This window comes from Pseudomonas sp. YQ_6 (assembly GCF_043103245.1).
Classification (GTDB): Bacteria; Pseudomonadota; Gammaproteobacteria; order Pseudomonadales; family Pseudomonadaceae; genus Aquipseudomonas; species Aquipseudomonas alloputida.
Genome location: NZ_JBICJR010000073.1, coordinates 1 through 113804 on the forward strand (window position 1 = coordinate 1; position 113804 = coordinate 113804).

General features: G+C 62.3%; 99 protein-coding genes, 1 tRNA gene, 4 pseudogenes and 1 riboswitch (1 of these 105 running past the window's edge). Of the genes and pseudogenes, 51 read left to right on the forward strand and 53 right to left on the reverse strand.

The annotated features are described in order from the left end of the window. Window positions 1–267: 267 nt before the first annotated feature. From ACF8FG_RS25265 to ACF8FG_RS25275, 3 genes are all read right to left on the reverse strand, one after another. A complete protein-coding gene (locus ACF8FG_RS25265) occupies window positions 268–1698 on the reverse strand; it encodes an aldehyde dehydrogenase family protein (RefSeq protein ID WP_019437905.1) in 1431 nt (476 codons plus the stop codon). A gap of 13 nt (window positions 1699–1711) precedes the next feature. Continuing rightward, window positions 1712–3211 carry a cytosine permease gene (locus tag ACF8FG_RS25270; RefSeq protein WP_318075817.1) on the reverse strand — a complete coding sequence of 500 codons (1500 nt, stop codon included), beginning with the start codon at window positions 3209–3211 and terminating at the stop codon, window positions 1712–1714. 92 nt (window positions 3212–3303) lie between these two features. Then, a complete protein-coding gene (locus tag ACF8FG_RS25275) occupies window positions 3304–3693 on the reverse strand; it encodes a nuclear transport factor 2 family protein (RefSeq protein WP_004575697.1) in 390 nt (129 codons plus the stop codon). A gap of 208 nt (window positions 3694–3901) precedes the next feature. Here ACF8FG_RS25275 and ycaC point away from each other — a divergent pair, with 208 nt between their 5' ends. The 7 genes from ycaC (at window position 3902) to ACF8FG_RS25310 (ending at window position 11439) form a co-directional block, all read left to right on the forward strand. Then, the gene (gene ycaC / locus ACF8FG_RS25280; protein WP_010951959.1) at window positions 3902–4522 is read left to right on the forward strand and encodes an isochorismate family cysteine hydrolase YcaC; all 621 of its coding nucleotides are present in this window, start codon (window positions 3902–3904) and stop codon (window positions 4520–4522) included. Window positions 4523–4628: 106 nt separating this feature from the next. Further along, window positions 4629–5444, forward strand: coding sequence for a polyphosphate kinase 2 (gene ppk2 / locus ACF8FG_RS25285; protein ID WP_119714155.1), 816 nt, complete (start codon window positions 4629–4631; stop codon window positions 5442–5444). Between the two features lie 36 nt (window positions 5445–5480). After that, window positions 5481–6677: a monovalent cation:proton antiporter-2 (CPA2) family protein gene (locus ACF8FG_RS25290; protein ID WP_070383441.1), complete on the forward strand. Its 1197-nt coding sequence runs from the start codon at window positions 5481–5483 to the stop codon at window positions 6675–6677. Window positions 6678–6717: 40 nt separating this feature from the next. Next, window positions 6718–7815 carry an AI-2E family transporter gene (locus tag ACF8FG_RS25295; protein ID WP_318075821.1) on the forward strand — a complete coding sequence of 366 codons (1098 nt, stop codon included), beginning with the start codon at window positions 6718–6720 and terminating at the stop codon, window positions 7813–7815. Between the two features lie 3 nt (window positions 7816–7818). Then, window positions 7819–9333, forward strand: coding sequence for an efflux transporter outer membrane subunit (locus ACF8FG_RS25300; RefSeq protein WP_014589653.1), 1515 nt, complete (start codon window positions 7819–7821; stop codon window positions 9331–9333). Next, window positions 9330–10427 carry an HlyD family secretion protein gene (locus ACF8FG_RS25305; protein WP_014589654.1) on the forward strand — a complete coding sequence of 366 codons (1098 nt, stop codon included), beginning with the start codon at window positions 9330–9332 and terminating at the stop codon, window positions 10425–10427. The genes ACF8FG_RS25300 and ACF8FG_RS25305 overlap by 4 nt, the downstream gene beginning before the upstream one ends. Then, window positions 10417–11439, forward strand: coding sequence for a DUF2955 domain-containing protein (locus ACF8FG_RS25310; RefSeq protein WP_318075823.1), 1023 nt, complete (start codon window positions 10417–10419; stop codon window positions 11437–11439). Before ACF8FG_RS25305 ends, ACF8FG_RS25310 begins: the two co-directional genes overlap by 11 nt. Window positions 11440–11458: 19 nt before the next feature. On the opposite strand, the gene ACF8FG_RS25315 is transcribed toward ACF8FG_RS25310, so the two are convergent. Continuing rightward, entirely contained in the window at window positions 11459–13171 is a 1713-nt protein-coding gene (locus ACF8FG_RS25315) for a SulP family inorganic anion transporter (protein WP_014589656.1), read from the reverse strand. A gap of 37 nt (window positions 13172–13208) precedes the next feature. After that, window positions 13209–14132, reverse strand: a complete 924-nt coding sequence (locus ACF8FG_RS25320; protein WP_014589657.1) for a LysR family transcriptional regulator — start codon at window positions 14130–14132, stop codon at window positions 13209–13211. Window positions 14133–14248: 116 nt separating this feature from the next. On the opposite strand from ACF8FG_RS25320, the gene ACF8FG_RS25325 reads away from it, so the two are divergent. Together ACF8FG_RS25325 and ACF8FG_RS25330 are read left to right on the forward strand one after the other, a co-directional pair. Continuing rightward, a complete protein-coding gene (locus ACF8FG_RS25325; RefSeq protein ID WP_014589658.1) occupies window positions 14249–15097 on the forward strand; it encodes a type 1 glutamine amidotransferase domain-containing protein in 849 nt (282 codons plus the stop codon). A 15-nt stretch (window positions 15098–15112) separates the two neighbouring features. Continuing rightward, window positions 15113–15835 carry an SDR family oxidoreductase gene (locus ACF8FG_RS25330; RefSeq protein ID WP_014589659.1) on the forward strand — a complete coding sequence of 241 codons (723 nt, stop codon included), beginning with the start codon at window positions 15113–15115 and terminating at the stop codon, window positions 15833–15835. Between the two features lie 124 nt (window positions 15836–15959). On the opposite strand, the gene ychF is transcribed toward ACF8FG_RS25330, so the two are convergent. The 16 genes and pseudogenes from ychF to ACF8FG_RS25410 all read right to left on the reverse strand — a co-directional run bounded on the left by ychF (window position 15960) and on the right by ACF8FG_RS25410 (window position 30122). Beyond that, a complete protein-coding gene (gene ychF, locus ACF8FG_RS25335; protein ID WP_003247414.1) occupies window positions 15960–17060 on the reverse strand; it encodes a redox-regulated ATPase YchF in 1101 nt (366 codons plus the stop codon). Window positions 17061–17084: 24 nt separating this feature from the next. Continuing rightward, window positions 17085–17669 (reverse strand): aminoacyl-tRNA hydrolase, encoded by a 585-nt coding sequence (gene pth / locus ACF8FG_RS25340; RefSeq protein ID WP_003247413.1) that lies wholly within the window; start codon window positions 17667–17669, stop codon window positions 17085–17087. A 79-nt stretch (window positions 17670–17748) separates the two neighbouring features. Next, window positions 17749–18342: a 50S ribosomal protein L25/general stress protein Ctc gene (locus tag ACF8FG_RS25345; protein WP_003247411.1), complete on the reverse strand. Its 594-nt coding sequence runs from the start codon at window positions 18340–18342 to the stop codon at window positions 17749–17751. 118 nt (window positions 18343–18460) lie between these two features. Then, window positions 18461–19402, reverse strand: a complete 942-nt coding sequence (locus ACF8FG_RS25350) for a ribose-phosphate pyrophosphokinase (RefSeq protein WP_003247410.1) — start codon at window positions 19400–19402, stop codon at window positions 18461–18463. A 48-nt stretch (window positions 19403–19450) separates the two neighbouring features. Next, a tRNA-Gln gene (locus ACF8FG_RS25355) sits at window positions 19451–19525 on the reverse strand. A 20-nt stretch (window positions 19526–19545) separates the two neighbouring features. Next, complete coding sequence (ispE, locus tag ACF8FG_RS25360; protein WP_392519347.1) at window positions 19546–20406, reverse strand: 4-(cytidine 5'-diphospho)-2-C-methyl-D-erythritol kinase; 861 nt, start codon at window positions 20404–20406, stop codon at window positions 19546–19548. A gap of 4 nt (window positions 20407–20410) precedes the next feature. Further along, window positions 20411–21028: a lipoprotein insertase outer membrane protein LolB gene (gene lolB, locus ACF8FG_RS25365; protein ID WP_003247402.1), complete on the reverse strand. Its 618-nt coding sequence runs from the start codon at window positions 21026–21028 to the stop codon at window positions 20411–20413. A 4-nt stretch (window positions 21029–21032) separates the two neighbouring features. Further along, entirely contained in the window at window positions 21033–22754 is a 1722-nt protein-coding gene (locus ACF8FG_RS25370) for a tetratricopeptide repeat protein (protein ID WP_014589661.1), read from the reverse strand. A 256-nt stretch (window positions 22755–23010) separates the two neighbouring features. After that, a pseudogene (locus ACF8FG_RS25375) lies at window positions 23011–23142 on the reverse strand (IS5/IS1182 family transposase); the annotation flags it as partial. Window positions 23143–23223: 81 nt separating this feature from the next. Beyond that, window positions 23224–23949 carry a phosphocholine cytidylyltransferase family protein gene (locus tag ACF8FG_RS25380; protein ID WP_014589662.1) on the reverse strand — a complete coding sequence of 242 codons (726 nt, stop codon included), beginning with the start codon at window positions 23947–23949 and terminating at the stop codon, window positions 23224–23226. Next, a complete protein-coding gene (locus tag ACF8FG_RS25385; RefSeq protein WP_019437897.1) occupies window positions 23946–24548 on the reverse strand; it encodes a type 1 glutamine amidotransferase in 603 nt (200 codons plus the stop codon). Before ACF8FG_RS25385 ends, ACF8FG_RS25380 begins: the two co-directional genes overlap by 4 nt. Beyond that, on the reverse strand, window positions 24545–25609 hold the full coding sequence (locus tag ACF8FG_RS25390) for a PEP-utilizing enzyme (protein ID WP_172830912.1): 1065 nt from the start codon (window positions 25607–25609) through the stop codon (window positions 24545–24547). Before ACF8FG_RS25390 ends, ACF8FG_RS25385 begins: the two co-directional genes overlap by 4 nt. A 6-nt stretch (window positions 25610–25615) precedes the next feature. Further along, window positions 25616–26905 (reverse strand): PEP/pyruvate-binding domain-containing protein, encoded by a 1290-nt coding sequence (locus ACF8FG_RS25395; protein ID WP_172833543.1) that lies wholly within the window; start codon window positions 26903–26905, stop codon window positions 25616–25618. 59 nt (window positions 26906–26964) lie between these two features. Beyond that, the gene (locus ACF8FG_RS25400; RefSeq protein WP_019437896.1) at window positions 26965–28275 is read right to left on the reverse strand and encodes an ATP-grasp domain-containing protein; all 1311 of its coding nucleotides are present in this window, start codon (window positions 28273–28275) and stop codon (window positions 26965–26967) included. A gap of 12 nt (window positions 28276–28287) precedes the next feature. Next, entirely contained in the window at window positions 28288–28905 is a 618-nt protein-coding gene (locus tag ACF8FG_RS25405) for a phosphatidylcholine/phosphatidylserine synthase (RefSeq protein WP_014589666.1), read from the reverse strand. 23 nt (window positions 28906–28928) lie between these two features. Next, on the reverse strand, window positions 28929–30122 hold the full coding sequence (locus ACF8FG_RS25410; RefSeq protein WP_318079822.1) for a hypothetical protein: 1194 nt from the start codon (window positions 30120–30122) through the stop codon (window positions 28929–28931). Between the two features lie 809 nt (window positions 30123–30931). Between ACF8FG_RS25410 and hemA the strand changes: the two genes are divergently transcribed. The 6 genes from hemA (at window position 30932) to ACF8FG_RS25440 (ending at window position 36282) form a co-directional block, all read left to right on the forward strand. Further along, entirely contained in the window at window positions 30932–32209 is a 1278-nt protein-coding gene (hemA, locus tag ACF8FG_RS25415; protein ID WP_010951977.1) for a glutamyl-tRNA reductase, read from the forward strand. Further along, window positions 32206–33288 (forward strand): peptide chain release factor 1, encoded by a 1083-nt coding sequence (prfA, locus tag ACF8FG_RS25420; RefSeq protein ID WP_003247392.1) that lies wholly within the window; start codon window positions 32206–32208, stop codon window positions 33286–33288. The genes hemA and prfA overlap by 4 nt, the downstream gene beginning before the upstream one ends. After that, complete coding sequence (gene prmC, locus ACF8FG_RS25425) at window positions 33288–34118, forward strand: peptide chain release factor N(5)-glutamine methyltransferase (RefSeq protein ID WP_014589668.1); 831 nt, start codon at window positions 33288–33290, stop codon at window positions 34116–34118. The genes prfA and prmC overlap by 1 nt, the downstream gene beginning before the upstream one ends. Then, window positions 34112–34867, forward strand: a complete 756-nt coding sequence (locus tag ACF8FG_RS25430) for a molybdopterin-synthase adenylyltransferase MoeB (RefSeq protein ID WP_014589669.1) — start codon at window positions 34112–34114, stop codon at window positions 34865–34867. Before prmC ends, ACF8FG_RS25430 begins: the two co-directional genes overlap by 7 nt. Continuing rightward, window positions 34860–35657 carry a glutamate racemase gene (gene murI / locus ACF8FG_RS25435; protein WP_014589670.1) on the forward strand — a complete coding sequence of 266 codons (798 nt, stop codon included), beginning with the start codon at window positions 34860–34862 and terminating at the stop codon, window positions 35655–35657. The genes ACF8FG_RS25430 and murI overlap by 8 nt, the downstream gene beginning before the upstream one ends. 106 nt (window positions 35658–35763) lie before the next feature. Next, complete coding sequence (locus tag ACF8FG_RS25440) at window positions 35764–36282, forward strand: acyloxyacyl hydrolase (protein ID WP_014589671.1); 519 nt, start codon at window positions 35764–35766, stop codon at window positions 36280–36282. Window positions 36283–36396: 114 nt separating this feature from the next. Here the strand turns inward: ACF8FG_RS25440 and ACF8FG_RS25445 are convergent, their stop codons facing one another. The 5 genes from ACF8FG_RS25445 to ACF8FG_RS25465 form a co-directional block, all read right to left on the reverse strand. Then, entirely contained in the window at window positions 36397–37095 is a 699-nt protein-coding gene (locus ACF8FG_RS25445) for an SDR family oxidoreductase (RefSeq protein WP_318079823.1), read from the reverse strand. Further along, on the reverse strand, window positions 37092–38534 hold the full coding sequence (gene phrB, locus ACF8FG_RS25450) for a deoxyribodipyrimidine photo-lyase (RefSeq protein WP_318079825.1): 1443 nt from the start codon (window positions 38532–38534) through the stop codon (window positions 37092–37094). The genes ACF8FG_RS25445 and phrB overlap by 4 nt, the downstream gene beginning before the upstream one ends. Then, the gene (locus ACF8FG_RS25455) at window positions 38525–39424 is read right to left on the reverse strand and encodes a MerR family transcriptional regulator (RefSeq protein ID WP_318079826.1); all 900 of its coding nucleotides are present in this window, start codon (window positions 39422–39424) and stop codon (window positions 38525–38527) included. The genes phrB and ACF8FG_RS25455 overlap by 10 nt, the downstream gene beginning before the upstream one ends. Next, complete coding sequence (locus tag ACF8FG_RS25460; protein ID WP_014589675.1) at window positions 39414–40382, reverse strand: DUF523 and DUF1722 domain-containing protein; 969 nt, start codon at window positions 40380–40382, stop codon at window positions 39414–39416. Before ACF8FG_RS25460 ends, ACF8FG_RS25455 begins: the two co-directional genes overlap by 11 nt. A gap of 103 nt (window positions 40383–40485) precedes the next feature. Continuing rightward, window positions 40486–41472, reverse strand: a complete 987-nt coding sequence (locus ACF8FG_RS25465; RefSeq protein WP_010951987.1) for an NAD(P)/FAD-dependent oxidoreductase — start codon at window positions 41470–41472, stop codon at window positions 40486–40488. A gap of 186 nt (window positions 41473–41658) precedes the next feature. On the opposite strand from ACF8FG_RS25465, the gene ACF8FG_RS25470 reads away from it, so the two are divergent. Both ACF8FG_RS25470 and hemH read left to right on the forward strand, forming a co-directional pair. Beyond that, window positions 41659–42564: a TIGR01777 family oxidoreductase gene (locus ACF8FG_RS25470; RefSeq protein WP_019437888.1), complete on the forward strand. Its 906-nt coding sequence runs from the start codon at window positions 41659–41661 to the stop codon at window positions 42562–42564. A gap of 13 nt (window positions 42565–42577) precedes the next feature. Beyond that, the gene (hemH, locus tag ACF8FG_RS25475; RefSeq protein ID WP_019437887.1) at window positions 42578–43594 is read left to right on the forward strand and encodes a ferrochelatase; all 1017 of its coding nucleotides are present in this window, start codon (window positions 42578–42580) and stop codon (window positions 43592–43594) included. 35 nt (window positions 43595–43629) lie between these two features. Here hemH and ACF8FG_RS25480 read toward each other — a convergent pair whose 3' ends face one another. Both ACF8FG_RS25480 and upp read right to left on the reverse strand, forming a co-directional pair. Next, the gene (locus ACF8FG_RS25480) at window positions 43630–44895 is read right to left on the reverse strand and encodes a uracil-xanthine permease family protein (RefSeq protein ID WP_003247369.1); all 1266 of its coding nucleotides are present in this window, start codon (window positions 44893–44895) and stop codon (window positions 43630–43632) included. 2 nt (window positions 44896–44897) lie between these two features. Then, a complete protein-coding gene (gene upp / locus ACF8FG_RS25485) occupies window positions 44898–45536 on the reverse strand; it encodes a uracil phosphoribosyltransferase (protein ID WP_003247366.1) in 639 nt (212 codons plus the stop codon). Window positions 45537–45697: 161 nt separating this feature from the next. On the opposite strand from upp, the gene ACF8FG_RS25490 reads away from it, so the two are divergent. The 4 genes from ACF8FG_RS25490 (at window position 45698) to ACF8FG_RS25505 (ending at window position 47612) form a co-directional block, all read left to right on the forward strand. After that, window positions 45698–46255: a hypoxanthine-guanine phosphoribosyltransferase gene (locus ACF8FG_RS25490; RefSeq protein ID WP_010951990.1), complete on the forward strand. Its 558-nt coding sequence runs from the start codon at window positions 45698–45700 to the stop codon at window positions 46253–46255. A gap of 2 nt (window positions 46256–46257) precedes the next feature. Next, on the forward strand, window positions 46258–46731 hold the full coding sequence (locus tag ACF8FG_RS25495) for a WbuC family cupin fold metalloprotein (RefSeq protein ID WP_014589678.1): 474 nt from the start codon (window positions 46258–46260) through the stop codon (window positions 46729–46731). A gap of 51 nt (window positions 46732–46782) precedes the next feature. Further along, on the forward strand, window positions 46783–47253 hold the full coding sequence (locus tag ACF8FG_RS25500; protein ID WP_014589679.1) for a hypothetical protein: 471 nt from the start codon (window positions 46783–46785) through the stop codon (window positions 47251–47253). A gap of 68 nt (window positions 47254–47321) precedes the next feature. Then, on the forward strand, window positions 47322–47612 hold the full coding sequence (locus ACF8FG_RS25505; protein ID WP_003247360.1) for a PA4642 family protein: 291 nt from the start codon (window positions 47322–47324) through the stop codon (window positions 47610–47612). Window positions 47613–47789: 177 nt separating this feature from the next. Here ACF8FG_RS25505 and mqo read toward each other — a convergent pair whose 3' ends face one another. Continuing rightward, window positions 47790–49298, reverse strand: a complete 1509-nt coding sequence (mqo, locus tag ACF8FG_RS25510) for a malate dehydrogenase (quinone) (RefSeq protein WP_010951993.1) — start codon at window positions 49296–49298, stop codon at window positions 47790–47792. Between the two features lie 601 nt (window positions 49299–49899). Then, window positions 49900–50133, reverse strand: coding sequence for a hypothetical protein (locus ACF8FG_RS25515; protein ID WP_134697651.1), 234 nt, complete (start codon window positions 50131–50133; stop codon window positions 49900–49902). A gap of 145 nt (window positions 50134–50278) precedes the next feature. Between ACF8FG_RS25515 and ACF8FG_RS25520 the strand changes: the two genes are divergently transcribed. Next, complete coding sequence (locus ACF8FG_RS25520) at window positions 50279–50863, forward strand: YajG family lipoprotein (RefSeq protein WP_010951995.1); 585 nt, start codon at window positions 50279–50281, stop codon at window positions 50861–50863. A gap of 74 nt (window positions 50864–50937) precedes the next feature. On the opposite strand, the gene ACF8FG_RS25525 is transcribed toward ACF8FG_RS25520, so the two are convergent. Next, window positions 50938–51144 carry a hypothetical protein gene (locus ACF8FG_RS25525; protein WP_003247353.1) on the reverse strand — a complete coding sequence of 69 codons (207 nt, stop codon included), beginning with the start codon at window positions 51142–51144 and terminating at the stop codon, window positions 50938–50940. Between the two features lie 160 nt (window positions 51145–51304). Here ACF8FG_RS25525 and ACF8FG_RS25530 point away from each other — a divergent pair, with 160 nt between their 5' ends. After that, window positions 51305–51565 (forward strand): hypothetical protein, encoded by a 261-nt coding sequence (locus ACF8FG_RS25530; protein WP_119714149.1) that lies wholly within the window; start codon window positions 51305–51307, stop codon window positions 51563–51565. A 35-nt stretch (window positions 51566–51600) separates the two neighbouring features. Here the strand turns inward: ACF8FG_RS25530 and ACF8FG_RS25535 are convergent, their stop codons facing one another. After that, window positions 51601–52770: a 1-acyl-sn-glycerol-3-phosphate acyltransferase gene (locus ACF8FG_RS25535; RefSeq protein ID WP_014589682.1), complete on the reverse strand. Its 1170-nt coding sequence runs from the start codon at window positions 52768–52770 to the stop codon at window positions 51601–51603. Between the two features lie 122 nt (window positions 52771–52892). Here ACF8FG_RS25535 and ACF8FG_RS25540 point away from each other — a divergent pair, with 122 nt between their 5' ends. The 4 genes from ACF8FG_RS25540 to ACF8FG_RS25555 all read left to right on the forward strand — a co-directional run bounded on the left by ACF8FG_RS25540 (window position 52893) and on the right by ACF8FG_RS25555 (window position 54974). Further along, window positions 52893–53078 carry a CPXCG motif-containing cysteine-rich protein gene (locus ACF8FG_RS25540; protein WP_010951999.1) on the forward strand — a complete coding sequence of 62 codons (186 nt, stop codon included), beginning with the start codon at window positions 52893–52895 and terminating at the stop codon, window positions 53076–53078. Beyond that, window positions 53078–53338: a putative signal transducing protein gene (locus ACF8FG_RS25545; RefSeq protein WP_014589683.1), complete on the forward strand. Its 261-nt coding sequence runs from the start codon at window positions 53078–53080 to the stop codon at window positions 53336–53338. Before ACF8FG_RS25540 ends, ACF8FG_RS25545 begins: the two co-directional genes overlap by 1 nt. A 15-nt stretch (window positions 53339–53353) precedes the next feature. Then, on the forward strand, window positions 53354–53974 hold the full coding sequence (locus ACF8FG_RS25550) for an SOS response-associated peptidase (RefSeq protein ID WP_010952000.1): 621 nt from the start codon (window positions 53354–53356) through the stop codon (window positions 53972–53974). Between the two features lie 181 nt (window positions 53975–54155). Beyond that, complete coding sequence (locus ACF8FG_RS25555; protein ID WP_014589684.1) at window positions 54156–54974, forward strand: M48 family metallopeptidase; 819 nt, start codon at window positions 54156–54158, stop codon at window positions 54972–54974. Window positions 54975–55016: 42 nt separating this feature from the next. Here ACF8FG_RS25555 and ACF8FG_RS25560 read toward each other — a convergent pair whose 3' ends face one another. From ACF8FG_RS25560 to ACF8FG_RS25570, 3 genes are all read right to left on the reverse strand, one after another. Next, window positions 55017–55601, reverse strand: a complete 585-nt coding sequence (locus ACF8FG_RS25560; protein WP_003247342.1) for a TMEM165/GDT1 family protein — start codon at window positions 55599–55601, stop codon at window positions 55017–55019. 88 nt (window positions 55602–55689) lie between these two features. After that, window positions 55690–55829: riboswitch (yybP-ykoY riboswitch) on the reverse strand. Window positions 55830–55869: 40 nt separating this feature from the next. After that, complete coding sequence (locus tag ACF8FG_RS25565; protein WP_014589686.1) at window positions 55870–56868, reverse strand: class I SAM-dependent methyltransferase; 999 nt, start codon at window positions 56866–56868, stop codon at window positions 55870–55872. Window positions 56869–56922: 54 nt separating this feature from the next. Beyond that, the gene (locus ACF8FG_RS25570; RefSeq protein ID WP_014589687.1) at window positions 56923–57888 is read right to left on the reverse strand and encodes a 2-hydroxyacid dehydrogenase; all 966 of its coding nucleotides are present in this window, start codon (window positions 57886–57888) and stop codon (window positions 56923–56925) included. A gap of 282 nt (window positions 57889–58170) precedes the next feature. Here ACF8FG_RS25570 and ACF8FG_RS25575 point away from each other — a divergent pair, with 282 nt between their 5' ends. The 10 genes from ACF8FG_RS25575 (at window position 58171) to ACF8FG_RS25620 (ending at window position 71253) form a co-directional block, all read left to right on the forward strand. Beyond that, window positions 58171–59853 (forward strand): fatty acid--CoA ligase, encoded by a 1683-nt coding sequence (locus ACF8FG_RS25575; RefSeq protein WP_014589688.1) that lies wholly within the window; start codon window positions 58171–58173, stop codon window positions 59851–59853. Between the two features lie 331 nt (window positions 59854–60184). Further along, window positions 60185–62071, forward strand: coding sequence for a DUF1302 domain-containing protein (locus ACF8FG_RS25580; protein ID WP_014589689.1), 1887 nt, complete (start codon window positions 60185–60187; stop codon window positions 62069–62071). Window positions 62072–62096: 25 nt separating this feature from the next. Then, window positions 62097–63461 carry a DUF1329 domain-containing protein gene (locus tag ACF8FG_RS25585; protein WP_014589690.1) on the forward strand — a complete coding sequence of 455 codons (1365 nt, stop codon included), beginning with the start codon at window positions 62097–62099 and terminating at the stop codon, window positions 63459–63461. A gap of 334 nt (window positions 63462–63795) precedes the next feature. Further along, a complete protein-coding gene (locus ACF8FG_RS25590) occupies window positions 63796–66513 on the forward strand; it encodes a LuxR C-terminal-related transcriptional regulator (protein WP_014589691.1) in 2718 nt (905 codons plus the stop codon). A 159-nt stretch (window positions 66514–66672) separates the two neighbouring features. Then, window positions 66673–68280, forward strand: coding sequence for a tetratricopeptide repeat-containing response regulator (locus ACF8FG_RS25595; protein ID WP_003247330.1), 1608 nt, complete (start codon window positions 66673–66675; stop codon window positions 68278–68280). After that, complete coding sequence (locus ACF8FG_RS25600; protein WP_010952009.1) at window positions 68277–68969, forward strand: sensor histidine kinase KdpD; 693 nt, start codon at window positions 68277–68279, stop codon at window positions 68967–68969. The genes ACF8FG_RS25595 and ACF8FG_RS25600 overlap by 4 nt, the downstream gene beginning before the upstream one ends. Before the next feature lie 169 nt (window positions 68970–69138). Beyond that, window positions 69139–69417 (forward strand): AbrB/MazE/SpoVT family DNA-binding domain-containing protein, encoded by a 279-nt coding sequence (locus tag ACF8FG_RS25605; RefSeq protein WP_019436943.1) that lies wholly within the window; start codon window positions 69139–69141, stop codon window positions 69415–69417. After that, window positions 69414–69761 (forward strand): type II toxin-antitoxin system ChpB family toxin, encoded by a 348-nt coding sequence (locus ACF8FG_RS25610; RefSeq protein WP_014589693.1) that lies wholly within the window; start codon window positions 69414–69416, stop codon window positions 69759–69761. Before ACF8FG_RS25605 ends, ACF8FG_RS25610 begins: the two co-directional genes overlap by 4 nt. Before the next feature lie 18 nt (window positions 69762–69779). Then, the gene (locus tag ACF8FG_RS25615; protein ID WP_014589694.1) at window positions 69780–70424 is read left to right on the forward strand and encodes an MBL fold metallo-hydrolase; all 645 of its coding nucleotides are present in this window, start codon (window positions 69780–69782) and stop codon (window positions 70422–70424) included. Between the two features lie 109 nt (window positions 70425–70533). After that, a complete protein-coding gene (locus ACF8FG_RS25620; protein ID WP_003247328.1) occupies window positions 70534–71253 on the forward strand; it encodes an OmpA family protein in 720 nt (239 codons plus the stop codon). Window positions 71254–71331: 78 nt separating this feature from the next. Here the strand turns inward: ACF8FG_RS25620 and pta are convergent, their stop codons facing one another. Further along, a complete protein-coding gene (gene pta / locus ACF8FG_RS25625) occupies window positions 71332–73419 on the reverse strand; it encodes a phosphate acetyltransferase (protein WP_014589695.1) in 2088 nt (695 codons plus the stop codon). Window positions 73420–73450: 31 nt separating this feature from the next. Next, window positions 73451–73753, reverse strand: coding sequence for a DUF3565 domain-containing protein (locus ACF8FG_RS25630; protein ID WP_318075616.1), 303 nt, complete (start codon window positions 73751–73753; stop codon window positions 73451–73453). On the opposite strand from ACF8FG_RS25630, the gene ACF8FG_RS25635 reads away from it, so the two are divergent. After that, entirely contained in the window at window positions 73752–74237 is a 486-nt protein-coding gene (locus ACF8FG_RS25635; RefSeq protein ID WP_003247325.1) for a peptidylprolyl isomerase, read from the forward strand. The genes ACF8FG_RS25630 and ACF8FG_RS25635 overlap by 2 nt on opposite strands. A gap of 145 nt (window positions 74238–74382) precedes the next feature. Continuing rightward, complete coding sequence (locus ACF8FG_RS25640; protein WP_318075617.1) at window positions 74383–74865, forward strand: glutathione peroxidase; 483 nt, start codon at window positions 74383–74385, stop codon at window positions 74863–74865. A 63-nt stretch (window positions 74866–74928) separates the two neighbouring features. Here the strand turns inward: ACF8FG_RS25640 and ACF8FG_RS25645 are convergent, their stop codons facing one another. Beyond that, the gene (locus tag ACF8FG_RS25645) at window positions 74929–76119 is read right to left on the reverse strand and encodes a glycosyltransferase family 1 protein (protein ID WP_318075618.1); all 1191 of its coding nucleotides are present in this window, start codon (window positions 76117–76119) and stop codon (window positions 74929–74931) included. A 307-nt stretch (window positions 76120–76426) separates the two neighbouring features. On the opposite strand from ACF8FG_RS25645, the pseudogene ACF8FG_RS25650 reads away from it, so the two are divergent. The 4 genes and pseudogenes from ACF8FG_RS25650 to ACF8FG_RS25665 all read left to right on the forward strand — a co-directional run. After that, window positions 76427–77020, forward strand: a pseudogene (locus tag ACF8FG_RS25650) (PAS domain-containing protein); the annotation flags it as partial. Window positions 77021–77200: 180 nt separating this feature from the next. Further along, window positions 77201–77614 (forward strand): annotated as a pseudogene (locus ACF8FG_RS25655) (methyl-accepting chemotaxis protein); the annotation flags it as partial. 225 nt (window positions 77615–77839) lie between these two features. Further along, window positions 77840–79186: pseudogene (locus ACF8FG_RS25660) on the forward strand (DUF6861 domain-containing protein). 18 nt (window positions 79187–79204) lie between these two features. Further along, entirely contained in the window at window positions 79205–79822 is a 618-nt protein-coding gene (locus tag ACF8FG_RS25665; protein ID WP_003247320.1) for a GAD-like domain-containing protein, read from the forward strand. A 44-nt stretch (window positions 79823–79866) separates the two neighbouring features. On the opposite strand, the gene cysZ is transcribed toward ACF8FG_RS25665, so the two are convergent. Then, complete coding sequence (cysZ, locus tag ACF8FG_RS25670; RefSeq protein WP_003247319.1) at window positions 79867–80595, reverse strand: sulfate transporter CysZ; 729 nt, start codon at window positions 80593–80595, stop codon at window positions 79867–79869. A gap of 330 nt (window positions 80596–80925) precedes the next feature. Between cysZ and trxB the strand changes: the two genes are divergently transcribed. After that, window positions 80926–81888, forward strand: a complete 963-nt coding sequence (trxB, locus tag ACF8FG_RS25675; RefSeq protein WP_003247318.1) for a thioredoxin-disulfide reductase — start codon at window positions 80926–80928, stop codon at window positions 81886–81888. A 75-nt stretch (window positions 81889–81963) separates the two neighbouring features. On the opposite strand, the gene nadC is transcribed toward trxB, so the two are convergent. Then, window positions 81964–82812 (reverse strand): carboxylating nicotinate-nucleotide diphosphorylase, encoded by an 849-nt coding sequence (nadC, locus tag ACF8FG_RS25680; protein ID WP_003247317.1) that lies wholly within the window; start codon window positions 82810–82812, stop codon window positions 81964–81966. A 243-nt stretch (window positions 82813–83055) separates the two neighbouring features. Between nadC and ACF8FG_RS25685 the strand changes: the two genes are divergently transcribed. The 3 genes from ACF8FG_RS25685 to ampE all read left to right on the forward strand — a co-directional run bounded on the left by ACF8FG_RS25685 (window position 83056) and on the right by ampE (window position 86703). Beyond that, window positions 83056–85215: a DUF1631 domain-containing protein gene (locus ACF8FG_RS25685; protein WP_019436950.1), complete on the forward strand. Its 2160-nt coding sequence runs from the start codon at window positions 83056–83058 to the stop codon at window positions 85213–85215. Window positions 85216–85303: 88 nt separating this feature from the next. Then, window positions 85304–85876, forward strand: a complete 573-nt coding sequence (ampD, locus tag ACF8FG_RS25690) for a 1,6-anhydro-N-acetylmuramyl-L-alanine amidase AmpD (RefSeq protein ID WP_070383467.1) — start codon at window positions 85304–85306, stop codon at window positions 85874–85876. After that, window positions 85873–86703 carry a regulatory signaling modulator protein AmpE gene (gene ampE / locus ACF8FG_RS25695; protein ID WP_318075619.1) on the forward strand — a complete coding sequence of 277 codons (831 nt, stop codon included), beginning with the start codon at window positions 85873–85875 and terminating at the stop codon, window positions 86701–86703. Before ampD ends, ampE begins: the two co-directional genes overlap by 4 nt. A gap of 44 nt (window positions 86704–86747) precedes the next feature. Here the strand turns inward: ampE and ACF8FG_RS25700 are convergent, their stop codons facing one another. Further along, complete coding sequence (locus tag ACF8FG_RS25700) at window positions 86748–87524, reverse strand: TatD family hydrolase (protein ID WP_318075620.1); 777 nt, start codon at window positions 87522–87524, stop codon at window positions 86748–86750. A gap of 2 nt (window positions 87525–87526) precedes the next feature. After that, window positions 87527–88522: a catabolite repressor/activator gene (gene cra, locus ACF8FG_RS25705; RefSeq protein WP_003247312.1), complete on the reverse strand. Its 996-nt coding sequence runs from the start codon at window positions 88520–88522 to the stop codon at window positions 87527–87529. Window positions 88523–88806: 284 nt separating this feature from the next. Between cra and ptsP the strand changes: the two genes are divergently transcribed. The 3 genes from ptsP to ACF8FG_RS25720 are packed head-to-tail and all read left to right on the forward strand — an operon-like array spanning window position 88807 to window position 94346. Beyond that, on the forward strand, window positions 88807–91659 hold the full coding sequence (gene ptsP, locus ACF8FG_RS25710) for a phosphoenolpyruvate--protein phosphotransferase (protein WP_318075621.1): 2853 nt from the start codon (window positions 88807–88809) through the stop codon (window positions 91657–91659). Further along, window positions 91660–92607, forward strand: a complete 948-nt coding sequence (pfkB, locus tag ACF8FG_RS25715; RefSeq protein WP_014589710.1) for a 1-phosphofructokinase — start codon at window positions 91660–91662, stop codon at window positions 92605–92607. It abuts the gene before it with no gap. Continuing rightward, window positions 92604–94346: a PTS fructose-like transporter subunit IIB gene (locus ACF8FG_RS25720; protein WP_070383470.1), complete on the forward strand. Its 1743-nt coding sequence runs from the start codon at window positions 92604–92606 to the stop codon at window positions 94344–94346. Before pfkB ends, ACF8FG_RS25720 begins: the two co-directional genes overlap by 4 nt. Before the next feature lie 147 nt (window positions 94347–94493). Here ACF8FG_RS25720 and ACF8FG_RS25725 read toward each other — a convergent pair whose 3' ends face one another. Next, window positions 94494–94715: a DUF3820 family protein gene (locus tag ACF8FG_RS25725; protein ID WP_003247308.1), complete on the reverse strand. Its 222-nt coding sequence runs from the start codon at window positions 94713–94715 to the stop codon at window positions 94494–94496. A 201-nt stretch (window positions 94716–94916) separates the two neighbouring features. On the opposite strand from ACF8FG_RS25725, the gene ACF8FG_RS25730 reads away from it, so the two are divergent. Then, complete coding sequence (locus ACF8FG_RS25730) at window positions 94917–95393, forward strand: PA2169 family four-helix-bundle protein (protein ID WP_014589713.1); 477 nt, start codon at window positions 94917–94919, stop codon at window positions 95391–95393. Here the strand turns inward: ACF8FG_RS25730 and ACF8FG_RS25735 are convergent. From ACF8FG_RS25735 to ACF8FG_RS25780, 10 genes are all read right to left on the reverse strand, one after another. Then, the gene (locus ACF8FG_RS25735) at window positions 95390–96880 is read right to left on the reverse strand and encodes a sensor domain-containing diguanylate cyclase (RefSeq protein ID WP_019436953.1); all 1491 of its coding nucleotides are present in this window, start codon (window positions 96878–96880) and stop codon (window positions 95390–95392) included. The genes ACF8FG_RS25730 and ACF8FG_RS25735 overlap by 4 nt on opposite strands. Before the next feature lie 233 nt (window positions 96881–97113). After that, entirely contained in the window at window positions 97114–98448 is a 1335-nt protein-coding gene (locus tag ACF8FG_RS25740) for an OprD family porin (RefSeq protein WP_070383471.1), read from the reverse strand. A 205-nt stretch (window positions 98449–98653) separates the two neighbouring features. Continuing rightward, window positions 98654–98878 (reverse strand): hypothetical protein, encoded by a 225-nt coding sequence (locus ACF8FG_RS25745; protein ID WP_019436955.1) that lies wholly within the window; start codon window positions 98876–98878, stop codon window positions 98654–98656. 200 nt (window positions 98879–99078) lie between these two features. Then, on the reverse strand, window positions 99079–99813 hold the full coding sequence (locus ACF8FG_RS25750) for a YkgJ family cysteine cluster protein (protein WP_014589717.1): 735 nt from the start codon (window positions 99811–99813) through the stop codon (window positions 99079–99081). Continuing rightward, the gene (locus ACF8FG_RS25755) at window positions 99810–100121 is read right to left on the reverse strand and encodes a hypothetical protein (protein WP_014589718.1); all 312 of its coding nucleotides are present in this window, start codon (window positions 100119–100121) and stop codon (window positions 99810–99812) included. Before ACF8FG_RS25755 ends, ACF8FG_RS25750 begins: the two co-directional genes overlap by 4 nt. 88 nt (window positions 100122–100209) lie before the next feature. Then, window positions 100210–101109, reverse strand: a complete 900-nt coding sequence (locus ACF8FG_RS25760) for a chemotaxis protein (RefSeq protein WP_014589719.1) — start codon at window positions 101107–101109, stop codon at window positions 100210–100212. 147 nt (window positions 101110–101256) lie between these two features. Next, window positions 101257–102441 carry an HlyD family type I secretion periplasmic adaptor subunit gene (locus ACF8FG_RS25765; RefSeq protein WP_318075622.1) on the reverse strand — a complete coding sequence of 395 codons (1185 nt, stop codon included), beginning with the start codon at window positions 102439–102441 and terminating at the stop codon, window positions 101257–101259. Beyond that, window positions 102438–104606 (reverse strand): type I secretion system permease/ATPase, encoded by a 2169-nt coding sequence (locus ACF8FG_RS25770; protein ID WP_318075623.1) that lies wholly within the window; start codon window positions 104604–104606, stop codon window positions 102438–102440. The genes ACF8FG_RS25765 and ACF8FG_RS25770 overlap by 4 nt, the downstream gene beginning before the upstream one ends. Next, entirely contained in the window at window positions 104603–106039 is a 1437-nt protein-coding gene (locus ACF8FG_RS25775; protein ID WP_010952041.1) for a TolC family outer membrane protein, read from the reverse strand. The genes ACF8FG_RS25770 and ACF8FG_RS25775 overlap by 4 nt, the downstream gene beginning before the upstream one ends. Before the next feature lie 63 nt (window positions 106040–106102). Continuing rightward, window positions 106103–113804: part of a BapA/Bap/LapF family large adhesin coding region (locus tag ACF8FG_RS25780; RefSeq protein ID WP_392519358.1), annotated on the reverse strand (this coding region is incomplete at its 5' end). 8550 nt of the annotated region lie beyond the right edge of the window; the window shows 7702 of its 16252 annotated nt.

Here is a 113804-nt window from a genome sequence, read left to right on the forward strand (position 1 = left end):
TCCTACGCAGATTGGTGGTGGACACACCTCTGTGGTTGGACACAGGTCGTCGTGTAGGAACGGGTTTACCCGCGAAAGGGCCAGGCCTGCTGGCCAATTTCCACCCGCCGTTCACTGTTGCCGCCGCCACCGTATTCGCGGGTAAACCCGCTCCTACGCAGATTGGTGGTGGACACACGTCGAGGGTTGGACACAGGCCGTCGTGTAGGAGCGGGTTTACCCGCGAACACCGGCAGGGCCGGTGCCATAACGCGGCTCCTTGCGATATCAGCCCAGGCAGCGGGTTACATGCTTGACCGACTGATAGGCTGACAACCCCCAAGGCCCCAGCTCACGGCCGATCCCGCTACCCTTGGTGCCCCCCCATGACGTTTCGACGAACACCGCCTGCACCGAGTTGATCCACACATGACCAACCTCCAGCGCATCGGCCACGCGCTCGGCGCGCTCCAAGTCGGCGGAGCACACCGTGGCTACCAACCCGAAGCGGCTGTCATTGGCTTCGGCAATGGCCTGTTCCTCGCTGGCAAAGCGCCGTGCGCAGAGCACCGGGCCAAAGATTTCCTCGGTCCACAGGCGGCTGTCCTTCGGCACATCGGTATACAGCGTCGGGCTGACGAACCAGCCTTCACGGTCCAGTGCATGGCCGCCAGCCAGGCACTGCAAACCTTCTTCCCGCGCCGTGGCAAAGTAGCTGGCTACCTTCAGCCATTGTGCCTGGCTGGTCAGCGGACCCATGTCGACCTCTTCGGTCAAAGGATTACCCACCCGCAGGTTTTCCAGTGCCGCCTGCAAGCGCGGCAGCAGTGCATCGGCAATGCCGTCCTGCACCAGCAGCCGCGATGTGGCCGAACACATCTGGCCGGCGTTCCAGGTGATGCCGGCAACAATCCATTCCACCGCTTGGTCGACATCGCAATCATCGAACACCACGATGGCCGACTTGCCGCCCAGTTCCAGTGTCACCGGCCGGCACTGCGCCGACGCGCTGCGCATCACCTGGCTGCCGACGCTGTTGCTACCGGTGAAGGACAGCTTGTCCAGGCCGTTGTGATTGCTCAGCGCGGCGCCGGTCTCGGCCTTGCCGTTGACGATGTTCAGCACCCCGGCGGGTAGGCCCAGGGCGTCGGCGATCTGGCCGTAGGCCTGTTCGATCAGCGGGGTGACCTCTGAAGGCTTGAGCACCACGGTGCAACCGGCGGCCAGGGCCGGGGCAAGTTTCCAGGCGCTGGTCACCAACGGGAAGTTCCACGGCACGATCAGGCCGACCACGCCCACCGGTTCAAGGCGGGTGCGGGCGGTGAAACCCGGCGCGGCCAGCGGCACAGTGCGGTTTTTCGATGGCAGCTGCTCGGCCAGCTCGGCGTAATAGCCAAAGGTGGCGATGGCGTCATCCAGGTCAATTTCCGCTTCGTGACGCGGTTTGCCGTTATTGCGCATCTGCAGGGTGACAAGCGCTTCACGGCGTTGCCCGAGCTGTTCGGCAAAACCACGCAGGAAGGCGGCACGTTCACTGGCGCAGGTGCTTTTCCAGGCGGGCAGGGCGCTGCGGGCAGCGGCGACGGCCTGGTCGACCTGGCTCACGCTGGCGGCCATCAGCTCGGCGAACGGTTGCCCCAGCGCAGGGTCGGTGACACTGATGCAGTCGCTGCCTTGGCCTTCGACCCAATGGCCGGCGATATAGTGGGAAGTGGTCATGGTCGGTTTCCAGTCAGGCCATTTCGGCGGTGGTCACAGGCGTATGCGCGGTGCTTTTGCAACGCACCCATCGCGGGCCCAGGGGGCCATAAACGCCAGCAGGTTCAGGGAACAGGTTGAGCAACAGCAGGTACAGCACGCCAGCCAGCCCCAGCGTGACCGGCAGGCTCAGGTCGATGCCGCCCGCCAGGTCGCCCAGTGGGCCGACGAACTGCCCCGGCAGGTTGACGAAGCACAGGCCAACCGCCGCGCTGGGGATCCACGCCCCCATGCCGCGCCAGTTCCAGCCGTGCAGGAACCAGTAGTGGCCACCACGCTGGCCGCGGGTGAATACCTGCAGGTCGTCGGCGTGGTAGAAGCCGCGGCGGGTAATCAGGCCAAGGATCATGATCACCATCCACGGGCTAGTGCAGGTAATGATCAGCACGGCAAAGGTCGATACGCTCTGCACGAGGTTGAAGGTGAAGCGGCCAATGAAGATGAAGCCGATCGCCAACACGCCGATCAGCAGGGTGGCGCCGGCTCGGCTTAGCAAGCGTGGGAACACGCTGGACATGTCCAGGCCGGTGCCATACAGCGCGGTGGTGCCGGTGGACATGCCGCCGATCACCGCAATCAGGCACACCGGCAGGAAGAACCAGCTTGGCGCTACCGCCAGCAGGCCGCCGACATAGTTGTTGGCGGCAATGTAGTCCGGCGCCTGGGTGGCGACCAGGGTGGCCGTACACAGGCCGAACAGGAACGGAATCAGCGTCGCCCCCTGTGCCGCGATCACTGCCAGCATGATGCGTGCCTTGGAGGTTTCGCGTGGAATGTAGCGTGACCAGTCACCCAGGAAGGCGCCAAACGACACCGGGTTGCTCATGGCAAGGATCGCCGCGCCGACGAACGCAGCCCAAAAGCCTGCCTGGCCGAGGTTGACGCTGCCTGCGTAGCCGGCATCGAAGGGCCCGGCAAAGGCGACGATGCCCAGCAGGAACAGCAGGCTCGAGGCCCAAACGGCAATCTTGTTGACCCACAGCATGAAGCGGAAGCCAAAGATGCATACCACCAGGACCAGCACCGCGAACACACCGTAGGCCAGGCCCAGGGTCAGGTCGGTCTCTGGCAGGCCGGCCAGGCGCTTGGCACCACCGACCAATGCATCGCCCGAGCTCCATACCGAAAGCGAGAAAAACGCAACCGCCGTGAGCAGCGACAGGAACGAGCCGACGATGCGCCCGTGTACGCCAAAGTGCGCGCCCGAGGAAACGGCGTTGTTGGTGCCGTTAAGCGCGCCGAACAGCCCCATCGGTGCAAGGATCAGCGCGCCGATGCCAACGCCAAGCAGAATCGCCCACACACCCGCCTGGAAAGACAACCCGAAAAGCACCGGGAAGCTGCCCAGTACGGCGGTAGCGAAGGTATTGGCACCGCCGAAGATCAGGCGGAACAGGTCTAGCGGGGAGGCGTCGCGTTGATCGGCGGGGATCTGTTCGACGCCGTTGGTCTCGATACCGGTCGAGTGGCTCATGGTGGTGCTCCAGCGCGGTTGTTGTAGCCAGCGCAGTGCGCGGGCCTTTTTGTGGGTGCGATGGCAGGGCGGCAGTGCCGCGTAAAGGGTGATCAGGCCGGTGTTACGACCGACAGGTGCTCGTGGCAGGCCAGCCACTGGTCACCATGGCGACGGAAGACGATGGTCTCGCGCTCGCTCAACGGGTGCTCTTCACCGCCGATGCGGATACGCGTGGCCACATCGTGCATGAACACAGCCACGTCGCCTTGCAGGCTTACATGGGCGTTGCCCGATTCGCAGGCAAGCACGGTAAAGCCCTCGGCCTGCCACTGGGCCCAGAGCTCTTCATAGGCGCGACGCGACAACAGCGGATACGGCAAGGTGTGGAACAGAAAGGTGGCGTCTTCGCTGAAGCAAGCGAAATAGCGGGCGGTGTCGTTGCTGGCGAACGCCGCGACGAGGTCGGCGGCGGCTTGCCGCACTTGAAGTGTCTGGTCCACGGGAGTGGCCTCACGGTTTATTGTGATTGTGGTGAAGCGATTCTGGTGGCGGTGGGCGAGGGGAAAAATCGCTGGCGGCAAATAATCAGTTCAGGAATTTGTGAAGTGATGGGGGACGCCAGAACAGGCAAGCCGACTGACGGTCTCTCCCACCCCCCATCCTTGCCTACGCTGATACTCCCAACCCGCTGAAGCAAGGAGATCCACCGTGGCCTTCCAATACAAGCGTCTGGACAAGAACAACGCAGCCGTACTGCTGGTCGACCATCAGACCGGTTTGCTCTCGCTGGTAAGGGACATCGACCCCGACCGCTTCAAGAACAACGTGTTGGCCCTATCCGACCTGGCCAAATACTTCAAGCTGCCGACCATCCTCACCACCAGTTTCGAGACGGGGCCCAACGGCCCGCTGGTGCCGGAACTGAAAGAGCAGTTCCCTGATGCCCCCTACATTGCACGTCCGGGCAACATCAACGCCTGGGACAACGAAGATTTCGTCAAAGCGGTAAAAGCCACCGGCAAGAAGCAGCTGCTGATTGCTGGTGTGGTCACTGAAGTATGCGTGGCCTTCCCGGCCCTGTCGGCATTGGAGGAGGGCTTCGAGGTATTCGTCGTCACCGACGCCTCTGGCACGTTCAACGAACTGACCCGTGATTCGGCCTGGCGACGCATGGAGGCTGCCGGGGCGCAGCTGATGACCTGGTTCGGCGTGGCCTGCGAACTGCACCGTGACTGGCGCAACGACATCGAAGGGCTGGGTACCCTGTTCTCCAACCATATCCCGGACTACCGCAACCTGATGACCAGTTACAACAAGCTGGCCAAATAGTGCCTCCCGGGGGCTGCACGACAGCCCCCACATCAATCTGCAAGCGAAGCGGCAAACTGGCATTAATCGACCATACTCACTCTTCATTCGCCTTCAGGAGCGTGTCATGTCGAAGCCGTCCAGCAAGCCCCCCCAAAAACAGCCAGAAAAGCTGGGCGGCAAGGCCTACGAAAAAGCGCTCAAGAACCTGCATGTAGAGCTGGTGAAGCTACAGGAGTGGGTGGTCGCCAAGGGCCTGAAGGTATGCATTGTCTTCGAAGGCCGCGATGGCGCCGGCAAGGGCGGCACCATCAAGGCCATTACCGAGCGTGTCAGCCCACGGGTGTTCCGTGTGGTGGCGCTGCCCGCACCGACCGAGCGGGAAAAGACCCAAATGTACCTGCAGCGCTACCTGGGCCATCTGCCAGCGGCGGGCGAAGTGGTGATCTTTGATCGCAGTTGGTACAACCGAGCGGGCGTTGAGCGGGTAATGGGCTTTTGCTCTGGTGAGCAAGTGGACAAGTTTCTGGCCGGTGTACCTGTGTTCGAAAGGGTCATGGTCGATTCGGGGATCATCCTCATCAAGTACTGGCTTGAAGTCAGCGCCGATGAGCAGACCCGGCGCCTGCAGGACCGCATCAACGACGGCCGCAAGCTGTGGAAGTTATCGCCGATGGACCTCAAGTCGTATACCCGCTGGGATGACTACACCCAAGCGCGTGACGACATGTTCCAGGCGTCGGATACCGCCTGGGCACCGTGGTTCATGGCCAATTCCAACGACAAACGTCGCGCGCGACTGAATATCATCAGCCACCTGCTCAGCCGTATTCCCTACAAGGATATAACCCGCGACCAGCTGGTGAAGCTGCCCAAGCGCGGCAAGATCGGCAAGTACAAGGCGGTCGCCTACCCGTTCAAGTTCGTCGAAGAACGTTTCTGAACCCCTCCCAGCAGGGAGCTGCGAAGGTACGAGCTCATGCCACATGACGGCAGCCTGTTGCAGGCGACGGTGGTATTCCTTTTGGCGGTGGTACTTCTGGTACCGCTGGCGCAGCGTTTGAAAATGGGCGCAGTACCGGGATACCTGTTGGCGGGTATCCTGATTGGTCCGTCGGTGTTTGGCCTGCTTGGCAACCCGGACAACGTGGCGCGGCTGTCGGAAATGGGCGTGGTCATGCTGTTGTTCGTGATTGGCCTGGAGCTGTCCCCAAAGCGTCTGTGGACCATGCGCCGGGCGCTATTTGGCGTCGGCAGCTTGCAAGTGGGGCTGACCGCTGTGCTGCTTGGGCTACTGGCATTCTGGCTGTTCGACCAATCGAAACCTGCCGCCATCGTGCTGGGCCTGGGCCTGGCGCTGTCGTCCACCGCCTTTGGCCTGCAGGTACTGGCCGAGCGCAAGGACCTGGGCAAACCTCATGGCCGCCTGGCCGTGGCCATCCTGCTGTTCCAGGACATTGCCGCCATTCCCTTGATTGCCGTGGTGCCGCTGCTTGGAGGCGATGTCAGCACTGCTGACGAAGGTGCCTGGCCCTTGCTGGCTGTGGTTGTCGGCATTGGTGTGCTGATTGTTTTTGGCCGTTATCTGCTGACCCCGATATTCAAGTGGACGGTGGGTTCGGGCCTGCCTGAACTGTCGACCGCCACGGCCTTGCTGGTCGTGCTGGGCACCGCTTGGTTGATGGAGCATGTGGGTGTGTCGATGGCGCTGGGGGCCTTCCTGGCCGGTGTGCTGATGGCCGAGTCGCCGTTTCGCCACGAACTGGAAACCCAGATCGAACCGATCAAAGGCCTGCTGCTGGGACTGTTCTTCGTTGGCGTAGGTATGAGTGCCGACCTGCGCCTGCTGTTCGGCATGCCGCTGATGGTGCTGGGCCTGACTGTGCTGCTGGTGGTGATCAAGCTGCCCTTGCTGTATGGCCTGGGGCATACGGTCGGTGGGCTCAACCAGGCCCAGGCGCTATGCCTGGGCGTGGTGCTGGCTTCGGGTGGCGAGTTCGCCTTCGTGGTGTTCAAGCTGGCGCTGGAGCACCAGGTACTCACCCAGCAGGTACACGACCTGCTGGTGCTGGCCATCACCTTGTCGATGGCGGTGGTGCCCTTGGTCATGATGGCCTTGGCGCGGCAGCTGCGCGATGACAGCCCTGTGCAGGCATCCCCTGAAACGGGGCAGTGAGTTGCGCCGTGCTGGTGCATTGAATATCGGGAGATGAATCATGCAGTCGAGTTTCAAGTTGGACAGCGCCCTTTCGCGGGGCTTGCTCGATGTGCTCATCAAGGCCGGTCTGGTGGCAGCCTTGGTGATCTTCGCCTTCCAGGTGTTCCAGCCGTTCCTGGAGTTGATGCTGTGGGCGGTGATTCTGGCGGTCACCTTGTACCCATTGCATTGCCGCATCCAGCGCCGCACCGGGCTCAAGCAAGGCTATGCGGCGACGCTGGTGGTGCTATTGGTTCTGGTGCTGCTGCTGGTGCCTATCTACCTGGTGGTGATGTCCATCGGCGAATCGGTGGACAGCCTGGTGACGCTACTCAAGAGCGGCGCCTGGAGCGTGCCGGTCCCGCCTGATTCCGTGGCGGCCTGGCCACTGATCGGGCCGAAGGTGCACGCGCTGTGGTTGGCGGCCTCCGAAAACATGGCCAGTGTACTGAATCAGTGGATGCCCCAGATCAAGGGGGCCGGGCTAACGGTGCTGGGCGCTGCGGCCAGCGCCGGCGGGGCCTTCCTTCTGTTCATCGGCGCAATCGTCATTTCCGGGGTCATCATGGCCTTCGGTGAACGAGGTGAAATCGCTACCCAACGCATCGCCATGCGGGTTTCAGGCGCAGAGCGCGGTAAACCCTTGGCCACGCTGTGCACGGCCACCATTCGCGCGGTGGCACAAGGGGTGATCGGCATTGCCTTCATCCAGATGCTGCTGATCGGTGTCGGTTTTGTCGTCAAAGGGGTTCCCGGTGCCGGGATGCTGGCCATCGTCATCCTCATGCTGGGCATTGCCCAGGCCCCGGCGACGCTGGTGACCTTGCCGGTGATCATTTATGTGTTCAACGCCGAAGGCTTCACGGTGGCGACCATCATTTTTGCCATCTACACCTTCGTCGCCGGCCTTGCCGACAACGTGCTCAAGCCGCTGCTGCTGGGGCGCGGAGTTGATGTACCGATGCCGGTGGTACTGATCGGGGCATTGGGCGGCATGGTGGTCAAAGGCATCATCGGTTTGTTCATCGGCCCGGTAATCCTCGGCGTGACGTACGTGCTGTTCTGGCAATGGGTTGCGCTGCAGGTGCCGGAGCAACCGGCACCACCTGCCGCCTGAGCCATGCCCAAGCGCTGTTATGGCCTGGGGCTGCTGATGGTGCTGGCCGGTTGCACTCAGGTTGGTCCGGATTTCGAGAAGCCCCAAGTGCCGTGGCTGGACGGCTGGAGCACGCCAATGCTGGAGCAGGCCGGGCGCAGCGCGGCTGCGCCCGGCCTGCGCCAGTGGTGGGCGGTGTTTGCCGACCCGACGCTGGACGCGCTGATAGCCGAGGCCGACGCCAACAACACCAACCTGCGCGTGGCTGGCCTGCGTATCGCTGAAGCCCGTGCCCAGTTGGCCATCGTGCAGACCGGGCGTTATCCGCAGCTGCAGCAACTGAGTGCGCAAAGCCTGTACCTGAAGCAGGATCAGTCTGGTACGCCTTCGGCCCGTGATTCGGTGTTCTGGCAATCCAGCGTGGGCTTCGACATCGGCTGGGAAATTGACTTCTGGGGCCGCTTCAGTCGTGCCATCGAAAGCGCCGATGCCGTCTACTTCGCCTCCCAGGCCAACTACGCCGATGCCATGCTGCTGCTGCGTGCGCAAGTGGCCGACACCTACTTTGCCCTGCGTACCGCCGAGGCGCGGCTGGCGATCGCACAAGAGAACGCCAAGCGCCAGGCGCGTAGCCTGGAGATTACCGAGCGGTTGTTCCGCCATGGCGAAAATGACGAGCTCGACTGGCAGCAGGCGCGTACTCAATATCTGGCGACCCTGGCCACCATTCCCGAATTCGAGAACCAGCTCAATGCCCTGCGCAACGTACTGTGCTCGCTGCTCGGCCGCCCACCCGGGCCGCTGCCGCAGTTGGAGGCCGGGCATGGCCAACTGCCCTTGCCCAACCGGGCAGTGTTGCAGGATGTACCTGCCAGCCTGCTGCAGCGCCGCCCGGACATCCGCGCCGCCGAGCAGGCAGTGGCGGCGCAGTCGGCGCTGGTCGGGGTGGCCGAGGCCGATCTTTATCCACAGCTGAGCTTGCTCGGCAGTATCGGCTGGACCTTCCTATCGGCCAATCATCTGCCCGACACCTTCGACCTGGCGGCTGGCCCAAGCCTGATCTGGAACCCGTTCGACTATGGCCGGCGCAAGAACACCGTACGCGTGGAAGATGCCCGGTTGCAGCAACTGATCGAGTTGTACCAGCAGGGCGTGCGCGAAGCCGCCCGTGAGGCCGACGATGCTGCCAGCGGGCTGGTGCGCTCGCTGCAGAGTGCAACCATTCGCGACCAGGCCTCTCAGGCTGCACAGCGCTCGCTGAATCTGGCCAGCTCGCAGTACCGTGAAGGCTTCGCCGATTTTCAGCGGGTGCTCGATGCTCAGCAACTGCTGTTGCAGCAACAGGACGGTTACCTGGTCAGCCGTGGCAACGCGGTCAGCAGCCTGGTGACGTTGTACAAGGCCCTGGGTGGTGGTTGGGACGCCAGCCGCGCGCCGCTCGACCCGGCCACCCGCCAGCAAATGCAGCAACGCACCGACTGGGGCGAGTTGCTCGACGAGCCAGCCCCCACCGCGCATGCACAAGGTGAAACCGAATGAGCGACGCCACGCCAACGCCGCCCCCGTCAGCCCCGGATCGCGGCATGCGCTGGGTGCTGCTGCTGATTGCCGTCAGCCTGCTCTGGTACTTGCTGGCTGACCGCTATACGCCGTACACCCAGCAAGCTCGCCTGCAGGCTTACGTGGTCCCGGTGGCCGCCGAAGTGGCCGGGCAGATCAAGCGTGTGGCCGTGGGCAACAACCAGGAGGTGCGCCAGGGCGATGTGCTGTTCGAACTCGATCAGGAGCAGTACCGCATTGCCCTGGCCCGCGCCGAAGCCGACCTTGATACCGTGCGCCGGCAGATCGGCGCCAGTACCGCCGGCATCGATTCGGCGCAGGCAGCGCTGGTGGCAGCCCAGGCCAACGAACGCAAGGCGCGGCAGGACGCCGAGCGCCTCAAACGGCTGATTGACGAAGACCCTGGTACGGTGTCGGTGCGCCGCCTGGAAGGCGCCCAGGCCACTCGTGACCAGGCCATCAGCCAAGTGGCGGCAGCCCGCGCCGAAGTGGAGCGCGCCCGTGAGCAGCAGGGCGGGGCACAGGAAGACAACGCCCAACTGCGCAGTGCTGCGGCCAATGTGGAAAAGGCCCGCCTGGACCTTGCCCGCACCGTGGTGCGTGCCGACGCGAACGGGCTGATCACCGACCTGCGCACAGACGTTGGCCACTATGTCGGGGCAGGTAGCCCGATGATGACCCTGATCAGTATCCATGACGTGTGGATAAGTGCCGACATGACCGAGAACAACCTCGGTCGTTTGCGCCCTGAAACCCCGGTGCTGGTGGTGCTCGATGCGCTACCGGGCACCGTGTTGAAAGGGCGTATACGCAGCATTGGCTATGGCGTGAGCGTGGGCCAGAGCACGCCGCCGGGTACGCTGCCGACCGTGCAGAATAGCCGCGAGTGGCTGCGTTCAGCGCAGCGCTTTCCGGTGATTGTCGAGCTGGAGCGCGACCAGCTTCAGGACAAGACCGTGCTGCGGGTCGGTGGCCAGGCCGAGGTCATGGCCCTGCCCAGCGAAGGCAACCCACTGAACCTGCTGGGCCGGTTGTTCATGTGGCTGATGGGCTGGCTGTCGTATGCCTATTGAATTGCGCCGCCTGCGCGCACTGCGCCTGGCCTGGGGCGGGGCGCTGTGCCTGGCAGTGAGCTTCGGTCTAGGCTTGCCGGTGCCGATTCTGGCGCCGGTGTTTGCGGTGCTGTTGCTGGCCATGCGCAGTCAGCCATTGCCCCTGCGTGCAGCACCGGTCCTGGCGCTACTGGTGCTGCTCGCTTGCGGCAGCGGTTTGCTGCTGATTCCGCTGTTGCGCCATGCTCCGTTGGCTGGGGTGTTACTGGTCGGGGTGGGTGTTTTCCTGACCTTGCGCTATGCGCTGAAGGGCGGCAACGGCTTGCTGGCCAACCTGCTGGTGATCGGCCTGACCATGATCGCCGCTGCCGGCACCAGTGACTTCACCCTGGCATTGTCGGTGGTCGAAGCGCTGGCCAAAGGCATGCTGCTGGCAGTGCTGGGCACGTCGGTGGCGCATACGTTGTTCCCCGAACCTGCCAATGCGCCAGCACAGCCGGTGCCGCCGCTGTTGGGCAGCGAGCATGTCAGTTGGGTGGCGCTGCGTGCCACGTTGATCGTGATGCCGGCCTTTCTGCTGGCATTGATCGCTCCTGACCAGTACATGCCATTGATCATGAAGGCTGTGAGCGTGGGGCAACAAGCAGGCGAAACCCGCGCGCGGCACGCCAGCCGCGAGCTGATCGGTTCAACCTTGCTTGCCGGGGTGTTGGCGATAGTGCTGTGGGTAGCGCTGAGCCTGTTCGTTCACCTGTGGATGTTCTTCTTGTGGGTCCTGCTGTTCGCCCTCTGGCAGGCTCGGCGCCTGTATCAGGCGGTGCCGAGCCGGCAGAGCCCGGCGTACTGGGTCAGTTGCCTGACGACCATGCTGATCTTGCTGGGGCAGTCGGTGCAGGACAGTGCAGGTGGGCAGGATGTGTACAAGGCGTTTGCGGTGCGTATGGCGCTGTTTCTGGCGGTGTCGGTGTATGCCAGCGCCATGTTGATCTGGATTGACCGGCTTCGGAGTCGGCGCGGGCTTCTTCGCGGTTAAGCCCGCTCCCCCAGGCCATTCAGGGCTGCCAATCAACCCCACTCTCTTCCAGGTACGCATCCACCGCTGCGCCCACCGTCGGATGAAAGGCCTTCTCCCCCATGTGTTCGAACAACTCGAACTGGCGCATCTTGTCCTTCACCGGGTCCTTCATTTCGGCGAACTGCAACTCCACCCCCCGCGCCTCCAGTGCCCGGTCCAGCTCGGCCAGCATGTCCGCCGAAGTGATATCGATACTGGTCACAGGCTCAGCGGCAATCACCACCCGCTGCACAGGCGTTGGCGACGCGTCCACCGCCGCCATCACTGTGTTCTGGAACTGCTCGGCGTTGGCAAAGAACAACGGCGCGTCCCAGCGCAGCAGCACCAGCCCTGGAATACGCCGGGCCTGTGGATAACGCTGTATGTCATGGTAGCCGCGCAGCCCATCGGCCCGGCCGAGCACTGCGTAATGCGGCCGCCAGCCGTCCCACAGGAACTCGATCACCGACACCGCCACTGCAATGCAGATACCGGGAATGGCGCCGAACACCGCCACGCCGACAAAGCAGGTGAACGACAGCCAGAACTCCCACTGCTGCATGCGGAAGATACGCTTGAGGTCGGCAAATTCGAACAGCCCCAGTGCAGCGGCAATCACCACCGCAGCCAAAGCGCTGTTAGGCAGGTGCTGCATCAGATTGGGCGCTACCAGCAGCAACAGGGTCACCGCCAGGGCGCCGATGATGCCGGTGAGCTGGGTCTGCGAGCCGGCAGCTTCGGCCACTGGGGTGCGTGACGAACTGCTGCTGATCGGGATGCCCTGGAACAGCCCCGAGGCCACGTTGGCCACGCCCAGGCCGAACATTTCCTGGTTGGGGTTTACCCGCATCTTGAGGCGCGCGGCATAGGAGCGTGACAGCACACTGGTGTCGGCGAACGACACCAGCGCCACTGCAATCCCGCCCAGTAGCACCTCGACCAGGTCAATGTCGCTGACCCAGGGGAAGACGAAGCCGGGCAGGCCCTGAGGCAATTGCCCGAGTACCTTGACGCCTATCTGATCGAGGTTGAACACGCTCACTGCCAGCGTCGCCAGTACCACGGCGATCAGGATGCCCGGCAGGCGCTTGAACGGTTTGAGCAGCAGAATCAGCGCCAGGCTACCGGCACCCACGACAAAGCTTGGCCAGTGCCCTTGGCCGGCGTATAGCGCCTGGCCCAAGTACCAAAGGTCGCGCAAGGGGCCTTCGCTGTCGACTTTGATGCCGAACAGCTTGGGCAACTGGCTGATCAATACGGTCAGGGCGATGCCGTTCATGTACCCATAGCGGATGGGCTTGGACAGCAACTCGGTGATGAAGCCCAGGCGCAGCAGCCCGGCAATCACACAGAACGCCCCGGCGACCAGCGCCATCATGCTGGCGATGGCGATCGCCCGCTGCGGGTCGCTGGCGGCGTATTGCACCACCACAGCCAGGATAGGCGCGGCCAGCGCCGAGTCCGGGCCCAATACCAGGATACGGCTGGGACCGAACAGGGCATAGGCCAGCAGGGGGATGATGGTGGCGTACAGGCCATAGATGCCGGGGACGCCGGAAGCCTCGGCGTAGGCGATACCCACAGGCACCAGCATGGTGGTGAGCACAAGGCCGGCGGCGATGTCCTTGGGTAGCCAGGCTGCCTTGTAGTGGAGCAGGGTGACCAGGCCGGGTAACCAGCGTTGCCAGTCGAAACGAGTGGGTTGGGGCATGGTGTCGGCTCTGGCGAGAAGGGCGCTGAACCTCAGCTTAGATGCTGGGATCGAGTGCCGCTTTGCGGCCCGTTGTCATCAAAGAATCGATCAATGCCCTGCTGGCCCCCGACAGCTGGCGATGTGGCGGATAGATGACCGAGAAGGGCCGTCGGGCCCCCTCGTAATCCTCCAGCAAGCGCACCAACCGTCCCCGCTGCAGGCGTTCTGCGACTATGAACTCGTAGGTCTGGCAGATCCCGACACCTTGCTCGGCCAGTGAGATGCACCCCAGCACATCGTCCGCCACCACCGGATTTCCCTGCGGAACGAAGAGCAGTTCCTCCTCTCCTTGACGGAACTGCCAAACGCCTGGCCTGCCATTGCTGGGCATGATGAAAGGCAGGCAGTTGTGTCCGGCCAGCTCCGCCAGTGATTGCGGCCTGCCGGCACGCGCGAGGTAAGCTGGCGCGGCCACCAGGCATAGTCGAGCCTCCTCTAGCCGACGCGCCACCAAGCTACTGTCCGGCAGGTCGCCAAGGCGAATAGCCAGGTCATACCCTTCGGCCACCAGGTCGACATTACGATTGGTGATGTTCAACTCGACCTGCACTTTCGGATAGCGCAGGGTGAAGGCTGCCAGCATGGCCGGCAACCGGTGATGCCCATAAGTGGTCGGCGCGCTCAGGCGCACACGGCCCTGTACTTCGCCATGGCCGCTCAGGGCTTGCTCTGCACTGGCGATCTGCTGGAACGCAGCGCGCGCCTGCTCGACGTATTCCAAGCCACTGTCGGTGAGACTCAAACGACGCGTGGTGCGGCGTAGTAACTGCACCCCCAGGTGCGACTCAAGCCGCGAAATGGCCCGACTAACCACCGACGGGGTGGTCGCCAAGGCCACCGCTGCCGCACTGAGCGAGCCACGTTCGACCACTTCCAACAGCGTCTCGACATCCCCCAGGTGACCAAACCGTCGCGCCATTTTGTTCTCCAAAGCAAAAATGCTTTTCCACAGGCCCAATTTATCGCTTGTCTGATCGCCAATAAAGTGTCGGTCAGTGCACGGCATCCCGCCTGTGCCTGAATGGAGGGAATGCTATGCGTACTTACCAACGACTGGCCCTGGCTGCTGTCATAGGCAGCGCGAGTCTGGGCGCTCATGCGGCGAACGTCCTTGTGGTACTGTCTGACGAGAGCCACCTGGAGCTTCGCGACGGCAAGGCATTTGCAACCGGTTTCTACCTCAACGAACTGTTGGAGCCGACCAAAACGCTGCTGGACGCAGGCCATCAAGTTACCTTCGCTACTCCCCTCGGTCGCGCGCCGACGTTGGACCGCAGCTCGGCCGCGGCCCAGTACTTCGGCAACGATCCGAAGCAACTGGAGCAATATCAGGCGCTGCTGGATCAGCTGCAGCTTACTTCTGCGAAGCATTCGCCGGTGATCAGCCTGTCCCGCGTGGAGCAGATTGGTTATGGCAACTTCGATGCAGTCTATGTGCCGGGCGGCCACGCCCCGATGCAAGACCTGCTCGCCGACCCGGCGATGGGGCGTCTGCTTCGCGCTTTCCACGCCGAGGGTAAAACCACCGCGCTGGTTTGCCACGGTCCCATTGCTCTGCTCTCGGCGCTGGAGCGGCCGCAGAAGCTGATCCAGGCACTGGAGAACGGGGACCGGACAGCAACGCCCGAAGACTGGATTTATGCCGGCTATCGCATGACAGTCATCAGCAATCAGGAAGAAGAACAGGCCAAGGGCCTGCTCGGCGGAGGGCAGATGAAGTTCTATCCGCAGACCGCCCTGGAGCGCGCCGGCGGGCAGTATCAGAGCAACCCATCGCCGTGGGCGACTAATGTTGTCATCGACCGCGAATTGATCACTGGGCAGAACCCGGCGTCAGCGGCCCAGGTGGGCCAAGCCATATTGCATCGTCTGCAAAAACACTAACGGTAGAGACACGCCATGACGCAACGTACTTTTCTTGTTACAGGAGCCAGCAAAGGCATCGGCCGGGCAATCTCCGAGCAACTGGTGGAGGAGGGCCATCAAGTCGTTGGTATCGCCCGCCAGGCTGCGGATGCCAGCTTCCCCGGCGAACTGATCGCCACCGACTTGAGCGACTCAGAGCGTTTGATTGCGACACTGGCCGACTTGACCAAACGCTATGCATTCGACGGCCTGGTAAACAATGTGGGCCTGGTCCGTCCCCAGCCACTGGGCGAAATTGACCTGGCAAGCTTCGACGAAGTAATGCGGGTCAACCTGCATCCCGCGCTGCAGGCGACCCAAGCGCTGCTGCCAGGGATGCGCGAGCGCTGCTGGGGCCGCGTGGTGAATATCTCCAGCCTGACCGTGCTCGGCATTCGCCAGCGCACTTCTTACGCCGCTGCAAAGGCAGCGCTGGTCAGCTTCACTCGCAGTTGGGCGCTGGAACTGGCCCAGACAGGAATCACGGTTAATGCAGTTGCTCCAGGGCCGATCGAGACCGAACTGTTCCGCAGTGGTAACCCGGTAGGCAGTGCTGGCGAAGCCGCCTATATCGACGGCGTGCCGATGGGGCGGCTCGGGCAGCCACACGAGGTCGCTTCGGCAGTGACCTTCCTGCTCGGGGATCGCAGCGCTTTCATTACCGGGCAGACAATCTACGTGGATGGTGGCGCATCTATCGGTCGCAGCGGTCTGTGATGACAGGGGGGCAGGCGGCTACCCATGGAAATACGGTAGAACGAATGTTCCCACCCTGCATCCCAGAAAAACAAAACCCCTGAGGTGCAGGCCTCAAGGGTTTGTAGTTACAGCAGGCTACCGCTTAGACGTTGAAGCGGAAGTGCATCACGTCGCCGTCTTTGACGATGTAATCCTTGCCTTCCAGACGCCACTTACCGGCCTCCTTGGCACCGGCTTCACCCTTGAACTGGATGAAGTCGTCATAGGCCACCACTTCAGCACGGATGAAGCCTTTTTCGAAGTCGGTGTGGATAACGCCGGCTGCCTGCGGGGCAGTGGCTCCGACGCGAACGGTCCAGGCGCGTACTTCCTGCACGCCGGCAGTGAAGTAGGTCTGCAGGTTCAGCAGCTCGTAACCGGCGCGGATCACGCGGTTCAGGCCAGGCTCTTCCAGGCCCAGGGCCTCGAGGAACATGTCCTTCTCTTCACCGTCTTCCAGCTCGGCGATTTCCGCTTCGATCTTGTTGCACACCGGCACCACTACCGCGCCTTCTTCCTCGGCAATGGCCTTGACCACGTCCAGGTGCGGGTTGTTGTCGAAGCCGTCTTCGGCCACGTTGGCGATGTACATCACCGGTTTGCTGGTCAGCAAGTGGAAGCCACGGATGACGGCCTTTTCGTCGTCAGCCATGTGCTTCATCAGGCTGCGCGCAGGCTTGCCTTCGGTAAAGTGCGGGATCAGCTTTTCCAGAATGGCCTTTTGCGCCAAGGCATCCTTGTCGCCGCCCTTGGCGTTGCGGGCTACCTTCTGCAGTTGCTTTTCGCAGCTGTCGAGGTCGGCGAAGATCAGTTCGAGGTCGATGATCTCGATGTCACGCTTGGGGTCGACGCTGTTGGAAACGTGGATCACGTTCTCGTCTTCGAAGCAGCGCACCACGTGGGCAATGGCGTCGGTCTCGCGGATGTTGGCGAGGAACTTGTTGCCCAGGCCTTCGCCTTTCGAGGCACCGGCAACCAGGCCGGCGATGTCGACGAATTCCATGGTGGTTGGCAGGATGCGGTTTGGCTTGACGATTTCAGCCAGCGCAGCAAGGCGAGCGTCGGGCATAGGCACGATGCCGCTGTTCGGCTCGATGGTGCAGAAAGGGAAATTCTCCGCCGCGATGCCAGACTTGGTCAGGGCGTTGAACAGGGTGGACTTGCCGACGTTGGGCAGGCCGACGATGCCGCAATTGAAACCCATGGGTATTCCCCTCTCTAAAGGAAATCAGGCCTTCTGGCTGTGCAGCTCGCGCATCGCCTTGGCGAAATCGCCGGCAAGCACGTCCGGCAGCACGCCGAGGGCAAAATCGATGCTGGCGTCGAGCTTCTCCTGCTCGGCGCGCGGCGCGCGGCCCAGGACGAAGTTGGATACCAGTTTGGCGTCACCCGGGTGGCCGATGCCAAGCCGCAGGCGGTGGAAGTCGTTCTGGTTACCGAGCTGCGCGATGATGTCGCGCAGGCCGTTGTGCCCACCATGGCCGCCGCCGCGCTTGAGCTTGGCAACGCCCGGGGGCAGATCGAGTTCGTCGTGTGCCACCAGTATCGCTTCCGGCTTTATGCGGAAGAAATTGGCCAAGGCCGCTACGGACTGGCCGCTGCGGTTCATGTAGGTGGTGGGGATCAACAAACGAACGTCGTTGCCCTGATGGCTGAATTTAGCCGTCAGGCCGAAATACTTTTTGTCAGCGGTCAGCGAAACACGCTGGGCGCTGGCAAGGCGTTCAACGAAAAGAGCCCCTGCGTTATGCCGGGTCTGTTCGTATTCGGGGCCGGGGTTACCCAGGCCAACGATCAACTGGATGGCGGTCACGTCAGGGGCTCTTCCTTGGAGTTGGTGGGTTACAGTGCGCGCGGCACTGTAACCCGATCAACGCCGGCGTGCGAGTGGATTACTCGGCAGCGCCTTCTGCTTCTGGAGCAACGCGTGGAGCGTGAACGTTGGCAACAGCTTTGTCATCACCGTGGGCCAGAGCGACGAACTCTACGCCTTTCGGAGCTTTCAGGTCCGACAGGTGGATGATGGTGCCGATTTCGGCGTTGCCCAGGTCAACTTCGATGAACTCAGGCAGGTCTTTGGCTTCGCAGGAAACTTCGATCTCGGACTCAACGTGGGAGATCTCGCCGCCTTTCTTGACCGGGGCTTCTTCGTTGATGAAGTGAACCGGAACCTTGGCGGTCAGCTTCTGGCCAGCAACGACGCGAACGAAGTCAGCGTGCATGATGAACTGCTTGGCTGGGTGGCGCTGCATGGCCTTGATGATGACGTTCTGCTTAACACCGTCAACGTTCAGTTCGATAACGTGGCTGAAGGCAGCTTCGTTTTCGAACAGCTTGGTGATTTCCTTGGCCAGGATGGTCAGGGATTGAGCTTCTTTATCACCACCGTAGACAACGGCTGGGATGCTCAGCGAGTGACGCAGGCGGCGGCTCGCACCTTTCCCCAGGTCAGTACGCGCTTGGGCGTTCAGAATAAAATCAGTCATTTTGTTTCTCCAAAATAGCCCCCCGAGGGCGTTTGCGACCAGCGCCAACGGGGATGGCAAAAAAGCCCCGCCCCAACACAGGTTGGGGCGGGGCGCTTCACATCAACACGTGTCCCGCTTAGCGGAACATCGCGCTGATCGATTCTTCGTTGCTGATGCGGCGTACCGCTTCAGCGACAACCGGTGCGATATCCAGCTGGCGGATACGATCACAGGCTTGAGCAGCGGCGGACAGCGGAACAGTGTTGGTCACCACCAGCTCGTCCAGTACCGACTTCTCGATGTTCTCGATTGCGCGGCCCGACAGGACAGGGTGCGTGCAATAGGCGTAAACCTTGGCAGCGCCGTGCTCTTTCAGGGCCTTGGCCGCGTGGCACAGGGTGCCGGCGGTGTCGACCATGTCGTCTACCAGGATGCAGGTGCGCCCTTCGACGTCGCCGATGATGTGCATAACCTCGGAGTGGTTAGCCTTTTCGCGGCGTTTGTCGATGATACCCAGATCGACGCCCAGGGACTTGGCGACAGCGCGTGCGCGCACGACACCACCGATGTCCGGGGAGACGATCATCAGGTTCTCGAAACGCTGGTCTTCGATATCGTCAACCAGTACGGGCGAGCCGTAGATGTTATCGACGGGGATATCGAAGAAGCCTTGGATCTGGTCAGCGTGCAGGTCGACGGTGAGTACACGGTCGATACCTACGACAGTGAGCATGTCAGCAACGACTTTGGCGCTGATGGCTACACGTGCCGAACGCGGACGGCGGTCCTGGCGGGCATATCCGAAGTAGGGAATCACGGCGGTGATTCGGGATGCTGAGGAGCGGCGGAAGGCGTCGGCCATCACTACCAGTTCCATCAGGTTATCGTTGGTCGGGGCGCAGGTCGGCTGAATAATGAAAACGTCTTTACCGCGAACATTTTCATTGATCTCAGTACTGATCTCGCCGTCGGAGAATTTACCGACAGAGACGTCACCGAGAGGGATATGCAGCTGACGTACGACACGCCGAGCCAGATCGGGGTTAGCGTTCCCCGTAAAGACCATCATCTTGGACACGCGCAGTACCTGAAGGCTGAGGGTATACCTGGATGAGTATAAGGAAAATGGCAGGGGCGGCTGGATTCGAACCAACGCATGGCAGGATCAAAACCTGCTGCCTTACCGCTTGGCGACGCCCCTGTATCTGTTGCTGCGAACGCTCATGCGCTCGACTTCTTGACCAGACTTTGCAGCTTGCGATGCAACATCGAAATATTGCTTCCTTTCGCCACAAACCCTGTTTGGGTCGCTGAAAGAAGGGCCAGAACTTTATCAGCTTCGGCTTTGCTTGGGAAGGCCCCAAACACACAACTTCCAGTGCCGGTTAGTCGAGCCTCAGTGAATTTTCCCAGTGAATTCAACGCATTGCGAACTTCAGGGTAATTCTGCTCTACCACCGGTTGGCAGTCATTTCGTCTGTTTCCCTCGGGAACGGGGCGCATCTTAAGGGGGAGAGAATCACGTGTCAACTGTGGATGTGAAAAAATTTCTACTGTGCTGACAGACACTTGCGGCACCAGCACGACATACCAGGGTTCGATCGGGTCGACCGGTGTCAGTTGTTCGCCTACACCTTGCGCGAACGCTGCGTGGCCGCGTACGAACACCGGCACATCGGCGCCCAGGCTAAGCCCCAGTGCGGCCAGGCGGTCTTCGTCCCAGTCCAGTTGCCACAGGTGGGCGAGGGCCAGCAGGGTGGTCGCGGCGTCCGAGCTGCCGCCGCCGATGCCACCGCCCATGGGCAGAACCTTGGTCAGCCAGATGTCGGCGCCAAGCGTGGTGCCCGATTGAGCTTGTAGCATGCGTGCGGCCCGTACGATCAGGTTGCTGTCGTGGGGGACTGTCTCGATTTCGGTGTGCAAGCGGATCACGCCATCGTCACGCAGGGCGAAGCTCAGTTCGTCGCCGTGGTCGAGAAACTGGAACACCGTTTCCAGCTCGTGGTAACCGTCCGCGCGGCGGCCGATGATGTGCAGCCACAGGTTGAGCTTGGCCGGGGCGGGCAGGGTGAGCTTTTGCATGTGATCAATGCCCCAGCTGGCGCGGCTGCCAGTCCTTGACCACCAGGGTCACGTCCAGGTCCTTGCCGTGCAGCTTCAGGCGCTCGGGCAACCAGTAGCCGTTCTGTTCGGTGTAGCTCAGGTACTGCACCTGCCAGCCATCCTGGTCGAGGCTGGCCAGGCGGCTGTCGCCATCGAGGGTCAGCTTGCTCTTGCTGTCGGGGGCGGGCAGGCCGCGCACCCACCAGACCAGGTGCGAAACCGGCAGTTGCCAGCCCAGTTGTTCTTCCAGCAGGGCTTCCGGGCTGGTGGCTTCGTAGCGGCCCTGGTTGGCCACTTCCAGCACCACGCCACCCGGGCGGCCGGTAAGGCGCGCGGCGCCTCGGCCCAGCGGGCCGGCCAGGCGAATGTCGTAATAATCCTGGCGTTGCAGCCAGAACAGCGTACCGCTGCCGGAATCGCGCGGGGCGCGGATGCCGACCTTGCCGTTGATCTGCCAGCCATCGAGGCTGCTCAGCTGCGCTTTGTGGGCGCGCCACTGCTGCGGGTCGCCGTGGCCCTGCAGGGCCTCGCGGCTACCGAAGCCGGCACAGCCGGCCAGCAGGGCGATCATGGTAAAGGTGATGCAATGGCGCAGGAACATGGCGTTAAAGAGTCTCGGATCCGGTCAGGCGCAAAAGGGTCTTGCGCAGGATAGGGCTGTCGGCCTGGGCCTCGAAGCCCTTGGCCCATACATGGCGAGCTTCGCGGCGCTTGCCGTTGGCCCACAGTACTTCGCCCAGGTGGGCGGCCACTTCGTGGTCGGGGAAGTTGGCAAAGGCCTGGCGCAGGTAGGTTTCAGCGACGTCGAGGTTGCCCAGGCGATAGTTGACCCAACCCAGGCTGTCGAGCACTGCCGGGTCATCGGGGGTCAATTGGTGGGCCTTGTCGATCAGTGCCTTGGCTTCGGCATAGCGGGTGGTGCGGTCGGCCAGGGTGTAGCCCAGGGCGTTCAGCGCCATGGCGTTTTCTGGCTCGCGGGCGATGATGGCGCGCAGGTCTTTTTCCATCTGCGTCAAATCGTTGCGCTTCTCGGCCAGCATGGCGCGGGTGTAAAGCAGGTTGAGGTCGTCCGGGTAGCGCTGGATGGCTTGCTGCAGCACCTGATTGGCCTGGGCGTCCTTGTTGTTGTTGCTGTAGCTTTCCGATTCGATCAGGAATAGCTGGATGGCGTAGTCTGGCTGGGCTTCGCGCGCTTCGGCGAGCAGGCGCGAGGCATCGCTGCCGCGACCGTTGGCGATCAGGATGTCGGCCTGGCGCAGCTGTGCCGGCAGGTAGTCTGGGCCTGGGCCGACCAGGGCGTATTCATCCAGAGCGCCAGCAGGGTCGTGGCGCTCCTCGTGGATGCGGCCCAGGTTCAGGTGCGCGGCGTCAACGTAGCTGTCGCGCTCGATCAGCTCCTGCAAGTAGCCTTCGGCTTCATCCCAGTCTTTGTTCTCCAGGCACACCAGCGCCAGCGAGTAGCGCAATTCGTCATCATCGGGGTATTGCTGGACCAGACTGATGAACTCGCCTTTGGCATCGGCGATACGGTCCTGTTCGACCAGGGTGCGAGCGTAGGTGAGGCGCAGGCGTTTGTCGTCCGGGTTGTCGCGAATCGCCCCGCGCAGCAGTGGCAGGGCCTCCGGACCACGGTCCAGGGCCTGCAGCAGACGGGCGCGCAGCAGGATCGGGGCGATTTCGCCGTTTTGTGCCGGGTGCGACTCGAGCAGTTCCAGGGCTTCTTCGGTCTTGCCGTCCTGGTTCAGCAGCAGGGCCTTGCCGAATATCAGCTGGCCGTTGTCGGGGTATTTCACCAGCAGGCGTTCGAAACTGTGTAGCAGGCCGTCGCGGGTGCTCTGGTCGGTTTCGGCTGCGGACAGGGCGAGGAAGTCGAAGTGGGTGTCGCCCTGGCCCTGCAGTACCTTTTCCATGTAGGTCATGGACTCGTCATAGCGACCGGCGCGGGCCAGCTGGATGGCGGCGGCGCGCTGGGCGTCGAGGTTCTGCGGGTCGTTGCGCGCCCAGACCAGTGCATTCTCCAGTGACGGCTCGTCGGCGCCGAGGTACTCGGCAATGCGGTAGGCGCGCTCGGAAACTGCTGGGTCCTGGGTTTTTGCCGCCTGATCGGTGTAGTTGGCCAGGGCGATGTCGAAACGGTTGCGCTGGCCGGCCAGCTCTGCCACCAACAGGCTATAGAGTGTGTCCTGCTTGAACGAACCATACACCACGGGCTTTTCCGCCTCTGCCTTGCCAGCTTCGGCGACGGGAGGCTCGGCCTTTTGCGGGGCCAGGCTTTGGCAGCCCTGGAGCAGGGCGAAGGCAAGCAGCAATGCGTATGGTTTGTTCATAGAAAGGCTTATAGGAGGACTCACCGGCGGTCGGAGCATGATGACACAAGCGCGGGGGCAAACCCACCTGCGAAGGTCGTGGTTTACAGGCTGGGTGGTGCTGAGTAGGACAGCGGGGTGGGGGAGAGGTTCGCTGGGGGCTTCTGACGCAATGACCCAGCCCCTGCCTGTATATTTTACGTCCCTGGAAGCAGGAAATGGGAGAGCACAAGCGCCATGAGAAGCGTAATGTGCGGAGTTACGGGCTGTTCCCGGTTCACATGGGTAGCCAAAGAAAGGCGCAGGCCATGGCCACTGCGCTTTCATAATTCCGCTTGAGCTTGTCGAAGCGCGATGCGGCCGCCCGCTAGTGTTTCAACCGGGCGAAGGCGTTTTCAACCAGGTGCAGCCTGAAAAACCTTGAGCCATTTACCCGCCGCGATCCTCGAATCTACCGTCAGGGTTAGTCGCACCGACAATTTTGTCGAGATCACCGGTCAGGATAGATCCGCTCATATAGTGCCACGTCGCTGGGGCAGTCAATTTCTCCCCAGGGAGCGTGCGTCGCCACGCCGGCGACTGGAAAACCTTCGCTGACTAGTGTCCCTAAAAGCGATGTCATGTCAGTTTGGTCTCGTGCCTGAGGCGTGAGCCCTTGCAATTGTTTTTTCAATGCCTGCCAACCCGCTGGCGTGACTTTGAACAAGCCCATGTACTGGCCCTGAATGACTTCAAGACTGGTAGCGGTCTGTCCAATAGCGCTCACCCATCCATCGACTAAGCGGAAGTTCTCCAGATCTGGTAGCGGATCGTTGAAGCGTTGCTGCCAGAGACGCACTGCGGCGGGATCGTAGCCCAGAACAATATCGGCTGGATGGTTAATTAGCTCGGATACTAGGGTGCTGTCGTAGAAGATGTCACCGTAGCTAACAAGGCAAGGCTCTGCGCTCAACCAATCGCTGGCGCAATTTAGAGAGCTGAAAATACCGGAGCTATGCCAGCGGTGGTTGTGAAACAAAGTGTCGGCGAATGGCGCAAGCATTTCGCTTCGATAGCCTGCAACGATGCCAACCTCGCTGACATCGCATCGACGGAGCGTTTCAATCGCGCGCTGTAGCAATGGCGCACCGTTAAAGGGTACCAAGGCCTTGGGGCGTTCATCGGTCAGGGCTTGTAAGCGGCTCCCGCGACCAGCAGCAAGAATGATGGCTTTCATGAAAAAGCTCCAAAGGCATGTCGCACGCGTTGAATATCCAATGGATCTGCAGGTAGTTCTCGCTCGGGGTGCCACATGATCCCGGTATGCCGACGGTGGTCGTCATACACAGCCTCGATCACGCCGTCGTCGGCCAGGGCTAGTACGTGGTAGCCGTCGGGCGCCTCGCGAAAGCCGTATTCATGATAGGAATTCACTCGCCGCCGTTGTTCTTGCATGTTGATCATGTGCTCACCTACATGGCCGGCCAAGCGTTCCAAAGTGCCGCCAGCTCGCGTCAACATTACCTGCATGCCGCGGCATACACCGAGCACCGGAAGCCTTAGATTTTCCGCAAGATCAAGCAAGACCCTCTCAGTGACGTCGCGTGTGTCGGCTGACCCACTCAGGGCCTGGCAACTCCCTCCACCAGTAAGCAGGAGGCCCTGAGGGCGCAATGATTGGACTAACGCCATGCTGACTCTCGGATCGTTTGGAAGGTACAGCGGGGTCAGCCCACATTGGCCTAAGAATTCAACCCAGCGCTGGTCAAGCGCGTCCCGCCATTCCTGGCGTTCGGCGTTGAACTGCCTGAGCATGGTCAGCCCAACCAAAATCATGCCAGCACCTGTATACGCCGCTCGGCGCAGTCGAGCAGCAGGCTTGTCGCCGCCAATAGGGTTTTGAATCGAGTATCGCCCACGCCGATAGCTGCGGGAATGGCGAACTCTCGGGCTCGGATCGACATATGCGAGTTCTCGCCTCCGTAGGCGGTGATGAAACCAGCAATGCGGTGGGTAAAAATCCAATCAAAACCCGGATCAGCGTTTTCGATTAAGACAATGCAACCCTCTATGTCCGGTGCCAATTGCCCTGGAAGCACATGGGCCACCCGCGCATGAGTGGCACTTCGAGTGATGAAGTTGGGATTGCACCAGTGCACTCGATGGCCGAATAGATCTTGCGGCTGACAGATGATGCTTGGCGTACGGACTAACTGCGTTTCATACCAGCGGCTGCGGTTGTGAGCAATCGCTTGGTGCAAACGTTTGCGATCGATGTCGGCGTAACCGCTGGTAAAGTCGGTGATTTGCGCAAAGCTGAGTTGGTCGCGGTCAAGACCATGTACCTCACCCCAATCGCATAGTGAGCGCAAAACATCCGAAACAAACGCTGCATAGAGGTATTTGAGCTTCTCGCGCGATGCAATAGCGGCCTGAGCAAATTGGAGGAACTGCTCGGCGGAAACGTTAAGACCGCACTGGTCGAAAGCTTGCTGCATGGCGTTGACCTGGGCCCGAGATACAGTTGGCCCGTTCGTAGATTTTGGGGGGCGTTGTAATGGGCGCTGCCAGTCAAAATAACTCTCCGGAGTCTCGTCGTAGCGCGCCACACGTATATCGTAGGTACCGGGCCGGACATGACCGTGGAGCTTTAGGAAATCGTCCTTATGCAACGTCTGGAAATCGCTGGCCATCTCGCGACCGATACTATTGACCCCTCCGGTCACATGATCGATGAAACCGGCAGATACTACCCCCGCTGTTTCCAGCGATTTAATTATTGCGGTACCTACGAACGCTGCACGGGCAGCGCCAGCGAATACTTCAGCGACTACGTTGGCCGCCGATAGAGCATTCCTCATACGTTGCAAGGACTCGCCCCGAGGTTGCCTCGCCATTAAACTCTACACCTTGTCAGTAATACTCGGTAGACGTGTCAGGTCGGAGAAGAACGGGCCGCTGGGGGAAATAATGTGCTCGGTCAACTGGCGTAGCTCGTTCAAGTAGCATTCGTGCTGCTCGGTACTAAGAGTCCGGAGCGCCGGCAGCGCGGCAGCGGCATCGGGGCTAGTAAGCTCTGGCGTGAAGCACGTAGGAATGATCGCGAACTCGATCTTGTCATGCAGATGAGGATGCATGGCCAAGTACTCGCCGCACTGTTCGACTACGCGCTCGGCAACATCTTGAGGTACCGAGGCAGGGATGAATGACTCGATGCTGTGGGCAATGCAGATGTAAGGAGAGCCACCCACCTGGTACATCAGCGGTTTGCGCCGCAGATCCCGGTAGCCGTATCGGAATCTGGCAGAGGCCCAATTAAGGTCAGTGATCAGCTCCTTATATAGCGAGTAGGCTAGCGCCCGCGGCTTGGTACCGATCATTTCCGCTGGGTTCCAGTCCGGCATAAGGCCAAGGAAGGCGGTCGACGTAGGACGCAGATGGTGTTGCTTGCAGATCAGCTCTTCGAACTGGGAAACCTCGTGCTCCAAAACTTTGCGTAGTTGGGCGTCGGCAAGTGCGTTGGCATTACGGGGCCCATCTGCGGTCATGGGACGCACTTGGAATAGCAGAGGGCCATCGACAGTGATCGCGAACTCTATGTCCAAGGCATCGCGCCCGGTTAGAACTTGTACCTCTTCGAGCAACGCAAACAGCCCTAGTAATTCCGCAGGCTCGCTTGCCGCCTCGCTGCCAAGGGAGACGAAAGAGTGCACAGTCTCGTTGCCGGTAGTGACACCGTCAGTACTGGCACCTGGTACATAGTCAACTACGTAATATGGCAAACCCGTCTCTGGATCACGGGTCATCGCCACTCCGCTGGCCAATACTCCTCTCGCCATCTGCTGCACCAGCACCTCATCGCGCTCGCGAGCTAGGCCGTAGGAGGCGATCACCGTCTTGATGGCTTCGCCGAGTGCCTGGCCGCCACACACATCTAGAACTGACGCGTACATTCCTGCACCGGAATGGCCGTCGCGGTCTTCGGCTAGGCAGCTGGATCGTACAATCAGCGGCTCATCGCCAAAGAACGCCTGACAGTGCGCGATCACTGCCTGCCAGTCCTCCCGCCACTGTGCCACGGTGAATCGATGAAGGGGCAACACTTGACCGGTGCTCAGAAGTGGTGCCAGTTGCTGCAGGGTATCGGCCTTGCCGGAAAAAGCGAACACGGGAGAAGGATTTAATGAGTGCATATGTCTTCCCTAATCAGTCGAATCAGTCCGTTGCAGGGGGCTGTCAGTTCATGTCAGGTTTAAGCCAACTCGGCGCCGGTATAAGTCGCGAGTTCAAGGCCGTAAAGTGAGGACAGCTCGCGCAGGAAGCGATTGCCCTTTTTCGCCGCAGAGTGGGGGCAGTCGTCCTCAACGATGACGTGGCCAATTGTGCCGATGTTGCCGCTATAGACGTTTACCGCCTGGCCAGGCGCAACGTGGGCGGTGCAAAACCGGATGGCGTACTTGTCCAGTAATGGCTGTAGGGTGTCGGGGTCATAGTCGTGGGCGATATGACCGCCATTGCGGGAGGCGACAGTTACGACGCTACCTGCGCGCTGAAGCACTGAGTCGTCAATTAGAATGGGCTCGCCCAGGTGCAGACGGACTAGCAGTTCGAACGGGTCGATGCCGGTCAGCATCCGGTACATCTGCGGCGCTACGCTACCCATCATGCGTGCGTTGATCTCCACTAGACAGGGCCCTTTGGCATCGCGCAACAGTTCAACATGATAAAGGCCAACATCCAGCCCCAGAGCGCTGAACACTGCCTGCACATATGCTTTGATCTCGTCGCGCTGTGCTGCGTCAAGGCCTGACGGCATGGTCGCGGTCATTTCTAATATTTCGCTATAGTCGGCGCGGAAACGGATGGTGGTCGCAAAGCAGGAGACCTTGGTGTCCTGGACGATGACTTCCGCTGAATGCAATGTACCGTCGATGTATTGCTCGACCAGATAGTCGCGGCTTACCAAGTGGTCGATCATAGGATCAGCACCCTTGCGACTCTGGCGCAACTCGGCGAGAAAGGCGTCAAAGTCGGTCTGGCTATGGCAAATGGCGGAAAACTGCTTGGCGAATCCTCGGGTCGGCTTGACAACGAATGGCAGCGACAAACTCGGAACGACCCCATTGATCAGTTGCTCCTCGCTTAGTACTTCAAAATCAGGAGAGCGTAGTCCGTGTGCCCGCAGCGTTTCGCGCAGTCGACTCTTGTATACCGCCCCGCACAGAGCTTCGTACCTCGGGTAGAGGGTGCCGAGGCGCTGGGCCTCACGCGCCACCGGTACTATGGCTGCTTCAGAGGTAGAGATCAGGGCGTCAATAGGGCGCTCTGCGTGCAGGTTTGCCAACAACCGGCTGAATTCGCCGCCTTCCAGATTATCGATACGCAAATAAGCATCCACATATCGCAGGTAAGGCTCGAGACGGGAGGTGTCGTCCTTGATCGAGATCGTCAGGAACGAGGCGTCGCGCTGATGAATGAAGGTGACGTGGCAGCCAAGCCGTTTGGCTGCCTCAAAAGCCAGCAGGCCGCTTACGGTGCTGTCGACGAAAACCACGTGTTTCATTGGAACCTCGGATTACCAGGGATGAAAGTAAATAGTGCTGAGCCCGAACAGCATTGCGAAGCAAGCGACCGTCGAAGGTGCGCCATACTTGGGAATTCTCAAGCTGGTGACCTGGAGGATGCCGACCAGCGCCATTAGGCCGACGATCACACCGGCACCGTAATGCCCGGCCGATAACCCCATCAGCGCCAGCGCAAAGACAAATCCTGAATATGTGGTGGGTAGCCCCTGATATCCCCCGCCAGCCGATGTGCCGGGCATGCCAAACAGCGATAGCCGCAAAATGGCCGTGAAAACCAGAGTTGCTGCGGCCAGCGTGGCCGAAAGAGACTGGTCGAGGATCAGGATGACAAGGGCTGGCGTGATGCTGAAATTGAGCAAGTCGGCAAAACTGTCTAGATGCTTGCCGAAGGCCCGTTGCGCGCTGTTCGCAGCCAGGTAGCGCCGGGCTATGTGGCCGTCAAGGAAATCGAGCATCGCGGCCAGGCAAATCACCGTCGCCGCCAGAACAAACCGTCTTTGCAACGCAAAATAAACAGTACCGAAGGCCAGGCCGATATTGAACATTGTTAATATGTTCGCCAAATCCAAAAGACGGACGAACGGAAACACACGCGCCAATGTGGGCATATTGTTCTCCTTGAAGAAATTATTTAGACAGGTTGTTTTCCCTTGATCGCAACTGCCGTTCGCAGGGCGTTGGATGCGACGAAATAGAAAGCAACGAAGATAATGCTCGTGCTGAACAGGCCAACATACTTAACCAGTATTGATCCGGCGAAGATGGTGATTATCATGCCTAAGTAGACCCCCGCATACTGGACAGATGCCATCAACGGCATGGCGCTGGTAGGTGTGCTCCTGACAAGATCGGCTTGCAATTTGAAAAATGCCAGTTCGAAAAAGAATATGTAGAGAAAATACGCGATGTAACTGGACTGAATATCATGGCCGAACGCTGCGAGCATCATGAACAGGCCGCTGACTACAGCCATCGGCATAGGTAGCGGTTGCACATTACACTTGCCCAAACGATAGAACAGTACTGCGCCCACCAAAGCTGCCACACTATTGACGGCCTGCAACAAACCGACATACACCTCTCCCAAGCCCAGCACATGGGCCGGTAACAGCACCCTGGACACATTGAAGAAGCCCTGAAAAAGGCTGACGAAGACGATGAACTGATAGAGGCTGAGGCGTAGCGCGGGATACTCCTGCAAAAGCGAACCAAGGGCAGTCAATAGTCTTGGTGCGACCTGCACGGTGATCGGAGGCTTTGTTGGCGCAGGTAGTAGATAGGCCGCCAAAGCCGCGATGGAAAAAAGACTGACAGTAATGAGCAGGGCTAACCCAGGCGTCATGTTGGCTTTGAACAGTAGCAGACTGATGCCTGCCAGGCCGCCGGCAATGAATTGTGCGGTGAGTGTCAGAGGCACTGAGCTGGCGATTTGCGCACCCGGGAAATAACACTTGATGGCAACAATACGCCCTACCCGTTGCAGCGCATCCAGGGTGCCAATGACTACCGCGCCTAACACGGCGACTTCCACATGATGTGGCAGGATCTTGTAGGTGACCGCCGCGCAGCCCAGCGACGCCAAGTTGGCACTCCACAGCAAGGTGCGTGGCGCTAGATAGTCAGCCAGTCGGTAGATTGGAGCGACAAAAATTACCGGCAGAACCATTGGTGCAAACAGCACCACTTGGGAAAGTATTAGACTAGCAGTATGAGCATAAATATAGTAGGAAAAATAAATATAGCTCAGCGTAGAGGCCGAAATAGCACACAAGTTAACGCCCCAAAGAAGCACTGAGTGCCTACGAGATGCTGCAAATTCTTCCATTGCTCGCGCCTATTATATAGCTTCCTGCCATGCACGAAGCATACCCTGCATTGGAAATCGTTTTAAGATAAGCTTAACAAAACTGAAATATAAAAATGCTTGTTGTTGGTGTGTCAGCAAGTAAGTGTGCATCATTTCAGTTCATCATTACCGCTGCTGATCCTCATCAACAAAACTTCTAATAATCGGCAAAATTAATAGCTACAAATAAACCGACGGACTGATAGCTCGATGCTATCCAACTCGTATCGCTGTCTCAGTGAGGAATATCGATGTAGCGGCGTCAAGACTAGGTCCGGAAGGAGGGTAGGGCAACAGCTGGGCATGTATTTGGGAAATGGACTACAAGACTGTGGATAAATCTTTTGGAAATATGTCAAAAGTCTTCTCGACCCGGTCGGCGTAGTTGGCTAGGGCGATGTCGAGCCGATGGCTCTGGCTTTTGCTCTTACTGTCGCTTCTAAGCGCGCGGTTGATCAGGCGCTGCAGATTGCGACTTCAGGAGGCCGAGCGTAGGGCTTGCTCCCGGGAGGACCGCGCTGCAGGCCCCATCCTGGGGCACAGCGCTTGACGGGCATCCATGCCCGTCACCTCCCTGCGCAAGGCCTGCGTTCGGCCTCCTGAAGTCGCGAAGATCAAGGTCAGGATCAAAAGCCAGATCAAAAGCCGGCAAGACCTGAAAACACCGCTAGGGCAGGCTACGAAAAGGCGATAGCCGCAGGACTATCAGCACAATAGCGAACGGTGGTTGTCCAAAAACCTGCGAAAGAGGACAATTATCGGCTTCCCGTCACAACCAGCGACCTTGCATGGCCTTTCTTGCACTTGGTATCAACCATAAGACTGCCTCGGTAGACGTACGCGAGCGCGTGGCGTTTACCCCAGAGCAGCTGGTAGACGCCCTGCAGCAGCTCTGCAGACTGACGTCCAGCCGCGAGGCGGCGATCCTGTCGACCTGCAACCGCAGTGAACTCTATATAGAGCAGGACCACCTGTCCGCCGACGCCGTGCTGCAGTGGCTGGCCGACTATCACCGCCTCAGCATCGACGAGCTGCGCGCCAGCGCCTACGTGCATGAAGAGCACGACGCCGTGAAGCACATGATGCGCGTGGCCTCAGGCCTGGACTCGCTGGTTCTGGGCGAGCCTCAAATCCTGGGCCAGATGAAGTCCGCCTACGCCGTGGCCCGCGAAGCCGGTACCGTCGGGCCGTTGCTCGGGCGCCTGTTCCAGGCCACCTTCAGCGCCGCCAAGCAGGTGCGTACCGATACGGCCATCGGTGAAAACCCGGTTTCGGTTGCGTTCGCCGCGGTCAGCCTGGCCAAGCAGATTTTCGCCGACCTGGGCCGCAGCCAGGCCCTGCTGATCGGTGCCGGCGAAACCATCACCCTGGTCGCCCGCCACCTGCACGAGCAGGGCGTACGCCGTATCGTGGTGGCCAACCGCACCCTGGAGCGTGCCAGCATCCTGGCCGAGCAGTTCGGTGCGCATGCCGTGCTGCTGGCAGACATCCCACAGGAACTGGCCAACAGTGACATCGTGATCAGTTCCACCGCCAGTCAGTTGCCGATCCTGGGCAAAGGCGCGGTCGAGAGTGCTCTGAAACAGCGCCGACACAAGCCGATTTTCATGGTCGACATCGCTGTACCTCGCGATATCGAAACCGAAGTAGGCGAGCTGGACGATGTCTACCTGTACACCGTCGACGACCTGCACGATGTAGTGGCAGAAAACCTCAAGAGCCGCCAGGGTGCGGCTCAGGCGGCCGAAGAGCTGGTATCCGTGGGCGCCGAAGACTTCATGCTGCGCCTGCGCGAACTGGCTGCAGTGGACGTGCTCAGGGCCTATCGCCAGCAAAGTGAGCGCCTTCGCGACGAAGAACTGCAAAAGGCCCTGCGCCTGCTGGCCAATGGCGGCAACCCCGAAGACGTGCTGGCCCAGCTGGCCCGGGGCCTGACCAACAAACTCCTGCATGCGCCCAGCGTGCAGCTGAAAAAGCTCTCGGCCGAGGGCCGCCTCGATGCGCTGGCCATGGCCCAGGAACTCTTTGCCCTCAATGAGGGCTCCACGGACAAATCCCCGCAATGAAAGCGTCGCTGCTGAACAAACTGGAAATCCTCCAGGACCGTTTCGAAGAACTCACCGCCCTGCTCGGTGACGCCGAGGTTATTTCCGACCAGACGCGTTTTCGCGCCTACTCCCGCGAGTATGCCGAGGTAGAGCCGGTCTACGCTGCTTATAAAGAGTGGCGCAAAGTCCAGGACGACCTCGAAGGCGCCCAGGCGCTGCTCAAGGACAGTGACCCGGACCTGCGTGAAATGGCCGTGGAAGAGGTGCGTGAAGCCAAGGAGCAACTGTTGACCCTGGAGGCGCAGCTGCAACGCATGCTGCTGCCTAAAGACCCCAACGACGGTCGTAACGTGTTTCTCGAAATCCGCGCCGGTACGGGTGGCGACGAGGCAGCCATCTTCTCTGGTGACCTGTTCCGCATGTATTCGCGCTACGCCGAAAAGCGCGGCTGGCGCCTGGAGATCTTGTCCGAGAACGAAGGCGAGCACGGCGGCTACAAGGAAATCATTGCCCGCGTCGAGGGCGAGAATGTCTACGGCAAGCTCAAGTTCGAGTCCGGTGCACACCGGGTTCAGCGTGTGCCCGAGACCGAGTCCCAAGGCCGTGTCCACACTTCCGCGTGCACGGTGGCGGTGCTCCCCGAGCCGGACGAGCAGGCCGCCATCGAAATCAACCCGGCCGACTTGCGCGTGGATACCTACCGTGCCTCCGGTGCCGGCGGCCAGCACGTCAACAAGACCGATTCGGCGATCCGTATCACTCACTTGCCCACCGGTATCGTGGTCGAATGCCAGGAGGAGCGCTCGCAGCACAAGAACCGTGCTCGCGCCATGTCCTGGCTGTCGGCCAAGCTGAACGACATGCAGACCAGTGCCGCGCAGAACGCCATTGCCAGTGAGCGCAAGCTATTGGTGGGTTCCGGTGACCGCTCCGAGCGCATCCGCACCTACAATTATCCACAGGGGCGGGTGACCGATCACCGCATCAACCTGACCTTGTACTCGCTGGACGACATCCTCAGCGGTGGCGTAGACGCGGTGATCGAACCGCTGCTGGCCGAATACCAGGCCGATCAACTGGCCGCCTTGGGGGACTGATGACTGTCATCGCCAGCCTGTTGCGCAACGCGCAGTTGCCTGAATCGCCCACTGAGCGCCTGGATGCCGAACTGCTGCTGGCTGCGGCCATCGGTAAATCGCGCAGCTACCTGCATACCTGGCCCGAGCGTATCGTCAGCAGCGAAGATGCCGAGACCTATGCCGGCTACCTGAAGCGCCGCCGTGGCGGCGAGCCAGTGGCCTATATCCTTGGGCTGCAGGGCTTCTGGAAGATCGACCTGGAGGTCGCGCCGCATACCCTGATCCCGCGGCCGGATACCGAACTGCTGGTCGAGACGGCGCTTGAACTGCAACCCGCTTCGCCAGCCAAGGTCCTCGACCTGGGTACCGGTACGGGTGCCATCGCTCTGGCGCTGGCCAGCGAGCGCCCGGCGTGGCAGGTGACAGCGGTTGACCGGGTGGAGGAGGCTGCTGCCCTCGCCGAGCGCAACCGCCAGCGGTTGGGCCTGGCCAACGCTCGGGTACGGCTAAGCCACTGGTTCGACAGCCTGGCCGGGGAGCGTTTCGACCTCATTGTCAGCAACCCTCCCTACATTGCCGCTGAAGACCCGCACCTGGTGGCCGGCGACGTGCGTTTCGAACCCAGCAGTGCCCTGGTGGCCGGTGCCGATGGCCTGGACGACCTTCGCGTGATCGCCGCCCAGGCCCCCGCGCACTTGTTGCCAGGTGGTTGGCTACTGCTGGAACATGGCTACGATCAGGCGGCAGCGGTACGCGCTCTGCTGGCTGAACATGGCTTTATCGAGGTGGCCAGCCGCACGGACCTGGGCGGCCATGAACGCATTACCCTGGGGCGACTGCCATGCTGAGTGATCAGGAACTGCTGCGTTACAGCCGCCAAGTGCTGCTGGCCCAGATCGACATCGATGGCCAGCTGCGGCTCAAGCAGAGCAAAGCGCTGATCATCGGGCTGGGTGGCCTGGGCTCGCCAGTCGCCCTGTACCTGGCCGCCGCTGGCGTGGGTGAGCTGCACCTGGCCGACTTCGACACCGTTGACCTGACCAACCTGCAACGCCAGGTCATCCACGACAGTGCCAGCGTTGGCATGAGCAAGGTCGACTCGGCCTTGCAGCGCTTGCAGGCAATCAACCCGGAAGTCAGCCTGGTTGCTCACCGCCAGGCACTGGACGAGGACTCGCTGGTGGCTGCGGTGGCGGCGGTCGACCTGGTGCTGGACTGCTCCGACAATTTCTCTACCCGCGAGGCGGTCAACGCTGCCTGTGTCGCCGCCGGCAAGCCGCTGGTCAGCGGAGCAGCAATCCGTCTGGAAGGTCAGCTGTCGGTGTTCGACCCGCGGCGTGACTACAGCCCGTGCTATCACTGCCTGTACGGGCATGGTAGCGAAGCTGAACTGACCTGCAGCGAAGCAGGCGTCATTGGCCCGCTGGTGGGGCTGGTGGGAAGCCTGCAGGCGCTGGAGGCGATGAAACTGCTGGCTGGCTTCGGTGAGCCGTTGGTCGGCCGCTTGCTGTTGATCGATGCCCTCGGCACCCGTATCCGCGAGCTTCGTGTCAAGCGCGACCCGGCTTGCACGGTCTGTGGTAAGCGCGATGGCTGAGCGCTCGGCGCCGATCGGCGTCATGGACTCGGGGGTTGGCGGTTTGTCGGTGCTGGCCGAGATCCAGCGCCTGCTGCCCAACGAAACGTTGCTGTATGTGGGCGATTGCGGGCATATACCCTACGGTGAGAAGTCGCCGGACTATATCCGCGAGCGCTGCCGGCACATTGCCGGGTTCTTCCATGAGCAAGGCGCAAAGGCCATGGTGTTGGCCTGCAACACCGCCACGGTGGCGGCAGTGGCCGACCTGCGTGAGTTGTATCCGACCTGGCCGTTGGTGGGCATGGAACCGGCCGTCAAGCCTGCAGCGGCAGCCACCCGCTCGGGCGTGGTCGGTGTGCTGGCCACCACCGGTACCCTGCAGAGTGCCAAGTTCGCAGCCTTGCTCGACCGCTTCGCCAACGACGTACAGGTTATTACCCAGCCTTGCCCGGGGCTGGTCGAACTGATCGAAACCGGTGACCTTGCAAGTCCGGCGTTGCGCCAGATGCTGCAAGGTTACGTGCAGCCGCTGCTGGCAGCAGGTTGCGACACGCTGATCCTCGGCTGCACCCATTACCCTTTCCTTCGCCCATTGCTGGCCGGCATGGTGCCGGATGACGTGGCCATCATCGACACCGGCGCGGCCGTGGCGCGTCAGTTGCGACGGCTGCTGGGTGCCAATGATCTATTGGCCGAAGGCCCGGCCGGCGCTGCACGCTTCTGGACAAGCGCTGACCCAGAAGCCTTAAGAAAAATCCTACCTGTGCTGTGGCATAAGTCTGACGATGTGCAAAGCTTTGCGTTGTGAAAAAAACGTGAAAAAAGGCTGAACTATCGTTCCACTTCTGCTTTCTACCGCTTTGCCTGAGATGAGGCGGACACTAACAACAGCATCAGAAAGAAGGATGTTTCTTATGAGGAAACTGCTCGGCTTGGCAGCGACTGCTGCCTTTGTTTTGGGGCAAGCGATGTCGGCACAAGCTGCCGATGTTTCGTTCTCGGTGGGGCAGACTGGCGATTCGACAATGGTCTACCGGCTAGGGCTGCAATCGAATTGGGACGCGAGTTGGTGGCAGACCAGCGTTGGTCGGCTGACCGGCTATTGGGATGGGGCCTACACCTACTGGGATGGCGACGAGACCGCGAGCAATCACAGCCTGTCCTTCGCGCCGGTGTTCGTCTATGAGTTTGCCGGGGAGTCGGTGAAGCCTTACATCGAAGCCGGCATCGGGGTGGCGGCGTTCTCCAGCACCGAACTGGAAAGCAACGAGCTGGGTTCGGCGTTCCAGTTCGAGGACCGCATTGGTTTTGGTTTGCGCTTTGCCGGCGGGCATGAGATTGGGGTGCGGGCGATTCACTATTCCAACGCCGGCATCAAAGAGCCCAACGATGGTGTAGAAAGCTACAGCCTGCATTACAGAATGGCGCTCTGAGTTCACCTGCATTCGCGGGCAATGCCCGCTCCTGCCGGAATACCACAGCATAAAGGTCTGGGTAATCTGCGGGAGCGGGCTTGCCCGCGAAGAAGGTAATGCTGATTTCAGCGGTCAACGCGCCAGCGGCCACAGGCTACTGAGGTCCAGCGTCTCCAGGACCAGTTCGGGTTCCCTCTGAGGCCACCGGCGCAGCAACTCCTCTGCGGCACTGCCGGGCGTCCACGCCTCCGGTATCGCCTGTGTCGACGTTACCGTAACCTTCAACGATTGTGGCCCTACGATGGTCAGTGCTATCCCTTGGTCCTCAAGGGCCTTGCGCTGCTCACGCAGCCATTGCGGCAAGTTGTTCCAGCCCGCAGTCACCTGTGTCGGTGCAAACAGCTGCAACGCCGAATAGCGGTTGAAAAGCCCCATCACCTGGGGCGACTGCCCCTTTGCCAGCAATGGCAGCGCTTTGCTCAGGCAATGCTCTGCGGCCAGCTGGTTGGTGGTGACGATCGCTTCGATCAGCTCACTGTCACTGACATTGTCTGGCAGGTAATCGGTGGTGCCGGTGTTGAGGATCAGCCCGTCCAGCGAACACCAGGCATGGCAGATTTGTTGGCACGAATGGGTGACGTGTTGTTCTTCCTGCAACTGCCACGGCAAACGCAACAATTGGCTGCCGTAGCGTGTCCCCAAATCATCCAGTGCATCGCTATCCTTGCCACTCGCGGCAACGCGATGTCCTTCATCGAGCATCCGCTCCACCAAAGCCAAGCCAAGTCCGTTGCTTGCGCCTGTAACCCAGAAACTACGCGAGTTAATCAAGACGTTATCCCCTGATTCTGCCGGCGTGGCAGCCCTTTGAACGCTTCCAGGGCCCGCTGGCGACTGCTGCTGAGATCTACGATTGGACTTAGGTACGAAGTATTACCGAAAAGGTCCGTCGGTTTAATGGGTTGATGGATGGCTTTTTCATCGAGCTCCTGTAGTTCCGGTACCCAGTGGCGAATGAACTGACCCTGTGGATCGAAGCGCTGCGACTGTGAAACCGGGTTGAAGATACGGAAATAGGGCACTGCGTCGGTGCCGGTGGACGCACTCCACTGCCAACCCCCGTTGTTGGCGGCCAGGTCGCCGTCTATCAGGTGGCGCATGAAGTGCCGCTCGCCCTTGCGCCAGTCAATCAGCAGGTTCTTGCTGAGGAACATGGCCACGACCATGCGCAAGCGGTTGTGCATCCACCCGGTGTGCAGCAGCTGGCGCATGGCGGCATCGATGATCGGGAAGCCGGTGCGGCCCTGCTCCCAGGCCTCTAGGTCTGCCGGGGCGTCACGCCAGGGCAGGGCTTCGGTCTGGGCGCGGAAGGCGCGGTGGCGCGAGACCTGTGGATAACCGCTGAGGATGTGCTTGTAGAACTCACGCCAGAGTAGCTCATTGATCCAGGTCTGCACGCCTGTGCTGCCACTGTCGAACTCGCCCCGGTTGCCGGCCAGTGCGCCGTGCAAGCATTGGCGGGGCGAAATCACGCCGGCGGCCAGGTAGGGGGAAAGCTGGCTGGTACCGGGCTTGGCAGGCAAGTCGCGCAGGTGGTGGTAGTCGTCGATGGTTTCGTCCAGGAAGCGTGACAGGCGGGACTGTGCCTCAGCTTCACCGGCTGGCCAGTGGTCGCGCAGTGCGTGCGTGGTTTTTCCGAAGCCCTCGACATGTTGCGGGATCGGGTCGCTGCCGATGTTCAGCGGGGCCTGGCGCTTCACCCGCCGTGCCAGGGCCGGCAGGCTGCGGTGCAGATGCTCCAGGCAGGTTTTCTTGAACTGGCTGAACACCTGGAAGTAATCGCCACTGCGAGTCAGTACGGTGCCCGGACGGAAGAATAGTTGGTCGAGGTAGCTGTGCGCCTGGATGGCCGACTTTTCCAGCAGTGCCCGGGTGGCATCATCCCGGCGCTGCTCATTGATGCCGTACTCCTCGTTCCAGTGCACGCTTTGCACCTGATGTTGGCGGCAGATATCGAGCACCGCCTGTGGCGCCTGGTCCCAGGTATCGATTGTGCGGATCAGCAGGGGGATGTTCAGCTTTTCCAGTGATTGGCGCAGGTCATGCAGGTTACGCAGCCAGAAGTCGACTTTGCAGTCGGCATCGTCATGGGCTTGCCATTGTCCGGGGCTGACCAGCCACAGGGCGATGGTCGGGCCGCGTTCGGTAGAGGCGCTGAGTGCAGTGTTGTCATCGATACGCAGGTCGCTGCGCAGCCAGGTCAGGTGCATGGGGGATTTATCTCTACAGGCTGTCGATCATGGGCTTGAAGCACGCGCAATGCCGCCTGCGGGGTGTCGAACAGGAAAAGGTCGGGTAGCTCAAAAGCCTTCAAGCGGGCTTCATGCAGCGCCAGCGTGGCACCGCCCAGCAGCTTGGGGATCGGCAAGCCTTGCAGGGTGCGCAGCAACGCCTTGTCGTCGATGCGTGGCCCCAGGTGCAGGAGTAAGGCGCGTGGTTTGAGCGCGTTGACGGCGCTTAGCAATTGCGGGCCTGCGACAGGCTGCTCGAGCACCTCGACCGGGAAGCCATTGCTGGTGAGTAGCCAGGCGCACAACCATAAGTCCGGGCTGAAGGTGCGTTCGCAGTCTTCGGCCAGCAACACTGCAGGCCCTTGCAGCAGCTGGTTGTCGTGGTACACGCGGGCACCGAGCTTGCTGCGCAGCCAGCTGTGAAAAAACACCTGCTCCACCCGAGCGTTGAAGTAATTGCGCCAGCGCAGGTCGAGCATGTCGAGTAGCGGCAGCAGCAATTGCTCGCACAGGGTGACTGCCGGGTACAGCGCCATGGCCTGGTTGAGTTGCTGGTCGAGGGCGCGCTGTGAAAGGCCGGCGATGGCTTCGATCAGCTGGAGTTGCCGGGCTTGCCAGTCACCCTTCGGTGGGGTGCTGGCGGGTTTGTCGAGCAACTCGCGGACTTGGCCGACCGACGCGCCACGCTGCAGCCAGGCCAGGACGGACTCGACGCGTTCGACCTGCTCAAGTGGGTACAGGCGATGCCCCTTGGCGGTGCGCTGTGGCTTGAGCAACCCGTACCGGCGCTCCCAGGCGCGCAGGGTGACCGGGTTGACGCCAGTGCGACGGGCAAGTTCGCCAATGGGCAGCAAGTCCTCAGACCGCATTGCGCAAGCCCAGGCTCTCGGGGTGAGGCTGCAGGTAGGCTTGTTGCTGCAGGTAGGGGTCTGGGTGCTTGCGCAAATGATGTTTGAGCAGGGTCAGTGGCACTACCAGAGGTACCACGCCTTGTTGGTATTGGCCGATGACTGCCTGCAACTCGGCCTTGTCCTGCTGTGTCAGGGCATCCTTGAAGTAGCCGCTCAGGTGCTGCAGCACGTTACTGTGGGTGCCGCGGCTGGCGCAGCGGCGCAGGGCCTGCATCAGCTGGCTGAAATAGCGCGGGCCGATGGTCTGTGGTTCATCAGCCTTGCTCATGCTGCCAAGCAGGCGGCCGAGCGTGCGATAGGCCTGGGGGTTGTTGGCCATCAGCAAATACTTGTAGCGCGAATGAAAGCGCACCAGCGCGCCACGGTTCAGGCCCTCGGCCAGCAGGCGCTGCCAGTCGGCGTAGGCGTAAACGCGGCTTATGAAGTTCTCGCGCAGCACGGGGTCATGCAGGCGGCCTTCTTCTTCTACTGGCAAGTCCGGGCGCAATGCGCAGAAAGCCTGGGCATAGACGCCACGGCCGCCATGCACGGCCGGGTGGCCGTTGTCCTGATAAACCTTTACCCGTTCCAGGCCGCATGAAGGTGACTTCTGCATGAAGATGTAGCCGCAGATGTCGTCAAGCTCGTTGGCCATCTGCTCGCCATAGGTGCGCAGCGGGTCTGTAAGGTCCTTGCCAGGGTCTCGGGTGCCGACCACTTCGGGTTGCTCGGGGTTGCCTACCAGGCGAATCGGGTCGCGCGGGACACCCAGGCCGATTGCCACTTCCGGACACACGGGTAGCCAGTCGAAGTGCTGTTCCAGCTGTTTACGGCACAGGTCGGAGGCCTTGTGGCCGCCGTTGTAGCGCACGCTGTGCCCGGTCAGGCAGGCGCTGATGGCGATACGCGGCTTGCTGTGGGCGGAAGGGTCGTGCATGGCTGCCTCCGAAAATAAACCTGTACGTGACTCGAAACTTGTACAGGTTTATTTCAGCACAGCGCTGAAGTTATGCAAACTAGTATTTTTGTATAGTTCGGCATCACTCAAGGTGTTCGAGCAAGCGCCGCGCTGCTTCCTGGCCACTGAGCCATGCGCCCTCGACGCGGCCGGACAGGCACCAGTCCCCACAGGCGTACAAGCCTTGGTCAGCATCGGCCAGTGCGCCCCACTCATGGTTGCTACTGGGGCGGGCATAGAGCCAGCGGTGGGCCAGGGCGAAGGTGGGCGGTGGTACCACGCAGCCGACCAGTTCGGCGAATTCGCCCCACAGCTGTTCGATCACTTCGTCCTTGGGCAGGTCGATGTGTTGCCGGCTCCAGTCTGACGTTGCGTGCAGTACCCAGGTGTCCAGGTGCTCGTCGCGGCCAGGTTTGCTGCGATTGCGGGCCAGCCAGTCCAGCGGGTTGTCCTGCACGAAGCAGCCTTGCATTGGTGTATCCAGCGGTGTCTCGAAGGCAAGGGCGACGGCCCAGGTAGGTTCCATTTGCACGCCAGCGGCCACGGCTGCCAGCTTCGGTGTGGCGGCCAGCAGTGGCGTGGCCTGCGGTGCCGGGACGGCAATGACCACACGGCTGTAGGGGCCGTGGCTGCAACCTTCGGTGTCTTGCAGGTGCCAGTACTGCTTGCCGCGAAACACTTCCGCTATGCGGCAGCCGAAATTGACGGTGACGTCCTTGAGCAAGCCGCGGGTAATGGCGCTCATGCGTGGCACGCCCACCCAGCGCGTCTGCTCGTCGGGGGAGGGGGTAAGTTCGCCATCACGGTAGTTGTACAGTTGAGGCTTCCACTGCTCGGCCCAGCCGGCGGCGACCCATTGCTGCACCTGATCGACGAAGCGTCGGTCACGGGCAGTGAAGTACTGTGCCCCCAGGTCGAGCGCGCCGGCCTCGCTGCGCTTGCTGGCCATGCGCCCGCCACTGCCGTGGCCTTTGTCGAACAAGTGCACGGATTGCCCGGCCTTCTGCAAGGCCTGGGCGGCTGACAAACCGGCGATGCCGGCCCCGATGATGGCGATAGGTACTGTCATGATGGCCTCTTCAAACCTTGCTGTGAGCAGACTACGCTGTCAGGCAAACCTGTACAATGCCAAAATTATGTATAAGGTTATTCCGTGTTGGCGGCAGGTTGGCCTATGTTTATCCGAGAGCGTCGGGTCAAAAAAGTGCCTTGCTGTTAAAAATAGACCACCGACGCATTCTGCGAGGACACAGCCATGCATATATTGCTGACAGGTGGCACCGGTTTGATTGGCAAGCATCTGTGCCAGTACTGGCTGGGCCAAGGGCATCGGCTTACGGTTTGGAGCAGGCGTCCTGAACAGGTGGCGAAAATCTGTGGTAGCGGGGTGCGTGGTATCGCGCGCCTGGAGCAGCTGGAGGCCGACGATCATCTTGATGCGGTGGTCAACCTTGCCGGTGCGCCGATTGCCGACAGGCCCTGGACGGCCGCCCGGCGCAGCGTGCTGTGGGCCAGCCGTGTCACCCTTACCGAGCAATTGCTGGCTTGGTTGGGCACCCGTGAGCAGCGCCCGGACGTGTTGATCTCCGGCTCTGCGGTAGGTTGGTACGGAGACGGTGGCGAACGCGAACTGACCGAGGCTTCCCCCCCGGTGCGTGAAGATTTCGCCAGCCAGTTGTGTATTGCCTGGGAAGAGACCGCCCAGCGTTCGCAAGCGCAGGGGATACGCGTGGTACTGGTCCGTACCGGCCTGGTGCTGGCCAGCGATGGCGGCTTTTTGTCGCGCCTGCGCATGCCCTTCAAACTGGGGCTGGGCGGGCCTTTGGGCAATGGGCGGCAGTGGATGCCCTGGGTTCATATAGACGACCAGGTCGCCCTGATTGATTTTCTCTTGCAGCACAAGGATGCCAGCGGTCCTTATAATGCCTGCGCGCCGGAGCCTGTGCGCAACCGTGAGTTTGCCAGGCGACTGGGCCGAGCCCTGCATCGGCCGGCGCTGTTGCCAGTGCCGGCATTGCTGCTCAAGGCCGGGCTTGGCGAGATGTCCACCTTGCTGCTGGGAGGCCAGCGGGCGCGCCCGGTACGCTTGCTGGAAGCCGGCTTCACCTTCCGCTTCAACGATCTGCAATCGGCGCTGGACAACCTGTCCAGTCGCCTCTGACATAGGACGCTGCATGACCGATCACGCCCTGCTGCTGGTCAACCTGGGTTCCCCGGCCTCCACCTCGGTGGCCGATGTGCGCCGCTACCTCAACCAGTTCCTCATGGACCCGTACGTGATCGACCTGCCGTGGCCGGTGCGGCGCTTGCTGGTGTCGCTGGTCCTGATCAAGCGCCCGGAGCAGTCGGCACATGCCTACGCTTCGATCTGGTGGGAGGAGGGCTCGCCTCTGGTTGTGCTGACCCGTCGCCTGCAGGCAGCGATGGCCGAGCACTGGCCCCATGGCCCGGTGGAAATCGCCATGCGCTACGGCCAGCCGGCCTTGCCTGATGTGTTGGCGCGGCTGGCCGCCCAAGGTGTGCGCAAGGTGACTTTGGCACCGCTTTATCCACAGTTCGCCGACAGCACGGTGACCACTGTGATCGAGCAGGCAAAACAGACGGTCAGCGAGCGCCAGTTACCGTTGCAGATGCGCGTGCTGCAGCCGTTCTACGAGCACCCGGCTTACATCGAGGCGCTGGCAGCCAGCGCCCGGCCATACCTGGAGCAGGGTTACGACCACCTGCTGCTGAGCTTCCATGGTTTGCCGGAACGGCACCTGAAGAAACTGTTTCCGAAGGGGGTCAAGCACGACCTGCGCGCTGCCGATTGCTGCCACGGTGCAACCGCCGAAGTACGTTCGGTTTGCTATCGCGGGCAATGCCTGGCTACTGCCAAAGCCTTTGCGCAGAGCATGGGCATACCGGATGGCAAATGGTCGGTATCGTTCCAGTCGCGGCTGGGCCGGGACAAGTGGATCGAACCCTACACCGAGACGCGGCTGGATGAGTTGGCCAAGGCTGGTGTGAAGAAGCTGCTGGTGATGTGCCCGGCGTTTGTGGCGGATTGCATCGAGACGCTGGAAGAGATAGGGATGCGTGGCAGCGAGCAGTTTGTCGAGGCGGGCGGCCAGGAGCTGGTGCTGGTGCCGTGCCTGAATGATCACCCGGAGTGGGTGAGGGTGTTGGCTGATATGTGTGAGAAGGCCTGAATCGAAGGGGCCGCTTTGCGGCCCCTTCCGACCGGTTATACATCCAGCTTCTTGTGCTTCCAGCTGTCATTACCCGGCAGAATCAGGTTCAGCGCAATAGCCACAATGGCGCACAGGGCGATGCCCTTCAGGCCCCAGTCATCCGGGCCGTCACCGCTGCCGATCAGCACGCCGCCGATACCGAACACCAGTGTCACCGAGACGATCACCAGGTTGCGTGCCTCACCCAGGTCAATCTTGTGGCGGATCATGGTGTTCATGCCCACCGCTGCGATCGAGCCGAACAGCAGGCACAGAATGCCGCCCATGACCGGCACCGGGATGCTCTGCAGCAGCGCGCCGAACTTGCCGATGAATGCCAGGGTAATGGCGAAGACCGCCGCCCAGGTCATGATCTTCGGGTTGTAGTTCTTGGTCAGCATCACCGCGCCGGTCACTTCGGCGTAGGTGGTGTTGGGCGGGCCGCCGAACAGGCCGGCTGCAGTGGTAGCCAGGCCGTCGCCCAGCAACGTCCGGTGCAGGCCAGGCTTTTTCAGGTAGTCACGGCCGGTCACGCTGCCCACTGCGATCACCCCGCCGATATGCTCGATCGCCGGCGCCAGCGCAACCGGGACGATGAACAGAATGGCCTGCCAGTTGAACGCAGGGGCGGTGAAATTGGGAATTTCCAGCCACGGTGCAGCAGCGATCCTGGCGGTATCGACCACCCCAAAAGCGAACGACAGGGCAAAGCCCACCAGCACGCCGGAGATGATGGGTACCAGGCGGAAAATGCCCTTGCCGAATACGGCAACGATCAAGGTTGTCAGCAGCGCTGGCATCGAGATCAGCATGGCCGTCTTGTAAGGCATCAGTGCCGTACCGTCCCCACCTTTGCCCATTGCCATGTTGGCGGCGATCGGTGCCATGGCCAGGCCGATGGAGATGATCACCGGGCCGATCACCACCGGCGGCAGCATGCGGTCGATGAAACCGGTGCCTTTGATTTTTACCATCAGCCCCATGAAGGTGTACACGAAGCCGGCAGCCATTACGCCACCCATGGTCTCGGCAAGGCCGAACTGGCCTTTGGCAAGAATGATCGGCGTGATGAAGGCAAAGCTCGAGGCCAGGAACACCGGTACCTGACGACCGGTGACCAGCTGGAATAGCAGGGTGCCGATGCCGGCGGTGAACAGCGCGACGTTCGGGTCGAGGCCGGTGATCAGGGGCATCAGCACCAGCGCGCCAAATGCCACGAAGAGCATCTGCGCGCCCGAAACGACCTGGCGCCAGAGCGGGTCGTTGAAGCCGTCCTGCATGGTCAGGCGTCCTTTTGCTTGGTGCCGAAGATCTTGTCACCGGCATCACCCAGGCCTGGCACGATGTAGCCGTGCTCGTTCAGGCGCTGGTCGATCGAGGCGGTGTAGATCTTCACGTCCGGGTGGGCTTTTTCCACCACCTCGATGCCTTCTGGTGCGGCGACCAGCACCATGGCGCGAATCTCTTTGCAGCCGGCCTTTTTCAGCAGGTCGATGGTGGCAACCATCGAGCCGCCGGTGGCCAGCATCGGGTCGATGATCAGGGCCAGGCGCTGGTTGATGTCCGGCGCGAGCTTTTCCAGATAGGTGTGGGCTTCGAGCGTTTCTTCGTTTCGGGCAACGCCGACGGCGCTGACCTTGGCACCCGGGATCAGGCTGAGCACGCCGTCGAGCATGCCGATGCCGGCGCGCAGGATCGGTACTACGGTGATCTTCTTGCCGGCGATTTTTTCAACCGAGACCTTGCCACACCAGCCGTCGATCTCGTAGGTTTCGAGGGGCAGGTCCTGAGTGGCTTCATACGTCAGGAGCGCGCCGACTTCCTGGGCGAGTTCGCGAAAATTTTTGGTGCTGATATCGGCACGGCGCATCAGGCCAAGCTTGTGGCGGATCAGCGGATGGCGGATCTCACGAGTGGGCATAGGGGAGGGCTCCGAAAGGCGGGCAAAAAACCGCGCTAGATTAATCTATTCAGCCTGTGCTGTCGTCTGGTCATTCTGGACGTTAGTCCATAAATGCTTGATCTGTGACGAGCGGATGCGTACCTTTGCCCGCTTTTCCAAAATGCCCCCCGGAGCGCGCCATGTCCGCCGATCTCGAGCATATCCGTCAAGTCATGCATGAAGCTGACTGCCTGTACACCGAAGCCGAAGTCGAAGCGGCCATCGCCAAAGTCGGCGAGCAGATCTGCAAGGACCTGCACGACAAGAACCCGGTTGTGTTCTGCGTGATGAATGGTGGCCTCATCTTCTCCGGCAAACTGCTGACCCACCTGCAGTTCCCGCTGGAAGCCTCGTACCTGCACGCTACCCGCTACCGCAACCAGACCAGCGGTGGCGAGCTTTTCTGGAAGGCCAAGCCGGAAGTGTCGTTCATCGACCGTGACGTGTTGATCGTTGACGATATCCTCGACGAAGGCCACACCCTCAGCGCCATCATCGAGTTTTGCAAGCATGCCGGCGCCCGCTCGGTGTACACCGCTGTGCTGATCGACAAGGACCACGACCGCAAGGCAAGCCCTGACCTCAAGGCCAACTATGTGGGCCTGCCTTGTGTCGATCGCTATATCTTCGGTTACGGCATGGACTACAAAGGATACTGGCGCAACGCTAACGGCATCTTCGCCGTAAAGGGGCTGTAACCGTGCGCCAGCCTGCGTTCATCGACCAATCGCTGTTCGCCGGGCTGGCCGAAAAGGCCGCTGCCAACCCGCGCGGGCGGCAGCACCATAACTTTCACGATATGGAAGAGCCCTGCCACCGCATGGCTGTCGGGCTGCAACCGAGCACCTACATTCCGCCGCATCGCCATTTGAGCGCCGACAAGGCTGAAACCTTGATAGCGCTCAAGGGGCGTTTTGGCCTGTTGATCTTCGATGAACAAGGCGCGGTGACTGACAAGCGGGTGCTGCAGGCCGGTGGCGACTGTCTGGGTGTGGATCTTGCGCCTGGTACCTACCATGGCTTGGTGGTGCTGGAGCCGGACAGTATTCTGTTCGAGTGCAAGGCTGGGCCATACCGACCAGTGGGCGAGGGCGAGCACGCACACTGGGCGCCGCGCGAGGGTGAAGCCGGCGTGGCCGATTACCAGGCTTGGATGCGCGCGCAGTTCGATTGATATCGCCTGTACCCGGCGTGCTAGAGTGCTCCTTCATACAAGGAGCCTCACATGCGTGCGATTCTTCCCCTCCTGCTGGTGGTTAGCCTGCCGCTCGCTGCCGCACCGCTGCACAGTCAGTTCCTGCCTCCTGATGACCAGTCCCTGCGCCAGGAAGCACCGACCAGCCAGCAATTGCTGCAAGTGACTGACTATTCGGTGGTTGTAGGGGCCCAGCGCCAGTCCGATCAGCAGCCGATCCCGATCACATCGTCGTTGCAGGTGCGCCTGAAGGGCAAGCCGCTGAGCAAGGGTGCGACCATTGCCCAGGTGCTGCTGACGTTCGATGGTGAAGCGGCCAAAAGCCTGAAAAAGCCTGTGTATGACGCTAAAAACCGCACCTTGAGCCTGAACTACCCGGTGAGCAACTACCGGGTGGTGATGGACCTGCTGCGTAACGAAACCCTGTACGTGCAGTTTCTGACTTACGGCAACGGCCACATCTGGGCCGACTTGCACACCGGGACGGTACGTACGCGTTGAGGCGCGAAGCCTGCGGGGGGTAAACTGCCGGCCTTCGAAATTCCGTGATGGTCCAGTTGGAGTCGGCAATGCGTAAAGACAAGAAACAGGTAATCGGTGACGAAATCAGCGACGACTACATCAAGTCGTTCCTTCAGTTCGAGCCGGCCGATGGTGTGACTTCGCCGTCGCTGCACAAGCTGGTCAAGGCTTACCGTGGCCTGCGCGTGGACGACTTCGAGCGCTTTGTAGGCTTCTTCGTCGAAGCTGGCCTGGACCTGGATGGCAAGGACGAGCACGGCAAGACCTTCGTCGAGCAGATTGCCGACCAGCGCAATGCCCCTGAGTACATCGAGATCATCGATAAAGCCCGCGGCTGATCTGTAGCCAGTGCCGGCCTCTTCGCGGGCGCGCCCGCTCCCACAGGAGTCGCGTCGCACCTGCGGGCATTACCGAACCTGTGGGAGCGGGCATGCCCGCGAAGAGGCCGGTACAGGCTGATCAAGCGCCAGGCACAAAAAAACGCCCCGAGGGGCGTTTTTTCGTTAGCGGGCGGTTCAGGCGTAATGCTTGGCCGCCGGGCTGCTCTCTGCCAGATCCAGCGCCGCGTCGTTATCGGCACTGATCTTGTGGTACAGCGCAGCATCGGTTGCCAGGGTCTTCTCGCGAGCCGGGAAGATTTCCTTGAGCTTGGCAGCCCAGGCGCCCTTGGCCTGCTCGGGGAAGCAGCGCTCGATCAGTTCCAGCATGATCGATACGGTTACCGAGGCACCTGGCGATGCGCCGAGCAGTGCTGCCAGGCTGCCGTCCTGGGCCGAGACCAGCTCGGTACCGAACTGCAGCACGCCGCCTTTTTTCGGGTCTTTCTTGATGATCTGCACGCGCTGACCCGCCACTTCCAGGCGCCAGTCCTCGGCCTTGGCCTGCGGATAGAAACGACGCAGGGCTTCCAGGCGCTGCTCCATCGACTGCATCACTTCGCTGACCAGGTACTTGGTCAGGTCCATGTTGTCGCGGGCCACGGCCAGCATCGGGCCGATGTTGCCCATGCGCACCGACAGCGGCAGGTCCATCAGCGAGCCGTGCTTGAGGAACTTGGTAGTGAAACCGGCATACGGGCCGAACAGCAGCGAAGTCTTGCCGTCCACGACGCGGGTGTCCAGGTGCGGCACCGACATCGGCGGGGCGCCGACAGCGGCCTGGCTGTAGACCTTGGCCTGGTGCTGCTTGACGATCTCCGGGTTGTCGCAACGTAGCCACTGGCCGCTGACAGGGAAGCCGCCGAAGCCTTTGCTTTCCGGGATGCCGGACAACTGCAGCAGCGGCAGGGCCGCGCCGCCGGCGCCGAGGAAGACGAAGCGGGCGTCGACTTCACGGCTACCGCCGCTGTTGACGTCCTTGATGCTCACGGTCCAGCCGCTGCCGTTACGGCGCAGGCCGACCACCTTCTTGCTGTACTTGACCTGCGCGTCCGGCGAGTCGCCCAGCAGCTTGAGCAGCTTGTTGGTCAGTGCGCCGAAGTTGACGTCGGTGCCTTTGGCCACGCGGGTAGCGGCGATGTGCTGGTCGGCCGGGCGGCCAGGCATCATCAGCGGCATCCAGTCGTTCATCACGGCCTTGTCTTCGGTGTATTCCATCTCGGCGAAGGCGTGGTGCTGCTTGAGCAGCTCGAAGCGCTTCTTGAGGAAGGAAACACCCTTGTCACCCTCGACGTAACTCAGGTGCGGGACAGGGTTGATGAAGGCACGCGCCGAGCCGAAGTTGCCCTTCTTGGTCAGGTAGGCCCAGAACTGGCGCGAAACCTCGAACTGGGTGTTGATGTGCACGGCCTTCTTGATGTCGATGCTGCCATCGGCGGCCTGCGGCGTGTAGTTCAGCTCGCACAGGCCGGCGTGGCCGGTGCCTGCGTTGTTCCAGGGGTTGGAGCTTTCCGCGGCCCCGGAGTCCATCGCCTCGACGACCTCAAGCTTCAGGGTCGGGTCAAGCTCCTTGAGCAGTACGGCCAGGGTGGCACTCATGATGCCCGCGCCTACCAGTACCACATCAACCGATTCGTTCTGCGCCATTTAACGCGTCTCCACAATCTACAGCTACCTAATTGACAGCATAGGACCTGGGTTTGCCAGGGTCGCCATGTCCGACTTTTCGCAGTTCTTGCAACTTCCGCGGACACCGCCAATCAGTCTTCGGGTTCGTGTATTGAACGCCGTTTGCCACAGGTGCGGCAATTCGACTTATGGTCAAGGTGTCGTGCGTGCGTTATGGAACGGTTCAGACACTCATACGGGATGAGCGCATCTGCCGCCTGTTCAGGGCTGTTCGGGACACATCTGCCGCTTTTGCACATGCCAGACTGTTCATTTGCTCGCCACACTCTTGTGAAGTTGTGAAAACCGTTTTTTCACGCTCTTTTGGAGACGTGAACCTCAAAAGGGGACTGCGCGATGGCAACCCGCAGGTTCATGCAGTGTGAAGGGCCGGAAAAAGCAGGCACGACAGCCGATGCAAGACCTGAGTGGAAGGCTCTCTGTGGGCGAAGCGGTGAAGTTGCCGGGGTCAATCGGCGAATGCGGGGCCCGATCAGGAGACGTCCTTATAATCGGGGGGAGATTATAGCGATGTCGCGGGCAGAAATGTCGCCATTCGTGGTTTTTATTGCAGCGTTTGTCAGGCAGCGAGGAGGCGCTGGTGCCAACGGCGGTTTGCGCGGGCGCAAACCCGGGCTTCGATGGGCAGCTCGCGCCCCAGCCAGGCCAGCTGAATTTCGCTGATCTGCACCCAGTCGATGCCGCTGGGTGACTGGCTGCATTGCTTGAACGCCAGGCATTTGCCATCAGCGTCAAGGCGGGCATAAGCGTTGTAGCGCGGCCGTTGGAAGAGCTGAGTCCAGAGCGAGGTCATGGCGGCGAGTCCTTTGCGTTAGGGCTTGGCGCAAGGATAAGGGTGTGGCGATGAAACGATTGTGACAAGCGGGCCGGGCCGATGACTGGTCTGTGCCTGGCTAGGTATACTGTGGGCCTTTGCCGCATTTTCTGGAGAAACGCGCATGTTGCAACGTCTGTTGTTCGGTTTGATCGCCGTGGCCAGCCTTAGCCTGGTCGGTTGTGCCCACAGTCCGCAACAACTCAACCCGCAACCCACGCTCAAAGCCCAGCTGGCCCCGGTCGGTCATGGCCAGCCGGTGGTGGTCCGGGTAGTTGATGGCCGGCCTTCGCAGTCCCTGGGTACCCGCGGTGGCATGTACCCCGAGACCAGCACCATCAGCGTCAGCGGTAATGACGTGGTGCCCAAGCTGCAGGCTCAGGCTGAAGCTGCTGTGCGCCTGCTCGGCTTCACCCCGACCCCGAACGCCGGCAATGCACCGCAGCTGACCGTGACCCTGGCCGAGCTGAAGTACCAGTCGCCGAAAGACAACCTTTACGTGACCGAGGCCACCATCGGCGCCACCTTCCGCGCTGATGTGACCAATGGCGGCCGCCGTTACAGCGGCCGTTATGGCGCTTCGCTGGACCAGCGTTTCGGCATGGCGCCGAATCAGGACACCAACACCCAGCTGGTGGGTGATGTGCTGAGCGATGCCCTGACCCGCCTGTTCAAGGACCCGAGCATTGGGCAGGTGCTGGGTCAGTAAGCTTCAGGTTGTGCAAGAAAACCCGCTGCCAGAGTGACAGGCAGCGGGTTTTTTGTTGTCTGGCCGGCACAGATTTATGCAGCTTCTATGTGGAAATCCAGCAAGCTGAACCCGGTGCCGGCATCCACTTCAGGCAAGTCCTCATGCACATGTCCGCCAAGCGCACAGTAGACCAGCCACTGGCGGTCCTGCACATTGATGGCAAAACCATCGATCAGCGCCTGTTGTTCATCGCTCTGGGCAACGAGGTAGAGGCGGTCCTGGTTTTCGGCGTGCAACATGAAAAAGCTCCGGGTCATCAAAAGGTCGACAGGGTCGCCTGTATGGATGACGAGCGGATGACAGATGAAATTTAATGACAGTTTGTCGCCAAGGCCGGGCGCCACGGTGCGACTTGGGTAGAATGCTGGCCTTTGCCACTGCTCACACCGAGGTTGCGTGATGTCCTTGCAAGTGCTCTGGGGGTTCCTGGCCGCCCATCCCACCAAGCTGATCAACCTGCTGGCGCTGCTGCTGACCTGCCCGGGCGGTTTGCTGCTGCACAGTGCGCGGCGGCGCGAGGCCGAAACCCGCGAGTACATGGCCGTAGACGAGGGGGTAGTGGACGCTTTCGAACTTCGGGTGCCGAAATACTTCTACATCCTGGGCTTTTCGTGCCTGGCGATGGCGCTGCTGCTGTCCTGGTTCAGCACCTGGGTCTGAGCACCATCGGGGCTGCAACGCAGCCCCAAACCTGATCAGGCTACAGGTGCCTGCTGCCTGACCTGATACTGGTTGCGCACTGGCGTCGCATACTGCAACACCAGGTATGGCCGCTGCTCTTGCGGGCAGGCATCCAGACGCCGTTGCCATTCTTCCTTGGCCTTGGCCAGCTCATCCGCCGGGAACACCTTCTCGGCGCTTGGCACCTGCAGGGCTTCGTCCTTGCCCTCCCACATCGCATACGCCAGGTAATGCACCGGGAACAGTCGGTAGCCCCCCAGAATCTGCCGGTCGATCTCTGCCGCCAGCTGTTTTGTGTCTTCGTGGTACTCGGTTACCGGCGGCGCGAAGTTGATGTGGACTCGGCCCTTGTAGCCGGTAATGCCTTTGGCAATGCTGTTGTCATCTTCGCCCGGCGCCTTCTTGTAGGTGCCGGTTGTGGCGCGGATGTACAGCTCGCGGGCCTTGGCCTGGTCGCACGGGTCGTATTCGTAGCTGATCGACACCGGGGTCAGGTTCAGGCTCTGGATCACTGCACCGAACGGTTCGTCCTTGCGGCTCATGTGGAACATTTTGAGGATCGCCGAGTCGGTACGGTCGTCACCGTCCTTGGCCCGACCTTCGGCCTGGGCGATCCAGATCGAGGTGGCATCGTTGCGGATCGAGTGGTTGATGTAAGCCGACAGCAGTTGGTAAGCAGCCAGTTTTTCGCGCCGCCCGCTGATCGAACGGTGCACGATGAAGCTTTTGTTCAGGCGCATCATGTCGCTGACAAAGGGCTTTTGCAGCAAGTTGTCGCCAATGGCGATGCGCGGCGTGGGCAGGCCGGCGTGGTACACGGCATAGTTGACGAAGGCCGGGTCCATGACGATATCACGGTGGTTGGCCAGGAACAGGTAGGCGGTGCCGGCCTTGAGCTGTTCCACACCCGAGTAGGTGACGCCGTCGGTGGCGCGATCGATGGTCTGGTCGACGTAGTACTCGACTTTGTCCTGCAGGGTCGAGACACAGGTAACGCCGGCGAATTCCTTGCGCAGGCGGCGTGCGATCAAGGGCTTGAGCAACCAGCCGAGAGCACCGGCCGCACGCGGAAAGCGGAAGTGAGTGAGGATATCGAGGAATGCCGGGTCGCTGAGCAGGCGTGCCAGAACGGCAGGGACCTCAGCGTCGTCGTACGGTCGGATGGCATCGAATTCGCCCATCATGCTCTCTTGTTGGAAACGGCTAGGGTAATAAGGTAGGGACGGGCTCCGAAAAACGGCTCGGACGCACACAGACCCTGTAAACAGACCGGCAATTATACGCATAAGTCACTGCGGAGGCCGCGATGCTGGAAACCGACTTCTATGATTGCCCTTATTGTGGCGAACGTGTGGAAACTACCGTCGATCTGTCTGCGGGCGACCAGGTTTATACCGAGGATTGCCAGGTGTGCTGCCAGCCTGTGGTGTGCATTCTGCAGGTGCATGGTGACGAATGGATGCTTGAAGTCCGCCGCGAGGACGACACCTGATGCAGCGCATCTACGAACCGGAAAGCCTGCTCGAGGCGCAAATGCTGGTGGGCATGCTTGCCAGTGAGGGGATCGATGTACACGTGGTAGGCCGCGACCTGCTCGGTGCCGCCGGCGAGCTGCCCTTGCAGGGCCTGCTGGGGCTCGTCGCGGCTGATGAGCAGGCCGAATGCGCACGGCTGCTGATCGATGCGTACAATGATGCCCAGCCACTGGTTGGCGACGAACCGGAGAATGTCCCCGGTACCTTGATCTGCTAGGTTCTGAATTCGCCCATGTGTGGACGTTATGCCCTGTTTCGCTGGCCCCAGGCCCTTGCCAGTCTGCCGGGCTTTCCCGTCGGCCAGCCGGCCCAATGGAATATATCGCCTGGGGCGTCGGTGCTGATCCAGCGTCAGCTTGATGGCCAGCAGCAACTGGCCAAGGCGCGCTGGGGGTTGACCCCGGCCTGGCTCACCGACCTGTCCCGCACCCCTGCCCATGCCCGCGCCGAAACGCTGGCCGAACAGCCGATGTTTCGCGATGCATTTCGTCAGCGCCGCTGCCTGATGCCGGCCAACGGCTTTTACGAATGGCGTGGCAGCGTGCGCAAACGCCCGTTCTGGTTGACCCCGGGGGAGGGCGCGTCGCTGTACTTTGCGGCGGTGTGGGAGGCCTACCCGGTGCAGGACCAGGTTTGGCTGAGTTGCGCGGTGGTGACTCAGGCGGCCATGAATCAGCGTCGGCCGCTCATCCTCGACGAAGCGGGGCAGGCGGCCTGGCTTGACCCGGACACGCCGATTACCCGCTTGCACGAGCTGCTGGCCAGCCCACCTGCGACGTTGCGTGAGCGGGCCTTGGCCAATTTCGTCAATGACCCGAAGCTGGATGCGCCGGAGTGTCTTACCCCGGCTTGATGGGGTGCCTGTACCGGCCCTTTCGCGGGCAAGCCCGCTCCTACCCACGATCGTGTTGCCCCTGTAGGAGCGGGCTTGCGCGCGAAGAGGCCGGTACAGGCGACGAAAATCTTCCCTGCGGCTATGGCAGCCATTGGCGACTCGGCCTAGGATACGGCGCATGTGGATAGGGAGTGTTTTCATGCGTAAGTCTTTTGTCATCAGCCTGCTGAGTGCTGGCATCCTGCTGGCCGGCTGCCAGGCGGTGAATACCACCAGCGGCGGTGCTGTTGGCGTCGAGCGCCAGCAGTACATGTTCAGCATGCTCTCGACCGATGAGGTCAACCAGATGTACGCGCAGTCGTATCAGCAGACCCTGGGTGAAGCGTCGAGCAAGGGTGTGCTCGACAAGTCCAGCGCCGATGCCAAGCGTGTGCAGGCCATTGCCAACCGCCTGATCGCCCAGGCACCCAAATTCCGCCCGGATGCCGCGCAGTGGGACTGGCAAGTCAACGTGATCAAGAGTGACGAACTGAACGCCAACTGCGGCCCGGGCGGCAAGATCATCGTCTACACCGGGCTGATCGATCAGCTCAAGCTCACCGATGCGGAAATTGCCGCAGTGGTTGGGCACGAAATTGCCCACGCTTTGCGCGAGCATAGTCGCGAGGCCATGTCCAAGGCATACGGTGTGGAAATGGCTCGCCAGGGTGCCGGTGCCATCTTTGGCCTCGGCCAGAGCAGCATGGCCATGGCCGACACGGTGGTGAACTACGCCATGACCTTGCCCAACAGCCGGGCCAACGAAAACGAGGCCGACCTGATTGGCCTGGAGCTGTCGGCCCGTGCCGGCTACGACCCGAATGCCGCGATCACCCTGTGGAACAAGATGAGCAAGGCTTCCGAAGGTGCACCGCCTGAGTTCATGAGTACTCACCCGGCGTCCGCGAGCCGTATTGCTTCGCTGCAGGCGGCGATTCCGAAGGTGATGCCGCTTTATCAGGCTGCCGCCAAGCAGTAAATGCCTGAATCCTGGGGCTGCATGGCAGCCCCGGTTTTCCCTTTACCCAATCCAGCCACTGGCCTTCATTGCCGAATAGACGGCCACGATCGCCAGCACGAAGAACGCCGTAGCCGCCAGGCGGCGAATCAACGTCAACGGCAGTTTGTCAGCCGCGAAGTTACCCGCCAGTACCACCGGCACGTTGGCAATCAGCATACCCAGGGTAGTGCCGATAATGACCATGATCAGGTGTGGATACTGCGCAGCCAGCATCACGGTGGCGACCTGGGTCTTGTCACCGATTTCGGCCAGGAAGAACGCAATCAGTGTTGTCAGGAATGGCCCGAAACGGCGAGCCGGGTTCTCGTCGTCATCCATCTTGTCCGGTACCAGGGTCCACAGTGCGGTGGCGGTAAAGCTCGCGGCCAGGATCCAGTGCAGTGCCGAATCGCTGAAGAAGCTGCCGACCCACGCCCCCACGGCACCGGCTGCGGCATGGTTGGCCAGGGTGGCGGCGATGATGCCGGCGATGATCGGCCAGGGTTTGCGGAAGCGAGCAGCGAGAATGAGTGCGAGCAGTTGCGTCTTGTCGCCGATCTCGGCCAGGGCAACGATAGCGGTGGGGACCAGCAGTGATTCCAGCATCAGGATTCCTACGGGGGCGGGTCGACACGGCTATGACACGTACAGCCTCCCCGCCCCGGGTAAGGTGTGCGTGTCATAGGTCTTGTCAAACCCTCGATCCGTCTATGCGGATCTCGCCATGCAGGCGTGCATGGTGGGTCGCACGCGCCATGGTCTGTGGACCAAGTATGTTGACGCGTACCGGGCGAGCTGGGTGCTCGCGGGAGACTACTCCCCTAGGACGGTGCGGATTCTGCCTAGGCAAAACGTTTTCGGCAAGCGCTGTTTTTTATCCGCGAGTTGCCTGGTAGATGCGGAAACCGTCGGCCTCGTCACGTACCTGGCAGTTGCCCAACGCCCCTTCGATCAGTGGCTGGTAGCGCAGGAAACTGTTGGCGACCAAGCGCATTTCGCCACCTTTTCGAAGATGAACGGCCGATTTTTTCAGCAAGTTTTCTGAAGCCTGATAGTTGGTATGAACGCCGGTGTGGAATGGCGGGTTGCTCAGGATAAGGCTCAGTTCGGTAGGGGCGGCGTCGATGCCATCGCCGCTGATCACTTCGCCTTCCAGGCCGTTGGCAGCCAGCGTCAGGCGGCTGGCTGCCACGGCGAAGGCATCCACGTCCAGCAAGGTTACCCGGCTTTGTGGGTAACGGCGTTTGAGCGTGGCACCCAGCACCCCGGCACCGCAGCCAAAGTCCAGCATGTGGCCACCGGGCAGGCCGTCAAGATGCTTCAGGAGCAGGGCGGTACCTCGGTCGAGTCGGCCATGGCTGAATACCCCGGGCAGGCTGACCACCTGCAACGGGCCGTCTTCGAGGGCCAGCTCGAAGCGCTCGGCCAGGCTTTCCAGCGGTTTTGCCTGCGGTGCCTGGTCGATGGTCACTTGCCACAGCTGGCAGTGCCGGGCGCTATCGAGTTTGCGTGGCTTGCCAAAGGCCTGCAGCTGCTTGGCCGCGCCCTCGATGCCGCCGCGCTTCTCGCCGACCAGGTACAGCTCGCGGCCAGCCAGGCGCGATGCCAGGGCGTTGAGCAGATAGGCGGCCAGATCGCGGGATTTGGGCAGGAACAGCACGGCGCTGTCGAATGCTGCTTCAGGAGCCTCGACGCCGTAATGGCTGCGGCCTGCGAAGCGGCTTTCGAGCATGGCCTGATCGCCGGCATGCCAGGTCCAGGCCTGGGCCTGAGGCAACTGGCCGAGCAGGTCGTCGGCGGGGGCGCCGGCGATCAGCAGCGGCCCCTGAAACAGCTCTGCCTGACGGAGCAATACTTCACTGCGCGGGTCCATGGACGACGTCTCCTGGAAAAAAGTGGCGCAGTGTAGCAGAGGCGGGCGCCTGGCTCAGCTGACCACGCGGCGTGGCTGCCCGGCGAAGAAGGCCTGGGCGTTCTCGCTGAGCTGGCCGACGATGCGCTGGCGCGACTCCACGGCACCCCAGGCGCTGTGCGGGGTGATGATCAGGCGCGGGATGCCGGGCTCCAGCAGCGGGTTGCCGTTGACCGGCGGCTCCACGCTCAGCACGTCGGTGGCCGCGCCGCCCAAGTGACCCCCGCGCAGGGCATCGGCCAACGCCTGTTCGTCGATCAGGCCGCCACGGGCGGTGTTGACCACCAGCGCGTTGGGCTTGAGCAGGGCCAGTTCGCGGGCACCGAGCATATGCCGGGTGTGCTCGTTCAGCGGGCAGTGCAGGGTCAGTGCATCGACTTGCGGCAGCAGCTCGTCCAGCGGCAGCCGATCGGCGCGCTCCGGGCGGCCAGGGATCTGCCCGCTCAGTACACGCATACCGAAGGCTTCGGCCAGCCTCGCCACTGCGCCGCCCAGTTCGCCGTGGCCGAGCAGGCCGAGGGTTTTGCCCTCCAGTTCGACGATAGGAAAGTCCAGCAGGCAGAACTGGCTGGCCTTGGCCCACTGGCCATCGGCCACCGCCTGGTTGTAGTCGCACAGCCGAGTGGCCAGGGCCAACAGCAGGGCCAGGGTATGCTGGGCGACAGACGGCGTGCCGTAGCCCTGGCAGTTGCACACGGTGATGCCCTGGGCGCGGGCGGCGGCCAGGTCGACATTGTTGGTGCCGGTGGCGGCCACCAGGATCAGCTTCAATTGCGGGTTGGCGGCCAGGGCTGCGGCGTCGAGCATGACCTTGTTGCTGACCACTGCCACGGCGCCCTGCAAGCGTTCCGCGACCTGTTCCGGGCGGGTGGTGGCGAACAGTTCGAACTGGTCGAACTGCTGCTTCAGGGGCGAAAGGTCGAGGTCGCCAAGGTCCAGGGACTGGTGATCGAGAAACACGGCGCGACGCGGGCTGGGCATGAAGATCTCCGGTGGCAGGGAGGGATAAGGGCGTTTTGGCCATTTGCGGGCATGCTCGCCCCCACAAACCTTGCAGGAGCGGGCTTGCCGGCGAAGAGGCCCTCGGCTTCGGCGCAAACCTGAAGCCGCCGCCGCAGTGTCTAGCTCAACCTTGCTGCCCGTCAACGCCCGCCACTCATACCTTTGCCGCGCAAATCATTCCTTCGGCTGATTTGGCCGTCACATTGGCGAACTACAGTAAACCCAGACTTGTCCGGCCCGCTTTTCAGAAAAGGGATCCCCATGTTGCAGACACGCATCATCAAGCCCGCCGAGGGCGCCTATGCCTATCCATTGCTGATCAAGCGCCTGCTGATGTCCGGCAGCCGCTATGAAAAGACCCGGGAAATCGTCTACCGCGACCAGATGCGGCTGACGTATCCACAGCTCAACGAGCGCATTGCCCGCCTGGCCAATGTGCTGACGGAGGCCGGGGTCAAGGCCGGTGACACCGTGGCGGTGATGGACTGGGACAGCCATCGCTACCTGGAATGCATGTTTGCCATCCCGATGATCGGCGCTGTAGTGCACACCATCAACGTGCGCCTGTCGCCCGAGCAGATCCTCTACACCATGAACCATGCCGAAGACCGCGTGGTGCTGGTCAACAGCGACTTCGTCGGCCTGTACCAGGCCATCGCCGGGCAGCTGACCACTGTCGACAAGACCCTGCTGCTGACCGATGGCCCGGACAAGACTGCCGAACTGCCCGGTCTGGTCGGCGAGTATGAGCAGCTGCTGGCTGCTGCCAGCCCGCGCTACGACTTCCCGGATTTCGACGAGAACTCGGTGGCCACTACCTTCTACACCACTGGCACCACCGGTAACCCCAAGGGCGTGTATTTCAGTCACCGCCAGCTGGTGCTGCACACCCTGGCCGAGGCCTCGGTCACCGGCAGTATCGACAGCGTGCGCCTGCTGGGCAGCAACGACGTGTACATGCCCATCACCCCGATGTTTCACGTACATGCCTGGGGCATCCCCTACGCTGCCACCATGCTCGGCATGAAGCAGGTGTACCCGGGGCGCTACGAGCCGGACATGCTGGTCAAGCTTTGGCGTGAAGAGAAGGTCACCTTCTCCCACTGCGTACCGACCATCCTGCAGATGCTGCTCAACTGCCCGAACGCCCAGGGGCAGGACTTCGGCGGCTGGAAGATCATCATCGGCGGCAGCTCGCTCAACCGTTCGCTGTACCAGGCCGCCCTGGCGCGCGGCATCCAGCTGACCGCCGCGTATGGCATGTCGGAAACCTGCCCGCTTATCTCCGCGGCACACCTGAACGATGAACTGCAGGTCGGCAGCGAGGATGAGCGCGTCACTTACCGTATCAAGGCCGGTGTGCCGGTGCCGTTGGTCGAAGCAGCCATCGTCGACGGCGAAGGCAACTTCCTGCCCGCTGATGGTGAAACCCAGGGCGAGCTGGTACTGCGTGCGCCGTGGCTGACCATGGGCTACTTCAAGGAACCGGAGAAGAGCGAGGAGCTGTGGCAGGGCGGCTGGCTGCACACCGGTGACGTCGCCACCCTCGACGGCATGGGCTACATCGACATCCGCGACCGCATCAAGGATGTGATCAAGACCGGTGGCGAGTGGGTTTCCTCGCTCGACCTGGAAGACCTGATCAGCCGCCACCCGGCTGTGCGCGAAGTGGCGGTGGTGGGGGTGGCCGACCCGCAGTGGGGTGAGCGCCCGTTTGCCCTGCTGGTGGTACGTGACGGCCACGATATCGACGCCAAGGCGCTGAAGGAACACCTCAAGCCATTCGTCGAGCAAGGTCATATCAACAAGTGGGCGATTCCTAGCCAGATCGCCGTTGTTACTGAAATTCCCAAGACCAGTGTCGGCAAGCTCGACAAGAAACGCATCCGCCAGGACATCGTCCAGTGGCAGGCCAGCAACAGCGCGTTCCTTTCCACGTTGTAACCATTGTGCGGGTCGCGCACGTCAGAGCCTGACCCGCATGCTAGAGAGCCCGCCGCCTTGCCAAACGACAGAAATGCGCCATCCTTGAGCACTACCAGCCCGCAACCGAAGCAAAACTGCAGCGAGTTGGTGGCATGGAGCGCAAATCACACTTTAGAGGGATCAAGCGCCTGTGCCTGCTGGCTATAGTCGGGGCCAGGGGATTTTCAGGAATGGGGGAGGGCGACATGCGCAAGCTGTGTCGCCGCAGGTGCAAGCCTGCAATCCGGTCGCTCGGGCCGTTCTTGAAAGGACTCACTGCCATAACAAAAAAGTACATGGAGTAGCGTCGATGAAATCTGCAAACCTGTTCTGGCGCCGGGCCAAGCTGCCCTTGGCCGTCAGCCTTGCTTCCACGCTCGCAAGTCCTGCTTTCGCTGTCAGTTTCAACATTGGTGAAATCGAAGGCCAGTTCGACTCGTCGCTCTCCATCGGCGCCAGCTGGTCGACGGCCAACCCCAACAAGAACCTGATAGGGGTGAACAACGGCGGCAAGGGCCTGTCACAGACATCCGACGATGGCCACCTGAACTTCAAGAAGGGCGAAACCTTCTCCAAGATCTTCAAGGGCATTCATGACCTGGAGCTCAAGTACGGCGACACCGGTGTGTTCGTGCGCGGCAAGTACTGGTACGACTTCGAACTGAAGGACGAAAACCGCGAGTTCAAGGACATCAGCGACTCCAACCGCAAGGAAGGCGCCAAGTCGTCCGGCGCCGAGCTGCTCGACGCCTTTGTCTACCACAACTACTCCATCGGCGATCAGCCTGGCTCGGTGCGTTTTGGCAAGCAGGTAGTGAGCTGGGGCGAAAGTACCTTCATCGGCGGCGGCATCAACTCGATCAACCCCATCGACGTGTCTGCGTTCCGCCGTCCCGGGGCCGAGATCAAGGAAGGCCTGATTCCGGTCAACATGTTCTACATCTCGCAGAGCCTGACCGACAACCTGTCGGCCGAGGCCTTCTACCAGCTCGAATGGGACCAGACGGTCGTCGACAACTGCGGCACCTTCTTCTCCCAGCCGGACATCATTGCCGACGGCTGTACCGACAACTTGCGCGTGCTCAATAGCAGCCGCACGGTGCCGGGCGCTGCGCAGCAGTTCCTTGCCACGCGGGGCGTGAACATCAACGAAGAGGGTGTGATGGTGCGCCGTGGTGCCGACCGCGATGCGCGTGACAGCGGCCAGTTCGGTGTGGCCATGCGCTATATGTTCGAGCCGTTGGACACGGAGTTCGGCGCCTACTTCATGAATTACCATAGCCGTGCACCCATCTTCAGTGCCACAGGGGCCCCGCCGTCCGTGTTCGCCGGGCTGAGTGCCCTGCCTGCGCAGCTGCGTGCATTGGCGCCTCTGATCGTGGCGGGTAATTCCGAGTACTTTGTGGAATACCCCGAGGACATCCGCCTTTATGGCTTGAGTTTCTCCACCACGTTACCCACTGGCACCGCCTGGAGCGGCGAAGTCAGCTACCGCCCCAATGCGCCAGTGCAGCTCAATACCACGGATATCCTGTTCGCCGGTGTCCGTCCCATTGGCGGCGCGTTGAGCAACGCATCGTTGCTGACCGGTACTCCGGGGCAAGACCTGCATGGGTATCGCCGTAAGGAGATCACCCAGTTCCAGACCACCCTGACCCATTTCTTCGACCAGGTGATGGGTGCCAGCCGGATGACTGTAGTCGGTGAAGTGGGTGTTACCCATGTCGGCGGCCTGGAGAATGCCCACGATACCCGCTACGGTCGCGACCCGGTGTTCGGCCCAGGTCCGTTGCCATCCACCGGTGGCGCCGATACCTGCCAGGCGCTCAACGGCAGCACCATCGCTGGCGCTGGTGCGGGGGCATCCACCACCAACCTGAACCGTAAATGCGAGAACGACGGCTACACCACCAGCACTTCCTGGGGTTACCGCGGCCGTGTCATCTGGGACTACAACGACGTTTTCGCGGGTATCAACCTGAAGCCGAGCGTGGCCTGGTCGCATGATGTGTCCGGCTATTCGCCTGGCCCTGGCGCCAACTTCGAGGAAGGCCGCAAGGCTGTCAGCCTGGGCCTGGACGCCGAGTACCAGAACACCTATACGGCGAGCCTGTCGTATACCAACTTCTTCGACGGCAAGTACAGCACCGTGGATGACCGCGACTTCGTCGCCCTCAGCTTCGGCGTGAACTTCTAAGCATACAGATCCAGGACGACACGACATGAACAAGACCAGAAGTCTGCTGCAAGCCGGTGTACTGGGCCTGTCCCTGCTGGCGACCAGCGTCATGGCTGCGGTATCCGCCGATGAGGCGGCCAAGCTGGGCAGCACCCTGACCCCGATGGGTGCCGAGAAGGCCGGCAACGCCGACGGCTCCATCGGCCCGTGGGAGCCGCTTTCGAAGACCGCAGGCAGCGTCGACGGCAAGGGCTTCCTGTCCGACCCGTACGGCAGTGAAAAACCGCTGTTCACCATCACGGCGCAGAATGCCGACCAGTACAAGGACAAGCTCTCGCCCGGCCAATTGGCCATGTTCAAACGCTACCCGAACACCTACAAGATCCCGGTGTTCAAGACCCATCGCGGCGCAACCGTCCCGGCCGATGTGTTTGCTGCCATCAAGGAAAACGCCACCAAAACCACCCTGGTGGAAGGCGGCAACGGCCTGAGCAACTTCCGCACGGCGGTGCCGTTCCCTATCCCGAAAAGCGGCCTTGAGGTGATCTGGAACCACATCACCCGCTACCGCGGCGGCAGTGTCAGCCGCCTGGTGACCCAGGCCACGCCGCAGCAGAATGGCTCGTTCAACCCCGTATACTTCTCCGACCAGTTCGTCTTCCGCGACAAGATGAAGGACTACGACCCGAACAACCCAGGCAACATCCTGTTCTACTTCAAGCAGGAAGTGACCGCGCCAGCGCGCCTGGCCGGGACCGTGCTGCTGGTGCACGAAACCCTCGACCAGGTGAAGGAGCCGCGCAAGGCGTGGATCTACAACGCCGGCCAACGCCGTGTGCGCCAGGCACCGCAAGTGTCGTACGACGGCCCAGGTACCGCCGCCGACGGCCTGCGTACGTCGGACAACCTGGACATGTTCAACGGTGCGCCAGACCGCTACGACTGGAAGCTGGAAGGCAAGAAGGAACTGTACATCGCCTCCAACGCCTTCAAGCTGGATGACCCCAAGCTGAAGTACGCCGACATCATCAAGGCCGGGCACATCAACCAGGACCTGTCCCGTTACGAGCTGCGCCGCGTCTGGCACGTGGTTGCAACCCTGAAGCCAGGCCAGCGGCACATCTACGCCAAGCGTGATTTCTACATCGACGAAGACACCTGGCAGGCCGCAGTGATCGACCAGTACGACGGCCGCGGCCAACTGTGGCGCGTGTCCGAGGCCCATGCTCAGCCTTATTACAACATGGAAGTGCCTTGGTACACCCTGGAAGCCATCTACGACCTGCAGTCCGGTCGGTACCTGGCCCTTGGGATGAAGAACGAAGAGAAACGTGCCTACGACTTCGGCTTCAGTGCCAGCAAGGCCGATTTCCAGCCAGCGGCGCTGCGTCAGTCGGGTATTCGCTAAGCTGAAATCACTGAACGCCGTGTGATTCCCAGAACGCCCCGGCTCGCCGGGGCGTTTCTATTTCCTGAGGCGGCCTCTTCGCGGGTGAACCCGCTCCTACAGGTTCCGCGCAGCTCTGTAGGAGCGGGTTCACTCGCGAAGAGGCCGGACAAGGCAATAAACCTCCTGAATACCTCCCCAAACCCCCGCCCCAGCCCCTGTCCATCAGCCATGTTGCTTTTTGTCGCAGTCTTTTCCATGCCTATTGCGCCCATCATCTTCAAATGCGCAGCGTTAACGGCTAGTCTCGCAAACATCCATACCGCCGTTGTCTTCCAACCAGAACGAGCCGGCCATGACAGATCTGTCCCGCACCCATGGATTCGCAAGTCAGGCCCTTGGCCTGCGGGACGGGCGTTTCTTCCGGCCGCCGCTGCCGGACGGCCATGTGCCGCGCCTGCGTTTGTGCCAGCGGCTGGAAGCCGGTTTGGGCGGGCGGCTGCTGCTGGTCAATGCGCCGGCGGGTTTCGGCAAAAGCTCCCTGGCCATCGAGTTTTGCGAAACACTGCCCGAGCACTGGCGCAGCCTGTGGCTTGGCCTGAGCCAGCGGGACGCCGACCCTGGCCGCTTCCTTGAGCGCTTGCTTGAAGGCCTGCAGCAATACTGCCCGGCACTGGGCGGCCAGGCCATGGGCCTGCTGAAAATGCGACAGCGCCACCAGCCGTTTGCCTTTGAAGAGTGGCTTGACGGCCTGCTCGACGAGCTGGCGCTGTACCTGCAAGCTGATACGCCGCTGCTGCTGGTGCTTGACGACTATCACCTGGCCCAGGGGCCGGTGCTCGACCGTTGCCTGCAGTTCTTCCTCAATCATCTGCCACCCGGTCTGGTATTGCTGGTGACCAGCCGCCAGCGGCCAGACTGGCACCTGGCGCGCCTGCGCCTGTCCCGGCAGTTGGTCGAGCTTAACGAACAGGACCTGCGCCTCACCGCGGATGAGTCGCTGGCGGTGATCGGTCGCCAGCCTACCGGCCTGCGCGGCCAGGCACTGGACAACCTGATCCAGCGCAGCGACGGCTGGGTGGCCGGCTTGCGTTTCTGGCAGTTGGCGGCCAGCGACAGCGCTGACGAGCAAGCCTTGCCCCAGGCGCTGCATGGTGGCGAGGGCCTGATCCGCGACTACCTGCTTGAAGAAGTCATCGACAGGCTACCTGCGGACGTGCAGGCCTTCTTGGACGAAACCGCCTGCCAGGAGCGATTCTGCGCTCCGCTTTGCGATGCGATGCGTGGCCGCCACGACAGTGCCGCCGTCCTGAGCTTCCTGCAGGCGCATCAGGTGTTCCTTGTGCCGCTGGACGAGCATGGCCACTGGTTCCGCTATCACCATTTGTTCTCCGACCTGCTGCGCAGCCGCCAGGCGAGCGAATCTCAGGTCGCTCTGCATTTGCGGGCCTGCCGCTGGTTTGAAGCTCAAGACCTGCTGGACGAGGCGGTGGAGCAGGCTTTGCGTGCCGGCCACCTCGATGTTGCCGCCGACCTGGTGCAAAGTCTGTCCGAGGAGCAACTGCTGGCCGAGCAGAATGTCGGCATGTTGCTGCGCTGGAAGATGGACCTGCCCGACAGTCTGTTGATCAGTACGCCGCGGCTGATCGTGCTGTACAGCTGGGCGTTGGGGCTGGCTTGCCAGCTGGATGCTGCCGAGGAACTGGCTGGCTACCTCAGTCGCTTTCTGCCCGCGCCTTCGGCGACCGCGCAAAAGTCGATGCTGGCCCAATGGCTGGCTCTCAGTGGGGTCATTGCCCGTGGCCGTGGCGACCGCGAGCGCACCCTGGCCTATTGCGGCGAAGCGCTGCAGAGCCTGCCGAGCAAGCGCTATGGCCAGCGGCTGGTGTGTTTGTCGACGCTGTCCAACCTGGCCATTGCCGATGGCGACTTCTGGCGGGCCCGAGGCTGGAACCGCGAGGCCCTGGAGCTGGCCCAGCGGGTCGGTAACCCCTTGTTCGAGGCGCTGGCGCATTACGACCGGGCGCGGGTGCTGCATGCCCGTGGCGAGGTGCTGCGCGCGCTGGACGAAGTGCGCCAGGGGCTGCAACGTCTGCAAGGGCTTTCGGCGCAGCGGCTGTATGCCGTGCGTGCGCGGCTGACGCTTTACGAAGGTTACCTGCTGGTCTCGCGTCTGCAGCCAGCTCAGGGCCGCGCGCGTTTGCGCGCAGGGCTGGGCGAGGCGCGAGCGTGCCGGGACATCAGTGTGCTCATCGGCCATTGCGTGATTGCCACGCTCGATGGCCGGGAAGGCCACTTTGCCGAGGCCTTTGCCGAACTGGCCGAGGCCGAGCGCTTGATGCACATCTGGGATGTGCCCCCGGTCTACTACCTGGCCATGATTACCCTGGTCAAATGCGAACTGTGGCTGGCCCAGGGGCGTACCGACCTGGCGGAGTCCTGGCTGCAGCGCCTGGGCCAGACCTATGGCGGCGAGCAGCCGGCGGCGGCACCGGAGTTCCATCCGCTGCTGCCATTGCACATTGCGTTGCAGCAGGCATCGCTCGATCGCATCCAGTTGCGTAGCGACGATGCCGTGCAACGCCTGGCATGCCTGGTAAAGCGCGGCCAGGCCAATGGCGGCATGATGCTCACCGTCAGCGCCCTGAGCCAATGGCTTTCCCTGCTGTTGGACGAAGGCAAGGAAGGGCAGGCCGCGCAGTTGCTGCCAAGCTTGCTGGAAGCGGCGCATGGCGGCGTGATGCAGCCGATGCAGCCCCTGCTGGAAAAACACCCGCAATGGCTTCATGAACAACTGCAGGCAGGTGCCGCTTGCCCGGTTCAGGCTGAACTGCTCAAGCACCTGCCGCCAGTGCCAGTCGCCAGTACGGGCAACGGCGAAGCGCTGAGTGGCCGCGAAATGGCTGTGCTCGAACTGATTGCCCAAGGCTGTTCCAATCAACAGATCAGCGAGCGGCTGTTCATTTCCCTGCACACGGTGAAGACCCACGCCAGCCATATCAACAGCAAGTTGGGCGTGGAGCGGCGCACCCAGGCGGTGGCCAAGGCCAAATTCCTGGGGTTGCTGGCGTGATACTGGCCCTGTAAGTCATTGCTCGTTAAAGTGATGGCCTGGCGCCATAATTTCTGGCCGACAATGCTCTACCCTCATCTTTCCCGACCAGCTGCCGATACAGCTATCGGTGGCATCGCCTCGCGCGATTTTTCAATCATTCCAAGGCAGGTCGTGTTGATGCTGCAGTACGGGCAAAAGAGCTTTCTGATCGTCGACGACTTTACCGACTTTCGTACGTCGACCCGTTCCATGCTGCGCGAGTTGGGCGTGCGCGACGTGGACACCGCTGACAGCGGCGAGCAGGCGCTGCGCATGTGCGCGCAGAAGCGCTATGACTTCATCCTGCAGGACTTCCATCTGGGTGATGGCAAGAAGAACGGGCAGCAGGTGCTTGAAGACCTGATCATCGACAAGCACATCAGCCATGAGTGCGTGTTCATCATGGTCACTGCCGAGAGCAGTCAGGCGATTGTCCTTAGCGCCATCGAGCACGAGCCCGATGCCTACCTGACCAAACCGTTCAACCGGGTTGGCCTTGCCCAGCGCGTCGAGAAACTGTTCCAGCGCAAGACGTTGCTAAAGCCGATCCTGCAGGCGCTGGACCGCAACCGTCCGGCCGAAGTACTGGCGGCCTGCGCCGAGCTGTGCAAGAAGGATCCGCGCCTGGCACCCTTGTGCTTGCGCTACCGGGCCGATGCCCTGCGCAACCTCAACCGTTTCGAGGAACTGGAAAAATTCCTCAAGGCCATCCTGGCCAGCCGTCCGCAGCCGTGGGTATATGCCGCATTGGGCGCATTGATGCACAAGCGTGGTCAGAATGCCCAGGCCCAGGGAGTATACGAGCAGGCGCTCAAGGCGTTCCCGATCATGCCAGGCCTTTACGATGGCATGGCCGAGGTGCTGGTGGCTCAGGGGGATACCCGGCGCGCGCAGAACTTGCTTGAAGAAGCCGTGCGCCTGTCGCCTTTGTCGGTGCGTCGGCAGTCGACGCTGGGCAAGCTGGCGCTGGAGAACGAAGACTTCGAGAGCGCATCGAAGGCGTTCCGTCATGCGGTGAACCAGGGGCAGAGCTCGCGCTACAAAGATGCCGAAAACAACCTTGGCCTGGTGCAGGCGTTGATGAGCAAGAATGCAGGCTTCGGCCTGGACGCCCGTACCCGGGTCGAGATCAACACCACGCTCAGCGAAGTGGCCAAGGAAAACCCCGAGGACCAAGGCCTGCAGGTGCGTGCGCGGATGATGAAGGCTGCCAGCCTGCAGCAGGCCGGCGACCCGGAAACGGCCGGCAAGCTGACAGAACAGGCGATTCAGCGTCTGGACAAGATGAACCAGTTCTTCTCTGTCGATTCGGCCCTGACGGTCGCTGCGCAATTGCAGGCGATGGGGCAGGAAGCCGCCGCCATCGGCGTGCTGAAGAACTGTGTGGAAAGTTATGGCGATGACCCCAAGGTCATGGAGAAAGTGGGCAAGCTGACGGATGACCCCAGCGTGCTCAACGCCATTACCGAAGCGGTCACCCTCAATCGGCAGGGGGTGCGCAGTTACCAGGGAGGGCAGCTTGGCGAGGCGTTGCAACTGTTCCGAAAGGCATTGGGTTTACAGCCGAAGAACATCAGCATCGCCCTCAACACCGCCCAGGCGCTGCTGCGCATCGGCGGTGACAACCCTCAGCCTGCGATCATGCAGGAGTGCCGCGACGCCTTGACCAGCGTGGCCGGTATCCCTGCCAGCGACAATCGCTATGACCGTTACCGCAAACTGCACATCCGAGTGTTCGGCGCATGAATCAAGACAATCAGGGGCTGGATTTTTCCACGGTGATCGCCTCCACCGTGCACGACCTCAAAAGTTCGTTGTCGGCGCTGATCCAGTCCCACAGCCAGTGGGTGGAGCGCTTGCCCGAGGAACTGCGCGGCGGTGCCGAACAGGGGATCATGGAGCATGAATTTCGTCACCTCAACGGCATGCTGGTGCAGTTGCTGGGCTTGTACAAACTGGGTGTGAACCAGTTGCCGGTATGCCCGGACTACCATGAGCTGGATGATTTCATCGAAGCCCAACTGGCGGCGCACGAGGAAGTACTCAAGCACAACGACATTCTCGCCACCTGGCGCATCGACACCGACAACCCGCTGGGTTTCTTCGACCGCGAACTGGTGGCCTCGGTGATCGCCAACGTCATCACCAACGCCACCCGCTTTGCCGGGCACGCCTTGCTGATCACCATCGAAGAGGCCGACAACCAGTTGGCCATTTGCGTCAACGATGACGGCCCGGGTTATCCAAAGCACATGCTCGAGCGCCAGGAGGACTACATCCAGGGCATCGACTCGACCAGTGGCAGTACCGGCCTTGGGTTGTATTTTGCGGCGCGGATCGCCGCGTTGCATGAAAGCGGCGGGGTGCGCGGGCGGATCGAGATCTCCAACGGCGGGGCGCTTGGGGGGGGGTTGTTCAGGTTGTTTTTACCTTGAGGCCCGGCTGAATCTACGTTTGAAATTTTTGCAGTTGGAGGGTGGCTTCCCAAGGTGATGTAGGGCATTTCCATCTTGAGGTTGCAGGGCTTTTGTCCGGTCAGGGCAGATGACAGTGTAGATACGACGTTTCTACATTTCGCTTGCAATCATTTGGAGGGTTTCTACTATGTATCTACCTTGGGAGATACTCATGCAGATCAAGATTCAACAGTGGGGCAACAGCGCCGCGATCCGCTTGCCCGCCGCAGTACTCAAGCAGATGCGCCTCGGTGTCGGCTCCACCCTGAGCCTTGACACAACGGGTGAGACAATGGTGCTCAAACCGGTCAGGTCGAAACCCAAGTACACCCTTGAGGAACTGATGGCCCAGTGTGACCTGAGTGCACCGGAGCCAGAGGACATGGCCGACTGGAATGCCATGCGTCCAGTGGGACGTGAAGTGTGAAACGGTTGAAATTCGCCAGGGGTGATATTGTTCGCGTCAACCTGGACCCAACAGTCGGGCGGGAACAGCAGGGCTCCGGCCGACCTGCACTGGTACTTACTCCGGCTGCGTTCAATGCTTCAGGCCTGGCTGTAATCATCCCGATCACTCAAGGTGAGGATTTCGCGAGGCATGCGGGTTTCGCTGTCACGCTCAGCGGTGCGGGCACGCAGACTCAGGGGGTGATGCTTTGCAACCAGGTGCGCACAGTCGACCTTGAAGCACGATTTGCCAAGCGCATTGAGTCGGTGCCTGAAGTTGTCATCCTGGATGCACTGGCGCGTGTGCAAACCCTATTCGATTAACCGGTTCCGGTATTCACAATGCATATCCCATCGTCAGCTCTCATCCGCGAAACCTTCCCCGTCGGCCCCTTGCAGTGCAACTGCACGCTGATCGGCGACCCCCTGACCAAGAAAGCCATTGTCGTGGACCCGGGTGGTGATGTGGACAAGATCCTTGCTCGCCTGCAGGTCCACGGCCTGACGCTGGTGAGCATCATCCACACCCATGCGCACTTCGACCACTTCCTCGCGTCAGGCAAGCTCAAGGAGCTGACGGGTGCCACGCTGCACCTGCACAAGGACGACCAGGTGTTGTGGGACAACCTTGAGATGCAGTGTCAGATGTTCGGCGTACCTTACACCCCGGTACCGGCACCGGACCGCTGGCTGGGCGATGACGAAGAACTGGCCTGCGGCTGCGGTGTGGCGTTGCATACGCCAGGCCATACCCCGGGCTCGATGAGCTTCTGGTTCGCCGACGCCAAGTTGTTGATTGCCGGTGACACCCTGTTCCGCCGTGGGATTGGCCGCACCGATTTGTGGGGTGGCGACCAGCGGGCAATCGTGCGTTCCATCAAGGAGCGGCTGTACCGGCTGGACGAAGAGGCCATCGTGGTAACCGGCCACGGGCCCGACACCCGTTTGGGCGACGAGATGCGTGAAAACCCATTCGTGCGTGCCTGATGGCACATGAAGGCACTTTCATGGAATTTTTCGTTGCCGATGCGATCCAAGGCTGGCATAGAACCCCTTGGGATCTGCCGCATTTATGAATTTCAGTAGGAGCTTGTCCATGTTCACCATGCGTCGTCTGATTATCGTCGCAACCGCCGCTGCACTGATGACCGGCTGTGCCGGCCAGAACCCCTACGACAACCAGGGTCAGGCGCAGGGCTCCACAGGGATGAGCAAGACTGCCAAGTATGGCGGTTTGGGCGCGCTGGCCGGTGCCATCGCGGGTGCCGCCATCGACCACAACAACCGTGGCAAGGGGGCCCTGATCGGTGCCGCAGCAGTGGGTGCTGCCGCTGCAGGTTACGGCTACTACGCCGACAAGCAGGAAGCCGAGCTGCGCGCACAGATGGCCAACACGGGTGTGGAAGTGCAGCGTCAGGGTGACCAGATCAAGCTGATCATGCCGGGCAACATCACCTTCGCCACCGACTCTGCCAACATCGCCCCAAGCTTCTACTCGCCGCTGAACAACCTGGCTGGCTCGTTCAAGCAGTTCAACCAGAACACCATCGAAGTGGTTGGCTTTACCGACAGCACGGGCAGCCGCCAGCACAACATGGACCTGTCCCAGCGCCGTGCGCAGGCGGTCAGCACCTACCTGACTTCGCAGGGTGTGGATGCCTCGCGTATCTCTGTACGTGGCATGGGCCCGGACCAGCCGATCGCCAGCAACGCTGACGCCAATGGTCGTGCGCAGAACCGCCGTGTGGAAGTGAACCTGAAGCCGATTCCGGGTCAGCAGTATGAGCAGCAAGGTCAGGTTCAGCAGTATCCCTGATTGAATTTCAGGGCCGCTTTGCGGCTCTGAGGGAGCGGGCAGTCCCGCTCCCTCACGCCTGCAAAGAAGCCTCTGCTTTTAGCGCGCCACGCTGGCCTGAATCGCCGTCAGGGCAATGGTATGCACGATATCGTCAACCTGCGCCCCTCGAGGCAAGTCGTTCACCGGCTTGCGCAAACCCTGCAGCATCGGCCCCAGGCTGACCCCGTCGGCACTGCGCTGCACCGCCTTGTGCGTGGTATTGCCGGTATTCAGGTCGGGGAACACGAACACCGTGGCCCGCCCGGCCACCGGGCTAGCCGGCGCCAGCTCTCGGGCGATCGCCGGGTTGGCCGCTGCGTCATACTGCAACGGCCCATCGATCAGTAGCTCCTGCGCCGCGTCCTGTGCCAGGCGTGTCGCTTCGCGCACTTTCTCGACTTCTTCATCGCTGGCCGAATCGCTTGAATAACTGATCATCGCCACCCGTGGCGCGATGCCGAAGGCCTGCGCCGAGGCAGCACTCTGTTGGGCAATCTCCGCCAGCTCGGCAGCGCTTGGGTGCGGGTTCATCACGCAGTCGCCGTACACCAGCACCTGCTCGGGGAACAGCATGAAGAACACCGATGAGACCAGGCTCGAGCCGGGTGCGGTCTTGATCAGCTGCAGGGCCGGGCGGATGGTGTTGGCCGTGGAGTGCACCAGGCCCGAGACCAGGCCGTCCACTTCGTCCAGGGCCAGCATCATGGTGCCGATCACCACGGGGTCTTCCAGTTGCTGCTCGGCCATCGGTGCGTTGAGGTTCTTGCTTTTGCGCAGCTCGACCATGGGTTCCACGTAGCGCCCGCGAATCAGTTCGGGATCGAGAATCTCCAGCCCCGGCGGCAATGTGATGCCCTGGGCACGGGCCACGGCGTCGACGTCTTCGGGTTTGGCCAGCAGCACGCAGCGGGCGATGCCGCGGGCCTGGCAGATGGCTGCAGCCTGCACCAGCAGTGGCTCGGCGCCTTCTGGCAGGACGATGCGCTTGTTGGCCTGCTGCGCACGCTGGATCAGCTGGTAGCGGAACACTGCCGGCGACAGGCGCAGTTCGCGTGGCGTGCCGCAGCGTTGGTGCAGCCAGGCCGCGTCGAGGTGGCTGGCGACGAAGTCGGTGATGAACTCGGCACGCTCGCGGTCGTCCACCGGGATTTCGCGGTTCAGCGAGTTGAGCTGGTTGGCGGTGTCGTACGAGCCGGTGCTGACCGAAAGGATCGGCAGGCCGGCCTGCAGGGCACCGCGGCACAGGCCGAGGATACGCACGTCAGGCTTGCTGTCGCTGGTCAGCAGCAAGCCGGCCAGGGGTACGCCATTGATCGCTGCCAGGCTGACAGCGAGGATGATGTCGTCGCGGTCGCCCGGGGTTACCACCAGGGTGCCCGAGGTCAGTAGCGGGACCGTGTTGGCCACCGTGCGTGCACAGATGATGATCTTGCTCATGCGCCGCTGCTCGTAATCGCCGGCATTGAGCACCTGGGCGCCGAGCAGCTCGGCCACATCGCGGGTCCGCGGGGCGTTCAGCTCTGGCTGGTAGGGGATGCAGCCAAGCAGGCGGAAGTCACTACCGCGCAGCAATGGCGAGTGCTCGCGCAGGCGGGTGGCGAAGTCCGCCATGCTCTCGTCGGTACGCACCTTGTTGAGGATCACCCCGAGCACTTTCGGGTCGCGTGGGCCGCCAAACAGTTGGGCCTGCAGTTCGACCCGCCCAGACAGCTCGCTGAGCACTTCGTTTTCCGGGGCCGATACCAGGATTACTTCGGCATCCAGGCTCTTGGCCAGGTGCAGGTTGACCCGCGCCGCGTAGCTGGCGTGGCGCGTGGGCACCATTCCCTCGACCACAACCACGTCATTGCCGACGCAGGCTTGCTGGTAGAGGCGGATGATTTCTTCGAGCAGCTCGTCCAGCTGGCCATCGCCGAGCATGCGCTCGACGTGGGCCAGGCTCAGTGGGACCGGTGGCTTGATGCCGTGGGTGCGGGCGACCAGTTCGGTGGAGCGCTCGGGGCCGGTGTCACCCGGGTGGGGCTGGGCGATAGGCTTGAAGAAGCCGACCTTCAGGCCGGCACGCTCCAAGGTGCGCACCAGGCCCAGGCTGATCGAAGTCAGGCCGACACCAAAGTCGGTCGGCGCAATGAAAAATGTCTGCATGCGTGCTTCTCGAAATAAGCGGTGCAAGAAATTAACGGTCAAGGGTAGCGCTATCGGCCCCTTGTGCGCACCAGCCGCAAGCGAAAGGTTGGCCGATGTGTTGCGCACGTTGTGCCGAGTCGAGCACCCAGGGGCGTTCCTGCCACGGCGGCTGGTGGCGCAGGTGCTGGGTATGGCCGCACGAAAGTTCCGCCACCCAGTGGCCTTCTTCGTCCTGATGAAAGCCGTTGATCCGACTGATGGGCCGTTGCTCGTCTGCACCGCGTTCGCAATCGGACGATGGCTTGGTTACACTTGTGCGCTCTACATTCTTTTGCAAAAGGTCTTGCCCCATGCTGATCGCCGCCAACAAGGCTGTCTCCATCGACTATACCCTGACCAACGACGCCGGGGAGACCATCGACAGCTCCGCCGGTGGCGCGCCGCTGGTTTACCTGCACGGTGCCGGCAACATCATCCCGGGCCTGGAAAAAGCCCTGGAAGGCAAGCAGGCTGGTGACGAGCTGAACGTTTCCATTGAACCTGAAGAGGCCTACGGCGAGTACCTGGCCGAACTGGTCAGCACCCTGAACCGTAGCCTGTTCGAAGGTGTCGACGAGCTGGAAGTAGGCATGCAGTTCCACGCTTCGGCGCCGGACGGCCAGATGCAGATCGTCACCATCCGCGACATCGACGGCGACGACGTCACCGTTGATGGCAACCACCCGCTGGCCGGTCAGCGTCTGACCTTCCAGGTCAAGGTTGTCAACGTGCGTGACGCCAGCGACGAAGAAATCGCTCACCGTCACATCCACGGTGAAGGTGGCCATCACCACTGATTTTCTGCGCTAAGCTCAGAAAGTCGCCAGGCGCTCGGGCAAGCCGATTTGCCTTCCTACGGGAGGTGAACGGTTTGGACGAGCGCCTTTTTAGTGGGCGGAATTCGCCTGCACGGCAACCGGGAACCTGAGAGGGGATTTCATCATGAGTGCATTTCACGACCTGAAACTGGAAGCGCTGAACGGCGGAGAGCTGCCCCTCGCACCCTTCAAGGGCCAAGTGGTGCTGGTGGTCAACGTTGCCTCCAAATGTGGCCTGACGCCGCAATACAAGGCCCTGGAGAACCTCTACCAGATCTACAAGGACAAGGGCTTCAATGTGCTTGGCCTGCCGTGCAACCAGTTTGCCGGGCAGGAACCGGGTAGCGAAAAGGAAATCCAGGACTTCTGCAGCCTCAACTACGGGGTCAGCTTCCCGCTGGGGGGCAAGCTGGAGGTTAACGGGCCGCAGCGCCATTCGTTGTACCGCCTGCTGGCAGGTGAGGGGGCCGAGTTCCCCGGTGACATTACCTGGAATTTCGAGAAGTTTCTGGTGGGCAAGGATGGCCGGGTGCTGGCGCGTTTCTCGCCGCGCACGGCGCCGGATGACCTGGCGGTGGTGCAGGCCATCGAGAAAGCCCTGGCCTGAAGAGTGCCTGACGCGATGTTTTGGCACCTGTGAGATCGAGTGCCGCGCGGGCGGCGCTCGATCTCACAGGCGCTGCAAACATTGCGCAGAACGCCCAGCCGTAGCACCAGGTTGCCGGCATGCGCTGTTCAGATACCCCTCGAACTGTTCGACAATCGCCGGCCAGCCCTGGCGGCTGGCATGCTGTCGCGCATTCAGGCGCACCCTGCGCAAGGTCTCCACTTCTTCCAGCAACCAGCACGCTGCATCGACAAACGCCGCCTGGTCCCCCGGCATGGCCAGCGCGCCACTGTGGCCATGGCGAATATGCTGCGCTGCGGCCGCCTCGTCATAAGCAACTACCGCCAACCCTGAGGCCATGGCTTCGAGCACCACATTGCCGAAGGTCTCGGTCAGGCTCGGGAACAGGAACAGGTCGCCGCTGGCATAGTGCTCGGCCAGTCGTTCACCGCGCTGGGCGCCGCAAAACACGGCGTCCGGTATCTCTTGTTCAAGCCTGGCGCGCTGAGGCCCGTCGCCGACCATGATCAGGCGCAGGCGCTTTTGTGGATACGTCTTGCGTAATGCCTCGAAGCAAGGCCGTAGCAAGCCAAGGTTCTTTTCCGCCGCCAGTCGCCCGACATGCAGTACGGCGATGTCCTCCGGGCCTAGCCCCCAGCTTTCGCGCAGGGCCTGGCTGCGCCGGGCCGGATTGAACAGGCAGGCATCGACTCCTCGGGCCAGCAGCTCCAGGCGTTCGAAACCGCGACGCTCCAGCTCCAGGCGCTGGCTGGCACTTGGCACCAAGGTGATTGCCGTGCGCCGATGGAACCAGCGCAAGTAGTGGGTGAGCAGGCGCGCCAGCAGGCCAAGGCCGTACTGGCCGGAATACTGCGGGAAGTTGGTGTGGAAGCCACTGACCACCGCCACCCCCAGGCGTCGGGCCGCGCGTAGTGCGCTGAGCCCCAGCGGCCCCTCGGTGGCGATGTACAGTACATCCGGGCGATGCCGGCGCCAGCGGCGCAACAGCTTGTGCATCGACACCTCGCCCCACTGCAAACCCGGGTAGCCCGGCAGCGCCCAGCCACGGCACAGCATCAGCTGCGGATCGTTGTGCACGTGCCCTTCGCTGGCCTGGCGCGGGCGCACCACCTCGACCTCATGGCCGCGTTGGCGCAACCCATCACAGAGGCGGCCAAGGGTGTTGGCCACGCCATTGATCTCGGGTGGGAAGGTTTCGCTGACCAGGGTAATGCGTAGGGCGGGTGTATTCATGACAAAAAGTTTCCGCCTGCCGGGTTGCGCTAATGTGACCGCCTTGTGACGTAAAGATGACGCCTGACTGCCGGCACTTTTGCCTTCATGAATATTTCCTCGCACAGCACTCAAGAAGGTGTCCCCGGCAGCCGATGAAGATGCATTCGATTACGTGATGCGCTCCAGGAGAGCGGTGATGTTCAACAACAAGCTCAAGCAAGAAATCCGGCAACTGCGCGAAGACCTGATGTCCATCGAACAGGTCAAGAGTAGTCTCGACAGCGAGATGCTGGTGCTGCAGCTCGACCCTCAGGGACGGATCGAGATGGTCAACGGCAACTTCGAGAGCGAGATGCTCTACCGTGCCGAACAATTGCTTGGACGCAATATCGAGGACATCGTCCCCGCCCACGTAAAGTCGCTGGACTTCTACCAGCGCATGAAAAGTGCGATCAGCCGTGGCGAACACCTGAACGGTGCGTTCCGTCTTCTGCGGGGCAATGGTCAGGAAGCCTGGCTACGCTCGATCCTGCAGCCGGTGAAGAACAGCGAGGGGCGCATCAAGTACTTCACCCTGCATTCCAGCGACCTCACGCGAACCATCGAGACCTCACGCGAGCACGAAAGCCTGATCAAGGCCCTGATGCGCTCTACTGCGGTGATTGAGTTCGACCTCGACGGCATCATTCTCACTGCCAACGATCGTTTCCTGGCCACCGTCGGCTATCGCCTGGAGCAGATTCGCGGTAAGCACCACCGCATGTTCTGCGAACCGCAGGAGGTCAACTCGGCTGGCTACCAAGCGTTCTGGGACAGGCTGCGCCGTGGCGAATATGTTGCCGAGCGCTTCAAGCGCATCGATGCCCATGGCCGGGTGATCTGGCTGGAGGCCTCGTACAACCCGATCTTCGATGCCCACGATGTGCTGTACAAGGTGGTCAAGTTCGCCACCGTGATCACCGATCAGGTCAATCAGGAGCTGGCAGTGGCTGAGGCGGCAGATGTCGCCTACAACACCTCGCTGGGTACCGATGTCAGTGCTCGCAAGGCCACCGAAGTGGTCACCCAGACTGTCACCGTGATGCGTGGACTGGAGGCTTCGATGCAAGAGGCGGCCGACGGGATCCAGGCGCTGGATACCCAGTCGCGGGTGATCGGTTCGATCATCAAGACCATCAGCGACATTGCCGGGCAGACCAACCTGTTGGCCCTTAACGCGGCCATCGAAGCCGCCCGTGCCGGTGAGCAAGGGCGGGGCTTTGCCGTCGTTGCCGACGAAGTGCGCCAACTGGCCTCTCGCACCAGCACCGCCACCGAAGAAATCGCCCGGGTGGTACAGCAGAACGAACAACTGGCGCAGGCAGCAGTGTCGATCATCGACACCAGCAAGCGCCAGGCCGAACAGGGGCTGGCGCTGGCGGATGAGACGGGCAGCGTGATTGTCGAGATCCAGGACGGGGCGAAGCGGGTAGTGGACGTAGTGGGGCAGTTTTCCAGCCGGTTGAGTCTTTGATTTGGCTTGGGGTTTGTAATGGCCATGGGATCGAGCTTCACCTGCGCGGCGCTCGATCTCAAGAACGATAAAAATTTCCAGCCTTACCCACGGTAACGACTGAACAGCTGAACTTCGCCGAGCATGCCGGAAACGAAGTTGCATTTTCCTACAACTGACTCAGAAACCTCCGATCCGAATCCATGATGGGATTTCCCCCTGCACACGTTGTCAGGGAGACACCTCATGTACCTGGATTACCTCGTGCCCTCGTGGCACGAGATCGAGTCACGTGTCATCGCCATGGTGGGCTACCCAAGCGGTGGCCAGTTCCGCACCAGCCTCAATGAAGAGGTCGCCTCACTGGGCCTCAACCTGCGCCGGATCGAAGCTGTCCGCACAGCCTTCTATTACGCCGAATGGCAGGCGGCGTAGATGCTACGCCAGCGCTTCGCCGACCTTGACATCAACAGCATCGTCGACGAACTGCTGAGGGTCGTGCAGCAGATGGCGATGATCGTCGTCGGCAGCACCATTACCGGTGGCCTGCTTGGCGCAGGGGTCGGCGCATTCGCCGGCGGCGCCGGAACCATTCCGTTCGCTGGCGCAGGCGCGGCCATGGGCCTCAAGGTCAGTGGTTGGATCCTTGGCGCGCTGGGGCTGGCTTCCATTGCCGAGTTCTTCATCGAGGGCTTGCCGCGTATCGGCGAGTACTACGTCGATGGCATCCGCTTCGCCTGGGAAGGCACCTGCGGCAATGAAGGCACCGGCCCGTTCTGCCGGGACGACCCCTATGCGATACCTCGGGCCACGCATCAGATTGCTCAAGGCCATGTGGAAGTCGTGGTGCTGTTGTTGGGGGCGATCGTGTCGTACCTCACCCGCGGACGCGGCGATGCCCGAGTGCTGGCCCAGGAGATGGCGGCCAGCCGCAAAGGCGCGCGGCTGGGGCAATGGATGCTCAAGCATGAGGAAGGGTTGAAGAAACGGCCGGATCTGCAAGTGCCGGAGCGGCGCAAGGGGGCGATGGGTGATCCGCAGCCAGTTCAGCCGAATCGGCGGGCAGAAAAAGACAAGGAGCCGTCAACAGGTAAGCCCGGTAGCATGTCTTTGCATACGGTGGCATGTTTCAAGGCGGATAAATTGCCAGCATCGAAGCATGGCGAGTTTGAACGGCAGCTGAAGGGACAGCAGGATGGGTTGAATCGGCTAACGGTTGAAGAGTTTCTCGAAAATATCGCTAATCCGGCGAAGCGAGATCCGCGCATTGCAAAAATAGCGAGAAAGTAACTTTATGATAAGTTACAGGAGAGAATTCAGAGGGATCTGATGAAAACTATGAATGCCATTGAAGCTAGAAAGCTCTCGGTGAAGCAGGCAAAGGAAACCCTGTCATCTCTCGCAGCTTTGCATAATCCTGACTTGATCGCCGGTGGACGGGATACTATTTCTGATTTTGGCGACAGGCAAGTTAACTCGAGCATAGGCCCACAATGGAAAAGCAGAGTTGAGGGCTTGAAAGCTGCTGCCGAGAAAGCTTCAAAATCGGGCGTGGGATCAGGCTTGTTGAACGTAAAACTGCATAAATGCTAGTCGCTTGAGGGTTTCGCCGTGGATGAGGTTTTTTCCCTGTTTGTAGAGCAAGTTGGTGAGCCGTTTTTTCGACAGGAGGTTCCTCCCTCAAGTCTGGATCGATACAGAGGGATCTTGCCGAACAAATTGTTAGCGTATTGGAGTGAGCACGGTTGGTGCGGGTATGGTGACGGGATATTTTGGACTGTCAATCCCCAGGAATATGAAGGGGTAACTGCCTCGCTTATCGAAGGCACAATATTGGAGAAGCGGGATAGATACCACCTGATCGCTCGCGGCGCATTTGGTGACCTGTATCTCTTTGGAGAGCAAACGGGTTTCTCAGTAAAGATTTTGGCTCATATTTCACGATACAGGGGCAGTGAATATGAGTTGACGGCGGCGGATATGGACAGGGAAGTGCAAGGTTTCTTCCTTGGCAAAGAGAAGGCGTCTGTTGACTTTGATGGTATGTTCGAGCCCGCAAAGAAGAAATTGGGCATGCTAAAGCATGATGAAATGTATGGGTTCGTTCCAGCCTTGGCGTTCGGCGGGTCAAGCGACCTTGCTAACCTCGAGAAGGTTAAGGCAGTGGAACATCTAATACTGCTTTCTCAGATTGCCACCCTCGAACCCTACAGTTTCTCCGACTTCTAAAAAGCAATCCGCAAAAAGGGGCTGCCCTGCAGCCCCTCGCTCCTTCAGCTCCGCTCCCGCACCCAGAACAACGTAGCCCCGGCCACTGCCGCCGGCATCATCAGCACGTTCACCACGGGAATCATCAGCGCCAGGTAGGTGATGCCGCCAAAGCCCAGGCTTTGCCAGCGCTTCTGCCGCAGCCAGGCGAGCATGTCCTGCCAGCTCATCTTGTTGTTGTCCGCCGGGTAGTCGATGTACTGGATGGCCATCATCCACACGCCGAAGATCAGCCACAGCGGCGCAGCCACCACGTTGACCACCGGGATCAGCGACAGGACGAACAGGCCGATGGCGCGTGGCAGGAAGTAGCCCAGCTTGCGCATTTCGCGGCTGAAGGTGCGCGGTACCATGGCTGCCAGCTCGCCCCAGCTGAAGGCTGGGAAGGTGTCTTCGCCACGCACTACCACCTCGACCTTTTCCGCCAGAAAACCGTTGAACGGCGCGGCAATGATGTTGGCCACCAAGGTGAAGGTGAAGAACACCATCAGCACCAGCAAGGCAACGAACAGCGGCCAGAGGATGTAGCTGAGGAAGCTCAGCCAGTCAGGCAGTGTGGGCATCAGGGCATCGAGCCACAGGCCGAACTGGTGGCCGGCGAAGTAGATCAGGCCACCGAACAGCAACAGGTTGACCGCCAGGGGCAGCAGCACGAACAACCGCAGGTTGGGGCTCAGCACCAGTTTCAGGCCTTCGCGCAGGTATTGGGGGCCAGAGAGGACAGGGGCTTGCATCTAGATACTCCGCAGAGAAGGAAAACGCGCTGACCTTACCGAGTTTGCCGCGCCGACGAAAGGCACGCAGTCGGCGGGAAACGGGATGTAACAAAAGCGCCCGGAGGGTGTTTATCGATGAAATCGCAGCATAGGCGATGCCTATGAGGTGGATTGTCTAAGGATATTTCCTTAATCTTTGCGACCTCGCTACAGTGCGCTCAACTTTTCGCTTTGCGGGCCTGCGCGTTTTAGCCTTCCCCAAGTGCTGCGTGGGTCCTTTTTAATTTCTTGGCTGGCGCAGCCGGTACACCGATGCCGGCCCTGCGGCCCGCTCGACAGGAGTTCGACATGTCTGAAGTACGTCATTCGCGCGTCATCATTCTCGGTTCCGGCCCTGCCGGTTACAGCGCTGCGGTGTATGCCGCCCGTGCCAACCTCAAGCCGCTGCTGATCACCGGCATGCAGGCTGGTGGCCAGCTGACCACCACCACCGAAGTCGACAACTGGCCGGGCGACCCCCACGGCCTGACCGGCCCGGCCCTGATGCAGCGTATGCAAGAGCACGCCGAGCGTTTTGAAACCGAGATCGTCTTCGACCACATCAACGCTGTCGACCTGGCCAACAAGCCGTTCACCCTGCAGGGTGACAGCGGCAAGTACACCTGTGATGCGCTGATCATCGCCACTGGCGCCAGCGCTCGCTACCTGGGCCTGCCGTCGGAAGAAACCTTCATGGGCAAGGGTGTTTCGGCCTGTGCCACCTGTGACGGTTTCTTCTACCGCAACAAGCCGGTCGCCGTGGTCGGTGGTGGTAACACTGCCGTGGAAGAGGCACTGTACCTGGCCAACATCGCCAGCAAAGTGACCCTGGTACACCGTCGCGAAACCTTCCGCGCCGAGAAGATCCTGGTCGACAAGCTGAACGCCCGTGTGGCCGAAGGCAAGATCGAGCTCAAGCTCAACGCCACCCTGGACGAAGTGCTGGGTGACAACATGGGTGTAACCGGTGCGCGCCTGAAGAACAACGACGGCAGCAGCGACGAAATCAAGGTCGACGGCGTGTTCATCGCCATTGGCCACACCCCGAACACTTCGCTGTTCGAAGGCCAGCTGACCCTGAAAGACGGCTACCTGGTAGTCAACGGCGGCCGCGAAGGCAACGCCACCGCTACCAACGTCGAGGGTGTGTTTGCCGCTGGCGACGTGGCTGACCATGTTTACCGCCAGGCCATCACTTCGGCCGGTGCTGGCTGCATGGCGGCGCTGGATGTCGAGCGCTACCTGGACGGTTTGGCCAACGCCTCGTTCTGATCTGAGAAAAAGGGGGGCAAAGCGCCCCCAATAAAAAACCGGCCAAGCGCCGGTTTTTTATTGCCTGCAATCAGCTCACAGGCTCAGTCGCATCGACAGGTCCACCGCTTTCACATCCTTGGTCATGGCACCAATCGAGATGTAGTCCACCCCTGTTTCGGCGATCACCCGCAGGGTCGTTTCGTTGACCCCGCCGCTGGCTTCAAGTTTGGCTTTGCCCGCGGTAATGCGCACGGCTTCGCGCATTTCGTCCAGGTTCAGCTCGTCGAGCATGATGATGTCCGCGCCAGCGGCCAGCGCCTGGCGCAGTTCGTCCAGGCTTTCGACCTCGATTTCCACCGGCTTGCCCGGCGCAATGCGGTGCGCTGCGGCCACAGCCTCGGCTACGCCGCCGCTGGCGGCGATGTGGTTTTCCTTGATCAGGAAGGCGTCGTACAGGCCTATGCGGTGGTTGTCGCACCCACCGCAGGTCACTGCGTATTTTTGCGCCAGGCGCAGGCCCGGCAGGGTTTTGCGGGTGTCCAGCAGGCGCACCTGGGTGCCGGCTACCAGGTCGGCGAGAAAGCGCGCACGGGTGGCGACCCCCGACAGCATCTGCAGGAAGTTCAGTGCGCTGCGCTCACCACTGAGCAGCGAACGGGCCGGGCCTTCCAGGTGGAACAACGGCTGATTGGCAGTGGCCTGCTCACCGTCGGCCACCTGCCAGTGCACTGCAACGCGCGGGTCGAGCTGGCGGAATACGGCATCGACCCAGGCGGTACCGGCGACCACGCAGTTTTCACGGGTGATGATGGTCGCCTTGGCCAGGCGCTCGGCCGGGATCAGTTGCGCGGTGATATCGCCACTGCCGATGTCCTCCAACAGCGCGCGGCGCACGTTGGCTTCAATTTCAGCGGTCAGGTCGGCAAGGCGTAGGTTCGGCATGGTCGGCTCCACAAGCTAGGTGCCCGCGATTATAGGGCAGGGGGCCAGTGTGTACAGCCGCCTTGGCGCTGACCTTTGGTCGGACGTCGTGAGTAATCGGAGCAGATCAGGGTCTTTAGCCAGCCAGCGAAACGACGCTGGTAGCTATGCGATTTTTTACCGATAATGGCGACTAGTATTTGGCGCCATGGCTTTGACGATTTTCCAGCCCTTTCGGGCAAGACACCCTGCAAGGAGTCCAGGATGCAAAAAGAAGGCAAGGTGGTGCCCTTGGCGGCAGCCATCGACCGAGGGGGGCGTACGCCTCATCCTTGCCTTCCGGTCTTGTTGCTGCAGGTGCGCGACAAGGCCGCGTTGCAGTTGCGTCAGGGCCTGCAGGACTTGTTCGACAATGCCGATGACACGCTCTTCGAAATGGCCGACAAGGCCTTGGACCGCAGTGACCAGAACCTGTACTTCGAGGCCATGCGTGACCTGCGCCTGAAGCGCAAGAGCATCGAGCGTGGTTTTCTGGATACGTTCCATGATGCTTTCCTCCGAGCCGGCCAGGTGGACTTGCTGGCAAACCTGGCCCAGCCGGGTAACCCGCGCAGCAAGGCTCAAATGGAGCGGGCCGCCGCTATCGAGAGCATGGTAGCGCGGGTGCTGTCACGCGATGGCATCGCCCTGCAGCAACTGGGTCTGCGCCTGCAGGCATTGCTCGACCGCCCCCTGTACGAGCAGTACAACCCATTGGGGCCAGCCGCGCTGTGTCGTTACTTTCTCGACGCCGGGCGTAATCTGGGCGTTGGCCTGCGGGTCAAGCTGGTGCTGCTGAAGCTGTTCGAGCGTTATGTGCTGCGCGATGTCGATGTGATCTATGGCGAAGCCAACCAGTTGCTGGCCGCTGCCGGCGTGCTGCCCGAGCTGCAACCGGCGCCGCGCCGGCGTGCCGAAGACCGGCGCATGCGTGCGCGACCCGGGCCGGCGAACCTTGGCCAGGAGGAGGGGGCGGACGCCGCAGGGCAGACGTTGTTTGCCTCGTTGCAGGCACTGCTGGCGCCGGTGCGCGGGCAGTTCGCTCCGCGCTTGCAAGCGGTGGCTGCCGCCCAGCCGATCAGTACCGCCGACCTGCTCCGGCTACTTTCGCATTTGCAGCGCTATGTGCCCGCCACGTACGAGGCCGATGACTTCGAGCTCGGCCAGCAGCTTGAGCAGCTGCTGTTGCGGGTCAGTGTGCGCAGCGGTACGCGTCGGCGCCTTCAGGTGGCTGACGAAGACATGATCAACCTGGTTGGCCTGCTGTTCGCGTTCATCCACAACGATGACAACCTGCCGGCCAGCCTGCGGGCGCTGATTGCGCGCCTTCATATTCCCTTGCTCAAGGTGGCATTACTGGACAAGGGGCTGTTCAGCCGGAGTAACCACCCGGCGCGCCGTTTGCTCAACGAAATCGCCGGCGCCGCGATTGGCTGGGAGTGCGGCAGCGAGTGCCAGCGTGACAGCTTGCACATGCGGGTAGAGCGTATCGTCCAGCGCTTGCTCAATGATTTTGCCGACGATGCCAGCTTGTTCGCCGAGTTGCTCGACGACTTCCTGGCATTCAATCAGGACGAACGGCGACGTAACGAGTTGCTGGAGCAACGCACTCGCGACGCCGAAGAAGGCCGTGCCCGGGCAATGCAGGCCAGGCAGCAGGTGCAGCACGTGCTCAACCAGCGCCTGCGCGGCCGGGTGTTGCCGCAGGTGGTGGTGCAAATGCTGGTGCAGGCCTGGAGCCAGGTACTGCTGTTGGCTTGGCTGAAACAGGGTGAGGCCTCACAGGCCTGGCGCGACGCAGTGCAGACGATGGACATGCTGCTGGCCAGCATCACGCCGCCACATGAGCCACAAGCCTTGCTGCAGCAGGTGCCAGGCCTGCTCAAGGCGCTGCGCGATGGCCTGGCCAGCGTAGCCCTGGACGCGGTGGCGACCCGCGAGTTCTTCCTGCAACTGGAACAGTTGCACTTGCGCGCCTGCGCAGGTAATGAGGCGCTGCCGGGAGGGGAGGGCCAATCCTTGGGCGATGTGCGGGTGGCCCAAGAGATTGTGCTGGCGATTGCCGAAGAGCCCGCCTGCGTGCCCCTGCACGCTGCCGACGGGCAGGCTGCAGTGCTGCGCCAGGCGCAACGCCTGCGCATCGGCACTTGGGTCGAGGTTCTCGACGAAGATGAGCCGCTGCGCTGCAAGCTGGTCGCGCGTATCGACAGCAGTGACAGGCTGGTGTTCGCCAACCGCACCGGCATGAAAGTGCGCGAGTGGAGCAGCGCCAGCCTGGCCCAGGCACTGCAGCGGCACGAAGTGCGCGTGCTGGATGATCGCCTGTTGTTCGAACGGGCGCTGGAGGCGGTACTTGAAAGCTTGCGGCAAGGGCAGGCGCAATAGGCCGACGCATTACAATCATTCACATGCACACGGCGTTGGCCGCAGGGCATACTGTGGGCATGTTCACGGCGTTTTTCAGGATCTGCCCATGCAATTGGACCGTGCCACTGGCTGGTTCCACGGAATCGGAATCACCCACTGCCCCTCGCCGAACTTCAATTCGCGCCCCGAAGGCGAATCGATTTCCCTGCTGGTGATCCACAACATCAGCCTGCCCCCGGCCTGTTTCGGCACGGGCAAGGTGCAGCAATTCTTCCAGAACCGCCTGGCCCTTGATGAACACCCGTATTTTGCCAGCATCAACCACCTGACCGTGTCGGCGCACCTGTTCGTCGAGCGTGACGGCGCGGTGACGCAGTTCGTGTCGTTGCATGATCGTGCCTGGCATGCGGGTGTGTCGAGCTTTGACGGGCGCGAAGGCTGTAACGACTTTTCCATCGGCATCGAACTGGAAGGCACCGACGACCTGCCCTATACCGATGCCCAGTATGCGGTGCTGGAACAACTCACCCGGCACATCCGCGCTGCCTGGCCGGCCATCGACCTGAGCCGCATTCAGGGCCACAGTGACATTGCCCCGCAGCGCAAGACCGACCCCGGCCCGGCCTTCGACTGGTCGCGCTACCGCCAGGCGCTGCAGCACAACGAGGACAAGGCATGAGTTTTCTGGTGTTGTTGCTGGCGCTGTGGGTCGAGAAGTTTTCGGCCCTGCGCCATCAGGTGCAGCGCGATGGGTTCTTTCTTGGCGAACTGGTGCGTCTGGAACGCAACGGCAAGGTGCACCCCTGGTGGACGTTGGCCATCCTGGTGTTGGCACCGGTAGCGCTGCTGGTGTTGCTGCTGCATGTGCTGGAGCCGGTGGCCTATGGTTTGCTGGCGTTGCCGGTGCACTTGCTGGTGCTGATCTACAGCCTGGGCCGCGGCGATGCCAAGGCATCGCTGGGGGCGTTTCGTGATGCCTGGCGGCGGGGGGATGATCAGGCGGCGCTGCACGCGGCCGAGCGCGACCTGGGCCTGGTGGCCGATGAACCGCACAGCTTGCTGGTGCGGGTGCAGGGTAACTTGCTGTGGCAGGTGTACCAGGGCTTTTTTGCGGTGATCTTCTGGTATTTCGTACTGGGCCCTGGCGCTGCGCTGGCTTATCGATTGTTGGCGCTGTGTAGTGAGCACAGCAAGCAGCCGGCTTTGAAGGCGCGTGCCGAGCAGTTGCGGTACATCATGGACTGGTTGCCGGTGCGGGCGCTGGCATTGAGCTTTGCCCTGGTGGGCAACTTCCTCGCGGTGACACGGGTGATGCTGCACGAAGTGCTCAACTGGCACATCAGCGCCGGGCACCTGGTGGCTCGGGTAGGGCGGATTGCCGATGACATTCCCGAGGAAGAGGACAGCCAGCGCGGGTTGGGGCGGCTGGACAGTCTGTGGGAATTGCTGTTGCGCTGTGCAGTGCTGTGGTATGCCGGGTTCGCGCTGTGGACCGTGCTGGTCTGATTCGGGGCCGATCGCATCCCACGGGAATCCCGGTCACCCGAGTTTCACCAGCCGAACAACGTGCAAGCATTGCGGGTGCTGGCCTGTGCCAGCACCTCCACATCCAGCCCCATTACGTGCGCCAGCGCCGCTGCAATTTCCGGCAGGTGCTCCGGGCTGTTGCGAACCCCCGGGTACATCGCCGGTGCCATGTCCGGTGCATCAGTCTCCAGCACCACAGTGTCCAGTGGCAGCCGCGCCAAGGTCTTGCGCAGCCGCAGCGCCTGCGGCCAGGTACCCGCACCGCCCAACCCCAGCAGGAACCCCAGCTTGATGTACTCGCGGGCCTCTTCGTAGCTGCCGGCAAACGCATGAATCACCCCCGCCCGCGCTGGCTTGTAGCGCTTGAGTGTGGCAATCACCTGGGCATGGCTGCGGCGCACGTGCAGCAGGGCCGGTAGTTCGAAGTCGCAAGCCATCTGCAGTTGCGCTTCGAACAGCGCCTGCTGGCGGGTCTTGTCAATGTCTGCGAGGTAATAGTCCAGGCCAAACTCACCTACGGCACATAGCCGCGGGTTGTCGCGCAGGCGCTCCAGCCACTCGCGCAGTTGCACCAGGTGCTCAGGGCGATGCTGGTCGAGGTAGACCGGGTGCAGGCCAAGCGCGGCGAACAGGCGCGGCTCGGCGCAGGCCAGTTCCCACACCCGCTGGAAATTCGCCTGGTACACCCCCAGCACCACCATTCGCTCCAGCCCACGCGCCGCCGCGTTGGCCAGCAGGCGCGGTCGGTCGGCGTCGAAGTCGGGGAAGTCCAGGTGGGTGTGGGTGTCGATCAGGCGCATGTTCAGGCCGCTGAGATGCGTTGCTTGAAGGTGCGGCCAACAGCGTGCACGCCGGGTTCATAGCGTTTTTCCTCGATGGCGGCCAGTGCCAGTTCAAGCGCGGTGGCCGCAATCTGGCCATGCTGCTGGGCCATGGCATTGACCGGCAGCGGCAGGAAGTCGAGCAACTGGTTGTCGCCAAAGGTACCCAACTGCAGTTGGCGCGAGTCGACCGGGCGTGCCTGGAGGGTGTCGAACACGCCCTGCAACAGCACGTACGAAGTAGTCACCAGAGCATCCGGCAGGCCACCCAGGTCGTCGATCAGTTGCTGCATCAGGCGTTGGCCGCACTCACGGCTGAAGGCTTCGCCCTGATAGCGGCGTACTTCGCCGGTATAGCCTTGCAGGGCTTCGTCGAATCCGCCGGCACGTGCCTGGCTAACCGACAGCTCGGGGCGTGCGCCTATCAGGGCGATGCTGCGTGGGGCCGAGCTGAGCAGGCTGGCGGCCAGCTGGCGGCTGGCATCGCGGTCGTCGCTGATCACCGAGCAGAAGTGTGCGGGGTCCAGACGGCGGTCGATGGCAATCACCGGCAGGCCTTTGTCCTGCAGCTCGCGGTAGCTGTCATCTTCTGGCGGCAGGCAACTGGCAACGAACAGCGCATCACATCGGCGCGCACGGAACAGTTGCTGCAGTTGGCGCTCGCTGTCTGGCTGGTCATCGCTGCTGGCGATCAGCAGCTGGTAGCCGCGGGCGCGTGCGCCTTGCTCCAGTTGCTTGGCAATGCGGGCGTAGCTGGGGTTCTCCAGATCCGGGAGAATGAAGCCCAGGGTGCGGGTATGCCGGCTGCGCAGCCCAGCAGCCTGCGGGTTGGGGGTGAAGCCGTGGGCTTCGACCACCGCGCGTACCCGCTCGACAGTACTGTTACTGATGCGCTGCTGTTCAGCCTTGCCATTGATGACGTAGCTGGCAGTGGTCACGGACACACCGGCCAGACGGGCGATATCGCTGAGTTTCACCGAATTTTCCTTGTTATTACCGGGGCTGGCTGTAAGGCCGGACCGGGTAGTTTGACCCGGTACAGGCATCACGCGCAGACGACCATTGTCGCAATTGTCCGACAGGATGGGGCTTTTTACTGGGCAGATTATCGAGTAACGTGGCCGTCTGGTCAGATTAAACGTTTCAGCTGCCGAATTTTCTGCCTCGGCTGCCACCCGCGCAAGGCTGCTGAACTGGCCCTTTATGTGAATTTCACAACAATACTCCAGTACCCGAACGGGAACTGCAAAAGGAGAAGGTCATGCTCGAGCTCGCCAATGAGCAGATAGCCATGGGCCAGAAGGCCGCCGACAAGGCCGAGGCGTTACGCCTTCTGGCGGATCGGCTGGTTGCGGACGGTCTGGTCGCCGAGGGTTACCTGCAAGGGCTGCAGGCCCGGGAAGCACAAGGCTCCACGTTCCTTGGCCAGGGCATCGCCATTCCCCATGGTACGCCGCAAACACGTGACCTGGTGTATGCCACCGGCGTACGCCTGCTGCAGTTCCCCGAGGGGGTAGACTGGGGTGACGGGCAAATGGTCTACCTGGCCATTGGTATTGCCGCCCGCTCCGACGAACACCTGCGCCTGCTGCAGCTGTTGACCCGGGCGTTGGGCGAGACCGACCTGGCCGAAGCCTTGCGCCGGGCCAGCTCTGCCGAAGCGCTGCTCAAGCTGCTGCAGGGCGCGCCCCAGGCGCTGGCGCTGGATGCGCAGCTGGTCGGGCTGAACGTGCCGGCAGAAGACTTCGACGAACTGGCCTGGCGCGGTGCCCGCCTGCTGCAACGTGCCGACTGTGTCGACAGTGGCTTTGCCGCCGTGCTGCAGCAGGCCGAGCCGCTGCCGCTGGGTGAGGGCCTGTGGTGGCTGCACAGCGAGCGCCAGGTTCGTCAGCCGGGCCTCGCCTTCATCACCCCGCAGCAGCCGCTGCGTTACCGCGACCAGCCGCTCAACGGTCTGTTCTGCCTGGCCAGCCTTGGCGCCGCTCACGAGGCCCTGCTTGAGCGGCTGTGCGAAGTGCTGATCGAAGGCCGTGGGCAGATGCTCTACCAAGCCACCAGCAGCCGTGCGGTGCTGGAAGTGCTGGGCGGCGAAGTGCCGGCGGACTGGCCTAGCGCACGTGTCGTGCTGGCCAATCCACATGGTTTGCATGCGCGACCGGCCAAGGTGCTTGCACAACTGGCCAAAGGCTTTGAAGGGGAAATCCGTGTGCGCCTGGTCGGTAGCGCGCAGCCAGCCGTATCGGTGAAGAGCCTGAGCAAGCTGCTCAGCCTCGGCGCACGCCGTGGTCAGGCACTGGAACTGGTCGCCGAACCGAGCATCGCTGCCGATGCCTTGCCGGTGCTGCTGGCTGCTATCGAGCAAGGCTTGGGTGAAGAGGTGGAACCGCTACCGCAGAGCGTCGCGCCCATTGCCGATGACGTACCCGAAGTACTGCAAGCGCCAGCGGCCGGCAGCCGTATCCAGGGTGTGGGCGCCGCCCCCGGCATTGCCAGCGGCCCGGCGCATGTCTGTGTCGAGCGTGAGTTCGACTATCCCTTGCGGGGTGAATCGTGCGCCTTGGAGCGGCAGAAACTGCGCGAAGCCTTGGCTACCGTCAACGGCGAACTGCAGGCTTTGGTCCTGCGCAGCGACAAAGCCATTGGCGAAATTTTCGTCACCCACCAGGAAATGCTTGCCGACCCGGCCCTGACCGACGATGTCGAACAGCGCCTGGCCCAGGGCGAAAGCGCTGCGGCCGCATGGATGGCCGTGATCGAAGCTGCGGCCCGTCAGCAAGAGGCGTTGCACGATGCGCTGCTCGCCGAGCGCGCCGCCGACCTGCGCGATATTGGCCGCCGCGTGCTTGCGCAGTTGTGTGGTGTGCAGGCGCAGGTTGAACCCGAGCAACCCTATGTGCTGGTGATGACCGAAGTCGGTCCATCCGATGTCGCTCGCCTGGATCCCAACCGGGTTGCCGGCATTGTCACCGCCCAGGGCGGCGCCACGGCCCACAGTGCCATCGTCGCCCGGGCGTTGGGCATACCAGCAGTGGTCGGCGCGGGTGCATCGATACTGCTGTTGGAGAGTGGTACGCCGCTGCTGCTCGATGGCCAGCGTGGTGTGGTCAGCGTCGCACCGCCAGCGGATGAGCTGCAGCGGGCGCTGGCCGAGCGTGACCTGCGCGAGCAACGCCTGCAGGCCGCCTGGGCCAACCGCTTCGAGCCGGCTATCACCCGTGATGGGCATGCCGTTGAGGTGTTTGCCAACATCGGCGATAGCAACGGCATCGCCAAGGTGGTGGAGCAGGGCGCCGAAGGTGTCGGCCTGCTGCGCACCGAACTGATTTTCATGGCCCACCCTCAAGCGCCGGATGTGGCTACCCAGGAAGCCGAGTACCGCCGCGTGCTCGATGGCCTCGATGGGCGCCCGCTGGTGGTGCGAACCCTTGACGTTGGCGGCGACAAACCGTTGCCTTACTGGCCGATCGCTGCCGAGGAAAATCCCTTCCTCGGCGTGCGCGGCGTGCGTTTGACCCTGCAGCGCCCGCAAGTGATGGAAGACCAGTTGCGCGCGTTGCTGCGGGCCGCCGACCAGCGCCCGTTGCGTATCATGTTTCCCATGGTTGGCCAGGTGCACGAGTGGCGTGAGGCTCGGGCCATGGTGGAGCGCCTGCGTGCAGAAATCCCGGTAGCCGACCTGCAACTGGGCATTATGGTCGAGGTCCCTTCAGCGGCCCTGCTGGCAGCGCAATTGGCGCGCGAAGTGGACTTCTTCAGCATCGGCACCAACGACCTGACTCAATACACCTTGGCCATCGACCGTGGCCACCCCAGCCTCTCGGCACAGGCCGATGGCCTGCACCCGGCGGTATTGAGCCTGATCGACATGACCGTGCGCGCCGCCCATGCCCACGGCAAGTGGGTGGGCGTGTGTGGCGAGCTGGCGGCCGACCCGCAGGCGGTGGCCGTGCTGCTGGGGCTGGACGTGGACGAACTCAGCGTCTCCGCGCGCAGCATCGCCGAAGTCAAGGCACTGGTTCGCCAGGCCGATCATCAGGCAGCCCGCGCCCTGGCGCGCGAGGCCCTGCAACAGGACAGCGCCGCAGCAGTTCGCGCGCTGGTGGAGCGTTACTGAATGGCCAAGATCCTCACTCTTACCCTGAACCCTGCGCTGGATATCACCATCGGCCTGGACACTCTGCGCCCAGGGCAGGTCAACCGTAGCCAGGCGCAGCACAGTCACGCCGCAGGCAAGGGGCTGAACGTTGCCCAGGTACTGGCCGACCTGGGGCACAGCGTAACCGTGGGCGGTTTCCTCGGGCGCGACAATCTGCAGCCCTTCGAGGCGCTGATCGACGGCCGCGGTTTTACCGACTGCTTTGTCCGTGTGCCGGGCGAAACCCGCAGCAATATCAAGCTGGTCGAGGCCGATGGCCGCGTGACCGACATCAACGGGCAGGGCCCGGAGGTCGACGAGGCGGCACGTAGCGCCTTGCTGCACAGGCTGGAACAGATTGCCCCCGGTCATGATGCCGTGGTGGTGGCCGGTAGCCTGCCGCGTGGAATCAGTGCCGACTGGTTCCGCCAGTTGCTCGAACGGTTGAAGGCCCAAGGCCTCAAGGTAGTCCTGGACAGCAGTGGTGAAGCCCTGCGTGTCGGCTTGCAAAGCGCGCCCTGGTTGGTCAAGCCCAATACCGAAGAACTGGGCGAAGTGTTGGGCCTGGCTGTGGATAACCTGGCGCAACAGCGCGCCGCCGCCAAGCGCCTGCTGGACAGTGGCGTTGAACACGTGGTGGTGTCTGCGGGCGAGCAGGGCGTCAGTTGGTTCAGTCGCGATCTGGCCCTGCAGGCCCGCCCACCCAAGGTGCGGGTTGCCAGCACGGTGGGGGCGGGGGATTCGCTGGTGGCCGGCATGGTCCACGGCCTGCTGCTGGCCGAGGCGCCTGCGCAGACGTTGACCCGGGCCACTGCCATCGCCGCCCAGGCCGTTACCCAGGTTGGCTTCGGCATCCATGACCGCGAGCACCTGGCGCAGTTGGAGGCGGCCGTGCAACTGACAGAACAACAAGAGGGTTGCCGATGAACATTGCCATAGTCACCGCCTGCCCCAATGGCCAGGTATCGAGTGTACTGAGTGCACGCTTGCTGTCCGCCGCTGCCCAGCGTCGCGGCTGGAGCACCAGCGTCGAAGTGCAGAATACTGAACACCCCGAGCGGCAACTGAGCGCCGCACAGATCGCCGAGGCTGACTGGGTGCTTGTGGTCAGCACCGGGCCGGTGGATCTGGCCCGCTTCGTCGGCAAGCGCCTGTACCAAAGCACGCCGTCCCAGGCGCTGGCTGATCGCGAAGGCTTTCTCGACGAAGCAGCGGCCAACGCCGAGCTGCTGGCCGCAGTGACAGACACCCCTGCCGCAACTGGCAGTGCTGGCGCTCGCATCGTTGCCGTCACTGCATGCCCGACCGGCGTAGCCCATACCTTCATGGCCGCAGAGGCCTTGCAGCAAGCCGCACAACAACTGGGCTACCAGCTTACCGTCGAGACCCAGGGCTCGGTCGGTGCGCGCAACCCCTTGTCCGCTGACGCCATCGCTGCGGCCGACGTGGTGCTGCTGGCCGCCGACATTGAAGTACCCACTGCACGTTTCGCCGGCAAACGTATTTACCGTTGTGGTACCGGCATTGCCCTCAAGCAGGCCCGCGCTACCCTGGACAAAGCCCTGGCGCAAGCCACGGTGGAAAACGCTGCCGACGCCGCAGCGGCGACCACACCGACCAAGGGCGAGAAAACCGGCGTGTACAAGCACTTGCTGACCGGCGTGTCGTTCATGCTGCCGATGGTGGTGGCCGGCGGCCTGCTGATTGCCCTGTCGTTCGTGTTCGGTATCGAGGCCTACAAAGAGGCGGGTACCTTGCCGGCGGCGTTGATGCAGATTGGCGGTGAAGCCGCCTTCAAACTGATGGTTCCGCTACTGGCGGGCTATATCGCCTGGTCCATCGCCGACCGCCCCGGGCTGGCCCCGGGCATGATCGGCGGCCTGTTGGCCAGCACCTTGGGGGCCGGCTTCATCGGTGGCATCGTCGCCGGTTTCCTCGCCGGTTACAGCGCCAAGGCCATTGCCCGATGGGCGCGCTTGCCCAGCAGCCTGGAGGCGCTCAAGCCGATCCTGATCATTCCATTGCTGGCCAGTCTGTTCACCGGGCTGGTGATGATCTACGTGGTCGGCCAGCCGGTAGCGGCGATGCTCGAAGGCCTGACGCACTTCCTCGACAGCATGGGCACCACCAATGCGATCCTGCTGGGGCTGTTGCTGGGCGGCATGATGTGCGTCGACCTTGGCGGGCCGATCAACAAGGCCGCCTATGCGTTCTCGGTGGGGCTGCTGGCATCGTCGAGCTACGCGCCAATGGCGGCCACCATGGCCGCCGGCATGGTGCCGCCGATTGGCCTGGGGATTGCCACCTTCCTGGCCCGGCGCAAGTTCGCCCAGAGCGAGCGCGAGGCGGGCAAGGCGGCGCTGGCGCTGGGGCTGTGCTTCATCTCCGAAGGGGCGATTCCGTTTGCCGCCAAGGACCCGTTACGGGTGATCCCGGCCAGTATCGCCGGTGGTGCGTTGACCGGGGCATTGTCGATGTATTTTGGCTGCAAGCTAATGGCGCCGCATGGCGGCTTGTTCGTGTTGTTGATCCCCAACGCGATCAACCATGCGTTGCTGTATTTGCTGGCGATTGTGGCGGGTAGCCTGGTGACAGCGGTGGTGTATGCGGTTATCAAGAAGAGCGAGCGTGTGGAGTTGGCCGTGGCGCCTGCTAAAAGTGTATGAGCAGACCTCGTTCTGTGGGAGCGGCCTTGTGTGGCGAAAGGGCCGCAAAGCGGCCCCGGCAATCTAAGTTGCGAAGCTGAAAATCTGGGGCTGCTTCGCAGCCCTTTCGCGATACAAGGCCGCTCCCACAGAGCCCGCGTTGGCCTTTCAACGGCGATGCTTCTGCCGCAACGGCACCAGTAGATCACCCAGCCCGTTGTGATCGATCTCATGCATCAATGCCAGCAACCCGCCCAGTTCTCCTGCCGGGAAGCCCTTGCGCGCAAACCATGCCAGGTAGTCACCGGGCAGGTCGGCAATGATCCTTCCCTGGTACTTGCCGAACGGCATGCTGCGGGTCACCAGTAGTTCGAGAGTTTCCGGCTTCATCTTCGCGCACCTGGCTGTGGAAAGGCGCCGACCATACTGCAATCTGCACGAAGCCCCAAGCGGCAATCATGCAGAACGCCGTAACCATCAGTCGCCAATCAAGCTGTAAGTTATTGAATAGTAAGGGTTTTACGTTTTTTGAAAGCGTGGCACGAACACTGCAACTCTCTAGAGGACTATCACCTGCCAAGGAGTTCGACCATGAGCAACCCCAACAAAGACGTGATCGATGTACTCAACGACCTGATCGAGTACAGCAAGGATGGCGAGAAAGGTTTCAAGGCCTCGGCCGATGATGTGAAGAACCCCGAACTGAAAGCGTTCTTCGTCCAGCGTGCGGGCGAGTGCGCCAACGCTGCCAGTGAGCTGCAGAGCGAAGTGCGCCGTCTGGGCGGCGATCCTGAAACCTCTACCAGCATCAGTGGCGACCTGCACCGCGGCTGGGTCAACCTCAAGTCGATGGTCACCGGCAAGGACGAGGAAGCAGTGCTGAACGAGGTGGAGCGGGGCGAGGACCACGCCCTCAAGGCCTACAAGGAAGCCCGCGAAAAGCTGGTGAAACTGGGCCGCACTGCCAGCGACATGACCTACAGCCTGGTGGAAAAGCAGCTGCAAGGCGTGCAGCGCAACCATGACCAGGTCAAGGCCCTGCGCAACGCCGCTCGCGCCCGCTCCTAATCGAGCGGGCCCTCTACCCGATTGCGGCCATTGGCCTTGGCGCGGTAGAGCGCTTCGTCCGCAGCACCCAGCAGCCTGCCAAGGTCCTGCTGGGTGCCGGACAGACCGATACCGATGCTCACGGTCACGGCGTGGGCATCATCCGCAAACGGCGCCAGCGCCTCGACGCTGGCGCGGATGCGTTCAGCCAGTAGCTGGGCACCGGCCAGATCGGTTTCCGGCAACACTACCTGAAACTCCTCCCCACCATAGCGCGCAGCCAGGTCCGCGGGGCGACGAATGCATGTCTCGATGGCCTTGGCCACCTCGCGCAAGGCATGGTCGCCACCGGCATGGCCATGGCGCTGGTTGAATGCCTTGAAGTGGTCCACGTCCACCATCAGTACCGCCAGCGGCTTACGGCTACGTTGAGCACGGGCCCATTCCTGACGCAGCACATGGTCCAGCCTGCGGCGGTTAGCCAGGCCAGTCAGGCTATCGGTGGAAGCGAGCATGGCCAGGTCTTCTTCGGCTTCGTGGCGGCGGCGCAGTTCGCGGCCCAGCAGCAAAGTCAGCCAGAGAATGCCCACGCACAGACCGCCGGTGGCGACGCTGACCAGAATGGCCGTGCGGCGCCAGGACTCGAACACCTCGTCGGCCGAGTGCGCCACCAGCACGATCAGTGGCAACTGCGCGACCCGGGCGAAGGTGAACATGCGCAGCTTGCCGCTGCTGTGGGAGCGGGCGGTGAAGCTACCGCTCTGTTCACTGAGGATGCGTTTGAAATTGGGCCGTTCGGTGTAGTAGGTGCCAATCAGCGGGTCCTGCCCGCGGTAGGGCTGGCGGACGAGCAACTGCCCATCGGTATTGAACAGGTTGATGCTGCTGTCGTGGCCAATGTCCAGGCGCTGGAACAACTCATTGAAGTACGACAGGCGCAGCGCACCCGCTGCCAACCCGGCGAACTCGCCATTGGGGCCGGAGATACGTCGGCTGAAACTGATACACCAGTCCAGGTCGCCAAGCTTGGCCTTGAAAGGGGGGCCCACCAGCAAGCCGAGGTTGGCATTGTGCTGGTGGGCCTTGAACACCCCGGTGTCGCCGAAGTTGGCCTTGCGGGGCACGCTGCTGGTGGAGTCGCCAACGATATTGCCTTGCTTGTCCAGCCACAGCACGTCACCGCGCTTGCGGTCGACGAAGGCTTCATTGAACAGCAGGCGCTGGCGTATCGGGCCGGGGACTTCCGGCAGTTCCTTGCGGCCGACGGCCCAGATCAGGCCTTGCAGTGATTGGTCGTAGAGTTCGACGTTGCGCAGAATGTCGCTTTCGATCAGCTGCACGATGTTGTTCGACGAGCGCACCGCCGACTGCTCGATACTTTCGCGCTCGCGGGCAAGCAAGTAGCTGACGATGGCCACGATGGCGAGCACGGCAAGGCAACTGCCCAGGTTGAGGATCAGCTCGGGGTGCGACCTGTAGACTGCGAAACGCGGGGATTGGGTGGGCATGCTCGCTACTGCGTGGGCAGGGCCATTCGCGGCGGCGATATTCTAGGGAAGCGGGCATTGTCGGACAAGATTTGTCCGACGGAAGCACGGTGTACCGTACTTTTCGATTTGCCGTCGCCTGTAGGAGCGGGTTTACCCGCGAACATCGGCGCAGCCGGTGCCCAACACCGCGGTGCCTTCTTCGCGGTTGAACCCGCTCCCACAGGGTTATTTGCGATGCTTGCAGCGCAAGATCAGAACACGTTCAGTGGGTAATCGACGATTACCCGCAGTTCATCGTTGTCGCTGTTGCTGTCGATCGACGCATAACCCTGGCTGCCGCGGTGAGTGGCATAGCGTACCAGCACCGACAGGTCCTTGAGGTCACCCTCCTGGAACACGTATTTCACGTCCAGGTCGCGCTCCCAGTGCATGGCGTTCTTGCCATCCTCACGGTAGTAGTCGTAGTGAGTGGTGTCCTGAGTGGCCTTGGTCAGGTCAGCCTCGCCGCGCGAGTAGGACAGCGAAGTGGACAAACCAGGCACGCCGACACCGGCGAAGTCATAGCCGTACTGCAGTTTCCACGAACGCTCGTTCGGCGCGTTGAAGTCCGAGTACATGCGCGAGTTGTCCAGGTACACGCTGTCGCCCAGGTTGATGTAGTCGAATGGCGTGTTGCCGTTCACTCGCTGGTAGGCAGCGGTGACGCTGTGGAAGCCTGCGTTGACGGTGAAGTGCACGCTGTAGGTGTTGTTGTCGATCTTGCCTAGCAGGGCCTGGCCGGTGTCCTGGGTGTGATAGAAGTGCACGCCCGGGTTCAGGCTGACCAGGTCATTGACCACATAGGTGTAGTCGAAGTCCGCGTAGTACTGGTTCCAGATGTCCTTCAGCTCGGCGGCGTACAGGTTGGCGGTGATGTGCTCGGTACCGCTCCACGACGCGCCGGCCCAGTTCAGGTGCTTGCTCTTGTCGTGCTCATCCAGTGACCCGTAGTAGGTGTCGATGCGGCGGTGGCCGCTCTGGTTGTACGGGTGGGTGAAACTGACCTGGCCACCTTCGAGCAACAGGCCGTCGATGCTGGTGTTGGTCAGGCTTACACCGCGGAAGGTTTGCGGCAGCATGCGCGTTTCGCCGCCGGCGATCACCGGGTTGGTGAGGAACAGGTCACCGGCTTTCAGCTCGGTGTCGAAGGCTTTCAGCCTGACCGCAGCACCGGCAGTGGAGAACGAATGCGGGGCAGCGCCCAGTTCGCCGTCGTCCTTGATGTGTTCGGGCAGGATGCTGGTGCCGGCATGGCCGCCACCGCCGTCGAGCTTCAGGCCCAGCATGGCATGAGCATCCAGGCCAAAGCCGACTACACCCGGGGTGTAGCCCGACTCGAAACGCGCTACCGCGCCCTGGCCCCACTCGCGGGTGTCGCGCACGCCGGCGTTGTGGTTGTCGCGGTTGAAGTAGGCATTACGAAAATGCAGGTTGAAGGACGAACCTTCGATGAAGCCATCAGCCTTGTCTTCATCTGCCTGGGCGGCGAGAGGGATCGTTGCAGACAACGCAATGAAAAGCGGGGTAAAACGAAACGCGGAAGGCACCGGTACTAGCTCCTTGGGTCTGACGGTGGGGCAGTTTTTATATTTGAATGTGCGTCTTTTTTATAGGTACACGTTACAGCCGGGCTGAGCGTTAAAGCACATAAAAAAAGCCGCTGATCGGCAGCGGCTTTAAAAGGCTAACATATCGGCACCGGGGGTGCCCATGGCGTAGCCAAGGGAAAACGGGAGCAGCGACAGCGCGTGATCAGCTGTCGGCATTGGCATCGACGCTGACTTTGGAAGCTGTCTGTTTCGCGTCTTTTACGGTTTCTGCCTTGTTTGCGGCTACAGCGTCACGGGCCTCTTGATGGACAGCCGCGAACTCTGCATTACGGGCAACGAATGCCGGGGATTCTTCGGCCATGGCCAGGGGCGACAACAACAGGGAAGACAGGACGAAGACGCTGGCAATACCCATACTGTTGGACATTTGAAACTACCTTCTTGCGGTGCAAGTGCTAATGAGGACAGGGGTAAAGTTAGTCCTTTCAGTGCACTCGAAACAGAGCGAAGTGCGATAAGCACTGTTGCGCAAAAGGTAACGATCCTTGGAGGAAACAACGGGGCTTTCGGCGAAAGTCCCGTGCCAGGGCGCCTGCACAGTGCGCCGCCTTGGGCAAAATGGCCAGGCTAGAAACCGATAAAGGCGTAATAAACCGGGGTTTCATGGGTTGTGCGCAAACCCAGTGCCTGCAAGCTTGCCGTCAGCGCTTCATCCTGCACATGCAAGGTCCACTGCGCCCCTTCATTCCCCTGTACCTGCGCCAGCGCCGCAGCAAACGCCCCCATATCCGGCAAGTAGGCGGTAAAACCGTTACCCTTGAGCGCACTGGTCGTCATGCCCAACGCCTGGCACACCGCCACCTTGGCGGCAATGTCATCGCGATCGGCCTGGCGCGAAGCCTGTACCAGCGCCTGCAGTTCCACGTCGACCAGTTGCGTGCCGTGAATCAGCTCCGGCCCCTGTTGCCAGGCCTCCGGCGGGCAGTCCTTGCTGTCTGGCCGCAGTGGAATATGCGGGTTGATTTCTACCGGATAGATGCGACAGACCAGTGGGCGCTGCTCATAGATGGTGCAGAGGTCGTTGGCGTCGAGGTTACGGCAACGTCCTGGGTTGAATGCAGCAAAGGTCACCGAGACGCGTGCCTCGCCTTCGCCGCAATGCACCGGATGGGAGCGTCGCAGCACATGGTCACGTTGATCCAGCGGCATGCCGGGGCCGTCCACGACGAAGGCCTCGATCAGTACCACCACCTGGCCGGCATCGTCCGCCCAGCGACGCGCTTCGGCCAGCGTCAGGGGCACATGGTGGCCGGTGCAGCATTTGCCGCAGCCGGTACAGCCGAAACGTAAGCGGTCGGTCACTTGGCTTCCGGGCTCCATTCACTGACGAAAGCACGCTGGTGCTGGCGGTCGTACAGGCACAGTTCGGTGCCGGTGCGCTGCTGCATGTGCTTCTGTGGGTAGACGCCTTCGATCAGCAGGGCACTCATGCCTGCCTGGTCATCGAACTCGGCGGGCTTGCCGCGGGCATGGGCGTCCTTGAACTGGCTGGCGGTCAGGCAAGCCTTGAGCATCTGCTGGCGCTGCTCGTTCCAGGCCTGGCTACTGGAGGCCTGGGCAATACCGCTGAAGAGGGCGCAGCTGATCAAGATAGAGCTAAGAAGCTTCATACGCGATTCCGGCAATTTTCTTGCGAGGGGCGCGAATTATGCCCGAGTCACCCCCGGCGGCAAGCCGGGGAGTTTGTCGCTGAATATATCAGTGCTCGGCGAACACCACGGTACGCGCAGCCACCACCAGACAATCGGTCAGCTCTGGCGAGGAGAACTTGGTAAGGATGGCATTGGCCCCGGCCTGGGTCGCCTTTTCACTGCTCATGGCACTGTCCAGCGAGGTGTGCAGCAGCACGTACAGGTGCTGGAAGTCAGGAGTTTCACGCAGCGTGCGGGTGAAGGCGTAGCCGTCCATTTCGCTCATTTCGATGTCGGAGACGATGATGTTGATCTCCTGCGCGGTGCCTTGCAGCTCCAGCAGCACATTGATGGCGTCTTTGGCGCTGCGCGCGGTGTGGCATTCGATACCGAGGTTGCGCAGGGTGTGCACCGACTGCTGCAAGGCCACCTGGCTGTCGTCCACCACCAGGATATTGGCGGCGGCCAGCAGGCTGGCATCTTCTTCGTTCAAGGTGCTGTGCACTGGCTCGGCGACGGGCGGGGCGATGGCGTGTATGACTTTTTCGATGTCCAGCACCTGCACCAGGGTGTTGTCGACGCGCGTCACACCGGTGATGAACGAGCGGGTGCCCGAGGCGTAAGGCGGCGGTTTGATGTCGGTGCTCAGGCAATGCACGATACGACTGACCGCCTGTACATGCAGGCCTTGGCGCGAGCGGCTGATCTCGGTAACGATCAGGCAGCCACCCTGCGGGTCGACCAGTGGCTGTTCGCCAATGGCGCGAGACAAGTCGATGACCGACAGCGAGTGGCCGCGCAGGGTTGCCACACCTTTTACGTGGGGGTGCGACTCAGGCAGCTTGGTCAGCGGCGGGCAGGGGATGATCTCGCTGACCTTGAGCAGGTTGATTGCCATCAGCTTGCCGCTGCGCAGGGTGAACAGCAGCAGGGATAGCGAATCCGCGCGGGCATTTTGCGTGGCCATGGTGACCTTCGGTGGGGAGCAGGGGATAACCGGTTATCGGCCTGTTTGGGTCAGGCTTTAGGCAATTTGCACAGAACCCAGGAGTACCTGGGCCCCTGCGGGTGCGGGCATGCCCGCGCCCACAGGGGAGGTGTGTAAACGCTTGGATCAGCGTTCACGCAGGGCCTCCTTGGCCCGGTTCAGCGGTTTGATCAGGTAATCAAGGATGGTTTTCTCGCCCGTTCGGATATCCACCGTGGCAATCATCCCTGGCACGATCGCAAAACGCTTGCCGGCCTTGTTCTGCAAGCTGTCCTGTTCGGTGCGGATGAACACGCGGTAGTAGTAGATTTCCGGTTTGACCTCGTCCTGCAGGGTATCCGGCGAGATGCCCACCACCTTGCCGTCCAGCCCGCCATAGACCGAGTAGTCATAGGCACTGATCTTGACCTTGGCCGCCTGGTCGGGGTGAATGAAGGCGATGTCCCGTGGCGCGATGCGGGTTTCGATCAGCAGGCGTTCGTCCATCGGCACGATCTTCATCACCTGGCCACCGGGCTGCACCACGCCACCCAGGGTGTTGACCTCGATGTCCTTCACGATGCCGCGCACCGGCGAGCGCAGGGTCAGGCGGGTGAGCGAGTCGCTGCGCCCGCGGATCACTTCCGACAGGGCGTCCGCTTCGGCGCTGGCCTTGGCCAGTTCTTCCCGGGCGCGCACCAGATAGTCCGAGCGTGCCTCGTTGGCCTTGAGTTCCAGCTCGGAACGCTGGCGGTTCAGGCGGATCACTTCAACCCGGCTGGAGGCACCCATCTTTGCCAGGTTCTCGGTGATCTTCAGCTCGCTGCGCACCAGCTGCAACGAGTCCTGAATACCCGTCAGGGTCTGTTCCAGGCCGCGGCGGCGGGTCTGGTACAACGCGGTTTCGGCATCGATCAGGTCAGGAGAGTCGCGCAGGCTCTCCGGGAAGGTCAGTGGCTTGCCGGTTACCTCTGCTTGCAGGCGGGCCTGACTGGCCCTGGCAGCGCGGTATTTGGCTTCGCTTTCACCAACACTGGAAGCCGTCTTGGTCGGGTCGAGCTGGGCCAGCACCTGGCCGCGCTCGACCAGGTCGCCTTCGGCCACGCTCATCTGCGCGACGATACCGCCCTCGAACGACTGGATGACCTGCTCTCGCGAACTTGGAATGACCTTGCCTGTGCCGGTGGATACCTCGGTCACCTCGAACCAGGCGGCCCAGGCCAGGAACGCCGCCAGCATCAGCGCGCAGAGGGTGATGATGCGGCCGGCGCGGAATACCGCCTGGTCGTCCTGCCCGTCCAGGTAGGAGGCCGGGAGTTCATGGTTGCTCATGCCTGGGCTCCTTGCAGTTTGGCCAGGGCGGCATCGCGCGCGTCATCGATGACGATGCGCCCGGCGTCCAGCACCAGGATGCGGTCGACCCGCTGCAGAACACTCAGTCGATGGGTTGCGATCACCAATGTACGGCCCTGACAGAAGCGCTCCAGGTTATCCAGCAGCTTGCGCTCGGTCATGTCGTCCAGCGACGCGGTCGGTTCGTCCAGCAGCAGCACCTGCGGCTGGCGTACCAGCAGGCGCGACAGCACCAGGGCTTGGCGCTGGCCGCCAGACAAGCCCACGCCCCCTTCGAGGATCAAGTGGTCCATGCCCTTGGGCAGGCGGCGGACGAAGTCCAGTGCGCCAGTGGCGGCCAGCGCGGCCACCAGTTCCTGGTCGCTGGCCTGGCCGGCGCCGAGGGTGAGGTTTTCCCGCAGGGTGCCGTGGAACAGCCTCGCGTACTGCGGCAGCAGGCCGACGTCACGGCGCAGGTCAGCAGGGTCAAGGTGGGCCATGGCGATGCCGTCCAGGCTGATCTCGCCCTGCACCAGGTCCATGGCCCCACCCAGCGCCTGCAGCAATGTTGATTTGCCGGCGCCGTTGCGGCCCAGCACGGCAATGCGCTCGCCCGGCTGGATGTCCAGCCGGCCAATGTTCAGCACTGGCGGGTAGTCTTCGCTGTAGCGGAAGTTGGCCTGGCGCAGGCGGTACTCGCCGTGAATGGCCGGCAGGTGCACGCGGGCTTCGCCTTCGGGGTGGTCGACCGGCGACTGCATCAGCTTGTCCAGGCCTTGCAGCGCGACCTTGGCCTGCTGCCAGCGGGTCAGCACATGGGTCAGCTGGGCCAGCGGCGCCATCATCCGCGATGAAAGCATGGATGCCGCCACCAGGCTACCCGTGGTGAGGTCGCCGGCGATGACCATGGGGGCGCCGATCACGATGACCACGGCAAACACGGCACCCTGCACGTTCTGCGTCCAGGTCACCAGGCCGTTGGTGAGGGTGCGCAGGCGCAGGTTGGTGTGCGCGCAGGCCGCGTTGTACTGGTTCCACTGTCGTTCGAAGCGTGCCTCTGCCTGCAGTGCCTTGATCTCGTCCAGGCCCTGGATACTTTCCACCAGCATGGCGTTGCGCAGTGCCGACTCACGCATCGAGGCATTGGCCAACCGTGCCAGGCGCCGTTGTGCAAGCAACCCGGGTAACACCATGGCCAGCAGCGCGACCAGCGGGATGAACACCAGTACGCCGCCGATCAGCCAGAACACGAACAGGAACAGCAGGAAGAACGGCAGGTCGGCCAGTACCGTGGCGGTGCTGGACGTGATCAGGTCGCGGATCGACTCCAGCTCGCGCAACTGCGAGATGAATGAGCCGGTGGACTTCGGCCGCACCGAGTTGCGCAGGCGCAGGGCATGGCCGTAGACCAGGTCGCTCACCCGCAGGTCGGCGCGCTTGCCGAGCAGGTCGGTCACCTTTAGCCGCAGCAGGCGCATGCTGAAGTCGAACACCAGTGCCAACACCACACCGCCGAACAGGACGTAGAGGGTGGGCAGGGATTCAGCCGGTATCACTCGGTCGTACACCTGCATCGAGAACAGCACGCCGGCAAGCGCCAGCACGTTGGCCACCAGTGACGCGACCATCACCTGCCCATAGGGACGCAGGTCGCGCAGTACGATGCGGGCGAACCAGTGGCGGTCGTAAGGCGCGGTGTAGTCGTCGGTGCGCACATCGCGCAGTGGCCGGGCCGGGCGCAGCAGGGCCACGCGGTTGATACGGCCTTTCAGGGTGTTGCGGGGCAGGCGCGAAGTCAGGCCCTGGTCACCGGCGAACACCACTGCCAGGTCGTCCTCTTCGGTCACCGACTCGACCACCGCCAGCTGCCCATCGTCCAGCTCCAGCACCAGCGGCGTGCGCCATTGCCGCAGGCCCTTGGCATCGAAGTGCACGAAGCGCAATGCCAGCCCCGCCTGACGTGCCATGTGTCGGAGGATTTCATTCAACGGGCGGGCATCCTCCGCAGCGGCCAGGCGAATACGCTGGGGTGATACGTCCAGGCGGTAGTGGTGTGCCACCTGCAACATCACCTCAAGCCAGGGGCCAAGGTCTGGCCGGTGGGCGGCGGCCTGCTCCGGCGCAGGCGCCTGGTTGGGCAGGGTCACATCGATCGAATCACTCATGGCTGGATCTCCACACCTTGCAGGTTGCGCCCCTCAAGGCCAAAGGCCGTGCGCAGGGCGCCGGTGTTGTACAGGCAGTCGACATCCAGGCGCAGCAGATCGGAGCGGGTGCCGGCAAGTTCGAAGCGTGACTGGTAGATCTCCTGCTCGGCGTTGAGCAGGTCGAGCAGTGGCCGTGTGCCCAGGTCCAGGTACTGACGCCCGTAGAGCATGCGTGCCTCCTGAATGCTGACCTGGCGGGCTTCCAGCGAGGTCAGCCTGCGGCCCAGCCCGGAGGTTTGCGCCTTGGCCTCGGCCAGGCCCCGACGCGCTTGCAGGCGTGCGGCGTCTTCGGCGGAATCGGCGGCGGTCAGCGCGTGGCCGGCAGCGCGGGTGCGGGCGCTGATGGAGCCCCCTTGGTAGATGGGAACTTCGACGTTCAGGTAGATGCCCGCCTGGGTGCGGTCCAGCCGTGCGTTATCGCGGTTGTAGTCGTCGTCCAGGTAATGATTGACCTGCGGTTGCAACGACAGGGTAGGGTAGGCCTCCGCCTTGGCCTGGGCCAGCTCGGCCTGGCCCTGTGCGCGCTGGGCCAGGGCCATCAGCACGGCAGGCAGGCGGTCATCACCCTGTGCAGGGCGCTTGCAGGCCTGGTCCAGCTCGGCGGGTGAGCCCTCGGCCAGTGCCGGAGGGGTAACGCGGCCCATCAGCGCCGCCAGGGTCGAGCGCCAGCGCTCGTACTGCGACTGGTACTCCTCCAGGGTGGCACGGGCGCTTTCCACGCGGGACTCGGCCTGTACCACGTCGGAACGGGTGCTGGCGCCCATGTCGCTGCGCTGGCGCGCCATCCCGGCAATGTCGCCCACGCCGCGAATCTGGTCGCGGGCAATCGTCATCAGTTGCTCGTAGCGGCGGGTTTCGATCCAGGCATAGGCTGTGTCGCGGGCCAGATCGTCGACCACCAGCAGGATATTGGCCTGTGCCCGGGCGGCGGCAGCCTGGGCCGCGTTGACGGCGCTGTCGACCTTGCCGAAGTCATAGAGCATTTGTTTGAGCGACAGGTTCAGGGCCTGGCTATTGCGGTCGCCGCCATAGCCGGTGTCATAACCGGTGCGGATACCGCCGGAAATCTGTGGGTAATACCCCGCACGGGCGACGTTGATGCCTTCGCCCTGCTTGTAAAGGTTGCCGATGGCCTCTGCGATGCTCGGGTGCCATTGCGCTGCCTGCAGCACTGCGTCGGTAAGGCTCAGCCGTTCGCCACTAGCGACCGGGGCCATGCCGATGGGAGGGCGGGCGGGCACCGCTTCGGGCGCATCGCGTAGCAACGACGGCCCGATCTGGCGCAGGTGGGGGTCTATATCATCGGCTGCCTGGGCAACCGGGTGGAAGTTCAGGGCCAGGAGCCCGAAGGCTCCCAGCAACAGCGGTGACAGCGGACTGCTTCGCTTCACATAGTTCCCTTACTGCTGGTCGTCCATGCCGCCGGGCATTCACCCGGCGGGTTTGCAGCGGCCTCAAACCACATGGATACCGTTTTGTACCCACAGGTGATGGCTTGGATCCTCCTGGGCCGTGTACTGGTTATAGTCGATGCCGTCGGCAGTTTGGTTCCCGACCAGCGTCCAGTTGTCCGTCATGTGAACCGAGTCTTTGTCGTCCCCCTTGATGATCAGTGTGTCGGTAGCGGTTTCGGTGATGGCCACCACATCCGCCAGGTTGAGGGTGAGCGCCACCGAACTGGTGTCGTTGAGGTCGAGGATTTCGATGTCGTGTACGCGCCCGGCCAGGTTGCCCAGGTCGATGCTGGCATCACCGCCGCCCCAAAGCAGGGTGTCGGTTCCTGCGCCACCGTCGACGCTGGCGAAGTTCTGGTCGACCACCACCAGCGTGTCGTCACCCGCACCACCCTGCAAGGTGATGTGGCCACCCTGGCTGCCATCGAGCTGGTCGTTACCGTCGGTGCCGGCGATCACATCGGAGGCCGCTGCCTGGCTGGCGAGTGCCTCTGATTCGTCGCCGGTATCGGCCAGCAGCGATGTGGTCGTGGTGAGGCCGGCAGCATCGTCCACGTTGATGGTCAGGGTTGCGGTGTCGGTGGTGCCGTTCGGGTGGCTTAGCTCGTAGGTGAAGGTGTCTTGCTGGCCGACCACCGCCGAGGTGAGCCCCGCGTTGAGGGTGTAGGTGTAGCTGCCGTCGGCATGCACCAGCAACGTGCCGTAGGTGCCGGCCACGCTCACCCCGTTGTAGCCTGGGATGGTGTAGGTATTGGCCGCTGTCAGCACGCTCAGCACGGTCAAGGCCGAACCAATGTTGTCGTCAGTCAGCAGGTTGCCGGTGGCTGCTGTCGCGCCACTGACCACGAACTCGGTCAGGTACGTTGTGGTGGTGTTCAGGCTGGTGGTGATGGAGCTGAGCAAGCCAATGCCGCCGGCGGTGACACGGACTTGGTAGGTACCGGCGCCCTGGTTCTCGAAGGTATACCCGGCGCCACCCCCCAGCACGCTGATCAGCGAACCACCCGGTACCGACTGCACCAGAACGTACTGGCCGGTGGCCGGGTTGAGCTTGAGCAGCTCGATGGTGGTGCCGTTGAGCAGGCTCAACAGGTTGGCGGAGTTGACCACCACCTGCAGGTCGGCCGTGGTGTCGGCGGCAACCGTGGTGGTGTAGGTGGCCTGACGGGTACCGATCAGTGGCAGGTTCAGCGAGCCCAGCGTACTGCTGCTGGTGTCCACGCGGTTGTCCAGGGTGACCTGGCTGCTACCAACGTCGTTGACTGCGTCGACCACCGTGGCCGGTGCACCGTAGTTGCTGTCGCTCCAGATTTCCGTGGCTTGCGGGCTGTCGATGCGCACGTACAGGTTGGCGGTATCGGACAGGCCGTTCGGGTGCACCAACTGGTAGCTGAACACATCCACCTTGCCCACACTGTTCGGGCTGCCGTTGGGCGTGTAGGTGTAGCTGCCGTCCGCACTGATCACCAGGGTGCCGTACTGGCCCTGAACCGTCGTGGCGGTCCCGGCCGAGACGTAGCTGCCGTCTTTCAGCACTTGCAACACGGCGGCGCTGTCCGGGCCACGTGCATCCACCGCGCCATCGGTGCCCACGTCGGTAATGACGTTGCCGGAGGTGGCAATGCCGGTGCCGGTGAATTGGGTCAGGCTGGTGGAGACGATGTCCAGCGTGGTGCTCACTTCGGTGATCAGGCCGATGCCGCCACTGCCCACGGTCAGTCGGTAATCACCGGCTTGCAGCACGCCGATGTCCACCTGCAAGCCGATTGGCAGCACGATCAGGTCGAGCAGGCCTTGGGTGTTGCCGGTGGCGATGGTCACCCAGGCGCCGCTGGCGTCTTTCACCTGCAGGGTGAAGCTGGTGTTGTTGAGCAGTGCCAGCACGCTGTTGGTGGTCAGTGTGAGGGTAGGGTCGGCCGTGGTGCCTGCTGCCACCGTCCAGGTGTAGGTCTTGGAGAACCCCGACAGCAGCGTGGTGAAGCTGTCGGTGTAGGTCTCCGTGGCGCTGACCGCTGCCAGGTTGACCGTGGCCGTGGCCAGGTTGTCGCTGGCGATGACCGGTGCGTTGGCATCGACATCCGGTGCCGTGACGTTGACGTTACCCGACACGTTGCCGCGCGGGTCGCTGAGGGTCACAGACAGGATCTGGCCGTTGTCCTGAGGCGGGCTCAGGGTCACGGTGAAGGTGCCGTCCGCCTGCACCGTTGCGGTTTGCAGCACGGTACCGCCGGCGCTGCGTACGGTTACGGTGGCACCCACTTCTCCCGTACCGGTGAGGGTACTGCCGTCGGCACTGAACAGCAGGTTGCCGGCAGCCGCAGGCGAGGTCAGGTCCGGTGCGGTCAGCGCAGTGCCTGTGGACACGTTACCGGCGCTGTCGGTGAGGGTGACGCTGAGCGCCTGGTTGTCGATCTGCGCCGCAGTCAGGCTGACCACGAACAGGCCGTTGCTACCCACCGTTGCGGTACCCAGTACGGTACCGGCGCTGTTGCGCACGGTGACCGTGCTGCCGATCTGGCCAGAACCACTGACCGAGGTGCCGTTGGCGTTGATGGTGGCCAGCGGGGCGGCTGGCGGGGTGGTGTCCGGCGCAGTCAGGCTGGTGCTGGCGGACAAGTTGCCGGCAGCATCGGCCTGGCGTACCACCAGCAGTTGCCCGTCGTTCTGTGGCGAGGTCAAGGTAATGCTGAAGGTGCCGTTGGCTTGCACCACACCCGTACCGACCTGGCCGTTCGGGCCTTGGACGGTAATGGTAGCGCCCGCTTCACCGCTACCGGTAAGCACGGTGCCCGCGCCATCGATGGCGACGTTGGTGGGGGCTGCAGGTGGCTGCAGGTCTGCGGCAGTGTAGCTCGTGCTGCCGGACACATTGCCTGCAGCGTCAGCCTGGCTCACGCCCAGGACCTGGCCGTTGAGCTGCGCGGCGTTCAGGTTGACGGTGAACACGCCACCGCCATTCACCACCGCCGTGCCGAGCACATTGTCGCTGGCATCACGCACTGTCACCGTTGCACCGGCTTCACCCGTGCCGCTCAGCACCAGGCCATTGACAGAGAGGCTGGTCACCACCGGGTTGGCCGGTGGCGTGATGTCAGCCGCTTGCAGGAAGGTCGGCTGCGATTCGCCGCCGACCAGTGCCACCGCTGTCACCGAAATGTGCTCGCCGTTGAGCTGGGCTGCGTCCAGTGTCAGAGTGAAGGTGCCGCTCAGGTTTGTGCTGCCTGTACCGATCAGGTTGCCTGCGGCATCGTACACGCGAATGTCCACACCGCTTGGTGCACTGCCTGTCAGGGTCAGGCCGTCGCTGCCCAAGGTCACGTCGGTTGGCGGCACGGGTGGTGCGATCAACGGTGTGAGGTAGGTCGCGACCGCAGACGTATTGATGCCGTCGGACTGTGTCACTTCCAGGGTGGCGAGCGAGCCCACCGCTGGCACCAGTGTTATCTGGAAGTTGCCAGCGCCATCCACCACGCCGGTACCGATCACGTCTCCGTCGAAGCTGACGGTGACCGTGGCATTGGCTTCGCCCTTGCCGGTCAGCACGTTGAAGGTGTTGTTGATCGCCAGGTTGGTCACCAGGTCGGGTGGCGAGGTGTCGTTGGTCTGGTAAGGGACAGCCACCGAAGCGTTGCCAGCATCATCGGTGGACACCACCGTCAGCAACTGGCCGTTGTTCTGTGCCGGGCTGATCGGCACAGTGAACTGGCCGTTCGCATCCACTTCCACCGTGCCCACGATGTTGTTGTCCGGGCCGCGTACCGTGATGGTGCTGCCGGCTTCGGCCGTCCCCGTCATCGACGTACCGGCTGCGTTGAGCAGCAGGTCGGTCGGCTGCACCGGTGGCGTCAGGTCTGGCGCAGTCACTGCCAGCGGTACCGACGGGTTGCCAGTGGCGTCCTGGGCGATGAGGGTCAGCGTTTCGCCGTTGATTTGCGGGAGGTTCAGGTCAAGGACGAAGGTGCCGTCCGGTTCCACCGTTACCTGGCCCAGCAGGTCGCCGTTGTTGTTGACCACAGTGACGCGGGTGCCGGCTTCGGCAGAACCGGTCACCTGAGTACCGCTGTCGTTGATGGTGGCGACCACGGTGGCCGGTGGTGTGGTGTCCACGGCCGTGACCGAACTGATTGGCGAGATGTTGCCGGTTGCATCGGTCAGGGTAACCTGCAGCACCTGGCCATCGAGCTGTGCTGCATCCAGCTCGACGATGAACCTCCCGTTGGCGCCTACTGTGCCGGTACCGACCTGCGTGGTACCGACGTACACGCGCACGGTGGCGCCCACTTCGCCGACACCGCCCAGCTCGTCACCTGCCGCATTGAGCCGCAGCTCGGTTGCTGCCGCTGGCGGCGTGAGGTCCGGCGCTTGCACGTTCACCGGCAGGCTGACGTTGCCGGGTGGATCGGCCTGCAGTACCGACAGTGTCTGGTTGTTGATTTGTGCGGGTGACAGTTCGACGCTGAAGCTGCCATCAGCCAGTACGATACCCGTGCCCAGTACGGTACCGGCCGCGTTACTGACGATTACTGTGGCGCCGGCCTCGCCCAGGCCGCTGACCACGCTGCCGTCGGCGTTGATCACCACTTGGGTGAGTGGGTCGGGCGGGGTGAAGTCCGGGGTTTGCAGGGTTGCCACTGCCGACACGTTGCCGGCCGCATCGGCCTGGGTGAAGCTGAGTAGCTCGGCGTTGCCCAGCGCCGGGTTCAGCGTGATGGTGAAGTGGCCACTGGCATCGACCGTGGCGCTGCCGATTTCCTCGCCTGCCGGGTTGGTCACGGTCACCAGCGCGCCCACTTCGCCGCGGCCGGTGAGGGTGACACCATCACCGGAAACGGCCAGTTCGCCGGGTGCCGATGGCGGTGTGGTATCGGGTGCGGTGATAGCGCTTGCGGCAGACTGGTTGCCAGCCGCATCGGCCAGCACCACTTGCACCTGTTGGCCGTTGGCCTGCGGCGATGCGAGGTTGACCTGGAAGGTACCGTCGGCGCGCACCGTTGCACTGCCCAGCACCGAACCATCGGCGGCGAGCACACGCACGGCGGCACCCGCTTCGCCGGTACCGTTCAGCAAGCTGCCACCCCCGGCGAAGGCCAGGTTGCCGGCAGCATCCGGCGCGACGCGGTCAGGGGCTGTCAGGCTGACGCTGTTGGACTCGTTGCCGGCCACATCGGACTGGCTGGCGCTGAGCTGTTCGCCGTTGATTTGAGCGACGCTCAGGTCGACGTTGAAGTCGCCATTGGCATCGACCACGGCAGTGCCCAGTTCGATACCGCCTTCGCCAAGCACGGTAACGGTGGCACCTGCTTCACCGCGGCCACTGAGTACCAGGCCGTCGTTGGACAACACCAGGTTGGTCAGTGGTTGCGGTGCCGTGGTGTCCGGTGCCTGTAGGGTAGCGGGCAGCGATACGGTGCCATCGGGGCCCGTTGCGCTGACCTGCAACACTTCGCCATTGGCCTGTGCACTGCCGAGATTGACAGTGAACGTGCCGTCGTTGGTGACCGGGCTGCTGCCCAGCAATACGCCGTTGGGGCCGTACACCTTGATTGTGCTGCCCGCCTCGGCGGTGCCGCTCACCGACAGGCCGTCGGCGGCCAGTATCAGGTTGTCCGGCGTGGCCGGTGCCAGCGCGCCCGGCGCCGTCACGTTTTGCGCAGGGGAGACATTTTGTGCGGCATCGGCCTGGACCACGCTCAGGCTTTCACCCGTGATCGCTGCCGGCGACAGGGATACGCTGAAGTGACCGTCGGCGGCCACTGTAGCGTTGCCCAGCACGGTACCGTCCGGTGCTCGTACGGTCACGGTTGCGCCTGCTTCGCCATCGCCTGTCAGGGTGGCGCCATTGGCGGAGACAGCCAGGTTGGTCACGGCGGCCGGCGGCGTGGTGTCGGCTGCGGTGTAAGGTGCGGCCGGCGACACGTTGCCGGCTGCGTCGGTGGCGGTCACCTGCAGCGTCTGGCCATTGGTCTGGGCACTGTTCAAGGTGACCTGGAAGGTGCCGTTGCTGCCGGCTACCGCTGTGCCCAGCACGTTGCCGCTGGCATCGCGCACGGTCACGGTGCTGCCGGCTTCGGCGTTACCGGTCAGTTGCAGCCCGGTACCGGACAGCACGAGTGCTGTCGGTGCCGCAGGCGGGGTGAAGTCCGGCGCGGTGACCGCCACGGCGGTGGAGGTGTTGTTGCCCGCGTCGGTCTGCGTAACGCTCAGGAGCTGGGCGTTGAGCTGGGCGCTGTTCAGGGTGAGGGTAAAGCTGCCATTGGCCGCCACCAGGCCGGTGCCGATGATGGTCCCGTCCGGGCCGTGAACGGTGACCGTGGCACCGGCTTCGCCCAGGCCGGTCAGGGTCAGGCCGTTGTTGTTCAGCACCACGTTGGTCAGCGGTGCGGGTGGGGTCAGGTCCGGGGTTGTCACATTGATTGCCGGCGAGGTGTTGCTGGCGGCATCCACTTGCGTCACGCCGATGACCTGGCCGTTGGCTTGCGGCGTGTCGAAGGTCACCGTGAAGCGACCGTCGGCGCCCACCGTGGCGGTGCCGAGCAAGGCACCGGCGGCGTTGCGTACCTGTACCGTGGCGCCCGCTTCACCGCTGCCGGAAAGCTGCCGGCCGTCCTGGCTCAACACCGGATTACTGATGGCCGCTGGCGGCGTGTGGTCTGGCGTGGCCAGGCTGGCCGGGCCGGACACATTGCCTGCGGCATCACTGAGGGTGACCTGTAGCGGGCTACCGGTCACCTGCGCGCTGGGCAGGGTGATCTGGAACTGGCCGCTCTGGTTGACGGTGCCGGTGGCCAGGATGGCGCCGCTGGCGTCGCGCACGGTGACGCTGGCACCGGCTTCGCCCTGGCCGCTGAGCACGGTGGCTGCGCTGTTGAGGCTGAGGTTGCTGGCCGCCAGCGGTGCCTGCAGGTCAGGCGCTTGCAGGGTGGCCGCGAGCGAAACATTACCTGCAGCATCAGCCTGGGTGACCATCAGGTTTTGCCCATTGGCCACGGCCGGCGAGAAGCTGACGCTGAACAGGCCATTGCTGTCGACGGTTGCAGTCCCCAGCAAGGTGCCCTGTACGTCTGTCACGCGCACGGTTGCGCCCGCCTCGCCTTGGCCGGTCAGCGTACTGCCGGTGGCATTGAGGTTCACCTGTGTCGGCGCGTCCGGTGCCGTGGTGTCATTGGCCACGATAATGGCTGGCACCGAAGGCTGGCCGTCGACGGTAGCCTTGGCACTGACCTGCAAGACCTGGGCGTTGAGCTGGGCGTTCTGGAAGAACACACGGAAGGTGCCGTCGCTGCCGACCGTGGCGCTGCCCAGCGTGGTGCCACCGGAGGTTACGGTAATCAGCGAGCCGACCGTACCCTGGCCGGTCAGCAGGAAACCATCGGCGCTGATGGCAAGGGCCGAAGGCGTGGCCACTTCGGTACCGGTCGGGCCAACCACTGGTATTTCAGGCGATTCGTTGCCGGCAGGGTCGATCACCACCACATCGACGGTTTCGCCTGATGCCAGCGGTGGGTCGACCGGTATCACGAAGGTGCCGTCCGGCCCTGCGGTTACCGTGCCGCGCACGGTGTCATCCGGGTTGCGGACTTCCACTGTGCTGCCAGGCTCGGCTGTGCCGCCGACCGAGCTGCCGTCCGGGCTTACGGTAAGCCCGGTCGCCGGTTCTGGGATGGTCGTGTCCGGAGCGGTGACAGAGACCGGCGCCGAGTCG

What these genes read in the sequence shown, in the direction of transcription:
- ACF8FG_RS25265 (WP_019437905.1), bottom strand. Translation starts at nt 1,698, where the DNA reads ATGACCACTTCCCACTATATCGCCGGCCATTGGGTCGAAGGCCAAGGC.
- ACF8FG_RS25270 (WP_318075817.1), bottom strand. Translation starts at nt 3,211, where the DNA reads ATGAGCCACTCGACCGGTATCGAGACCAACGGCGTCGAACAGATCCCC.
- ppk2 (WP_119714155.1), top strand. Translation starts at nt 4,629, where the DNA reads ATGTCGAAGCCGTCCAGCAAGCCCCCCCAAAAACAGCCAGAAAAGCTG.
- ACF8FG_RS25290 (WP_070383441.1), top strand. Translation starts at nt 5,481, where the DNA reads ATGCCACATGACGGCAGCCTGTTGCAGGCGACGGTGGTATTCCTTTTG.
- ACF8FG_RS25295 (WP_318075821.1), top strand. Translation starts at nt 6,718, where the DNA reads ATGCAGTCGAGTTTCAAGTTGGACAGCGCCCTTTCGCGGGGCTTGCTC.
- ACF8FG_RS25300 (WP_014589653.1), top strand. Translation starts at nt 7,819, where the DNA reads ATGCCCAAGCGCTGTTATGGCCTGGGGCTGCTGATGGTGCTGGCCGGT.
- ACF8FG_RS25305 (WP_014589654.1), top strand. Translation starts at nt 9,330, where the DNA reads ATGAGCGACGCCACGCCAACGCCGCCCCCGTCAGCCCCGGATCGCGGC.
- ACF8FG_RS25310 (WP_318075823.1), top strand. Translation starts at nt 10,417, where the DNA reads ATGCCTATTGAATTGCGCCGCCTGCGCGCACTGCGCCTGGCCTGGGGC.
- ACF8FG_RS25315 (WP_014589656.1), bottom strand. Translation starts at nt 13,171, where the DNA reads ATGCCCCAACCCACTCGTTTCGACTGGCAACGCTGGTTACCCGGCCTG.
- ACF8FG_RS25320 (WP_014589657.1), bottom strand. Translation starts at nt 14,132, where the DNA reads ATGGCGCGACGGTTTGGTCACCTGGGGGATGTCGAGACGCTGTTGGAA.
- ACF8FG_RS25325 (WP_014589658.1), top strand. Translation starts at nt 14,249, where the DNA reads ATGCGTACTTACCAACGACTGGCCCTGGCTGCTGTCATAGGCAGCGCG.
- ACF8FG_RS25330 (WP_014589659.1), top strand. Translation starts at nt 15,113, where the DNA reads ATGACGCAACGTACTTTTCTTGTTACAGGAGCCAGCAAAGGCATCGGC.
- ychF (WP_003247414.1), bottom strand. Translation starts at nt 17,060, where the DNA reads ATGGGTTTCAATTGCGGCATCGTCGGCCTGCCCAACGTCGGCAAGTCC.
- ACF8FG_RS25345 (WP_003247411.1), bottom strand. Translation starts at nt 18,342, where the DNA reads ATGACTGATTTTATTCTGAACGCCCAAGCGCGTACTGACCTGGGGAAA.
- ispE (WP_392519347.1), bottom strand. Translation starts at nt 20,406, where the DNA reads ATGCAAAAGCTCACCCTGCCCGCCCCGGCCAAGCTCAACCTGTGGCTG.
- lolB (WP_003247402.1), bottom strand. Translation starts at nt 21,028, where the DNA reads ATGTTCCTGCGCCATTGCATCACCTTTACCATGATCGCCCTGCTGGCC.
- ACF8FG_RS25370 (WP_014589661.1), bottom strand. Translation starts at nt 22,754, where the DNA reads ATGAACAAACCATACGCATTGCTGCTTGCCTTCGCCCTGCTCCAGGGC.
- ACF8FG_RS25380 (WP_014589662.1), bottom strand. Translation starts at nt 23,949, where the DNA reads ATGAAAGCCATCATTCTTGCTGCTGGTCGCGGGAGCCGCTTACAAGCC.
- ACF8FG_RS25385 (WP_019437897.1), bottom strand. Translation starts at nt 24,548, where the DNA reads ATGATTTTGGTTGGGCTGACCATGCTCAGGCAGTTCAACGCCGAACGC.
- ACF8FG_RS25390 (WP_172830912.1), bottom strand. Translation starts at nt 25,609, where the DNA reads ATGGCGAGGCAACCTCGGGGCGAGTCCTTGCAACGTATGAGGAATGCT.
- ACF8FG_RS25395 (WP_172833543.1), bottom strand. Translation starts at nt 26,905, where the DNA reads ATGCACTCATTAAATCCTTCTCCCGTGTTCGCTTTTTCCGGCAAGGCC.
- ACF8FG_RS25400 (WP_019437896.1), bottom strand. Translation starts at nt 28,275, where the DNA reads ATGAAACACGTGGTTTTCGTCGACAGCACCGTAAGCGGCCTGCTGGCT.
- ACF8FG_RS25405 (WP_014589666.1), bottom strand. Translation starts at nt 28,905, where the DNA reads ATGCCCACATTGGCGCGTGTGTTTCCGTTCGTCCGTCTTTTGGATTTG.
- ACF8FG_RS25410 (WP_318079822.1), bottom strand. Translation starts at nt 30,122, where the DNA reads ATGGAAGAATTTGCAGCATCTCGTAGGCACTCAGTGCTTCTTTGGGGC.
- hemA (WP_010951977.1), top strand. Translation starts at nt 30,932, where the DNA reads ATGGCCTTTCTTGCACTTGGTATCAACCATAAGACTGCCTCGGTAGAC.
- prfA (WP_003247392.1), top strand. Translation starts at nt 32,206, where the DNA reads ATGAAAGCGTCGCTGCTGAACAAACTGGAAATCCTCCAGGACCGTTTC.
- prmC (WP_014589668.1), top strand. Translation starts at nt 33,288, where the DNA reads ATGACTGTCATCGCCAGCCTGTTGCGCAACGCGCAGTTGCCTGAATCG.
- ACF8FG_RS25430 (WP_014589669.1), top strand. Translation starts at nt 34,112, where the DNA reads ATGCTGAGTGATCAGGAACTGCTGCGTTACAGCCGCCAAGTGCTGCTG.
- murI (WP_014589670.1), top strand. Translation starts at nt 34,860, where the DNA reads ATGGCTGAGCGCTCGGCGCCGATCGGCGTCATGGACTCGGGGGTTGGC.
- ACF8FG_RS25440 (WP_014589671.1), top strand. Translation starts at nt 35,764, where the DNA reads ATGAGGAAACTGCTCGGCTTGGCAGCGACTGCTGCCTTTGTTTTGGGG.
- phrB (WP_318079825.1), bottom strand. Translation starts at nt 38,534, where the DNA reads ATGCACCTGACCTGGCTGCGCAGCGACCTGCGTATCGATGACAACACT.
- ACF8FG_RS25455 (WP_318079826.1), bottom strand. Translation starts at nt 39,424, where the DNA reads ATGCGGTCTGAGGACTTGCTGCCCATTGGCGAACTTGCCCGTCGCACT.
- ACF8FG_RS25460 (WP_014589675.1), bottom strand. Translation starts at nt 40,382, where the DNA reads ATGCACGACCCTTCCGCCCACAGCAAGCCGCGTATCGCCATCAGCGCC.
- ACF8FG_RS25465 (WP_010951987.1), bottom strand. Translation starts at nt 41,472, where the DNA reads ATGACAGTACCTATCGCCATCATCGGGGCCGGCATCGCCGGTTTGTCA.
- ACF8FG_RS25470 (WP_019437888.1), top strand. Translation starts at nt 41,659, where the DNA reads ATGCATATATTGCTGACAGGTGGCACCGGTTTGATTGGCAAGCATCTG.
- hemH (WP_019437887.1), top strand. Translation starts at nt 42,578, where the DNA reads ATGACCGATCACGCCCTGCTGCTGGTCAACCTGGGTTCCCCGGCCTCC.
- ACF8FG_RS25480 (WP_003247369.1), bottom strand. Translation starts at nt 44,895, where the DNA reads ATGCAGGACGGCTTCAACGACCCGCTCTGGCGCCAGGTCGTTTCGGGC.
- upp (WP_003247366.1), bottom strand. Translation starts at nt 45,536, where the DNA reads ATGCCCACTCGTGAGATCCGCCATCCGCTGATCCGCCACAAGCTTGGC.
- ACF8FG_RS25490 (WP_010951990.1), top strand. Translation starts at nt 45,698, where the DNA reads ATGTCCGCCGATCTCGAGCATATCCGTCAAGTCATGCATGAAGCTGAC.
- ACF8FG_RS25500 (WP_014589679.1), top strand. Translation starts at nt 46,783, where the DNA reads ATGCGTGCGATTCTTCCCCTCCTGCTGGTGGTTAGCCTGCCGCTCGCT.
- ACF8FG_RS25505 (WP_003247360.1), top strand. Translation starts at nt 47,322, where the DNA reads ATGCGTAAAGACAAGAAACAGGTAATCGGTGACGAAATCAGCGACGAC.
- mqo (WP_010951993.1), bottom strand. Translation starts at nt 49,298, where the DNA reads ATGGCGCAGAACGAATCGGTTGATGTGGTACTGGTAGGCGCGGGCATC.
- ACF8FG_RS25515 (WP_134697651.1), bottom strand. Translation starts at nt 50,133, where the DNA reads ATGACCTCGCTCTGGACTCAGCTCTTCCAACGGCCGCGCTACAACGCT.
- ACF8FG_RS25520 (WP_010951995.1), top strand. Translation starts at nt 50,279, where the DNA reads ATGTTGCAACGTCTGTTGTTCGGTTTGATCGCCGTGGCCAGCCTTAGC.
- ACF8FG_RS25525 (WP_003247353.1), bottom strand. Translation starts at nt 51,144, where the DNA reads ATGTTGCACGCCGAAAACCAGGACCGCCTCTACCTCGTTGCCCAGAGC.
- ACF8FG_RS25530 (WP_119714149.1), top strand. Translation starts at nt 51,305, where the DNA reads ATGTCCTTGCAAGTGCTCTGGGGGTTCCTGGCCGCCCATCCCACCAAG.
- ACF8FG_RS25535 (WP_014589682.1), bottom strand. Translation starts at nt 52,770, where the DNA reads ATGATGGGCGAATTCGATGCCATCCGACCGTACGACGACGCTGAGGTC.
- ACF8FG_RS25540 (WP_010951999.1), top strand. Translation starts at nt 52,893, where the DNA reads ATGCTGGAAACCGACTTCTATGATTGCCCTTATTGTGGCGAACGTGTG.
- ACF8FG_RS25545 (WP_014589683.1), top strand. Translation starts at nt 53,078, where the DNA reads ATGCAGCGCATCTACGAACCGGAAAGCCTGCTCGAGGCGCAAATGCTG.
- ACF8FG_RS25550 (WP_010952000.1), top strand. Translation starts at nt 53,354, where the DNA reads ATGTGTGGACGTTATGCCCTGTTTCGCTGGCCCCAGGCCCTTGCCAGT.
- ACF8FG_RS25555 (WP_014589684.1), top strand. Translation starts at nt 54,156, where the DNA reads ATGCGTAAGTCTTTTGTCATCAGCCTGCTGAGTGCTGGCATCCTGCTG.
- ACF8FG_RS25560 (WP_003247342.1), bottom strand. Translation starts at nt 55,601, where the DNA reads ATGCTGGAATCACTGCTGGTCCCCACCGCTATCGTTGCCCTGGCCGAG.
- ACF8FG_RS25565 (WP_014589686.1), bottom strand. Translation starts at nt 56,868, where the DNA reads ATGGACCCGCGCAGTGAAGTATTGCTCCGTCAGGCAGAGCTGTTTCAG.
- ACF8FG_RS25570 (WP_014589687.1), bottom strand. Translation starts at nt 57,888, where the DNA reads ATGCCCAGCCCGCGTCGCGCCGTGTTTCTCGATCACCAGTCCCTGGAC.
- ACF8FG_RS25575 (WP_014589688.1), top strand. Translation starts at nt 58,171, where the DNA reads ATGTTGCAGACACGCATCATCAAGCCCGCCGAGGGCGCCTATGCCTAT.
- ACF8FG_RS25580 (WP_014589689.1), top strand. Translation starts at nt 60,185, where the DNA reads ATGAAATCTGCAAACCTGTTCTGGCGCCGGGCCAAGCTGCCCTTGGCC.
- ACF8FG_RS25585 (WP_014589690.1), top strand. Translation starts at nt 62,097, where the DNA reads ATGAACAAGACCAGAAGTCTGCTGCAAGCCGGTGTACTGGGCCTGTCC.
- ACF8FG_RS25590 (WP_014589691.1), top strand. Translation starts at nt 63,796, where the DNA reads ATGACAGATCTGTCCCGCACCCATGGATTCGCAAGTCAGGCCCTTGGC.
- ACF8FG_RS25595 (WP_003247330.1), top strand. Translation starts at nt 66,673, where the DNA reads ATGCTGCAGTACGGGCAAAAGAGCTTTCTGATCGTCGACGACTTTACC.
- ACF8FG_RS25600 (WP_010952009.1), top strand. Translation starts at nt 68,277, where the DNA reads ATGAATCAAGACAATCAGGGGCTGGATTTTTCCACGGTGATCGCCTCC.
- ACF8FG_RS25605 (WP_019436943.1), top strand. Translation starts at nt 69,139, where the DNA reads ATGTATCTACCTTGGGAGATACTCATGCAGATCAAGATTCAACAGTGG.
- ACF8FG_RS25615 (WP_014589694.1), top strand. Translation starts at nt 69,780, where the DNA reads ATGCATATCCCATCGTCAGCTCTCATCCGCGAAACCTTCCCCGTCGGC.
- ACF8FG_RS25620 (WP_003247328.1), top strand. Translation starts at nt 70,534, where the DNA reads ATGTTCACCATGCGTCGTCTGATTATCGTCGCAACCGCCGCTGCACTG.
- pta (WP_014589695.1), bottom strand. Translation starts at nt 73,419, where the DNA reads ATGCAGACATTTTTCATTGCGCCGACCGACTTTGGTGTCGGCCTGACT.
- ACF8FG_RS25635 (WP_003247325.1), top strand. Translation starts at nt 73,752, where the DNA reads ATGCTGATCGCCGCCAACAAGGCTGTCTCCATCGACTATACCCTGACC.
- ACF8FG_RS25630 (WP_318075616.1), bottom strand. Translation starts at nt 73,753, where the DNA reads ATGGGGCAAGACCTTTTGCAAAAGAATGTAGAGCGCACAAGTGTAACC.
- ACF8FG_RS25640 (WP_318075617.1), top strand. Translation starts at nt 74,383, where the DNA reads ATGAGTGCATTTCACGACCTGAAACTGGAAGCGCTGAACGGCGGAGAG.
- ACF8FG_RS25645 (WP_318075618.1), bottom strand. Translation starts at nt 76,119, where the DNA reads ATGAATACACCCGCCCTACGCATTACCCTGGTCAGCGAAACCTTCCCA.
- cysZ (WP_003247319.1), bottom strand. Translation starts at nt 80,595, where the DNA reads ATGCAAGCCCCTGTCCTCTCTGGCCCCCAATACCTGCGCGAAGGCCTG.
- trxB (WP_003247318.1), top strand. Translation starts at nt 80,926, where the DNA reads ATGTCTGAAGTACGTCATTCGCGCGTCATCATTCTCGGTTCCGGCCCT.
- nadC (WP_003247317.1), bottom strand. Translation starts at nt 82,812, where the DNA reads ATGCCGAACCTACGCCTTGCCGACCTGACCGCTGAAATTGAAGCCAAC.
- ACF8FG_RS25685 (WP_019436950.1), top strand. Translation starts at nt 83,056, where the DNA reads ATGCAAAAAGAAGGCAAGGTGGTGCCCTTGGCGGCAGCCATCGACCGA.
- ampD (WP_070383467.1), top strand. Translation starts at nt 85,304, where the DNA reads ATGCAATTGGACCGTGCCACTGGCTGGTTCCACGGAATCGGAATCACC.
- ampE (WP_318075619.1), top strand. Translation starts at nt 85,873, where the DNA reads ATGAGTTTTCTGGTGTTGTTGCTGGCGCTGTGGGTCGAGAAGTTTTCG.
- ACF8FG_RS25700 (WP_318075620.1), bottom strand. Translation starts at nt 87,524, where the DNA reads ATGCGCCTGATCGACACCCACACCCACCTGGACTTCCCCGACTTCGAC.
- ptsP (WP_318075621.1), top strand. Translation starts at nt 88,807, where the DNA reads ATGCTCGAGCTCGCCAATGAGCAGATAGCCATGGGCCAGAAGGCCGCC.
- pfkB (WP_014589710.1), top strand. Translation starts at nt 91,660, where the DNA reads ATGGCCAAGATCCTCACTCTTACCCTGAACCCTGCGCTGGATATCACC.
- ACF8FG_RS25720 (WP_070383470.1), top strand. Translation starts at nt 92,604, where the DNA reads ATGAACATTGCCATAGTCACCGCCTGCCCCAATGGCCAGGTATCGAGT.
- ACF8FG_RS25725 (WP_003247308.1), bottom strand. Translation starts at nt 94,715, where the DNA reads ATGAAGCCGGAAACTCTCGAACTACTGGTGACCCGCAGCATGCCGTTC.
- ACF8FG_RS25730 (WP_014589713.1), top strand. Translation starts at nt 94,917, where the DNA reads ATGAGCAACCCCAACAAAGACGTGATCGATGTACTCAACGACCTGATC.
- ACF8FG_RS25735 (WP_019436953.1), bottom strand. Translation starts at nt 96,880, where the DNA reads ATGCCCACCCAATCCCCGCGTTTCGCAGTCTACAGGTCGCACCCCGAG.
- ACF8FG_RS25745 (WP_019436955.1), bottom strand. Translation starts at nt 98,878, where the DNA reads ATGTCCAACAGTATGGGTATTGCCAGCGTCTTCGTCCTGTCTTCCCTG.
- ACF8FG_RS25755 (WP_014589718.1), bottom strand. Translation starts at nt 100,121, where the DNA reads ATGAAGCTTCTTAGCTCTATCTTGATCAGCTGCGCCCTCTTCAGCGGT.
- ACF8FG_RS25760 (WP_014589719.1), bottom strand. Translation starts at nt 101,109, where the DNA reads ATGGCCACGCAAAATGCCCGCGCGGATTCGCTATCCCTGCTGCTGTTC.
- ACF8FG_RS25765 (WP_318075622.1), bottom strand. Translation starts at nt 102,441, where the DNA reads ATGAGCAACCATGAACTCCCGGCCTCCTACCTGGACGGGCAGGACGAC.
- ACF8FG_RS25770 (WP_318075623.1), bottom strand. Translation starts at nt 104,606, where the DNA reads ATGAGTGATTCGATCGATGTGACCCTGCCCAACCAGGCGCCTGCGCCG.